This window comes from Microbispora sp. NPDC049125 (assembly GCF_040802045.1).
Lineage (GTDB): Bacteria > Actinomycetota > Actinomycetes > Streptosporangiales > Streptosporangiaceae > Microbispora.
In genome coordinates, this window is the sequence record NZ_JBEZDW010000013.1 from 56835 (window position 1) to 169767 (window position 112933).

General features: G+C 72.1%; 106 protein-coding genes and 1 riboswitch (2 of these 107 only partly in view). Of the genes, 53 read left to right on the forward strand and 53 right to left on the reverse strand.

The genetic code is table 11. From position 1 onward, the window contains the following. The 5 genes from AB0B72_RS17115 to AB0B72_RS17135 all read left to right on the forward strand — a co-directional run. Positions 1 to 284, forward strand: partial view of an AI-2E family transporter gene (locus tag AB0B72_RS17115; RefSeq protein ID WP_367739745.1) — the 3' portion only. It extends 1060 nt beyond the left edge of the window; the window shows 284 of its 1344 coding nt (coding positions 1061–1344); the start codon falls outside the window, past its left edge; it ends in the stop codon at positions 282 to 284. Between the two features lie 81 nt (positions 285 to 365). Then, complete coding sequence (gene dut, locus AB0B72_RS17120) at positions 366 to 803, forward strand: dUTP diphosphatase (RefSeq protein WP_367739747.1); 438 nt, start codon at positions 366 to 368, stop codon at positions 801 to 803. Between the two features lie 48 nt (positions 804 to 851). Beyond that, positions 852 to 1547, forward strand: a complete 696-nt coding sequence (locus tag AB0B72_RS17125) for a DUF3710 domain-containing protein (protein ID WP_367739748.1) — start codon at positions 852 to 854, stop codon at positions 1545 to 1547. Between the two features lie 178 nt (positions 1548 to 1725). Then, positions 1726 to 2118 carry an OB-fold nucleic acid binding domain-containing protein gene (locus AB0B72_RS17130; RefSeq protein ID WP_367739749.1) on the forward strand — a complete coding sequence of 131 codons (393 nt, stop codon included), beginning with the start codon at positions 1726 to 1728 and terminating at the stop codon, positions 2116 to 2118. A 16-nt stretch (positions 2119 to 2134) separates the two neighbouring features. Next, positions 2135 to 2797, forward strand: coding sequence for a DUF3159 domain-containing protein (locus AB0B72_RS17135; protein ID WP_367739751.1), 663 nt, complete (start codon positions 2135 to 2137; stop codon positions 2795 to 2797). Between the two features lie 40 nt (positions 2798 to 2837). Here AB0B72_RS17135 and AB0B72_RS17140 read toward each other — a convergent pair whose 3' ends face one another. Continuing rightward, on the reverse strand, positions 2838 to 3497 hold the full coding sequence (locus tag AB0B72_RS17140; RefSeq protein WP_367739753.1) for a TrkA family potassium uptake protein: 660 nt from the start codon (positions 3495 to 3497) through the stop codon (positions 2838 to 2840). Beyond that, the gene (locus tag AB0B72_RS17145; protein WP_367739754.1) at positions 3497 to 4165 is read right to left on the reverse strand and encodes an NAD-binding protein; all 669 of its coding nucleotides are present in this window, start codon (positions 4163 to 4165) and stop codon (positions 3497 to 3499) included. Before AB0B72_RS17145 ends, AB0B72_RS17140 begins: the two co-directional genes overlap by 1 nt. A gap of 106 nt (positions 4166 to 4271) precedes the next feature. On the opposite strand from AB0B72_RS17145, the gene AB0B72_RS17150 reads away from it, so the two are divergent. The 3 genes from AB0B72_RS17150 (at position 4272) to AB0B72_RS17160 (ending at position 8389) form a co-directional block, all read left to right on the forward strand. After that, positions 4272 to 6326, forward strand: coding sequence for an APC family permease (locus AB0B72_RS17150; RefSeq protein WP_367739755.1), 2055 nt, complete (start codon positions 4272 to 4274; stop codon positions 6324 to 6326). A gap of 31 nt (positions 6327 to 6357) precedes the next feature. Next, a complete protein-coding gene (locus tag AB0B72_RS17155) occupies positions 6358 to 7599 on the forward strand; it encodes a class I SAM-dependent RNA methyltransferase (RefSeq protein ID WP_367739756.1) in 1242 nt (413 codons plus the stop codon). Positions 7600 to 7912: 313 nt separating this feature from the next. Continuing rightward, entirely contained in the window at positions 7913 to 8389 is a 477-nt protein-coding gene (locus tag AB0B72_RS17160) for a hypothetical protein (protein ID WP_367739757.1), read from the forward strand. A gap of 108 nt (positions 8390 to 8497) precedes the next feature. On the opposite strand, the gene AB0B72_RS17165 is transcribed toward AB0B72_RS17160, so the two are convergent. Beyond that, on the reverse strand, positions 8498 to 9334 hold the full coding sequence (locus tag AB0B72_RS17165) for a MerR family transcriptional regulator (RefSeq protein WP_367739758.1): 837 nt from the start codon (positions 9332 to 9334) through the stop codon (positions 8498 to 8500). A 62-nt stretch (positions 9335 to 9396) separates the two neighbouring features. Continuing rightward, complete coding sequence (locus AB0B72_RS17170) at positions 9397 to 10524, reverse strand: hypothetical protein (protein ID WP_367739759.1); 1128 nt, start codon at positions 10522 to 10524, stop codon at positions 9397 to 9399. Positions 10525 to 10617: 93 nt separating this feature from the next. Here AB0B72_RS17170 and AB0B72_RS17175 point away from each other — a divergent pair, with 93 nt between their 5' ends. The 4 genes from AB0B72_RS17175 to mug all read left to right on the forward strand — a co-directional run bounded on the left by AB0B72_RS17175 (position 10618) and on the right by mug (position 16382). Next, positions 10618 to 11535: an LLM class F420-dependent oxidoreductase gene (locus AB0B72_RS17175; RefSeq protein ID WP_367739760.1), complete on the forward strand. Its 918-nt coding sequence runs from the start codon at positions 10618 to 10620 to the stop codon at positions 11533 to 11535. Between the two features lie 49 nt (positions 11536 to 11584). Next, on the forward strand, positions 11585 to 13234 hold the full coding sequence (locus tag AB0B72_RS17180; protein WP_367739761.1) for a 3' terminal RNA ribose 2'-O-methyltransferase Hen1: 1650 nt from the start codon (positions 11585 to 11587) through the stop codon (positions 13232 to 13234). Further along, the gene (locus AB0B72_RS17185; RefSeq protein WP_367739762.1) at positions 13234 to 15720 is read left to right on the forward strand and encodes a polynucleotide kinase-phosphatase; all 2487 of its coding nucleotides are present in this window, start codon (positions 13234 to 13236) and stop codon (positions 15718 to 15720) included. The genes AB0B72_RS17180 and AB0B72_RS17185 overlap by 1 nt, the downstream gene beginning before the upstream one ends. A 104-nt stretch (positions 15721 to 15824) precedes the next feature. Next, on the forward strand, positions 15825 to 16382 hold the full coding sequence (gene mug, locus AB0B72_RS17190) for a G/U mismatch-specific DNA glycosylase (RefSeq protein ID WP_367739763.1): 558 nt from the start codon (positions 15825 to 15827) through the stop codon (positions 16380 to 16382). Positions 16383 to 16439: 57 nt separating this feature from the next. Here mug and AB0B72_RS17195 read toward each other — a convergent pair whose 3' ends face one another. From AB0B72_RS17195 to AB0B72_RS17230, 8 genes are all read right to left on the reverse strand, one after another. Then, positions 16440 to 17048 (reverse strand): DUF6879 family protein, encoded by a 609-nt coding sequence (locus AB0B72_RS17195; RefSeq protein ID WP_367739764.1) that lies wholly within the window; start codon positions 17046 to 17048, stop codon positions 16440 to 16442. Positions 17049 to 17155: 107 nt separating this feature from the next. After that, positions 17156 to 17281, reverse strand: coding sequence for a hypothetical protein (locus tag AB0B72_RS17200; protein ID WP_367739765.1), 126 nt, complete (start codon positions 17279 to 17281; stop codon positions 17156 to 17158). Positions 17282 to 17360: 79 nt separating this feature from the next. Continuing rightward, on the reverse strand, positions 17361 to 18005 hold the full coding sequence (locus AB0B72_RS17205) for a DUF6879 family protein (protein ID WP_367739766.1): 645 nt from the start codon (positions 18003 to 18005) through the stop codon (positions 17361 to 17363). Then, positions 17980 to 19194 (reverse strand): hypothetical protein, encoded by a 1215-nt coding sequence (locus AB0B72_RS17210; RefSeq protein WP_367739767.1) that lies wholly within the window; start codon positions 19192 to 19194, stop codon positions 17980 to 17982. Before AB0B72_RS17210 ends, AB0B72_RS17205 begins: the two co-directional genes overlap by 26 nt. A gap of 81 nt (positions 19195 to 19275) precedes the next feature. Next, positions 19276 to 19401 (reverse strand): hypothetical protein, encoded by a 126-nt coding sequence (locus AB0B72_RS17215; protein WP_367739768.1) that lies wholly within the window; start codon positions 19399 to 19401, stop codon positions 19276 to 19278. A 98-nt stretch (positions 19402 to 19499) separates the two neighbouring features. Continuing rightward, on the reverse strand, positions 19500 to 20660 hold the full coding sequence (locus tag AB0B72_RS17220; RefSeq protein ID WP_367739769.1) for a ThiF family adenylyltransferase: 1161 nt from the start codon (positions 20658 to 20660) through the stop codon (positions 19500 to 19502). A 264-nt stretch (positions 20661 to 20924) separates the two neighbouring features. After that, a complete protein-coding gene (locus tag AB0B72_RS17225) occupies positions 20925 to 21503 on the reverse strand; it encodes a DUF1707 domain-containing protein (RefSeq protein ID WP_367739770.1) in 579 nt (192 codons plus the stop codon). Positions 21504 to 21507: 4 nt separating this feature from the next. Next, on the reverse strand, positions 21508 to 22242 hold the full coding sequence (locus AB0B72_RS17230; protein WP_367739771.1) for a PadR family transcriptional regulator: 735 nt from the start codon (positions 22240 to 22242) through the stop codon (positions 21508 to 21510). Between the two features lie 428 nt (positions 22243 to 22670). Here AB0B72_RS17230 and AB0B72_RS17235 point away from each other — a divergent pair, with 428 nt between their 5' ends. Both AB0B72_RS17235 and AB0B72_RS17240 read left to right on the forward strand, forming a co-directional pair. Then, positions 22671 to 23390 (forward strand): metal-dependent hydrolase, encoded by a 720-nt coding sequence (locus AB0B72_RS17235; protein WP_367739772.1) that lies wholly within the window; start codon positions 22671 to 22673, stop codon positions 23388 to 23390. A 249-nt stretch (positions 23391 to 23639) separates the two neighbouring features. Then, positions 23640 to 26414: an aconitate hydratase gene (locus AB0B72_RS17240; protein ID WP_367739773.1), complete on the forward strand. Its 2775-nt coding sequence runs from the start codon at positions 23640 to 23642 to the stop codon at positions 26412 to 26414. 53 nt (positions 26415 to 26467) lie between these two features. Here the strand turns inward: AB0B72_RS17240 and AB0B72_RS17245 are convergent, their stop codons facing one another. Beyond that, positions 26468 to 26800 carry a type II toxin-antitoxin system PemK/MazF family toxin gene (locus AB0B72_RS17245; protein WP_367739774.1) on the reverse strand — a complete coding sequence of 111 codons (333 nt, stop codon included), beginning with the start codon at positions 26798 to 26800 and terminating at the stop codon, positions 26468 to 26470. After that, positions 26790 to 27101, reverse strand: a complete 312-nt coding sequence (locus AB0B72_RS17250) for a ribbon-helix-helix protein, CopG family (RefSeq protein ID WP_367739775.1) — start codon at positions 27099 to 27101, stop codon at positions 26790 to 26792. The genes AB0B72_RS17245 and AB0B72_RS17250 overlap by 11 nt, the downstream gene beginning before the upstream one ends. Positions 27102 to 27291: 190 nt before the next feature. Here AB0B72_RS17250 and AB0B72_RS17255 point away from each other — a divergent pair, with 190 nt between their 5' ends. The 7 genes from AB0B72_RS17255 to AB0B72_RS17285 all read left to right on the forward strand — a co-directional run bounded on the left by AB0B72_RS17255 (position 27292) and on the right by AB0B72_RS17285 (position 36506). Beyond that, positions 27292 to 28017, forward strand: a complete 726-nt coding sequence (locus AB0B72_RS17255) for a sulfite exporter TauE/SafE family protein (RefSeq protein ID WP_367739776.1) — start codon at positions 27292 to 27294, stop codon at positions 28015 to 28017. 231 nt (positions 28018 to 28248) lie between these two features. Continuing rightward, entirely contained in the window at positions 28249 to 29367 is a 1119-nt protein-coding gene (locus AB0B72_RS17260) for a sugar ABC transporter substrate-binding protein (protein WP_367739777.1), read from the forward strand. A 100-nt stretch (positions 29368 to 29467) separates the two neighbouring features. Then, positions 29468 to 30244: an ATP-binding cassette domain-containing protein gene (locus AB0B72_RS17265; protein ID WP_367739778.1), complete on the forward strand. Its 777-nt coding sequence runs from the start codon at positions 29468 to 29470 to the stop codon at positions 30242 to 30244. After that, complete coding sequence (locus AB0B72_RS17270; RefSeq protein ID WP_367739779.1) at positions 30241 to 31494, forward strand: sugar ABC transporter permease; 1254 nt, start codon at positions 30241 to 30243, stop codon at positions 31492 to 31494. Before AB0B72_RS17265 ends, AB0B72_RS17270 begins: the two co-directional genes overlap by 4 nt. Positions 31495 to 31695: 201 nt before the next feature. Continuing rightward, complete coding sequence (locus AB0B72_RS17275; RefSeq protein ID WP_367739780.1) at positions 31696 to 32901, forward strand: ROK family protein; 1206 nt, start codon at positions 31696 to 31698, stop codon at positions 32899 to 32901. Between the two features lie 141 nt (positions 32902 to 33042). Next, the gene (gene dxs, locus AB0B72_RS17280) at positions 33043 to 34956 is read left to right on the forward strand and encodes a 1-deoxy-D-xylulose-5-phosphate synthase (RefSeq protein ID WP_367739781.1); all 1914 of its coding nucleotides are present in this window, start codon (positions 33043 to 33045) and stop codon (positions 34954 to 34956) included. A gap of 68 nt (positions 34957 to 35024) precedes the next feature. Continuing rightward, the gene (locus AB0B72_RS17285) at positions 35025 to 36506 is read left to right on the forward strand and encodes an amino acid permease (RefSeq protein ID WP_367739782.1); all 1482 of its coding nucleotides are present in this window, start codon (positions 35025 to 35027) and stop codon (positions 36504 to 36506) included. Here the strand turns inward: AB0B72_RS17285 and AB0B72_RS17290 are convergent. The 6 genes from AB0B72_RS17290 to AB0B72_RS17315 form a co-directional block, all read right to left on the reverse strand. Then, a complete protein-coding gene (locus AB0B72_RS17290) occupies positions 36478 to 37092 on the reverse strand; it encodes a LysE family translocator (protein WP_367739783.1) in 615 nt (204 codons plus the stop codon). The two genes, AB0B72_RS17285 and AB0B72_RS17290, sit on opposite strands and share 29 nt — an antisense overlap. Before the next feature lie 940 nt (positions 37093 to 38032). Continuing rightward, positions 38033 to 38578, reverse strand: a complete 546-nt coding sequence (locus AB0B72_RS17295; protein ID WP_367739784.1) for a flavoprotein — start codon at positions 38576 to 38578, stop codon at positions 38033 to 38035. Positions 38579 to 38851: 273 nt separating this feature from the next. Beyond that, complete coding sequence (locus AB0B72_RS17300) at positions 38852 to 40969, reverse strand: 3-hydroxyacyl-CoA dehydrogenase NAD-binding domain-containing protein (RefSeq protein ID WP_367739785.1); 2118 nt, start codon at positions 40967 to 40969, stop codon at positions 38852 to 38854. After that, positions 40966 to 42150 carry an acetyl-CoA C-acyltransferase gene (locus AB0B72_RS17305; RefSeq protein WP_367739786.1) on the reverse strand — a complete coding sequence of 395 codons (1185 nt, stop codon included), beginning with the start codon at positions 42148 to 42150 and terminating at the stop codon, positions 40966 to 40968. The genes AB0B72_RS17300 and AB0B72_RS17305 overlap by 4 nt, the downstream gene beginning before the upstream one ends. 72 nt (positions 42151 to 42222) lie before the next feature. Then, positions 42223 to 43446 (reverse strand): HRDC domain-containing protein, encoded by a 1224-nt coding sequence (locus AB0B72_RS17310; protein WP_367739787.1) that lies wholly within the window; start codon positions 43444 to 43446, stop codon positions 42223 to 42225. Between the two features lie 3 nt (positions 43447 to 43449). Continuing rightward, complete coding sequence (locus AB0B72_RS17315) at positions 43450 to 44046, reverse strand: DUF3000 domain-containing protein (protein ID WP_367739788.1); 597 nt, start codon at positions 44044 to 44046, stop codon at positions 43450 to 43452. A gap of 536 nt (positions 44047 to 44582) precedes the next feature. Here AB0B72_RS17315 and hemE point away from each other — a divergent pair. Then, positions 44583 to 45620 (forward strand): uroporphyrinogen decarboxylase, encoded by a 1038-nt coding sequence (gene hemE, locus AB0B72_RS17320; protein ID WP_367739789.1) that lies wholly within the window; start codon positions 44583 to 44585, stop codon positions 45618 to 45620. 15 nt (positions 45621 to 45635) lie between these two features. Here hemE and AB0B72_RS17325 read toward each other — a convergent pair whose 3' ends face one another. Continuing rightward, positions 45636 to 46673, reverse strand: a complete 1038-nt coding sequence (locus AB0B72_RS17325) for a DUF4349 domain-containing protein (protein ID WP_367739790.1) — start codon at positions 46671 to 46673, stop codon at positions 45636 to 45638. 157 nt (positions 46674 to 46830) lie between these two features. On the opposite strand from AB0B72_RS17325, the gene hemG reads away from it, so the two are divergent. The 3 genes from hemG to AB0B72_RS17340 all read left to right on the forward strand — a co-directional run bounded on the left by hemG (position 46831) and on the right by AB0B72_RS17340 (position 49744). Next, positions 46831 to 48276, forward strand: coding sequence for a protoporphyrinogen oxidase (gene hemG, locus AB0B72_RS17330; protein WP_367739791.1), 1446 nt, complete (start codon positions 46831 to 46833; stop codon positions 48274 to 48276). Between the two features lie 57 nt (positions 48277 to 48333). Next, a complete protein-coding gene (hemQ, locus tag AB0B72_RS17335; RefSeq protein ID WP_367739792.1) occupies positions 48334 to 49035 on the forward strand; it encodes a hydrogen peroxide-dependent heme synthase in 702 nt (233 codons plus the stop codon). 154 nt (positions 49036 to 49189) lie between these two features. Continuing rightward, entirely contained in the window at positions 49190 to 49744 is a 555-nt protein-coding gene (locus AB0B72_RS17340; protein WP_367739793.1) for a hypothetical protein, read from the forward strand. Between the two features lie 3 nt (positions 49745 to 49747). On the opposite strand, the gene msrB is transcribed toward AB0B72_RS17340, so the two are convergent. Beyond that, complete coding sequence (gene msrB / locus AB0B72_RS17345; protein WP_367739794.1) at positions 49748 to 50149, reverse strand: peptide-methionine (R)-S-oxide reductase MsrB; 402 nt, start codon at positions 50147 to 50149, stop codon at positions 49748 to 49750. Positions 50150 to 50571: 422 nt separating this feature from the next. On the opposite strand from msrB, the gene ligD reads away from it, so the two are divergent. The 3 genes from ligD (at position 50572) to AB0B72_RS17360 (ending at position 53555) form a co-directional block, all read left to right on the forward strand. Further along, positions 50572 to 51585, forward strand: coding sequence for a non-homologous end-joining DNA ligase (ligD, locus tag AB0B72_RS17350; protein WP_367739795.1), 1014 nt, complete (start codon positions 50572 to 50574; stop codon positions 51583 to 51585). Positions 51586 to 51688: 103 nt separating this feature from the next. After that, entirely contained in the window at positions 51689 to 52426 is a 738-nt protein-coding gene (locus AB0B72_RS17355; protein WP_367739796.1) for a pyrimidine reductase family protein, read from the forward strand. 19 nt (positions 52427 to 52445) lie between these two features. Next, positions 52446 to 53555 carry an ATP-dependent DNA ligase gene (locus AB0B72_RS17360; protein WP_367739868.1) on the forward strand — a complete coding sequence of 370 codons (1110 nt, stop codon included), beginning with the start codon at positions 52446 to 52448 and terminating at the stop codon, positions 53553 to 53555. Positions 53556 to 53596: 41 nt separating this feature from the next. Here AB0B72_RS17360 and AB0B72_RS17365 read toward each other — a convergent pair whose 3' ends face one another. From AB0B72_RS17365 to AB0B72_RS17410, 10 genes are all read right to left on the reverse strand, one after another. Next, the gene (locus AB0B72_RS17365; RefSeq protein WP_367739869.1) at positions 53597 to 53905 is read right to left on the reverse strand and encodes an AzlD domain-containing protein; all 309 of its coding nucleotides are present in this window, start codon (positions 53903 to 53905) and stop codon (positions 53597 to 53599) included. Beyond that, positions 53902 to 54663: an AzlC family ABC transporter permease gene (locus tag AB0B72_RS17370; protein WP_367739797.1), complete on the reverse strand. Its 762-nt coding sequence runs from the start codon at positions 54661 to 54663 to the stop codon at positions 53902 to 53904. Before AB0B72_RS17370 ends, AB0B72_RS17365 begins: the two co-directional genes overlap by 4 nt. A 10-nt stretch (positions 54664 to 54673) precedes the next feature. Continuing rightward, a complete protein-coding gene (locus tag AB0B72_RS17375; RefSeq protein WP_367739798.1) occupies positions 54674 to 55525 on the reverse strand; it encodes an AraC family transcriptional regulator in 852 nt (283 codons plus the stop codon). Then, positions 55522 to 57645, reverse strand: coding sequence for a glycogen debranching protein GlgX (gene glgX / locus AB0B72_RS17380; RefSeq protein ID WP_367739799.1), 2124 nt, complete (start codon positions 57643 to 57645; stop codon positions 55522 to 55524). Before glgX ends, AB0B72_RS17375 begins: the two co-directional genes overlap by 4 nt. A gap of 126 nt (positions 57646 to 57771) precedes the next feature. Then, on the reverse strand, positions 57772 to 58200 hold the full coding sequence (locus AB0B72_RS17385) for an OsmC family protein (protein ID WP_367739800.1): 429 nt from the start codon (positions 58198 to 58200) through the stop codon (positions 57772 to 57774). A 136-nt stretch (positions 58201 to 58336) separates the two neighbouring features. After that, positions 58337 to 59167, reverse strand: coding sequence for an ABC transporter ATP-binding protein (locus AB0B72_RS17390; RefSeq protein WP_367739801.1), 831 nt, complete (start codon positions 59165 to 59167; stop codon positions 58337 to 58339). Beyond that, on the reverse strand, positions 59164 to 60105 hold the full coding sequence (locus tag AB0B72_RS17395; protein ID WP_367739802.1) for an ABC transporter permease: 942 nt from the start codon (positions 60103 to 60105) through the stop codon (positions 59164 to 59166). The genes AB0B72_RS17390 and AB0B72_RS17395 overlap by 4 nt, the downstream gene beginning before the upstream one ends. Before the next feature lie 31 nt (positions 60106 to 60136). Next, positions 60137 to 61144, reverse strand: a complete 1008-nt coding sequence (locus AB0B72_RS17400) for an ABC transporter substrate-binding protein (protein ID WP_367739803.1) — start codon at positions 61142 to 61144, stop codon at positions 60137 to 60139. Beyond that, the gene (locus AB0B72_RS17405; RefSeq protein ID WP_367739804.1) at positions 61144 to 62280 is read right to left on the reverse strand and encodes an agmatinase family protein; all 1137 of its coding nucleotides are present in this window, start codon (positions 62278 to 62280) and stop codon (positions 61144 to 61146) included. Before AB0B72_RS17405 ends, AB0B72_RS17400 begins: the two co-directional genes overlap by 1 nt. Positions 62281 to 62417: 137 nt before the next feature. After that, positions 62418 to 62506, reverse strand: a riboswitch (guanidine-I (ykkC/yxkD leader). A gap of 127 nt (positions 62507 to 62633) precedes the next feature. Beyond that, on the reverse strand, positions 62634 to 63836 hold the full coding sequence (locus AB0B72_RS17410) for an MFS transporter (RefSeq protein WP_367739805.1): 1203 nt from the start codon (positions 63834 to 63836) through the stop codon (positions 62634 to 62636). 60 nt (positions 63837 to 63896) lie between these two features. Between AB0B72_RS17410 and AB0B72_RS17415 the strand changes: the two genes are divergently transcribed. Next, positions 63897 to 64328 carry a MerR family transcriptional regulator gene (locus AB0B72_RS17415; RefSeq protein WP_367739806.1) on the forward strand — a complete coding sequence of 144 codons (432 nt, stop codon included), beginning with the start codon at positions 63897 to 63899 and terminating at the stop codon, positions 64326 to 64328. A gap of 63 nt (positions 64329 to 64391) precedes the next feature. Here AB0B72_RS17415 and AB0B72_RS17420 read toward each other — a convergent pair whose 3' ends face one another. Together AB0B72_RS17420 and AB0B72_RS17425 are read right to left on the reverse strand one after the other, a co-directional pair. Next, complete coding sequence (locus AB0B72_RS17420; protein WP_367739807.1) at positions 64392 to 66026, reverse strand: isovaleryl-CoA dehydrogenase; 1635 nt, start codon at positions 66024 to 66026, stop codon at positions 64392 to 64394. Between the two features lie 51 nt (positions 66027 to 66077). Next, complete coding sequence (locus tag AB0B72_RS17425) at positions 66078 to 67610, reverse strand: ankyrin repeat domain-containing protein (RefSeq protein WP_367739808.1); 1533 nt, start codon at positions 67608 to 67610, stop codon at positions 66078 to 66080. Positions 67611 to 67730: 120 nt separating this feature from the next. On the opposite strand from AB0B72_RS17425, the gene AB0B72_RS17430 reads away from it, so the two are divergent. The 3 genes from AB0B72_RS17430 (at position 67731) to AB0B72_RS17440 (ending at position 69927) form a co-directional block, all read left to right on the forward strand. After that, a complete protein-coding gene (locus AB0B72_RS17430; RefSeq protein ID WP_367739809.1) occupies positions 67731 to 68516 on the forward strand; it encodes a DUF1707 domain-containing protein in 786 nt (261 codons plus the stop codon). 110 nt (positions 68517 to 68626) lie between these two features. Continuing rightward, complete coding sequence (locus AB0B72_RS17435; protein WP_367739810.1) at positions 68627 to 69124, forward strand: SigE family RNA polymerase sigma factor; 498 nt, start codon at positions 68627 to 68629, stop codon at positions 69122 to 69124. Positions 69125 to 69126: 2 nt separating this feature from the next. Beyond that, positions 69127 to 69927 (forward strand): hypothetical protein, encoded by an 801-nt coding sequence (locus AB0B72_RS17440; protein WP_367739811.1) that lies wholly within the window; start codon positions 69127 to 69129, stop codon positions 69925 to 69927. Positions 69928 to 69931: 4 nt separating this feature from the next. Here AB0B72_RS17440 and AB0B72_RS17445 read toward each other — a convergent pair whose 3' ends face one another. The 6 genes from AB0B72_RS17445 to AB0B72_RS17470 all read right to left on the reverse strand — a co-directional run bounded on the left by AB0B72_RS17445 (position 69932) and on the right by AB0B72_RS17470 (position 73823). Further along, positions 69932 to 70690, reverse strand: coding sequence for a sirohydrochlorin chelatase (locus tag AB0B72_RS17445; protein WP_367739812.1), 759 nt, complete (start codon positions 70688 to 70690; stop codon positions 69932 to 69934). A gap of 47 nt (positions 70691 to 70737) precedes the next feature. Then, on the reverse strand, positions 70738 to 71466 hold the full coding sequence (locus tag AB0B72_RS17450) for a phosphoadenylyl-sulfate reductase (RefSeq protein ID WP_367739813.1): 729 nt from the start codon (positions 71464 to 71466) through the stop codon (positions 70738 to 70740). A gap of 69 nt (positions 71467 to 71535) precedes the next feature. Further along, complete coding sequence (locus AB0B72_RS17455) at positions 71536 to 71691, reverse strand: Insertion element protein (RefSeq protein WP_142563833.1); 156 nt, start codon at positions 71689 to 71691, stop codon at positions 71536 to 71538. Beyond that, positions 71688 to 73370: a nitrite/sulfite reductase gene (locus AB0B72_RS17460; RefSeq protein WP_367739814.1), complete on the reverse strand. Its 1683-nt coding sequence runs from the start codon at positions 73368 to 73370 to the stop codon at positions 71688 to 71690. The genes AB0B72_RS17455 and AB0B72_RS17460 overlap by 4 nt, the downstream gene beginning before the upstream one ends. Before the next feature lie 147 nt (positions 73371 to 73517). Continuing rightward, positions 73518 to 73601 (reverse strand): putative leader peptide, encoded by an 84-nt coding sequence (locus AB0B72_RS17465; RefSeq protein ID WP_367739870.1) that lies wholly within the window; start codon positions 73599 to 73601, stop codon positions 73518 to 73520. A gap of 90 nt (positions 73602 to 73691) precedes the next feature. Further along, a complete protein-coding gene (locus AB0B72_RS17470) occupies positions 73692 to 73823 on the reverse strand; it encodes a hypothetical protein (protein WP_367739815.1) in 132 nt (43 codons plus the stop codon). 326 nt (positions 73824 to 74149) lie between these two features. Here AB0B72_RS17470 and AB0B72_RS17475 point away from each other — a divergent pair, with 326 nt between their 5' ends. The 5 genes from AB0B72_RS17475 to AB0B72_RS17495 all read left to right on the forward strand — a co-directional run bounded on the left by AB0B72_RS17475 (position 74150) and on the right by AB0B72_RS17495 (position 80054). Continuing rightward, positions 74150 to 75049, forward strand: coding sequence for a YihY/virulence factor BrkB family protein (locus tag AB0B72_RS17475; RefSeq protein WP_367739816.1), 900 nt, complete (start codon positions 74150 to 74152; stop codon positions 75047 to 75049). Positions 75050 to 75102: 53 nt separating this feature from the next. Beyond that, entirely contained in the window at positions 75103 to 76509 is a 1407-nt protein-coding gene (locus tag AB0B72_RS17480; RefSeq protein ID WP_367739817.1) for a serine/threonine-protein kinase, read from the forward strand. A gap of 149 nt (positions 76510 to 76658) precedes the next feature. Beyond that, the gene (glyA, locus tag AB0B72_RS17485) at positions 76659 to 77918 is read left to right on the forward strand and encodes a serine hydroxymethyltransferase (protein WP_367739818.1); all 1260 of its coding nucleotides are present in this window, start codon (positions 76659 to 76661) and stop codon (positions 77916 to 77918) included. Between the two features lie 284 nt (positions 77919 to 78202). Further along, positions 78203 to 79306, forward strand: a complete 1104-nt coding sequence (gene rsgA / locus AB0B72_RS17490) for a ribosome small subunit-dependent GTPase A (protein ID WP_367739819.1) — start codon at positions 78203 to 78205, stop codon at positions 79304 to 79306. Positions 79307 to 79340: 34 nt separating this feature from the next. Beyond that, positions 79341 to 80054: a phosphoribosyltransferase gene (locus AB0B72_RS17495; RefSeq protein ID WP_367739820.1), complete on the forward strand. Its 714-nt coding sequence runs from the start codon at positions 79341 to 79343 to the stop codon at positions 80052 to 80054. A gap of 90 nt (positions 80055 to 80144) precedes the next feature. Here the strand turns inward: AB0B72_RS17495 and AB0B72_RS17500 are convergent, their stop codons facing one another. The 3 genes from AB0B72_RS17500 to AB0B72_RS17510 all read right to left on the reverse strand — a co-directional run bounded on the left by AB0B72_RS17500 (position 80145) and on the right by AB0B72_RS17510 (position 83113). Then, positions 80145 to 80459: a WhiB family transcriptional regulator gene (locus AB0B72_RS17500; RefSeq protein ID WP_076434697.1), complete on the reverse strand. Its 315-nt coding sequence runs from the start codon at positions 80457 to 80459 to the stop codon at positions 80145 to 80147. 115 nt (positions 80460 to 80574) lie between these two features. Continuing rightward, positions 80575 to 81480, reverse strand: a complete 906-nt coding sequence (locus tag AB0B72_RS17505; protein ID WP_367739821.1) for a sucrase ferredoxin — start codon at positions 81478 to 81480, stop codon at positions 80575 to 80577. A 133-nt stretch (positions 81481 to 81613) separates the two neighbouring features. Beyond that, positions 81614 to 83113, reverse strand: coding sequence for a glycerol-3-phosphate dehydrogenase/oxidase (locus tag AB0B72_RS17510; RefSeq protein ID WP_367739822.1), 1500 nt, complete (start codon positions 83111 to 83113; stop codon positions 81614 to 81616). A gap of 87 nt (positions 83114 to 83200) precedes the next feature. On the opposite strand from AB0B72_RS17510, the gene AB0B72_RS17515 reads away from it, so the two are divergent. From AB0B72_RS17515 to AB0B72_RS17525, 3 genes are all read left to right on the forward strand, one after another. After that, positions 83201 to 84766 (forward strand): FAD-binding oxidoreductase, encoded by a 1566-nt coding sequence (locus AB0B72_RS17515; RefSeq protein ID WP_367739871.1) that lies wholly within the window; start codon positions 83201 to 83203, stop codon positions 84764 to 84766. An 18-nt stretch (positions 84767 to 84784) separates the two neighbouring features. Further along, positions 84785 to 86296 (forward strand): metallophosphoesterase, encoded by a 1512-nt coding sequence (locus AB0B72_RS17520; protein ID WP_367739823.1) that lies wholly within the window; start codon positions 84785 to 84787, stop codon positions 86294 to 86296. A 264-nt stretch (positions 86297 to 86560) separates the two neighbouring features. Continuing rightward, positions 86561 to 88111: a bifunctional 3'-5' exonuclease/DNA polymerase gene (locus tag AB0B72_RS17525; protein WP_367739872.1), complete on the forward strand. Its 1551-nt coding sequence runs from the start codon at positions 86561 to 86563 to the stop codon at positions 88109 to 88111. Between the two features lie 37 nt (positions 88112 to 88148). Here the strand turns inward: AB0B72_RS17525 and AB0B72_RS17530 are convergent, their stop codons facing one another. The 4 genes from AB0B72_RS17530 to AB0B72_RS17545 all read right to left on the reverse strand — a co-directional run bounded on the left by AB0B72_RS17530 (position 88149) and on the right by AB0B72_RS17545 (position 93988). Then, positions 88149 to 90206: a protein kinase gene (locus AB0B72_RS17530; protein ID WP_367739824.1), complete on the reverse strand. Its 2058-nt coding sequence runs from the start codon at positions 90204 to 90206 to the stop codon at positions 88149 to 88151. Positions 90207 to 90357: 151 nt separating this feature from the next. Then, a complete protein-coding gene (locus tag AB0B72_RS17535; RefSeq protein ID WP_367739825.1) occupies positions 90358 to 91743 on the reverse strand; it encodes a DUF1116 domain-containing protein in 1386 nt (461 codons plus the stop codon). 35 nt (positions 91744 to 91778) lie between these two features. Further along, entirely contained in the window at positions 91779 to 93161 is a 1383-nt protein-coding gene (locus AB0B72_RS17540) for an FdrA family protein (RefSeq protein ID WP_367739826.1), read from the reverse strand. Then, positions 93158 to 93988, reverse strand: coding sequence for a DUF2877 domain-containing protein (locus AB0B72_RS17545; protein ID WP_367739827.1), 831 nt, complete (start codon positions 93986 to 93988; stop codon positions 93158 to 93160). Before AB0B72_RS17545 ends, AB0B72_RS17540 begins: the two co-directional genes overlap by 4 nt. 237 nt (positions 93989 to 94225) lie before the next feature. Between AB0B72_RS17545 and AB0B72_RS17550 the strand changes: the two genes are divergently transcribed. From AB0B72_RS17550 to cutA, 6 genes are all read left to right on the forward strand, one after another. Then, positions 94226 to 95839: a PucR family transcriptional regulator gene (locus AB0B72_RS17550; protein ID WP_367739828.1), complete on the forward strand. Its 1614-nt coding sequence runs from the start codon at positions 94226 to 94228 to the stop codon at positions 95837 to 95839. Between the two features lie 33 nt (positions 95840 to 95872). Next, complete coding sequence (locus AB0B72_RS17555) at positions 95873 to 96082, forward strand: RNA-binding S4 domain-containing protein (protein WP_367739829.1); 210 nt, start codon at positions 95873 to 95875, stop codon at positions 96080 to 96082. Positions 96083 to 96242: 160 nt separating this feature from the next. Further along, the gene (locus AB0B72_RS17560; RefSeq protein ID WP_367739830.1) at positions 96243 to 97607 is read left to right on the forward strand and encodes a uracil-xanthine permease family protein; all 1365 of its coding nucleotides are present in this window, start codon (positions 96243 to 96245) and stop codon (positions 97605 to 97607) included. 36 nt (positions 97608 to 97643) lie between these two features. Next, complete coding sequence (locus AB0B72_RS17565; RefSeq protein ID WP_367739831.1) at positions 97644 to 98516, forward strand: xanthine dehydrogenase family protein subunit M; 873 nt, start codon at positions 97644 to 97646, stop codon at positions 98514 to 98516. 22 nt (positions 98517 to 98538) lie between these two features. Next, positions 98539 to 99045 carry a (2Fe-2S)-binding protein gene (locus tag AB0B72_RS17570; RefSeq protein WP_367739832.1) on the forward strand — a complete coding sequence of 169 codons (507 nt, stop codon included), beginning with the start codon at positions 98539 to 98541 and terminating at the stop codon, positions 99043 to 99045. A 46-nt stretch (positions 99046 to 99091) separates the two neighbouring features. After that, positions 99092 to 101512: an aerobic carbon-monoxide dehydrogenase large subunit gene (gene cutA / locus AB0B72_RS17575; RefSeq protein ID WP_367739833.1), complete on the forward strand. Its 2421-nt coding sequence runs from the start codon at positions 99092 to 99094 to the stop codon at positions 101510 to 101512. Here cutA and cydB read toward each other — a convergent pair. Continuing rightward, positions 101478 to 102452 (reverse strand): cytochrome d ubiquinol oxidase subunit II, encoded by a 975-nt coding sequence (cydB, locus tag AB0B72_RS17580; RefSeq protein ID WP_367739834.1) that lies wholly within the window; start codon positions 102450 to 102452, stop codon positions 101478 to 101480. The two genes, cutA and cydB, sit on opposite strands and share 35 nt — an antisense overlap. Before the next feature lie 12 nt (positions 102453 to 102464). Then, positions 102465 to 103949, reverse strand: coding sequence for a cytochrome ubiquinol oxidase subunit I (locus AB0B72_RS17585; protein ID WP_367739835.1), 1485 nt, complete (start codon positions 103947 to 103949; stop codon positions 102465 to 102467). A gap of 263 nt (positions 103950 to 104212) precedes the next feature. Here AB0B72_RS17585 and AB0B72_RS17590 point away from each other — a divergent pair, with 263 nt between their 5' ends. From AB0B72_RS17590 to AB0B72_RS17600, 3 genes are all read left to right on the forward strand, one after another. Further along, on the forward strand, positions 104213 to 104830 hold the full coding sequence (locus tag AB0B72_RS17590; RefSeq protein ID WP_367739836.1) for a TetR/AcrR family transcriptional regulator: 618 nt from the start codon (positions 104213 to 104215) through the stop codon (positions 104828 to 104830). Further along, positions 104827 to 105189: a VOC family protein gene (locus AB0B72_RS17595; protein WP_367739837.1), complete on the forward strand. Its 363-nt coding sequence runs from the start codon at positions 104827 to 104829 to the stop codon at positions 105187 to 105189. Before AB0B72_RS17590 ends, AB0B72_RS17595 begins: the two co-directional genes overlap by 4 nt. 92 nt (positions 105190 to 105281) lie before the next feature. After that, positions 105282 to 105977: a carbon monoxide dehydrogenase subunit G gene (locus AB0B72_RS17600; RefSeq protein WP_367739838.1), complete on the forward strand. Its 696-nt coding sequence runs from the start codon at positions 105282 to 105284 to the stop codon at positions 105975 to 105977. A 133-nt stretch (positions 105978 to 106110) separates the two neighbouring features. On the opposite strand, the gene AB0B72_RS17605 is transcribed toward AB0B72_RS17600, so the two are convergent. Both AB0B72_RS17605 and AB0B72_RS17610 read right to left on the reverse strand, forming a co-directional pair. After that, entirely contained in the window at positions 106111 to 106428 is a 318-nt protein-coding gene (locus tag AB0B72_RS17605) for a winged helix-turn-helix domain-containing protein (RefSeq protein WP_367739839.1), read from the reverse strand. Beyond that, positions 106428 to 106901, reverse strand: a complete 474-nt coding sequence (locus tag AB0B72_RS17610; RefSeq protein ID WP_367739840.1) for a hypothetical protein — start codon at positions 106899 to 106901, stop codon at positions 106428 to 106430. The genes AB0B72_RS17605 and AB0B72_RS17610 overlap by 1 nt, the downstream gene beginning before the upstream one ends. A gap of 234 nt (positions 106902 to 107135) precedes the next feature. Here AB0B72_RS17610 and AB0B72_RS17615 point away from each other — a divergent pair, with 234 nt between their 5' ends. From AB0B72_RS17615 to AB0B72_RS17625, 3 genes are all read left to right on the forward strand, one after another. Further along, positions 107136 to 109178, forward strand: coding sequence for a hydantoinase/oxoprolinase family protein (locus AB0B72_RS17615; protein WP_367739841.1), 2043 nt, complete (start codon positions 107136 to 107138; stop codon positions 109176 to 109178). After that, positions 109175 to 110998: a hydantoinase B/oxoprolinase family protein gene (locus tag AB0B72_RS17620; RefSeq protein ID WP_367739842.1), complete on the forward strand. Its 1824-nt coding sequence runs from the start codon at positions 109175 to 109177 to the stop codon at positions 110996 to 110998. Before AB0B72_RS17615 ends, AB0B72_RS17620 begins: the two co-directional genes overlap by 4 nt. A gap of 159 nt (positions 110999 to 111157) precedes the next feature. Further along, positions 111158 to 111475, forward strand: coding sequence for a hypothetical protein (locus AB0B72_RS17625; RefSeq protein ID WP_367739843.1), 318 nt, complete (start codon positions 111158 to 111160; stop codon positions 111473 to 111475). Between the two features lie 174 nt (positions 111476 to 111649). Here AB0B72_RS17625 and AB0B72_RS17630 read toward each other — a convergent pair whose 3' ends face one another. After that, positions 111650 to 111952: a hypothetical protein gene (locus AB0B72_RS17630; RefSeq protein WP_367739844.1), complete on the reverse strand. Its 303-nt coding sequence runs from the start codon at positions 111950 to 111952 to the stop codon at positions 111650 to 111652. A 151-nt stretch (positions 111953 to 112103) separates the two neighbouring features. On the opposite strand from AB0B72_RS17630, the gene AB0B72_RS17635 reads away from it, so the two are divergent. After that, on the forward strand, positions 112104 to 112517 hold the full coding sequence (locus AB0B72_RS17635; protein WP_367739845.1) for a hypothetical protein: 414 nt from the start codon (positions 112104 to 112106) through the stop codon (positions 112515 to 112517). 1 nt (position 112518) lies between these two features. Here the strand turns inward: AB0B72_RS17635 and AB0B72_RS17640 are convergent, their stop codons facing one another. Next, positions 112519 to 112933, reverse strand: partial view of a hypothetical protein gene (locus AB0B72_RS17640; RefSeq protein ID WP_367739846.1) — the 3' end only. 1601 nt of this gene lie beyond the right edge of the window; only the last 415 of its 2016 coding nucleotides appear in the window; the start codon falls outside the window, past its right edge; it ends in the stop codon at positions 112519 to 112521.

Consider the following 112933-nt stretch of genomic DNA (forward strand, 5'->3'; position numbering starts at 1 on the left):
CCCTCCCACCGGCCGACGCCCAAGAGTCCGGCGCCCCGGGCTCCGGCGTGCCGGTCGCCGAACCGCCTTCTGATTCGCCTCCTGATTCACCTCCGACTTCGCCTCGGGATTCGCCGGAGGCCGTCGCGGCCGGCTCGGCCGTCCCCGATGGCGGGGCGCGTGAGGGGCTCACCGCACCGCGTCCGGCGCCGCCGGGCGACGAGGAGGCCCCGGAAGCCGGCCCAGCCGCGCCGCGACCGGCCACCGGCCCGGGAGAGGCGGTGTCTCCCCAGCACAACGGGTAGGGTCTGCCTCGTGAGCGAGCGAACCGATCGGTGCCGCGCGGGTCGCGGCGCGGGCGCCCGGCCGCCGGCTGAGGAGGCGCCATGAACGTCGAGGTGCTGATCCACCGGCTCGACCCGGAGCTGCCGGTTCCGGCGTACGCGCATCCCGGCGACGCCGGGGCCGACCTGTACGCCGCCGAGGACGTCGAGCTGTCCCCCGGCGAGCGGGCCGTGGTCGGCACCGGCGTCGCGATCGCGCTGCCGGACGGCTACGCCGCGTTCGTGCATCCGCGCTCCGGCCTGGCCGCGACCCACGGTGTGACACTGGTGAACGCGCCCGGCACGGTCGACGCGGGCTACCGCGGCGAGATCAGGGTGACGCTGATCAACACCGACCTCCACCACGCTGTACGGCTCAGGCGCGGTGACCGCGTCGCGCAGCTCGTGATCCAGCGGGTGGAGCGGGCGGCGTTCTACGAGGTGGACCGGCTGCCCGGCTCTGTGCGCGGTGCTGGAGGGTTCGGCTCGACCGGGTCCTGACACCCGGCGCCCGGCACGGGCGGCGACGACATGAGGAGAGTGAACGAAGTGTTCCGACGCCGGCGACGCGCGGAGGAGGAGACGGCCGCGGCCGTCCCGGAGGCGGCGCGGGAAGAGGCCGCCGCCCCGGAACGGACGACGGGTCCCTGGGACGCGGCCGAGGGCTACCCGGAGGCGGAGCGGGTCGATCTGGGCGGCCTCCACCTGCCCATCGGGCCGGGCTTCGAGGTGCAGCTGAGCATGGCGGGCGACCGCGTGGACGGCGCGGTCGTGCTCGTCGAGGAGAGCGCCCTGCAGGTGCACGCGTTCGCGGCGCCGAAGCGGAGCGGCATCTGGGACGAGGTCCGTGCCGACCTGGCCAGGGAGGTCACGGCGGCCGGCGGGACGGCCGAGGAGCGCGAGGGGCCGTTCGGCCCGGAGCTCGCGGCCCAGGTGCCCGCGCAGGGCCAGGGCAGGCAGCCGGTCCGCTACGTCGGGGTCGACGGGCCCCGGTGGTTCCTGCGGGCGGTCATCAGCGGCCGGGCGGCCGTCGATCCCACGGCCGCCGCCATCCTGGAGGACGTGGTGCGCGGCATCGTGGTCGTCCGGGGCGACGACCCGATGCCTCCGAAGGAGCCCATCCAGCTCCGCCTGCCCGCCGAGGCGCGGCAGGCCATGGAGGAGCAGGCGACGGAGGGGCAGGCGGCCCACGCGGACGATCTCAAGCCGTTCGAGCGCGGGCCCGAGATCAGCGAGATTCGCTGAGCCCGGCCGATCCGGTGTGCGGCTGGTGGCGCGTTGACGATGTCCGGGACAAGCCCTGCCGTTCTCGTCCTTCTGGCACAGGGGGCGGCTCACGTATGCTGCGGAGGAACCGTCCCCTACCCTTGAGACGCCCGGCAGGCGCCGGACTGTGCGAGCGAGGAAGCAGGGTGAGTCGCCGATGAGCACGCCGGAGCCTGCCAGACGAGGCGGACTGCGGGGCTTCTTCCAGCGGTTGACGACGAGCCAGGCCGAGCTGGAGGCCGCGGAGCTCCAGGAGGACCTGGGACGGCAGGGCGCGACGCCCATCGCCTCCTGCGGAGGGCGTCAGCGGTTCTGCGTGGCGGGCACGCTGCGCACCGTCACCCTGCGGCCCCGCGGAGGAGCACCGGCCCTCGAAGCGGAGCTGTACGACGGGTCCGACGTGATCGACCTGGTCTGGCTGGGCCGCCGGAAGATCGTGGGCATCGAGCCCGGCCGCGTGGTCCGAGCCGAAGGCCTGGTCAGCGTCCAGGACGGCCGTAAGGTCATGTTCAATCCCCGCTACGAGCTGCGCCCGGCTGGTGGCCCGTGATCTCCCAGGAGCCTGAATGAGCACAGCGGACATGACGGCCGCCCCCGCGGCGCACGCGACAGTGGAGGCGGCTGTTCGTGCCCAGCTGACCAAGGCGCTGGGGGGCAGGCGTGGGGTCGTCGAGGCCGCGGTGCCGACGGTGGTGTTCACCGGGATGTGGCTCGCCACCGAGGACCTGAAACTTTCACTGATCGTGAGCATCGGCTCGGCGGTGGCGCTCCTGCTCCTGCGGATCGCGCAGCGGACCACGCCGCAGTTCGTGCTCAACAGCCTGGTCGGGATCGGCATCGGCGCCTTCTTCGCCACGCGCAGCGGCGCGGCCAAGGACGTGTTCCTGCCCGGCATCTGGTACAACGGCGCGTACGCCGCCGGGATGCTTCTGTCGATCGTGGTCAGGTGGCCGCTCGTCGGCTTCCTGATCGGCTCGGTGACCGGCGACCCGACGGCCTGGCACCGCGACGCCGGGCTGGTCCGGCTCTGCTCCCGGCTGACCTGGCTGCTGATGCTGCCGTGCCTGCTGCGCGTGGTGGTGCAGCTGCCGCTCTACCTGGCCGACCAGGTGACCGCCCTCGGCATCGCCAAGATCGCCCTCGGCTGGCCACTGCAGGTCGCCGGCCTGGCCGCGATGGTCTGGGTGCTCGCCCGCGGACGCACCCCGCTGGAGCCGGGAGTCGCCTGAGATCCCGGCCGCGCCGCGGCGCGGCCGGGAGCACGCGACGTCAGTGTGAGGACAGCAGGTGGGACAGCTGCTCCTCGACCTCCTGGTTGGCCACGAACAGCAGCTCGTCGCCGGCTTCGAGCGGGTCGTCGGCCGACGGCACCAGGACCCGTCCCTCCCGCAGGATCGCCACGAGCGCGGAGTCCACCGGCCACGGCACCGAGCCCGCGCGCTGGCCAACCACCGGGGCGTCCTCGGCGAGGGTGAGCTCCACCAGGTTGGCCTGACCCTGCCGGAACGTCATCAGCCGCACCAGGTCGCCCACGCTGACGGCCTCCTCGACCAGCGCCGACAGCAGGCGCGGCGTGGAGACGGCGACGTCGACGCCCCACGACTCGTTGAACAGCCACTCGTTCTTCGGGTGGTTGATGCGGGCCACCACGCGGGGCACCCCGTACTCCGTCTTGGCGAGCAGCGAGACCACCAGGTTGACCTTGTCGTCCCCGGACGCGGCGATGACGACCTGGCATCCGTTCAGCCCGGCCTCGTCGAGCGAGGAGATCTCGCAGGCGTCGGCGAGCAGCCACTCGGCCCGCGGGACGCTGTCGATCTTGATGGCGCGGGGGTCGATGTCGATGAGCAGGACCTCGTGCCCGTTCTCCAGGAGCTCGGCCGCGATCGAGCGGCCGACCGCCCCTGCGCCGGCGATGGTGACGCGCATCAGTGCTCCTCGTCGGACGGCGGGGCGGACAGCACCTTGTTGACCCGGTCGATGTCGTTCTCCGCGGCGACCAGGTGGATCACGTCGCCCTCCTGGATCACGGTGGCGTCCTTGGGGACGAGGGCGTCGCCCATGCGGTTGATGAACGCCATGCGGGCGCCCGCCGCGGCTTCGACGGCCTTGGCGCGGACGCCGATCCAGCCCTGGTGGAAGGCCACCTCGGCGAGGATGACGGTGCCCGTGGGGTCGCGCCAGAGCGGCTCGGCGCCCTCGGGCAGCACCCTGCGCAGGATCTGGTCGGCCGTCCAGCGGACGGTCGCCACGGTGGGAATGCCGAGCCGCTGGTAGACCTCCGCCCGGCGGGAGTCGTAGATGCGGGCCACCACGTTGTCGACGCCGAACATCTCCCGGGCGACCCGTGCCGAGATGACGTTGGAGTTGTCGCCGCTGCTCACGGCCACGAAGGCGGCGGCGGAGGCGATCCCGGCCTCCTCCAGCACGTCGCGGTCGAATCCGATGCCCGTGACCCGTCGGCCGCGGAAGCCGGCACGGAGCCGCCGGAAGGCCTGCGGGTCACGGTCGATGATCGCGACCGAATGCCCGTTGTCCTCCAGGATATGGGCCAGGGTCGACCCGACCCGCCCGCATCCCATGATCACAATATGCATGCTCCCCCGCCGTGGGTTGTGGCGGTCTCCTATTCCAGACAGTATGTCGCCCTCCAGCCCGGCCGCGTGACCCGGGGACGACCCGAGAGGACTAGGCTCAACAGACGTGTCAAAGGTGACAGATCTTGTCAAGCGGCTCCTGGTGGGGCGCGCTCTGCGGAGCACGCAGCTTCACCACCAGCTACTGCCCAAACGCGTGGCGCTACCGGTCTTCGCCAGCGACGCTCTGTCCTCCGTGGCGTACGCTCCGCAGGAGATCCTCGTCATCCTGTCGCTGGCCGGGGTCAGCTTCTACAGCTTCAGCCCATGGATCGCGGCGGCCGTCGTCCTGGTCATGCTGGTGGTCGTCGCGTCCTACCGGCAGAACGTGCACGCCTACCCGAGCGGCGGCGGCGACTACGAGGTGGCCACCACCAACCTGGGGCCGACCGCGGGCCTGACCGTCGCGAGCGCCCTGCTCGTCGACTACGTGCTGACCGTCGCGGTCTCGGTAGCGAACGGCGCCGACTACGTGGGTGCGACGATCCCGTACGTCGCCGAGCACCGGCCGCTCGTGGCGATCGCCATCGTCGCCCTGCTCACGATCATGAACCTGCGCGGCATCCGGGAGTCCGGCGTCGCGTTCGCCGTGCCCACCTACGCGTTCATGGCGGCGGTGATCGGCATGATCCTTTGGGGCCTGTTCCGGCTGGTCGTGCTCGGCGACGACCTGCGCGCCCCCACGGCCGACTACAAGATCCTCACGGAGCAGGGCGACATCGCCGGGTTCGCGCTCGCGTTCCTCGTGCTGCGCGCGTTCTCCTCCGGCTGTGCGGCGCTGACCGGCGTCGAGGCCATCAGCAACGGCGTCCCCGCGTTCCGCAAGCCCAAGAGCAAGAACGCCGCGACGACCCTGCTGATGATGGGCCTCCTGGCGGTCACCATGTTCAGCGGGATCATCTTCCTCGGCCTCAAGGCCGGGGTGAAGGTCACCGATCCCGCGAACGTGGCCAGGGACATCATCATCAACGGCCACCCGGCCGGGCCCGGCTACTACCAGCAGCCGATCATCGCCCAGGTCGCCTCCGCCGTGTTCGGCGACGGCTCGTTCCTGTTCGTGGTGATCGCCGCGGTGACCGCCCTCATCCTGTTCCTCGCGGCCAACACGGCGTTCAACGGCTTCCCGGTGCTGGCCTCGATCCTCGCCCAGGACCGCTACCTGCCGCGCCAGCTCCACACCCGGGGCGACCGGCTGGCGTTCAGCAACGGCATCGTCCTGCTGGCCGCCGGTGCGGGCCTGCTGATCTGGGCCTTCAACGCCGACGTCAGCAAGCTGCTCAACCTGTACATCGTCGGCGTGTTCGTGTCGTTCACGCTGAGCCAGACGGGCATGGTGCGGCACTGGACGCGGCACCTGAAGACCGAGACCGACCCGAAGGCCCGCTTCCGGATGCAGCGGACCCGGGTGATCAACGGCTTCGGCGGTGTCATGACCGCCGTCGTCCTGGTCGTGGTCCTGCTCACCAAGTTCACCCACGGCGCGTACATCGTCTGCATCGCGATGCCCCTGCTCTTCCTGATGATGAAGGGCATCCGGCACCACTACGACCGGGTGGCCGCGGAGCTGGCCGCGCCCGAGGAGGGCGAGGCCGACGAGACGATGCTGCCGGCCCGCAACCACGCGATCGTGCTCGTCTCGAAGATCCACAAGCCGACGCTGCGCGCCCTCGCGTACGCCAGGGCGACCCGGCCGTCCAGCCTGGAGGCCGTCACGGTGAGCGTCGACGCGCAGGAGGCGGCCAAGCTCCAGGAGGAGTGGGACCGCCGCGGCATCGAGGTGCCGCTCAAGATCCTCGACTCGCCCTACCGTGAGATCACCGGGCCGATCCTCGACTACGTCAAGTCGCTGCGGCGGCGGTCGCCGCGTGACGTGGTCACCGTCTACATCCCCGAGTACGTGGTGGGCCGTTGGTGGGAGCACCTGTTGCACAACCAGAGCGCGCTGCGGCTGAAGGGGCGGCTGCTGTTCAAGCCGGGGGTCATGGTGACGAGCGTGCCGTGGCAGCTCGCCTCCTCCGACCGGCTCAAGCGCCGCCAGGGGCCGGGAGACCCGGGGACGCCGGGCGCCGTACGCCGGCCGTACCGGCAGCCTGCGACGAAGGACACCGAAGTCAAGGCATGATGGGCAATCCGAGATCGAAGGGGGGAGCGCCGTGCGGATCGAGCTGACCGTGGGTGACGTCGCGAACGGCGGCTGGTGTGTCGCGCGGCACGAGGGCCGGGTGGTGTTCGTCCGGCACACCCTTCCCGGGGAGCGGGTCATCGCCGAGATCACCGAGGAGACCGCCAGATTCCTCCGAGCGGACGCCGTGGAGATCCTGGAGCCCTCACCCGACCGCGTCGCCCCCAGGTGTCCCTACAGCGGTCCTGGACGCTGCGGCGGCTGCGACTGGCAGCACGCCTCGCTCGACGCGCAGCGCCGGCTGAAGGCGGACGTCGTCGCCGAGCAGCTGCGGCGGCTGGCGGGGATCGACTGGAAGGTCGTGGTCGAGGAGGTGCCGGGCGCGCCGGACGGCCTCGGCTGGCGCACCCGCGTGCAGTTCGCGGCCGACCGCGACGGCGCCCTCGGGCTGCGCCGCCACCGGTCGCACGACATCGAGCACGTCGACGCGTGCCCGATCGCCCATCCCGCCGTGGAGGCCGTGGGAGCCGAGACGCTCACCTGGCCGGGCGCGGCGTCGGTCGAGGTCGTCGCCTCCTCCGGAGGAGACAGCGCCGTCATCGTCGAGCCGGCACCCCGCAGGCGGGTGACCGTGCCCGACGTGGACGCCGCCGTCCTCCTCGACGAGGGCAAGCGGGGCACCCGCGCGCTGGACGGCAGGGCCTCGCTCGTCGAGCGTGTCGGAGACCGGGAGTTCCGGGTCACCGCCAGCGGGTTCTGGCAGGTCCATCCGGGCGCCGCCGCCACCCTGCTCGGCGCCGTCCTCGAACTCGGACGGCCGCAGCCCGGGGAGTGGGCGCTCGACCTCTACTGCGGGGCGGGGCTGTTCGCCGCCGGGCTGGCGGAGGCCGTCGGCTCCGAGGGCGCGGTGCTGGGCGTCGAGTCCGAGGCGCAGGCGGTCCAGGACGCCCGGCTGAACCTGCGCGACCTGCCGCAGGCCGACGTCGAGCGCGGCAGGGTCGAGGAGGCCCTCGACCGGCTGGACATCCAGCGGGCCGACCTCGTGGTGGCCGACCCGCCGCGGGCCGGCCTCGGCCGCCCCGTCGTCGAGCGCGTGGCCGCGCTGGAGGCGCCGCGGATCGTGTACGTCTCGTGCGACCCCGCCACCCTCGCCAGGGACATCGCCTGGTTCGCCCCGTACGGCTACCGCCTCGCCGAGCTGAGGGCGTACGACCAGTACCCGATGACCCATCACGTGGAGTGCGTGGCCCTGCTGACCAAGGACTCGATCTAGAAGACTGGTGTCTTCCGTCTCGTGTCGCCCCACTCCGGCTGTGGACGAACACGATGGTGCGGCCCTCGGCGGTGCCCGACTCCGAGTAGAAGAGGCGAGTCCCGTCCGCGGTGTCGAAGTACGGCGCGCACCAGACCGGCATCTCGTCCGCCCTGTGGCGCTATGCCGGAGCGCACGCGCACCGGTCGCGCGAACACGCAAAAAGGCATAGAGAGAGCGTGCATTTGGACACTGACCTACCCACTCTGCCTGCCGCACCCTGCGATTACCGGCGTTTCGGCAGGAGACGCAGGGCAGCAGAGGGAGAAACGGCATGCGATCTCACAAGCTCATACTCGCGCTCGCGCTGACGGCGGGCCTGGCCGTCCCGGCGGCTGTGTCCGCGGCCTCGCCCGCCGGTGCGAGGACGGCAGCCACCACGTGCCGGGTGGAGCTGAACTACCTCGACGCTTACGACGTGGAGGAGAACAACGGGGACGAGATCAAGATCAACCTCGCCGGGTACATGTACCCCAGTGGCAACCAATACGTCGCCATGAACAACGGTGACACCGCCTATTCCGGCAACTTCGCCAACCCGACCACCACCATCGGCACCACCGGGTCAGCGCTGTTCAGTCTGCGCGAGGTCGCCCCGCCCGTCGTCGGCCAGGGCGACGTGCTCGGCTCGGTCACCGCGAAGGGCTCCACCTGCGCCACGCTCGCCACCGGCCAGATCGCCTACATCTCGAAGCACATCTTCGGCACCGGCTACTGGTACTACATGAGCCTGGTGATGACCGGCCTGTAGCCCCGGGTTCGAAGGCCCTGCCGGGTCACGAGGCGGGAGTTTCACCAGCCCCGACGCCAGGCCGCAACCCCGCGTCCGGGCGCGGACACGGCTACGACGACTGTCGCCCTATTCGGGGAGCAGCGGGCCGACGATGTCGCTGACGAGGGTGTCGCCGGCGGCCGTGCGCATGTCGGCGAAGAAGACCTGACGCGGCGGCCCGACGAGCTCCGCCATCAGGTCGTGCTCGGCGGCCCAGGTGGCCAGCGCCTGAAGGGCCCGCACCGAGCCGGCCGCGTCGAGCTGATCCTTGGTCATCCGTACATACGCCTCCCTGTGCGGGGGATCGCTGCGCAGCTCCAGATCGGGGAAGCGCCCGGCGATCCGCTCGGCCTCGTCGGCGGGAACCGGCCTGCACCATTCCACCGGGCCGTCGCTGTCGGCGCCCACCTCCCCGTAGAAGATCAGGAACGGCGCTCCCTCGATGCCGGGCAGGTGCGGCACCGTGCCGTCGCCCAGACGCAGCATCAGTTCGGCCCCGAAGGCACTGAGCTCGTCGATCGTGAGATGACGTCTCGCGCTCAGCACCATGCGCCCCGGGGTGTCACGGATCTCGACGTCGAACATGTGGTCGTCCTTTCCGGTCAGTTGCTCGACGAGGAAGGCGGCCAGAGCCCGGCGGGCGGAGTGGTCCGCTTCGGCCTGGGCCCAGTAGGCAGTGATCCCTTCGGCCGCCGCGGCGGGCTCCAGGTCGCAGACCGCCCTGATCCGGGCCAGCGGCATGCCCAGCCGGCGCAGCCCCGCGACCAGGCGGGCCCGTTCGAGCTGTGCCGGGTGGTACATCCGGTAGCCGCTGAGCGGATCCGTCCGCGCGGGCACCAGCAGGCCCAGCTCGTCGTAGAGCCGCAGGGCCTTCGGTGAGAGCCGGGACGCCTTGGCGAACGCCCCGATCGTCAGCAGCTCCATGACCGCCTCCCTCGTTCTGGTCACCATGAGGGTGCGGCCTGCCCCAGGGGCAAGGTCAAGTCTCAGAGACCGGGCTCGGCGAGCAGCTCGACGACCTCGTCGGGTGGGGTGGCGCCGCGGACGGACAGCCAGCCGAGGCCGTTCCTGGCGCTGAACGCCACCAGCCGCCGGGCGTCGGCCGTGTCGAGGTCCCGGGGGGTTGTCAGGACCGGTGTGAGCCCCATGAGCCCCCACACCCGGGGGCCGGCCACGCCGAGCGCCACTCCGAGCTGGTCGTGCGCCGACCTCGCCGCCGCCGTGAGGCGGCTCAGGTTGGCCGCAGAGCCGGGCGTGACCGGCACGAGCAGGCCGATGCCGTCGACGGAGGCCCCTGCCTCACGCGTCGCTCGCAGCATCGCCAGGTCGGCGGAGGACAGGCCCCGCTCGGTGGCGGGCAGCGTGAAGGAGACACCGAGAGTGCGCCCCCGGTCCCGCGCCTCAGCCTGGAGCCGTACGATCGCGCCTGCCCGGCGCCCCGTGGCCAGCGAGTCGGCGGAGTCCGCCACCTCGAAGTCGATCCCCTCGGGATCGTAGGCGGCGATCAACCGGCGGTAGGCCGCGACGAGGCGCGCCTCGCCCCGGCAGGTGGCGGACGGCTCAGGCCCGGACGGCCCCCCGAAGGCCAGCCGGGCCTCGCCGCCCTCCGCCCGGATCCGGGCGAGCCGCGCCGCCACCGTGCCGCGCCCCTGCGCGGTGGAGCCTGCCCATCGCGGCGTGCAGCCGTCCGGGCCGGCGATCAGGTGGCCGATCGTGTACCGCCGTACCCGCTCCCGCCGGTCACCGCCGGCGTCGTGGCCCGGCGCCGCGACCCCCCTCGCGTCCCGCGTCACGTCCAGGAAGCCGACGTAGCGCCGCCCGCCCGTCCGGCCGTACGGAGGGGCTCCCGAGCCGGCCGGGGGCCGCATGGCGCTCGCGGAGACGCCCGCGCCGGGCGATGCCGGGGACGCCTGCGTAAGGACGGTTATGGTCTGGCGCGCGGCGACCAGCGTCTCCGGCGGAGAGGGACGGGACGGCGTCGCCCACTGGGCGTCCGGGACGGTGGGCAGGAGCCACAGGGCGGTTCCCGTGCCGGCGAGGATGGCCGCCGCGCCCAGGGCCACGAGTGACCGGGGCAGGGTCCCCGCCCCCCGCGCGTGCCGTCCGGGCCTCACCTGTCACCACCCTCTGTCACGTTGCCGCTACGTTGTGCACAGGAGGCTTGCACATTAGCAATCCGCCGCGACGCCGGAGGCGATAATGGGCGGATGAAGCTCAGGATTTTCACCGAGCCCCAGCAGGGCGCGACCTACGACGACCTGCTGGCAGTGGCTCAGGCGACGGAACGGCTGGGGTTCGACGCCTTCTTCCGGTCAGACCATTACTCCCGGATCGGCGCGGGTGACCCGGGGCCCGGCTCGACCGACGCGTGGATCACGCTTGCCGGGCTCGCGAGAGAGACCTCCAGGATCCGCTTGGGGACGCTGGTGACCCCCGCGACGTTCCGCCTGCCCGGACCACTGGCGATCAGTGTCGCCGGGGTCGACCAGATGAGCGGGGGCCGGGTGGAGCTCGGCCTCGGCACCGGCTGGTTCGACGGCGAGCACGCGGAGCACGGCATCCCGTTCCCGCCGGTGGGGGAGCGGTTCGACCGGCTGGAGGAGCAGCTGGAGATCGTCACCGGCCTGTGGTCCGCCACCAAGCCGTTCTCGTACGAGGGCACGCACTACCGGCTCACCGACTCGCCCGCGCTGCCGAAGCCGGTGCAGAGCCCCCGGCCGCCGATCATCATCGGCGGCGCCGGTGTGCGGCGCACCCCCAGCCTGGCCGCCCGGTTCGCGGACGAGTACAACGTGGCGTTCAGAGGCGTCGACGAGACCGGTGCGGCGTTCGGCCGGGTCAAGGAGGCGTGCGACGCGGCGGGCCGCGACTCCATCGTCTTGTCGGTGGCCCACCTCGTCTGCGCCGGCGCGGACGACGCCGAGCTCGCCCGCAGGGCGGCGGCCATCGGACAAGACCCCGCGGCCATACGCTCCTCCGGGCTGACAGGCACCCCTCAGGAGATCGTCGACAAGATCGGCCGGTTCGCCGAGCTCGGCGCCGAGCGGGTCTACCTCCAGGTGCTGGATCTCGGCGACCTCGATCACCTGGAGCTGCTGGCGGCCGAGGTGCTTCCGCACGTCTGATCCGGGAAATCGCTAGCGGTCAAAAGGGGCATCCGGCACACTTTGCCGGGTGCTCCTCACGATCACGACCACCCTGCGTCCGGCCACGGACCTCGGCTTCCTGCTGCACAAGCATCCCGACCGGGTGCAGGAGTTCGACCGGTCGTTCGGCGTCGCCCGGGTCTTCTACCCGGAAGCGGGCGAGGAGCGCTGCACGGCCGCGCTGCTGCTGGAGGTCGACCCGGTGCGGCTGGCCCGCTCCCGCGGCTCCTCCTCGCCCGACTTCTCGCTGGGCCAGTACGTCAACGACCGGCCGTACGCCGCGTCGTCGCTGCTGGCCGCCGCCCTCGCCGACGTCTTCCGCACGGCCAGGGCGGGCCGGTGCGCGTCGCGGCAGGAGCTGGCGGACGGGCCGATCCCGCTGGAGCTTGCTCTGCCCGCGCTGCCCTGCCGGGGCGGCGCCGACCTCGCACGCCGCCTGTTCGAGCCCCTGGGCTGGGAGGTGGACGCCGACGCCGTCCCCCTCGACGAGGGTTTCCCCGACTGGGGCGACTCCCGCTACGTGCGGCTCGCCCTGAGGGGGTGGGTGCGGCTCGCCGACGCGCTCAACCACCTGTACGTCCTGCTGCCGGTGCTCGACGACGCCAAGCACTACTGGCTGGCCGACGACGAGGTCGACAAGCTCATCCGGGCAGGGGAGGGCTGGCTGGCGGCCCATCCCGACAAGGCCCTGATCACCCGCCGCTACCTCGGCAAGCGCCGGACGCTCGCCCGCACGGCGTTCGCCCGGCTGGCGGAGGTGGGCGACGACGTCGAGGAGGCCCTGGAGCCGCCGGTCGAGGAGGACGCGGCGGCACCGCCAGAGTCCGCAGTACCGCCAGAGCCCGCGGCACCGGAGCGGAGCCCGGTGGCGGAGGTGGCGGAGGTGGCGGACGCGAGCGTGCCGCCGACCGGATCCGGCGGGCCGGAGCCGGAGGAGCCGAGGACGCCGCTGAACGTCGTGCGCAGGGACGCGGTTGTCTCGGTGCTGAGGGAGATCGGCGCCCGCACGGTCGTCGACCTGGGCTGCGGGTCCGGTCAGCTGCTGACCGCGCTGCTCGCCGACACCTCCTTCGCCAAGGTCACCGGCATGGACGTGTCGGCCCACGCGCTGACGATGGCCGGCCGCCGCCTCAAGATCGATCGGATGCCGGACGCGAAGCGGGCCCGGCTGGAGCTGTTCCAGGGCTCGCTGACGTACACCGACGCCCGGCTCGGGGGCCACGACGCGGCGGTGCTGATGGAGGTCGTCGAGCATGTCGACCCGCCGCGCCTGCCCGCGCTCGAACACGTGGTCTTCGGCGTGGCGAGGCCCGCCCACGTCATCGTGACCACGCCCAACGTGGAGCACAACGTGAGGTACGAGTTCCTGGCCGCCGGCGGCGGGGCCCCCGCCCGCAGGCATCCGGACCACCGGTTCGAATGGACGCGCGCCGAGTTCGCCGAGTGGGCGTCCGGGGTGTGCGATCGGCACGGCTACACCGTGGAGCTGCGCCGGGTGGGCGACGACGACCCCGAGGTGGGCCCGCCCACCCAGATGGCCGTCTTCGCCCTGTCCCCGGCCGCCGCCGTACCCCGCGAGCCGGCCGCCGCCGTACCCCGCGAGCCGGCCGCCGCCGTACCCCGCGAGGCCGGGTCCCCCGCGAGCAGTGCGTCGCATGGAAGCACGGGAGGGCCGTGATGAGGGAAGTCAACGTGCCGGCCATGTCGCTCGTCGTCCTGGTCGGGATCTCGGGGAGCGGCAAGTCGACGTTCGCGGCCAGGCACTTCGCGCCTACCCAGGTGATCTCCTCGGACTTCTGCCGGGGCCTGGTCTCCGACGACGAGAACGATCAGACGGCCACGCCCGAGGCGTTCGCGCTGCTGCACCACATCGTCGGCACGCGCCTGCGGCGCGGGCTGCTCACGGTCGTGGACGCCACGAACGTGCAGTGGGAGGCGCGCAAGAGCCTGATCGACCTGGCCAGGGCCCATGACGTGCTCGCCGACGCGATCGTCCTCGACGTGCCGGAGGAGGTGGCGGTCGCGCGCAACGCCACCCGGCCCGACCGGTCGTTCGGCCCGCACGTGATCGCCCGGCAGCGCCGTGAGCTGCGCCGGTCGCTCGGCAAGATCTCCAGGGACGGCTTCCACCGCGTCCACGTGCTGCGCGGGGACGAGATCGACGACGCCGTCATCGCCTTCGACAAGGCGTGGACCGACAAGACGGAGCTGACCGGTCCCTTCGACATCATCGGGGACGTCCACGGATGCAGGTCCGAGCTGGAGTCCCTGCTGCGCGAGCTCGGCTACGAGGTCACCGAGACGGGCGCGGCCCACCCGGAGGGGCGTACGGCCGTCTTCGTCGGCGACCTCGTCGACCGCGGCCCCGACACGCCCGGCGTGCTCCGGCTGGTCATGGGGATGGTCGCCGCCGGCGACGCATTGTGCGTGTGCGGCAACCACGAGCAGAAGCTGGTGCGTGCCCTCGACGGGCGCAAGGTGCGCGTGGCCCACGGCCTGGAGCAGTCGCTGACCCAGCTCGCCGTCGAGCCCGAGGAGTTCCGCCTGGCCGCCAGGGCCTTCATGGACGGGCTCATCAGCCACTACCGGCTCGACGGCGGCCGGCTCGTGGTGGCCCACGCCGGGCTGAAGGAGGGCTACCACGGCCGGGCGTCCGGCCGTGTGCGGTCGTTCGCGCTGTACGGCGACACCACGGGGGAGACCGACGAGTACGGCCTGCCGGTGCGCTACCCCTGGGCGAACGACTACCGAGGGCAGGCGATGGTCGTCTACGGCCACACGCCGGTGCTCACGCCCGAGTGGATCAACAACACGATCTGCCTGGACACCGGGGCGGTCTTCGGCGGGCGGCTGACCGCGCTGCGCTATCCGGAGCGGGAGCTCGTGTCCGTGCCGGCGGAGAAGGTCTGGTACGAGCCGGTCCGGCCGCTGGCCGCCCCCCGGCCCACCCGCGACCCCGGCGTGCTCGACATCGGCGACGTGTACGGCACCCGCTTCGTGGAGACGCGCCACGGCGGCCGGATCAAGGTGGCCGAGGAGAACTCCCGGGCCGCACTGGAGATCATGAGCCGGTTCGCCGTGGACCCGCGCTGGCTCGTCTACCTCCCGCCGACGATGGCCCCCTCCGAGACCTCCGCGCTCGACGGCTTCCTGGAGCACCCCGAGGAGGCGTTCGAGGAGTTCGCCAGGACCGGGGTCTCGCGGGTCGTCTGCGAGGAGAAGCACATGGGCTCGCGGGCGATAGCCGTACTGGCGAGGACGCCCGAGGCCGCCGCGCGGCGGTTCGGCGTCGCGGACGGCGCGACGGGAAGCGTCTACACGCGCACCGGCCGGCCGTTCTTCGACGACCCTCGCCAGACGGAGCTGGTGGACCGGCTCCGGGAGGCCGCCGCACCGCTGTGGGAGGAGCTGCGGTCGGACTGGGTGGTGCTCGACTGCGAGCTGCTGCCCTGGTCGGCGAAGGCGGAAGGCCTGATCCGCGACCAGTACGCCTCGGTGGGCGCGGCGGCGAGGACGGCGTTGCCTGAGGCCGTCGCGGCGCTGGAGAAGGCGGCCGCGCGGGGCATGGACGTCGGCACCCTGCTCGACCGCACCCGCCGCCGTGCCGCCAACGCCGCCCTGTTCCGCGACGCCTACGCGCGCTACTGCTGGCCGGTCTCCGGCCTCGACGGCGTACGGCTGGCGCCGTTCCAGATCCTCGCCTGCGAGGGCAGGGCGACCGTCGAGGAGCCCCACGCGTGGCACCTGGACCTGCTGGGCCGCCTCGATCCGGAGGTCGCCACCCCCACCAGGCACGTCTTCGTGTCGCTCGGATCGGCCGCCGAGCGCGAGGCGGCCGTGGAGTGGTGGTCGGCGCTCACGGCCGCCGGGGGCGAGGGCATGGTCGTGAAGCCGGCCGAGTTCACGCCCGGGCGCGTCCAGCCGGGGATCAAGGTGCGCGGCCGCGAGTACCTGCGGATCATCTACGGCCCCGACTACACCGAGTCGCTCGGCGTGCTGCGGCGCCGGTTCACCGGCAAGAAGCGTTCGCTGGCGCTGCGGGAGCACGCGCTTGGCCTGGAGGCGCTCGCCCGGCTGGCGGAGGGCGCCCCGCTGTGGCGGGTCCACGAGGCGGTCTTCGCGGTGCTCGCGCTCGAATCCCAGCCGGTGGACCCCCGGCTGTGATCCCCGGGCCGTGATCCCCGGGCTGTGATCCCCGGGCTGTGATCCCCGGGCTGTGATCCCCGGGCCGTGATCCGCGGCTTCGGGGAGGCGGCTAGCATCGCGGCATGACCCCCACGAAGGCCGATCTGGAGGCGGCCAGGAACGCCACGATCGGCGACGTGCTCGGACCCGGCCTCGACGTGCTGTTCTGCGGGATCAACCCCAGCCTCTACTCCGCCGCGACCGGCCATCACTTCGCCCGGCCGGGCAACCGGTTCTGGCCGGCGCTCCACCTGTCCGGCCTCGTCCCGCGCCGCCTCGCGCCGCACGAGCAGCACCTGCTCCCGTCGTACGGCCTCGGCATCACGAACATCGTCGCCCGGGCGACGGCGCGCGCCGACGAGCTGAGCCCGGAAGAGCTCCGCGAGGGCGGCGCCCGGCTCGCGCGGCTCGTGGAGGAGGCCCGGCCGGCGACGCTGGCCGTGGCCGGGGTGTCCGCGTACCGGCTGGCCTTCGCCCGCCCCGGCGCGCGGATCGGCCCGCAGGAGGAGACGGTCGGCGGCGCCGCCCTGTGGGTGCTGCCGAACCCCAGCGGGCTGAACGCCCACTGGACCCTGGAGACCATCGCCGCCGAGATGGCAAGGCTCCGCCCCGGCGGCCGTCCCGCGGCGAACCCCGCCTGAGTGCCGTCTGAGTGCTGTCTGAGTGCTGTCTGAGTGCCGCGAGGGAACGGCAGCCGATCAGGTCCGGGTGCCGGTCGGCGGGAGGAGCGGCGCGACCTCACGGTCGTAGAACCCCGTCATCTCCTCGGCCTCCTCGTACTGGGCGGCGATCGCCTGCGCGCACGGCTCGATCAGCCGCGAGTCGGTGATCCGGCGCGCTCCCGTGTGGGCGCCGATCTCGTCGTACAGGACCTCGTACATCAGGTCGGGCCCGACGACGACCAGCTCGGGGAGCGGAGCGGCGTCCTCCAGGTGCCGCACGGCCCGCGCGTCAAGGGCCCGCGCCCGCTCACCCGCCCGCGTCCTGGCCGTCAGGAGCGCGGCCTCCCACCGCAGGTACGGCGTGAGCGGCGTCTCGACGACGCGCAGCCGGCGCAGCTCCGCCCGGGGCGGCAGGTCGTCCTCGAAGCGCATCTCTCCGATCAGGGCGACGGCGCGGTCCCAGTCGCCGTCCACCATGGCGACCCAGCTCGGCACGCCGGGCTCGTGGAAGTGCTGCGCGCGCTCCAGTTTCCAGACGACCCCCTCAAGCCGGCTGAGGTGCTCGTGCAATTCGGCGCCGTACTCCTCGGCGGGCAGGGTCACTCCCTCGACTCGCCTGACCTGCTCGAACACGGTTCCGGGCATGGGTCCTCCTCCGGCCGAAGCCGAAATCGCGTGAATGATGCGCGCCGGGTCCCGCCCGGATGTGAGACCCGGTGCGCTCTTGTCTTAATCGAACGTGCTGGTGTCGGTCAGTTCCCCGTCGAGTTGCTGCACATGGTGGTCTCGGTCATGTCCAGCCGTCTGACTCTGATCATCCGCTTCGTGGCAGCTTTCTCCATCTCCTCCACCTCGGCCTCTGCGTCGATCGGTCCCATCCGCACCTCCGTTGCCGGCCGTGCCGCAAGCTCTCCCTCGAGGGCGACAGGTTGATGTTTCGCCGCACCCCCTGCTTGGTCAAGACCCAATTCCTGTACGGGGCGGGGGCTGCGACAGGTCCGCCGGAGGGGGCAGCGGGGCCACTTCGCGCTCGAAGAACGGGAGCAGGTCCTCCGCTTCGCGGTACAGGGAGGCCAGGGCGGTGAGGCAGGGGGCGACGACGCGGGTGTCGCGGATGCGGCGCGCACCGGACGCGGCGCCGATCTCGTCGTAGCACACCTGGTACATCAGGTCCGAGCCGAAGATCACCAACTCGGGAAGCGGCGCCCCGCGCTCCAGATCCGCGACGGCGGAGGCCGTGAGCACCCTGATCTTCTCCCCGGCCGCCGCGCGGACGGAGAACACGTGCGCCTCCCACCGCATGTAGGGGGTCAGGGGCATCTCGACGACGCGAAGGCGCAGGAACGCGGCGCGCTCGCGGTACATCGCCGTGAGCGGCTCCCGCGTCTCCTCGATGAGGTCGAGGGCCAGTGGCCAGTCGCCCTCGTGGGCGGCCCGCCAGCTCGGCACGTCGGGCTCGTGGAAGTGCTGCGCGCGCTCGAGCTTCCACACCTCCCCCTCGGCCGCGCGGTAGACCTCGTCGAACTCCGCCTGGTAGTCGCGCAGGGCGAGGGACTCGCCTTCGGCGTTCCAGACGTCAGCGAAGACATGCGTCCGGGTCACGGCTTCTCCTCAGGGATCTGGCGGCGTTACGCACCCGCAGGCCGTGGCGGCGCCACCACGTCCTGACCCACAGGCCCTGGAACCCGGCGACGACGGCGATCACGACCGCGCCGTCCGCCGAGGTCACCCCGTCGTGCCGGTCCAGCACCTCGCGTACGGCGCGGGCGAGCAGGCTCAGCGTCGCGGGGAGCGTGACGGCGGCGGCGACGGCGAGGCTCAGCGCCGTCCCGGGGACGAGCAGCGCGGTGTACGCGCGCACCCAGCGGGCCTCGGCGCGCGGCAGCCGCGCCAGCGGATCGGCCGGCCGGCGCAGCAGGGCCCGCAGGCAGACGTACCTGAGATAGGCGCCGGCGTCGCCGTACAGGTTCCGGCAGCGCGTCACGTCCTGCAGGACGAAGTAGAGGTCGGTGCGCATGAACACGAGGAACTGGCCCGACAGCATGATCAGCGTCGTCAGCACGGTGACGGACAGAGCCGGATGCGGGCCGAGCCAGACGATCAGCAGGAGGCAGGCCGCGCACAGGGTGGCGTCCAGCGCCATGCCCGACAGGTAGACCGTCATCCGCACACGCCGCTCCGCCAGCCAGACTCCCGACACTTCGGTCTGGGCCGCGAGGAACTGCAGGCGGGTGCCGAGCATGATCCGCCCCGGCACTCCCGCGGCGCGGGCCGTGCAGAGATGGCCGCACTCGTGGAGCACGATCAGCAGCCACCCGATCGCGATCTGCGTGAGCAGCACGGGCGTCCCCAGGCCGCTCCAGAGCAGGTCGCGCCATCCCGGTACGGCGCCGGGCCGCAGCACGGCCGCCGCCAGCCCGGCCAGGATCACGAGGATCAAGGCGCCGTGCAGGAGTGGATTCAGCGTCCACCGCACATGGCGGGGGAGAAGGCGGGGAAGGGTGGGCCGCGGGGGAGCGGGCGTCTCCACGGGCCGCCCGTCCACCGCCGCCACCAGACCCGCCCGGACCAGGCCGTCGACGAAGCCGCGCACGTCCAGCCTGAGGCCGGTCTCCGCGCTGATCCGCCGCTCCACCTCGGGGACCGTGACCCCCTCCTGGAGCAGGCGGACGACGCGCATCCCCTCGGACGGCACGGCGACGACGTCGCCGGTGTCCATTCGGCCGACGATCCACTCATCGCGATCCCGGCGGATCGCGAGATCATGCAGGCTGATCCGGGTGGGTGTCATGGCAAGGGGGTCCCGCCTTCCGCCGGGTGGGCGAGCGCGCCGTCGCGGGGGACATCCCGCCCACTCCGGTCGGCATCGGTCTCAGGTGGAGTTCCCCTGACTCGCGACCGTCGTCTCGATCCTGTCCAGCCGGCGGATCAGGATCTCGGCCGGCTCCGCCTCAGCCATGTCGTCGGCCTGCGGAACGTTCCTGTCTTGAGGCGTCATCGAACACCTTCCGCTGTTCGTCGGTCCGAACCTCGCGCGAGAACATCCCAATGGTCGGTTCTCTTACTCGGCCGGTCAAGGCTCCTTTGCTCCGGCCGTCACTCCGGCGCCGGCGGCGCCGCGTACGTCGCGGCCGGGGCCGCCGGGGCCGCCGGGGGCGTCGGGGTGGCCGGGACGACCGGGGTGCCGCAGACGGGGCATCCGGGGCGCGGAGGATGGCGCACCAGCACGTGATGGTCGGGTGCGATGAGGTTCAGCCCCACCAGCGTCCCGACGGCCGGCTCGGGAACCCCGGTGATCAGCGAAACCACCGCGTGGGCAACCAGATTGCCCGAGATGCCGGCGGAGGCGGCCACCACGCCGGGCCCGCCGAGATCCACCGGCAGACCGGGCCTGCGGCGGCGCGCCTCGCCTTCCGTCAGGCACTCGTAGCAGGCCCCGCGCCCCGGGGCGAAGGTGCCCGCCGTGACCAGCGGGCCGTTGTAGCCGCCGCCGACCCACGGCACACCCGCTCTCGCGCAGATCCGGTTGGCCCAGATCCGGATGCCGTGCCCCCGGGGCTCGTCCGCGCAGAGGGCCAGCACGTCCTGGCCCCGTACGACGGACAGCAGGTCGGCCTCGCTCGAGATCAGCCTCCGCTCGCCGGTGACCTGGATGTCGGAGTTCACCCGGCGCAGCGCCTCGACGGTGGTGTCCACCTTGGCGTGGCCGAGGTCGTCCTCCGTGTAGAGGACCTGCCGGTTGAGGTTGGACAGCTCCACCACGTCGGCGTCGACGCAGTGGATCCGGCCCACCCCGGAGGCGGCGAGCGCCCACGCGGCGTGGCTTCCGGTCCCGCCCAGGCCGAGCACCACGACACGGGCGGCCTTCAGCCTGAGCTGCGCCTCCCAGCCGTGGGCCCGGGGTGTGAGGTCCACCTGGTGGAAGAAGGCCTGGCTCCTGCCGTACCGTTCACGCTCCCGCTCGGTGAGCTCCTCGGGGGCCGTGGCCGAGGCGTCCTCCACATGGCCTGACGCGATGAGCGCCGCCACGATCCTGGACGCCTCCGGCCCGGACAGGCCGGGGAGCCGCCGGCACACGGCGTCGGCGATGTCGGCCGGCGTCCGCGTGCCGTCCATGAGGGTCAGCGCGGTCCACGCGCCCCCCGTGGGATCGATGATCTCCGTGGCGAGCCCGTATATCTCCCCGCCGATGCGTACCGTCCCGTCGTCGAACCTGAACGGCTCATGCCTCTTCTTGACCCGTGGCCGCAGCACCATTGCCCGTTCCCCTCGCGTACGGACGAGCGGGACGGGTCGTCCGTCCCGCTGTCAGCTCGTCGTCACGCACTCGGAACCGGGGGCCGGGGTAGATCGGGCAATCGACCCAAACCGGTTCTACTCTGACAAATCATCACCAGGGCGTACGGATTTCAAGTCCTAAAGGGTTGCGGTGCGGTGACGGCATGATCCGCACCGGCGGCCGGTGCGGACCAGGCCGGGCCCGGGACGGGGACCTCTGTCCGGTGGGGATGCGGGCAGAGATCAGGTGCGGTGCCAGTGCGTGTGGTGATGGCGGTGGCGGTGGCGGCGGATGCCGAACACCATGGTGAACAGCCAGACGAAGAACAGCAGCTTGGCCACGCCGAGCAGCGGCCAGCCCACGCCCGTGACGAGGGCGGTGACCAGCAGGGCCGCCAGAATCAGGAACGCGATCGGCGGAGCGCCGTGCCGCGCCCCGCGCGGAGGCCGGCCGGGCCGTCCTCGCCGGGCGGCGGCCAGATGCCATCCCCAGGTCGCGAGGTCGCCGTGGCGTCCCGGCCATCGCGGATCGCCGGGCAGGCCGGACAGGCCCGCCACGGGATCGCCGTGGTGCCCGGCCGGCCGGCCGGGGCCCTCCCAGGGAGCGCCCTGCCGGCCGCGCCGGGGTTGCGCGCCCTCGGGCCTGGGCAGATCGGCGGTGAGCGGGCGCAGGTCGCCGGCCGTGCGGGCCGACAGAGCGCTCTCCACGCGCTCGTCCAGCTCTTCGCGGGTGATGCGGCCCTGCGCGAACGCGTCGTGCAGGACCCGCGTCACCTCGTCGCGCTCGCTGTCTCCAATTCGTAGATCGTCCGGAGAGGACATCTGCTCACTCCTCGGCGGGGTCGCCGTCGGCCAGGATCTGATAGAGCTTGCGCCGGGTCTCGGCCAGCACCTGCTTGGCCTGACGGACCTGTCCGTCCGTGCCTCCCTGGGCGATCTGGAACAGCGCCGACGCCGCCTGGCGGGACAGGTCGAACAGCTCGTGGACATTGTCCCCGATGTCCGGTGTCATGTCCTCCCAGGGGGCGCGGGTCTCGTCCTCGTGCTCCGCGATGTAGGCACGGCCGGCCTCGGTGAGCTGGAAGGTCTTCCGCCCGTCGGTCTCCTCCGCGCGGACCAGGCCCTCGTCGGTGAGCTGCTGCAGGGCCGGGTAGACGGCGCCCGGGCTGGGCTTCCAGCCGCCCTCGCTGCGCTGGGCGATCTCCTGGATGATCTGGTAGCCGTTGCGCGGCTCCTCCGACAGCAGCGCCAGGATGGCCGCGCGGACGTCGCCGCGCTTGGCCTTGCGGCCCCGCCCGAAGCCCCGCCCGCCGAACGGATGGTGGCCGCCGACTCCGAACGGCCCCAGGCCGCCTGGGCCACCCGGACCGAAGCCGCCCCAGGGGCCGCCGCGTCCCCTCGGCCCGCCCCTGTGCCGGTGCTCCTCGGAATGGCCGGCGTCGTGGTGCTCGTGCTTCCACATGGCTGCTCCTCTCATGGCCTCATGGACGATGTGCCGCATCGCGCGGCGGATGTCGTGCGGGTCGGCCCAGGGGCCGCCCATCGTGTGGCTGGAACCCATTCGTGTCTCCGATCAGACGTTCCACGACCTGTTCTCGATGCTTCAAAGATATATCGCTAGTGTTCCGACCGCAAGCCGTTCCGTCGATTCCATGGAAGTGACACAGCTCACGGGGAAAGTTTTCGCGGCCCGGGAACATGGTCCGAGACCGGGGCGTTATCTGGCATGAAGGCGGGATTGTTCTGCTCTGAGAGGGCTGGGGGGTGCTCTTGGAGCGGGACGATCCCGTCTTGTCATTCCGGGGGACGGCTCACGGAAGTGTCTTCCCGGCTCGTCCGCCGACCGGCGTCGGCCCCATACGGCCTAGTGGCCGGTCTGCTCCCGGCGTGCGCCCTTCCGGACGGCCGGAGCGACACGTGTGGCGCCGGATGGGTGCTTCGCGGATTTTGTCGGTGCCTTGCCGTACAGTCTCCAGGCGTGATCTTGTCATGATGGGGCATTCGCACGCCCTGAGCGGAGCGGCGGTGTGGCTGGCGGTGGCTCCCGCCCTGGTCGCCCTGCCGGGAGTACTGGGACCGGAGTTCGCGACGGTGACGGGGCCGATCCTCACGCCTCCCGAGCTCGTCGCCGGAGCCGTGATCTGCGCGGGCGCAGCGATGCTGCCCGATCTCGACCATCCCAGCGCCACGATCGCGCAGACGTTCGGCCCGGCCACCTACCTCCTCAGCAGGGGAGTCAACGCGATCAGCGGGGGTCACCGGCACGCCACCCACTCCCTGCTGTTCGCCGCCTTCGCCGGGGTGGGCGTCCACCTCCTCGCCGGCCGGTACGCCGTCGGACGGGAGATCGTGGTCGTCCTCATGATCGGGCTCGCGCTCCGCGCCGTGGGCTTCGGGGTCCCGGGCAAGACGCTCACCTCGGCGGCCGTCAACGTGGCGATGACCGCCGGGCTGTACCTGACGTTCTACTCGCTCGGGGTGACCTACTCCTGGCTGGGGATCGCCATCGGGATCGGCTGCCTGGTCCACGTCATCGGCGACTGCCTGACCGAGCGGGGCTGCCCGGTGCTGTGGCCCATCAAGGGCCGGTGGCTCCTGCCGTTCGACATCGGGATCAAGACCGGCAAGACCTTCGAGAAGCAGATCCTCGGCCCCGCCCTGTCGGTGGTGGTCATCGCCCTGCTCTGCTTACGCCTGATGCCCGCCTGATGCCCGCCTGACCGGTTCTGGCCCGCGAGGGCGCGCCGGGCGTACGGGCCGCTCGTGCGCTCGTGCGCTCGTCTGCGCCTACTGATCGGTAATTTGATGTCGAGATATCTGAGGCGATATCTTGATATCGAGACATCTTGTCGCCATGGCGGGTGAGGGACACCTGGCTGTCCGGAACGTCCCAAGGGTGCGGCAGGATGCATAAGCGAACTTCTGACACAAGCCCGGAAACCTGGGGAGGCGAACTTCGTGTCCGCGAACAGCTTCGGCAGCCGTGACACGCTGCACGTCGGCGACGCGTCGTACGAGATCTACCGGCTGGACGCCGTCGAGGGGTCGGCGCGCCTCCCGTACAGTCTCAAGATCTTGCTGGAGAACCTGCTGCGCACCGAGGACGGCGCGAACATCACCGCCGACCACATCCGCGCCGTCGCCGGGTGGGACCCGAACGCGGCGCCCAGCGTGGAGATCCAGTTCACCCCCGGCCGGGTGATCATGCAGGACTTCACCGGCGTCCCCTGCGTCGTGGACCTCGCGACCATGCGTGAGGCGGTGCGCGACCTCGGCGGCGACCCGGCGAGGATCAACCCGCTCGCGCCCGCCGAGATGGTCATCGACCACTCGGTGATCGTCGACTTCTTCGGCGGCGCCGACTCCTTCGTTCGCAACGTCGAGCGGGAGTACGAGCGCAACCACGAGCGCTACCAATTCCTGCGGTGGGGCCAGACCGCGTTCGACGAGTTCAAGGTCGTCCCGCCCGGCACCGGCATCGTCCACCAGGTGAACATCGAGCACCTGGCCCGCGTCGTGATGACCCGCGACGGCAAGGCGTACCCGGACACCTGCGTGGGCACCGACTCCCACACCACGATGGAGAACGGCATCGGCGTCCTCGGCTGGGGCGTCGGCGGCATCGAGGCGGAGGCCGCCATGCTCGGCCAGCCGATCTCGATGCTGATCCCGCGGGTGGTCGGCTTCAAGCTCACCGGCAAGCTGCCCGCGGGCGCGACGGCGACCGACCTGGTGCTCACCATCACCGAGATGCTGCGCAAGCACGGCGTGGTCGGCAAGTTCGTCGAGTTCTACGGCGAGGGCGTGTCCAGCGTGCCGCTGGCCAACCGCGCCACCATCGGCAACATGAGCCCGGAGTTCGGCTCCACCTGCGCCATCTTCCCGATCGACGGGCAGACGATCGACTACCTCACGCTCACCGGCCGCTCCGCCGAGCAGGTCGCGCTCGTCGAGGCGTACGCCAAGGAGCAGGGCCTCTGGCTCGACCCGTCGGCCCCGGAGGCCGAGTTCTCTGAGTACATCGAGCTCGACCTGTCGACCGTCGTGCCGTCGATCGCCGGGCCCAAGCGCCCGCAGGACCGTATCGCGCTGTCGGAGGCCAAGTCCTCGTGGCGCGCGGCGGTCCGCGACTACGCCGCCGGCGACAGCGTCCAGGGCCCGACGGACGAGTCGTCGGCCGAGTCGTTCCCCGCGTCCGACTCCCCGGCGATCTCCCACGGAAGCAACGGCGACGCGCCGCACCCGGCTCCGCGCAACGGCGACCGGCCGCACCGGCCGACGCCGGTCACGCTGGCGGACGGCACGTCGTTCGAGATCGACCACGGTGTCGTGACCATCGCCGCGATCACCTCCTGCACCAACACGTCCAACCCGTTCGTCATGCTCGGCGCGGCCCTGCTCGCGCGCAACGCGGTCGACCGCGGCCTCACCCGCAAGCCGTGGGTGAAGACCTCGCTGGCCCCCGGCTCGCAGGTCGTGACCGGCTACTTCGAGCGGTCAGGGCTCCAGCCGTACCTCGACAAGCTCGGCTTCAACCTGGTCGGCTACGGCTGCACCACGTGCATCGGCAACTCCGGGCCGCTGGACCCGGAGATCTCCGAGGCGATCCAGTCGGCCGACCTCGCGGTGACCGCGGTCCTGTCCGGCAACCGCAACTTCGAGGGCCGGATCAACCCCGACGTCAAGATGAACTATCTGGCCTCCCCGCCGCTGGTCGTGGCGTACGCGCTGGCCGGGACCATGGACATCGACCTGAACAACGAGCCGCTGGGCACCGGGTCGGACGGGAAGCCGGTCTTCCTCGCCGACGTGTGGCCCTCTCCGGAGGAGGTCGCCGCGGTGGTCGGCGACTCGATCGGCCAGGACATGTTCCTGCGGGACTACGCGGACGTGTTCAAGGGTGACGAGCACTGGCGGTCGCTGCCCATCCCGACCGGGAACACCTTCGAGTGGGACCCGTCGTCCACCTACGTCCGCAAGGCGCCGTACTTCGAGGGCATGCCGGCCTCGCCGGAGCCCGTCACGGACATCACGGGGGCTCGCGTGCTGGCCCGGCTGGGCGACTCGGTCACGACCGACCACATCTCGCCCGCGGGCTCGATCAAGCCGGACTCCCCGGCCGGGCGTTATCTGCGCGAGCATGGGGTGGAGGTCAAGGACTTCAACTCGTACGGCTCCCGCCGGGGCAACCACGAGGTGATGATCCGCGGCACCTTCGCCAACATCCGCCTGCGCAACCTGCTGCTCGACGGCGTGGAGGGCGGCTACACCCGTGACTTCACCAAGGGCGGCGAGCAGGCGTTCATCTACGACGCGTCGCAGAACTACCAGGCCGCCGGCATCCCGCTGGTCGTCCTGGCGGGCAAGGAGTACGGCTCGGGCTCGTCGCGTGACTGGGCGGCCAAGGGCACCGCGCTGCTCGGCGTCCGCGCGGTGATCGCGGAGTCGTACGAGCGCATCCACCGCTCGAACCTCATCGGCATGGGCGTGCTCCCGCTCCAGTTCCCCGAGGGGCAGAATGCCGCCTCCCTGGGCCTCGCGGGCGAGGAGACCTTCGACATCGTCGGCGTCGAGGAGCTCAACAACGGCACGACGCCGGCCACCGTCACCGTCCGCGCCGGCGACGTCGAGTTCGAGGCCGTCGTGCGCATCGACACCCCTGGTGAGGCGGACTACTACCGCCACGGCGGCATCATGCAGTACGTCCTGCGCTCGCTGCTCGCCAAGAGCTAGAGTGCCGCCGAAGGCCGTCCGGGGTGGCCGTCATCCATCCCGGACGGCTTTCGCTACAGCATCTCGTGGATCCACTCGGCGATCTCCGACAGCACCTCGGGAGGAACGCCGCCGATCCTCGTGCCGAACCGCTCTGGGGAGATCGCGCGGACCTGCTCGGTCATGGCCCAGCTCGCCTTCGGCAGGCCGGTGCCCTCCGGCGCTATCTCGACGTGCGTGTCCCAGCCGCGAAACCGCGTGCTCAGGGGAACGGCGAGAATCGGGTCCCACACGGTCCTGTTGACGCGATCATTGCTGACCACGACAGCAGGGCGGTCGTATCCCTGCTCCCGTCCGATCGGCTCGCCGAGGTCGGCCCACCAGATGTCGCCCTGCCTAACCTTCACGGTGCTCCTCCGGGAAGTCGATCAGTCCCTCCCACTCCGGGGCTATCCGCCTGGATCGCGAGGGCCCGCCGAGCCACTGGTCCCTCTCCTCGATGTACTCCGCCCAGCTCTCCGGATCCTCCCGCCGCGTCCGCTCCATCTGCTCCGCGACGCGTTGCCAGCGGAGCTTCCTCCGGTGTTCCTTCACGGCGTCTTCCACCAGTGCCGTCATGCTCTTGCCCTCCTGTTCCGCGAGTTTCGCGATCATGTCCCGGAGATCGGAACTGACCCGGATCGTGGTGTGCTTCTGATCGGCGCTCATACATAAGAATCTACGTCCGTGTCTACAAAACTCGCTACCGCTTCGCGCCATGAGTAGGCTACGCGCCCTGTGATTACTCTCGCAACACATTTCGATTACTGACGGTGATTGTCTGGCTTAACGGGCGTACGGCCGTGAACGGGATAACCGGTTGCCCCGTGGCGGTGCCGCGCGGCTAGGGTCCACGCTCATGAGTCACGAGATGTTCGTCCTGCTCGCCGGCGGCCTGGCGGTGTTCGCCGGGGCCGTGGTGCAGGGCGGCGTCGGCTTCGGGCTCGGTCTGGTCGCCTCGCCGCTCATCGCCCTGCTGGACCCCACCGTCATGCCGGGAGCGGTACAGGTCGTCAACGCCACGCTGCCGCTTTTCACGCTGGCCGCCGAGTGGCGGCGGGTGGACTGGCGCGGCTTCGGCTTCGCCCTGCTGGGCAGGCTCCCGGGCAGCGTCGCCGGCGGGCTGGTCGTGGTGTACGTGAGCACCCGGGCGCTCGGCGTCCTCGTCGGGGTGATGGTGGTGGCCGCCGTGGCTCTTACCGCGCGGTCGGCGGTCATCCCGCGGAACCGGGGCACTCTGGTGGGCGCCGGATTCCTGTCCGGCATCACGGGAACCGCGACGGGCATCGGCGGGCCGCCGATGGCCCTGGTCTACCAGAGCGCGAAGGGGCCGCGGGTCCGCGCCACGCTCGCGATGTTCTTCCTCGCGAGCGCCCTGCAGTCCCTGGGAATCCTGGCCGCGGTCGGACGCCTTCCGGCGCGGACGCTCGGGGCCGGGGCGGCGCTCATCCCCTTCATGGTCGCGGGCTTCCTGGTGTCGGGCCCGCTGCGGCGCTTCCTGGACGGCGGGCGGGTGCGGGCCGGGATCCTGGTGGTGGCGGCCGTCTCGTCCTTCGTCCTGATCGCGCAGAGCCTGGCCGGTTAAGCATGCGTTTCCCGATTGTTACCGCCTGCAACAACTTTGACCGCCGGAGGTCTGGCGCGGGGCGCTCGGGACGGAATACGTTGCCGCAAACAACATTCAAAGAATCGGTCGAGCCGAGAACCGGCGAAAGCCGTTCTTCCTCCCGGTCAGAGCTCGGCCGGGCCTCAGTGACACAGACCCCCACGCCACGCCTCGAGTGGCCATCTTCTGCAGAAAGGACCCGGTGCACCCATGCGCAAGGGGATCCTCGGCCTGACCGCCGCCGCCGCGGCGCTCTCTCTCGGTCTCACCGCCTGCGGGGGCGATGACGGTGGCACGACCGGCACCCAGAGCAGCGGCTCCGCCTCGGCGCCCGCCGCCAAGCCCGGCAAGATCGGTGTCATCCTTCCCGACAGCAAGTCGTCTCCCCGCTGGGAGAGCGCCGACCACAAGTTCCTCGAAGAGGCGTTCAAGACCGCGGGCGTCGCCTACGACATCCAGAACGCCCAGAACGACAAGACCGCCTTCCAGACGATCGCCGACCAGATGATCACCAACGGCGCCACGGTGCTGCTGATCGTCAACCTCGACAGCGGCACCGGCAAGGCCGTCATCGACAAGGCCAAGGGCCAGGGCGTGCCGGTCATCGACTACGACCGCCTGACGCTCGGCGGCGGCGCCTCGTACTACGTGAGCTTCGACAACACCAAGGTCGGCACCCTCCAGGGTGAGGGCCTGGTCAAGTGCCTCACCGACAAGAAGGTCGACAAGCCGGTGATCGCCGAGCTCAACGGCTCGCCGACCGACAACAACGCGACGCTGTTCAAGGCCGGTTACGACGCAGTGCTCCAGCCCAAGTACGACTCTGGCGAGTACATCAAGGGCCCGGACGAGTCCGTGCCGGACTGGGACCCGCGCAAGGCCGGCACGATCTTCGAGCAGATGCTGACCTCCAACTCCAAGATCACCGGCGTGCTCGCGGCCAACGACAACCTGGGCAACGCCGCCATCACCGTGCTGAAGAAGCAGAAGCTCAACGGCAAGGTGCCGGTGACCGGTCAGGACGCCGGCGTCCAGGGCCTGCAGAACATCCTCAACGGTGACCAGTGCATGACGGTCTACAAGGCGGTCCGCAAGGAGGCCGAAGCCGCGTCCGGCCTGGCCGTCGCGCTGGCCAAGGGCGAGAAGCCGACCGTCAGCGGCGTCACCAAGGACAGCCAGACCGGCCAGGACGTCCCCTCCGTCCTGCTGGACCCGCTTCCGGTCACCGCCGAGAACGTCAAGGACGTCGTCGACGACGGGTTCGTCACCAAGGAAGAGCTGTGCGCGGGCGAGTTCGCCGACAAGTGCGCCAAGGCCGGAATCCAGTAGCTACACGGTCCGGCACGGCACGCGCCCCCCGGGGACGGCCCGTCAAAGGGGCCTCCCCGGCGGGGCGCGCAGGCCATACCGTAAGTGTCTGAGGAGCAAAGTGTCATCCCAACCCGTCCTGGAGATCCGCGGGCTCGACAAGAGCTTCGGTCCGGTGCAAGTGCTGCACAACGTGGGCCTGTCCGCCAACGCCGGTGAGGTAACCGCCTTGGTCGGCGACAACGGCGCCGGCAAGTCCACACTCGTCAAGTGCATCGGCGGCACCTACGCGGCCGACTCAGGGGAGTTCCTGTTCGACGGCAAGCCCGTCCATGTGACCAGTCCCCGTGAGGCGGCCGACCTCGGCATCGAGATCGTCTACCAGGACCTCGCGCTCTGCGACAACCTCGACATCGTGCAGAACATGTTCCTGGGCCGCGAGAAGAAGAGCGGCATGGTCCTCGACGAGGCCACGATGGAGCAGATGGCGGCCAAGACGCTGGACGGCCTGTCCGTCCGTACCGTCAAGTCGATCCGCCAGCACGTCTCCAGCCTCTCCGGCGGTCAGCGCCAGACGGTCGCCATCGCCAAGGCGGTGCTGTGGAACAGCAAGGTCGTCATCCTCGACGAGCCCACAGCGGCCCTCGGCGTCGCGCAGACCGCCCAGGTGCTTGAGCTGGTCCGCCGCCTGGCCGACAACGGCCTGGCCGTCATCCTCATCTCGCACAACATGAACGATGTCTTCGCCGTCTCCGACCGGATCGCGGCGCTTTACCTGGGGCGCATGGCCGCGCAGGTGAAGACGGCCGACGTCACCCACTCGCAGGTTGTCGAGCTGATCACCTCGGGCCGCAGCGGTGAGCTCGGCCTGAAGAACGGTAACGGAGTCACGGCATGAGCACGACGACGCTTCCCGGGCAAGAGGCCGCCGCGCAGTCCCCCGGCATCGGCGGCAGCGTCCGCGGCTACCTGGCGCGCGTCCGTGGCGGTGACATGGGCGCCCTGCCCGCCATCCTCGGGCTGGTCGTGCTCTGCACGATCTTCGCGATCCTGCGGCCGGTGTTCCTGTCCGCGATCAACTTCGCCAACCTGCTCACGCAGGGCGCCGCGATCAGCCTGATCGCGATGGGCCTGGTCTTCGTGCTCCTCCTCGGCGAGATCGACCTGTCGGCCGGGTACACCAGCGGCGTCTGCGCGGCGGTGCTCGCCGTCACCATGACCAGCAACGGCCAGCCGTGGTACATCAGCGTCGCCGCGGCGATCCTGACCGGAGTGGTGATCGGGTTCGTGCTCGGCGCGCTGGTCGCCAAAGTGGGCATCCCCTCGTTCGTGGTGACGCTGGCGGCGTTCCTCGCCTTCCAGGGCCTGCTGCTCGTCCTGGTGAACGAGGGAAACAACATCGCGATCCGCGACCCCACGATCATCGCGATCGAGAACAAGTACGTGCCGCCGGCGCTGGGCTGGGCCATCTACGTCGTCTGCGTGGCCGCCTACGCCGCTGTGCAGATCGTGCGGGCGCGGCGCCGCTCCGGGCGCGGCCTGGTGGCGGACCCCGCGACGTTGATCGCCGTCCGCGTGGGCGCGCTCGCGGTCCTCGGCGGGCTCGCCGTCTACGCGCTGAACCTGGAGCGCAGCCGCAACGCGCTGCTGGTCTCGCTCAAGGGCGTGCCGATCGTCGTCCCCCTCGTCCTCGCGCTGCTGGTGTTCTGGACGTTCGTCCTGCAGCGCACCGCCTTCGGCAGGCACATCTACGCGGTCGGCGGCAACGCCGAGGCGGCCCGCCGCGCGGGCATCAGGGTGGACCGCATCCGGGTCAGCGCCTTCGTGCTCTGCTCGGGCATGGCCTCGATCGGCGGCATCGTCCTCGCCTCCCAGGCGAGCTCGGTCGACCCCAGCACGGGCGGCAGCGACGTGCTGCTGTTCGCGGTCGGCGCCGCGGTGATCGGCGGCACCAGCCTTTTCGGCGGCAAAGGACGGGTGCTCGACGCGATCCTGGGCGGTGCCGTGGTCGCGGTCATCAACAACGGCATGGGCCTGATGGGCTACAGCGCGAGCGTGAAGTACATCGTCACCGGCTCGGTCCTGCTGCTGGCCGCCGGGGTCGACGCCCTTTCCCGCAAGCGCGCCGCCGCCTCGGGACTCAGGTAATCCCCGCCGCTCACCGGGTCTCGCGAGAGGCCCGGTGAAGTGGTGCCCGTCAAGCCGAGCCGCAATGCCGATGCACCACGGCGGCGCCACCGGAAGACGGGTGAGGACCGTGGCGCGGCTGCCGTCGTGGCGGAGCCCCGCGGGCGGCCTCACGCCGCCCCACCCCCCGTCTGCACCGCACGAGGAACCAGAGGACCACGGATGATGCGCGCGGGCCCCTCACAGGAGGAGATCCGGCGCCACAACCTCGGCGTCCTCCTGCGCCACGTCCACCTGGGCGGGCCGACCTCCCGGGCGGAGCTGACGAGCCTGATGGGGCTCAACCGCAGCACCATCATGGCGCTCACGGCCGACCTGACGGCGGCCGGCCTGGTCCGCGAGGAGCTGCCCGGGGACACGGGGAAGGCGGGACGGCCGTCGCTCGTGGTACGGCCGGAGACCGCCCGGGTGTACGTGCTCGCCTTCGAGGTGGGGGTCGACCGGCTGGCCGCGGCCAGGATCGGCCTGGGCGGCGTGATCCTCGACCGCCGCGAGGCCGTACGCGAACGCGAGCCGTTCGACATGGGGCAGATCGTGGGGACGCTGGCCGGCTTCGCGCGGCAGATGCAGCGCGAGACCAGGGACGACACGGTCTGCGTGGGTGCCGCGGCGGCGTTCTGCGGCGCCGTGCGCAAGGCGGACGGCTTCGTCAGGATCGGGCCCAACATCGGTGCCGAGGAGGCCCCCTTCGGGGAGGAGCTGTCCAGGAGCATCGCGCTCGGCCTGCCGGTCTCGGTCGGCAACGACGCGAACCTCGCCGCCCTCGCCGAGCAGACGCGGGGCGTCGGCGCCGGCTGCCGCGACCTCGTCTATCTGCACGGCGACGTGGGCATCGGCGGCGGCATCGTGGTGAACGGCCAGCTGCTCGGCGGGGCCGGCGGATACGGCGGCGAGATCGGCCACATGGTGGTCAACCCCGACGGGCGGCTCTGCGGCTGCGGCTCCCGCGGCTGCCTGGAGGCCGAGGTGGGGGAGCGCGCCCTGCTGGAGCACGCCGGCCGGTACGGCGAGGCGGTGGGCAGGGACGGCGTGCGCGCCGTGGTGGACGCGGCCGACCGGGGCGACGTGGTGGCCCAGGACGCGATGCAACGGGTGGGCAACTACCTCGGCCTCGGCGTCGGCAGCCTGATCAACGTCTTCAACCCCGAGATGGTGGTGTTCGGAGGCATGCTCAGGGAGATCTACCTGGGCTCCGCCGCCCAGGTGCGCAGCCGCATAGCGGCCGGGACGCTGGTGGCGACGCGGGAGCACGTGCGGCTGCGCACCTCCGCGCTCGGGGACGACGCCACGCTCATGGGGGCGGCCGAGCTCGCGTTCACGCGGGTGCTCGCCGACCCCCTGGAGGCGCTGTCACGCCTCACGCCGTGAGGCCGCGCCCCATCCCCAGGTTAAGCACAGATCAACAGAAGCCGTGCAGGGTATGTCGAGGTTCACGGCAGTCTCTGGAGAACCGGACCGTCCCGCGAACTAGACTCGATCTGTTCGACGGCGAGCAGGAGAGGATGAGCGGTGGGGATTCTGGAGACGATCAAGGACCCACTCGACGTGAAGGGCCTGGTGGCCCATGAGCTGTCACAGCTCGCCGCCGAGATCCGTGAGCTGCTGATCTCCTCGGTCGCCCGGGACGGGGGCCACCTCGGCCCCAACCTGGGCGTCGTGGAGCTGACCATCGCCCTGCACCGCGTCTTCGACTCGCCCCGCGACCGCATCGTCTTCGACACGGGCCACCAGGCGTACGTGCACAAGATGCTGACCGGCCGCGCCGGGGACTTCGGCACCCTGCGCCAGGAGGGCGGCCTGTCCGGCTACCCGAGCCGGGCGGAGTCCGAGCACGACGTCATGGAGAACTCCCACGCCTCGACCGCCCTGTCGTACGCCGACGGGCTGGCCAAGGCGTTCGCGCTGCGCCGGGAGACCGGCCGCACGGCGGTCGCGGTGATCGGCGACGGCGCGCTCACCGGTGGCATGGCCTGGGAGGCGCTGAACAACATCGCCGGCCGCAAGGACCTGCCGCTGATCATCGTGGTCAACGACAACGGCCGGTCCTACTCGCCGACGATCGGCGGCCTGGCCTCGCACCTGTCGTCGCTGCGGATGACCCGGGGCTATGAGCACACGCTGGAGCTGATCAAGAACAACCTCGGCCGGGTGCCGTTGGTCGGCCCGCCCCTCTACGACACCCTGCACGGCATCAAGAAGGGCATCAAGGACATCCTCGCCCCTCAGGTGATGTTCGAGGACCTGGGGCTGAAGTACGTCGGCCCGATCGACGGCCACGACGAGGAGGCGGTCGAGGCCGCCCTCCGCCGGGCCAGGGCCTTCCGCGGCCCGGTCATCGTGCACGTCCTCACCCGCAAGGGCCAGGGCTACTCGCCCGCCGAGAACCACGACGAGGACTGCTTCCACTCGCCGCAGCCGTTCGACCCGCTGACGGGGGAGGAGCGGCCCAGGGCGCACGGCTGGACCAACGTGTTCGGCGAGGAGATCGTCAAGATCGGCGCGGTGCGTGAGGACGTCGTGGCGATCACCGCGGCGATGCTCCACCCGACCGGGCTGGCCGCCTTCGCCGAGGCGTACCCCGAGCGGACCTACGACGTGGGCATCGCCGAGCAGCACGCGCTGACCAGCGCGGCCGGCCTCGCGCTCGGGGGCCTCCACCCGGTCGTGGCGGTCTACGCCACCTTCCTCAACCGGGCCTTCGACCAGCTCCTCATGGACGTCGCGCTGCACCGCCTGCCGGTCACCGTCGTGCTCGACCGCGCGGGCGTCACCGGCGACGACGGGGCCAGCCACAACGGCATGTGGGACCTTTCGATCCTCCAGGTGGTCCCCGGCCTGTCGATCGCCGCGCCGCGCGACGGCGTACGGCTGCGCGAGGCCCTGGGCGAGGCCGTCGCGATCGACGACGGGCCGACCGTGGTGCGCTTCCCGAAGGGCGCCCTGCCCAAGGACATCGACGCGGTCGGCAAGCTCGGCGACATGGACGTGCTGCGCGCCGGCGACGCCGACGTGCTGCTGGTGGCGGTGGGGCCGATGGCCCAGGCCTGTCTCGAGGCGGCCGACCTGCTCGACGCCCAGGGCATCTCGGCGACCGTCGTGGACCCGCGGTGGGTCAAGCCGCTGGACCGGGCCCTCGTCCTGGCGGCCCGCGCGCACAAGCTCGTGGCCGTGGTGGAGGACAACGGCCGGGTCGGCGGGGTCGGCGACGCGGTGGCCCGCCTGCTGCGCGACGCGGACGTGGACGTGCCGGTGCGCACCTTCGGCATCCCGCAGCGCTTCTTCGACCACGCCAAGCGGGCGAAGATCCTCGGGGAGATCGGCCTGACCGCGCAGGATCTGGCGCGGGAGATCACCGAGGCCGTGGCCCGGCGCTCGCCCGTGCTGGAGAGCCACCCCGGACGGCAGGTTCAGACAACAGACTGAGCGACCGGCGCGTAAATCCGCCGGTTCCGGGAAGTCAGCAGGTCATCCGTGGGATGAGGAGCCTGCTGATGAGTGTGTTCCGGACCAAGACGGTGGAGCAGTCGATCGAGGACTCCGAGAGTGGTGAGCACCGTCTCAGACGGAGCCTCAGCGCCCTCGACCTGACGGTGTTCGGTGTCGGCGTCATCGTCGGCACCGGCATCTTCGTGCTGACGGGGGTCGCCGCCCGCAACACCGCCGGCCCCGCGGTCGCTCTTTCGTTCGTGGTCGCCGGGATCGTGTGCGGGCTCGCCGCGCTGTGCTACGCCGAGTTCGCCGCGACCGTCCCCGTGGCCGGGTCGGCCTACACGTTCGCGTACGCCACGATCGGGGAGTTCCCCGCCTGGATCATCGGCTGGGACCTCATGCTGGAGCTGGCGCTGGGCGCCGCCGTGGTCGCCTCGGGCTGGTCGGGATACTTCGCGTCGCTGCTGAAGAACTTCGGGATCTACCTGCCGGAGTCGATCGCGGGCGAGCACGCGGTGGTCAACATCCCCGCGGCCGTCATCGTGCTGCTGCTGACCGGCGTCCTGGTGCTCGGGATCAAGATGTCCGCCCGGTTCAACGCGGTCATGGTGGCCATCAAGATCATCGTCGTTCTCCTGGTGATCGTCGCCGGGCTGTTCTTCATCAAGAGCGCCAACTACCAGCCGTTCATCCCGCCGTCCCACGCGATGGAGAGCGAGGACGGCCTCAAGGCTCCGCTGATCCAGGTGCTGTTCGGGGTGCAGCCCGTCGCCTACGGCGTCTTCGGCATCTTCACCGGCGCCGCGCTGGTGTTCTTCGCCTACATCGGCTTCGACGTGGTCGCCACGGCCGCGGAGGAGACCCGGCGCCCGCAGCGCGACCTCCCGATCGGCATCATCGCCTCGCTGGTGATCTGCACGATCCTGTACGTCGCCGTGTCGCTCGTGGTGGTCGGCATGCAGCACTACAGCGATCTGAGCGTGTCGGCCCCGCTCGCCGACGCGTTCCGGGCCGTCGGCGAGTCGTGGATCGCCACGTTGATCAGCGTCGGCGCCATCGCCGGCCTGACGACGGTCGTGATGATCCTCATGCTCGGCCAGAGCCGCGTGCTGTTCGCGATGTGCCGCGACAACCTGCTGCCGCGCGGGCTCGCCGCCGTGCACCCCAAGTTCCGCACGCCGTACCGGATCACGATCATCATCGGCGTCGCGACCGCGCTGCTCGCCGCGCTCATCCCGCTCAGCGCCATCGCGGAGCTGGTGAACATCGGCACGCTGTTCGCGTTCGTGATCGTCGCGATCGCGGTGGTCGTCCTGCGCAGGACCCGTCCGGAGCTGCCCCGCTCGTTCCGCACGCCGCTCGTGCCGCTGGTGCCGATCGTTTCGGTACTCGCCTCGATCTACCTGATGCTGAACCTGCCGGTGGAGACGTGGCTGCGGTTCCTGATCTGGATGGTCGTCGGCAGCGTCCTGTACTTCCTGTACGGCTACCGGCGCAGCCGGGTGGGCGACGGCACTACGCGGGAACCAGTCCTCGAAGCATGAGGACGGCTCCTGCCCCGGCCAGCAGGACGCCGCTGCCACCCAGAAGCAGGCGGTAGCCGCGCGGGGTCAGCCGGTGCCGTCCGGCCCCGACCGCCCAGGCGAGCACGACCTTGGAGCCCACCAGGACGAGGTAGAAGCCGCCGGTGAACGCGAGTGCGGACCCCGGCGCCCTGCCCCAGGCGGCGACGAACACCGGCGACCCGACGGCGATCCAGAACAGCCACGGATGGGGGTTGAGCAGGTTGACGACGACGCCGCGCAGCACCTCCCGTGTGGAGGAGGGGGCGGCGGCGCCTGGCCGGGGAGGCTCGGCCGTACGGGCCTCCCTCACCGTGGACGCCCCGAGGTGGATCACGTAGAGGCCGCCCGCGACCGACAGGACGCGCAAGAACGCGCCTGGCAGGGCACCGACGGCGGTGACGGTGAGCAGGACGACGGGCAGGTCCGACAGCAGCGGCACGCAGGCCAGGCGCAGCCCCGCCCGGAAGCCGCCGCGCAGGCTGGCCGTGATGACGAGGGTCAGCAGCGCGCCCGGCGTGACGCCCGCGCCCAGGCCGAGGCTGAGCCCCAGCAGCAACTCCTGCACGCCCGCCCCCCGTCTCGATCCTCGCAGAGGCTATCGAGGGCCCCGTGTACCGGCGAATCCGAGCCCCAGGCCTGGACGCGGGGAGAACCGTGGTCCCCGCCACAGCCGGGTCTTCGCGGCTCTGTGGCGTCTGGCCCTCTGGAATTGATCGGACGACAGCACGGCACGTGGAACGCTTAAGCAATGCTCGGTGATTGCCGCCTTATCTCGGCTTTGCGATGGAAACCGGGCAGTGGCTGGATTACAGCCATGGCCGAAGCCGGGAAAGTGGTCTGCCGAATGGGCCCTTGATGCTGCTGTGACGGAGAGACTAGTCAAGCCGGGCTTCAAACTGGCCGCTTGGGATCATTTGCTTCGGGCGGGTAAACGAAATGTGCGGTATGGGCGTCAAGTGCGGCTCTTGTCGCTTAACTTCTTGAGTACGCCGGATCGAGGTCAACGACCCGGCGCACTCCCGCCGAAGGGCGATTCCCTCAGCCGTAAACTGGGCGTTTACGCTGACCATTCTACCTGCTCGTAACAAGGTGGGCTGGGCTTTGGGGTGGTCCCTTCGGCTGTTTCCGACTCGAAGGGGTTAACGCCATGAAGCTGGGCAGAACCGCGCTCCTGCCGATCGCCGCACCGATCACGGCCGTGGTGGCTTGGCCCGACCATCCCTGGGTGAGCGTCGCCATAGCTGTCGCGTGTGCCGTATCTCTGGCTGTCCTACTCGTCGTCTTCGCCTGCCGGGGTGGAACCGTCACCCTCAGCGCGGGCAGAGGTGACGGCCGGAAGGCCGCGATTGTTCGCGTACCCGCACGGCGTAGGAGACAGGCTCGCTGATCCAGTCAGAACCGGGTGCCGGGTAGTGCTGCCCTGCACCCGGCCGCCGTTGCTGCCTATGCAGGAATGTCATCCCGGTAGCGCTCGCCTCGGGCAAATCGCCCTCTCTCGAATTGGATCAAAGCTTCGTCCGAACCTGTTGGAGCTCTACACGCAGCTCGTCCCAGGGGAAGGGGACCGCTACTTGCGCGCCCGAATTCGGTGCGGGAAGACGATCCCAATCGAGGATTATCCGTACGCCCCACTCTTTGAGCCGGGCCACACTCTCAGGAAAGACGGGGTGTCTCGCAAGGGCGTGGTTGGGCCAGGGTACGGCGATGATCGGCAGGCGGAGACCGAGGGCTTCGTTCAGCAGGCCCAGCGCCAGAGTGTCGCTGATGCCCTGTGCCCACTTGTTGGTCGTGTTGAAGGTGGCGGGGACAACTGTCATGGCGTCGGCAGGGGGCAGCACATCCGGCTCCTCGGGCCGCTTGTAGTCGCGCCGTACGGGATAGCCGGTGAGTGTGCCGAGTCGTTCGGCGTCGATGAACTTGGTTCCTGACGGCGTCGCGATTACGCAAACCGTCCAGCCGTCGGACTGTAGGCGTTCGATGAAACCGGGGAGGTCACTCGCTGGCTGGCCCCCGCAGGCGATCACATACAGAACCGGCTTGCCTTCTGCCATATCCCGCTGTCCTCCATTCCTTTGCGATCACCGTCGGTTACTATCCGCTGACGAGCTTCGGCGTGGGGCTCGTTGCACCTGTTCGCCTCCATCGCCTGCGCGAACTGTCCGCAGGCCGACGGGGCCGTCCATACGTGAGACGGAATGGCTTCCTACGGTCAGGACCGAGGAGCTCTGGCAACGCCTGCTAAGCGGGCAGGCCCGATAATCCCAGCTTCACCACGATGAGCCGCCGCGCCGGTGGGGCGCGGCGGCTCGGGGCGGTGATCTGGGTCAGGCGGGCACGGGGGCACCGAAGGAGGCCACCCCGGGTTCCAGGAAACGGGAGCCGGTGACCTCCTCCGAGATGCCCGTCCGGTCCAGGTACGGCGTGATGCCGCCGGTGTGGAACGGCCACCCCGCGCCGAGGATCATGCACAGGTCGATGTCCTGCGGCGCGGCCACCACACCCTCGTCCAGCATGAGCCGGATCTCCTCCGCGAGGGCGCGCAGCGCGCGCAGCCGCACCTCCTCGGCGGTGGACGGGCGCGTGCCGCCCTCGAACAGGGCCCGCGCCTCCGGGTCGATCGAGAAGTCCGGCGCGTAGAGCCCCGGCTTGCCGGCCGCGACGAGCTTCGCCAGGTTCTCCGACACTCCGAAGCGGCCGGGGAACGCCTCGTGCATCGTCTCCGCCACGTGCAGCGCGACGGCGGGCCCGACGAGCTGCAGCAGCGCGAACGGCGTCATCGGCAGGCCCAGCCCGTCCAGCGCGTGGTCGGCGGTCTCCAGCGGCGTGCCCTCGTCGGCCGCCGCGATGACCTCGCCCATGAAACGGGTCAGCAGCCGGTTGACCACGAACGCGGGCGCGTCCTTGACCAGCACCGACGACTTCTTCAGCGACCTGCCGGCCGCGAACGCCGTCGCCAGCGTCGCGTCGTCGGTGGCCTCGCCACGCACGATCTCCAGCAGCGGCAGGATCGCCACCGGGTTGAAGAAGTGGAAGCCGACGACCCTTTCCGGGTGCCGCAGCCCGGAGGCCATCTCGGTGACGGACAGCGAGGACGTGTTGGTGGCGAGCACGCACGTGTCGGAGACGACCTCCTCCACCTCGGCGAAGACCTTCCGCTTCACCCCCATGTCCTCGAAGACCGCCTCGATGACGAAGTCGGCGTCGGCGAACGCGTCCTTGGTCAGTGAGCCGGTCACCAGGGCCTTCAGCCGGTTGGCCTGGTCGGCGGAGATCCTGCCCTTGGCCAGCAGCTTGCCGATCTCGCCGTGCACGTAGCCGACGCCCTTGTCGAGGCGGGCCTGGTCGAGGTCGGTCAGCACGACCGGCACCTCCAGGCGGCGGGCGAACAGCAGCGCGAGCTGGGAGGCCATCAGCCCGGCGCCCACGACGCCGACCTTGGTGACCTTCCTGGCCAGCGACCTGTCCGGCGCGCCCGCCGGCCTCTTGGCCCGGCGCTGCACGAGGTCGAAGGCGTACAGCCCGGCCCGCAGCTCGTCACCTGTCAGCAGGTCGGCCAGCGCCTCGTCCTCGGCGGCGAAGCCCTCGTCCCGAGACGCCGTACGGGCGAGCGCCATCAGGTCGAGCGCCCGGTACGGCGCTGGGGAGGCGCCGCGCAGCTTGAGGTCGACGAGCCCCCGAGCTTGCTCGATCACCGGCGTCCAGTCCGGGGCGGTGTGGTCGGCGCGGTCCACCGCCACGTCGCCGCGCAGCACCTGGGCCGCCCAGCGCAGCGACTCCTCCAGGAAGTCGGCCGGCTCGAACATCGCGTCCGCGATCCCCAGCTCGAAGGCGTCCCGGCCCTTGATCATCCGGTTCTGCGACAGCGGGTTCTCGATGATGAGCCTGACGGCCTTGTCCGGGCCGATCAGCCGGGGCAGGAGCTGGGTGCCGCCCCAGCCCGGCACCAGGCCGAGGAAGCACTCAGGCAGTGCGATCGCCGGGACGCCCGACGACACCGTGCGGTAGGCGCAGTGCAGCGCGATCTCCAGCCCGCCGCCCATCGCCGCGCCGTTCACGAAGGCGAACGAGGGCACCGGCAGCTCGCCGAGGCGGCGGAACACGTGATGCCCGAGGGCGCCGATGGCCAGGGCCTCCTCGCGGGAGGAGACCGCGGCCGCGCCGTTGAGGTCGGCGCCCACCGCGAAGATGAACGGCTTGCCGGTCACGCCGACCGCGGCCAGGTCCGACCTGGCCGCGATGGCGTCGAGGGCCTGGTCCAGGGCCAGCAGGCCCTTCGGGCCGAAGGTGTTCGGCTTGGTGTGGTCGAGGCCGTTGTCCAGGGTGATCAGCGCCATCGTGCCGGCGCCGTACGGCAGCTCGACGTCGCGCACGAGGGCGTTGGTGACCACCTCGTCGGCGTTCTTCCCCGCGAGGAGGGACTTCCAGTGCTCGACGTCGCTCATGCGATGTTCTCCCAGATGACCGTGCCGCCCATGCCCATGCCGACGCACATCGTGGTGATGCCGTACCTGACGTCCGGGTGCTCGGCGAACTCCCGGGACAGCTGCGTCATCAGGCGCACGCCCGACGACGCGAGGGGGTGGCCGAACGCGATCGCCCCGCCGTACGGGTTCACCCGGGGGTCGTCGTCGGCGATGCCGAAGTGCTCCAGGAAGGCGAGGACCTGGACGGCGTACGCCTCGTTGATCTCGATGAGGCCGACGTCGCCGATGGTCAGCCCGGCCAGGCGCAGCGCGCGCTCGGTGGACGGGATCGGCCCGATGCCCATCACCTCGGGATCCACGCCCGCGAAGGCGTAGGACACCAGGCGCATGCGGGGGGTCAGCCCGAGCTCCCCGGCGACGTCCTCGGCGGCCACGATGCAGCCGGTGGCGCCGTCGTTGATGCCCGACGCGTTGCCCGCGGTGACCCGGCCGTGCACGCGGAACGGGGTCTTCAGCCCGCGCAGGCCCTCCAGGCTGGTGCCGGGACGCGGCGGCTCGTCGGCCGTGGCCAGCCCCCAGCCCTCGGCGGCCTTGCGGGTCGCCACCGGCACCAGGTCGCGCTGGATCACGCCGTCGGCGTACGCCTTGGCGACCTTCTCCTGCGAGGCGACGGCGTACGCGTCGGCCCGGTCCTTGGTGATCGACGGGTAGCGGTCGTGCAGGTTCTCCGCCGTCATGCCCATCACGAGCGCGGAGCCGTCCACGAGCCGCTCGGACAGGAACCTCGGGTTGGGGTCGACGCCCTCGCCCATCGGGTGGCGTCCCATGTGCTCGACGCCGCCGGCGATCGCCACGTCGTACGCGCCGAAGGAGATGCCGCCCGCGACGGTCGTGACGGCGGTCATGGCGCCGGCGCACATGCGGTCGATCGCGTACCCGGGGACGGACTTCGGCAGACCGGCGAGCACCGCGGCGGACCTGCCGATGGTCAGGCCCTGGTCACCGATCTGGGTGGTCGCGGCGATGGCCACCTCGTCCACCCGCTCCGGGGGAAGGCTCGGGTTGCGCCGCATCAGTTCGCGGATGACACGGACGACAAGGTCGTCGGCACGCGTCTCGGCGTACAGGCCTTTGGGGCCCGACTTGCCGAAAGGCGTCCGAACGCCGTCGACGAAGACGACTTCACGGGACGCAGGCACGGGTTCGCTCCTACTGGTCGGTAGCTTCCACCTCATATGCTACTGATCAGTAACCAGTTTCGCGATCCGGGGTCAGACCTCCCCCTTGATCTCCAGACGTTCGAGCGCCTTGGCCAGGGGATGGACGGTCAGCCCGATCTGCCACTCCCGCGCGCCAAGCTCGCGCAGCCGCGCCGCCACCGAGCTCTCCGACAGGTCGGCGGGCGGCTCCCACGTGAGCCGGCGTACGGCGTCGGGCTGCAGCAGGTTCTCCGTCGGCATGCGGTGCTCGTCGGCCAGCGCCGCCACGACGGTGCGCGCGGCGGCGAGCCGCTTGGCCGCGGCCGGGTCGCGGTCGGCCCAGCGGTTGGCCGGGGGAGGGCCGTCGCCGGGCCCGACCGGCTGGGGCAGCACGGCCTCCGGCATCGTACGTGCCCTGGTCACCGCGGCGAGCCAGTCGCGCAGGTGGCGCCGGGCGCTGCGGCCGGTGAACGGCGCGATCTCGGTCAGGGCCTTGGTGGTGCGCGGCTGGTCGAGGGCCGCCTGCACGATCGCGGAGTCCGGCAGGACCCGGCCGGGCGCCAGGTCGGCCTCCCGGGCGATCTCGTCGCGCAGCGTCCACAGCTCGCGGACGACGGCGAGGCCGCGCAGCGTGCGGACGCGGTGTATGCCGGAGGTGCGCCGCCACGGGTCGCTTCTCGGGGCGGCCGCGGGTGCCCCCAGGATCGCGGAGAACTCCTCCATGGCCCACTCCAGCTTCCCGCTGGTGCCGAGCTCGGCGTGCAGCACGTCGCGCAGCTCGACGAGCACCTCGACGTCGAGCGCGGCGTAGCGCAGCCAGTCCTCCGGGAGGGGGCGGGCCGACCAGTCGGCGGCCGAGTGGCCCTTCTCCAGTCGCAGCCCGAGGACCACCTCCACCATCGTCCCGAGCCCCACCCGCTCGTAGCCGAGCAGCCGCCCGGCCAGCTCGGTGTCGAAGAGCCGCCGGGGCCGCAGCCCCAGCTCGGCCAGGCAGGGCAGGTCCTGGTTGGCCGCGTGGAGCACGACCTCCGCGCCGTCCAGGGCGCGGTCGAGAGCGGTCAGGTCGGGGCAGGCGATCGGGTCGATCAGCGCGGTGCCCGATCCGGCCCTGCGCAGCTGCACCAGGTAGGCCCGGCCGCTGTAGCGGTAGCCGGAGGCGCGCTCGGCGTCCACCGCCACCGGACCGGCCCCGCGGGCGAAGGCCTCGACGACGGACGCGAGGGCGGCCGCCTCCTCGATGACGGGCGGTATCCCCTCGCGTGGCTCCAACAGCAGCTGGATCTCTGGTTCTGTCACGGGCTATGGGACTTTCGGATCTTCTCGGCGGGCGGGGCGCGGGTGCAGCGAGGCGACGTCGGGCGGCAGCGGCGGGATGCCCGCGGCCAGGCACATCAGGTCGCACCAGGCGGCCACGTGCGCGGTCAGGTCCTCGTCCAGAGGAGACCAGGAGGCACGCAGCTCCAGCTCGGTCGTGACCGGGTCGTCCGCCTTGCCGCCGAACCCCTCCGACACCGCGCGGGTGACGGTGCCGCCCACGGCGGCGTACGTGGCGCCGTGCCCGTCGAGGGCCTCGGTGAGCCAGCTCCAGGCGACCGGCCCCAGCAGCGGGTCGGTGGTGATCTCCGGCTCCATGTCGGCCCGTACGTAGGCGACCAGGCGGAACTGCCCCTCCCAGCCCCGCTGGCCGTCGGGGTCGAACAACATGATGAGGCGGCCGACGGCCAGCTCGTCGTCGTCGCGGTAGACGGAGGCGCCGACCGCTCCCGAGTACGGCGCGAGCCGCTGGGGCGCCGGGATGTCCTCCAGCTCTATCTCCGGGCGCACCTCGGCCGGGCGCAACGTCTCGAGCGCGCGCCTGAAGGCGGCGGGAGGCGCCGGTGGTTCACCGAGGGTCATGACCGAAGCGTAGGTCGGAGTCGGGAGCGCACGAAGCAGGGGGGTGGCTGCGGGGGGCATGGGTCGTCGTCAAGCCGTGGCCATCGCAAGCAGCGGGCGGCGCCCGCCTGAGGGGCGCACCCGTTCCTGCCGGATACTCCGGCCGTCCGCGCGGGGTCGCCGCTCGGACGCGCGTTCGGACGCGCGGCCGGCGGCGTGGCCGGCCCAGCGCTCAGTGCGGCGTTCGGGGGAACTCCACATCGAAGTCATCGCTCCGGGGCCTCTCGTCGGATCCACGGTCGTGTCGGTTGCTCGGGACTGATCCGACGTTGGCACGTCCCGCCGACATTTCCCCGCATCGCGCTCGGCGTGTCTCGAAAGTGGTATTGGAATCGATGCCGGAAGCGCGATTGGCGAACATATTGCCGAGCAGTGAGATGACTCACAGGGAGGGATGAGGTTCACCATACCGATCACCGGGGCTTTACGCTCAGTTCAGGGGCTCCAGGTCGGAGGTCCGTGCCCCGGCGGGCGGTGAGGCATGGCAGTCTGGGAGCGTGAATCCCCAGCTCGCCGACTCCGTGTTCGTCCGCGCCTGCCGGCGCGAGCCCGTCCCGCACACCCCGGTCTGGTACATGCGGCAGGCAGGCCGTTCGCTGCCCGAGTACCGCCGCGTCCGCCAGGGCGTCGAGATGCTGACCGCGTGCGCCACCCCCGACCTCGTGGTGGAGATCACCCTGCAGCCGGTCCGCCGGTACGGGACCGACGCGGCGATCTTCTTCAGCGACATCGTGGTCCCGCTCAAGGCCATCGGGGTCGACCTCGACATCAAGCCGGGCGTCGGCCCCGTCATGGGGTCACCGATCCGGGACGAGGCCGGGATCGCCGCGCTGCGGCCGCTGGAGCCGGACGACGTGCCGTACGTGACCGAGGCGATCGGAGCGCTCGTCAAGGAGCTGGGGGCGACCCCGCTCATCGGTTTCGCCGGCGGGCCGTTCACGCTGGCGTCGTACCTGATCGAGGGCGGCCCGTCGAAGAACCACGACCGCACCAAGGCCATGATGTACGGCGAGCCGGACCTGTGGCACGACCTGATGGACCGTCTCACCACGATCACGCTGGGCTTCCTGCGCGTGCAGGCCGCCGCGGGGGCGTCGGCCGTCCAGCTGTTCGACTCCTGGGTCGGCGCGGTCGCCCCGCAGGACTACCGCACCTTCGTCATGCCCCACACCAGCAGGATCTTCGACGGGCTCGCCGACCTCGGCGTGCCGAGGATCCACTTCGGCGTCGGGACGGGCGAGCTGCTGGGCCTGATGGGCGAGGCCGGGGCCGACGTGGTCGGCGTGGACTGGCGGGTGCCGCTGGACGAGGCCGCGCTGCGGGTGGGGGCGGGCAAGGCCCTGCAGGGCAACCTCGACCCCGCCATCCTGCTCGCCCCCTGGGAGGTCGTGGACGACCGGGCGCGCGACGTGCTGGACCGCGGCCGGGTGGCCGAGGGGCACGTGTTCAACCTGGGCCACGGCGTGCTGCCCTCGACCGACCCCGACCAGCTCGCGCGGCTCACCGACCTGGTCCACGCCGCCTCCGCCCGCTGACCCCGGCGCCTGAGGTCACGGCTTCGGGTGCGGCTCCGGTCCCGGCGGGCCACCGGCCCCGGGACCGGACGGCGCACCCGCGGGCACCGGCTCCAGCTGCTCGTGGGCCTGCGGCGGTGCCGCAGGATCCCGGTGCAGCCGGCGCCAGATCACCACGGTCACGACCCAGATGACGCCTCCCAGGACGAGCCAGGGGAGCAGGACGCCCACCACGGTCAGGGCCACCTTGGCGGACGCGACCAGCGCCCGCCACCCGGCCTTGAGGCCCGACAGGAAGCCGGAGGTCTCCTCCTTGGGCTTCTTCTTCACCGGGCCCGGCACCGGAGGCGCCAGCGTGAGCGTCACCGTCGCCATGCCGGTCTGCGCGGCGAGCGACTTCTGCCGGGCCTGGAGCGACTCCAGCTCCGCCTCGCGGTCGGAGATCTCCCGCTCGATCTGCAGGATCTCCCCGATCTTGTTCGCGTCCGACAGCAGCGTGCGGAACTGGTCGAGCGCGGACTTGGCCGACTTCACGCGGCTGTCCACGTCGGCCACCTCCTCGGTCACGTCCTCGGTGTCCTGATGCATCGACTCCCGCTTGCCGAGGTCGCGCGAGAGCTGCGCGATCACGTCGGGATATCCCGCCGGGGGCACCTTGAACGTGATGACGGCCCGGTCGCCGCTGGACAGCGAGCTGCTCTTCTCCTCGGCGACGTAGCCTCCGGCGCCGGTCACGATGGCCCGGGCCCGGTCGGCCGCCGCCTGGACGTCCTTCACGCGGACGCTCATCTGGGCCGTGTAGATGATCGATCGCTGTTCGGGCTGGATCGCGACCTTGCGGTCACCGCCTCCCGAGCCGCCTCCCGAGCCGCCCGCCGCGTCCTTGCCGGCCTGTTCGGTCGTGCCCGTTCGGCCCGCGTCGAGCGCTTCCCGCGGCTGGGCCGCGGCCGGGGCGGCCGCCGCCGAGCCCGCGCCGTCCTCCGTCCCCGAGGTGGCCACGGGGTCTCCGCCGCAACCGGCGATCAGGAAGGTGCCGGCGACCAGGGCCGCCATGCCGTACCGGATTCGCATCATGTTCTTGAGACGTCTGGTGGCGCCCGCCCGGTCTGGGCCCGGCGATCACGATGCCGTCACGTTGCCGTCACAGCCCGGCTCGGCCCGGCCCGGGCCCAGCTCGGCTCGGGCGAGGCGGTCGCCGGGCCGCGGGGCCGTGGCGGTAGCTTTTCTGGGTATGGAGGGGATCCCTGGTCGTCATGTGGTCGTCGTCGGCGCCGGCATCGCGGGCCTCGCGGCCGCACTGCATCTGAGCCGCGGCGAGGGCCGCCCCCGGATCACGGTGCTCGACGGCGCCTCCCGGATCGGCGGCAAGCTGTACGCGTCCGAGGTGGCCGGCGTGCGGGTCGACGCGGGAGCCGAGGCGATGCTCGCCCGGCGGCCCGAGGGCAAGGAGCTGGCCCGGCTCGCCGGTCTCGGAGACACGCTCGTGGACCCGGGCACCACCCAGGCGGCCATCCTGTCCAGGGGCGTCCTGCGGTCGCTGCCCAAGGGCCACGTGATGGGCGTCCCCTCCGACGTGACGGCGCTCGCCCGCTCGGGCGTGCTGTCGGCAGCCGGTCTCGCCCGCGTCCCGCTCGACCGGGTCCTGCCGCCGACCCTCGTCACCACCGACGTGTCCGTCGCGGCGTACGTGCGGGCCCGGCTCGGCGGCGAGGTCGTGGAGCGGCTGATCGAGCCGCTGCTCGGCGGGGTATACGCGGGCCGCTCCGACCTGCTCTCCCTGGACGCCACCATGCCGAAGGTCGCGGCGGCCGCCCGCACCGAGCGGTCCCTGCTACTCGCGGCCGGGTCCATCGCCGCGCAGGCGCCGAAGGACGCGGGCCCGGTGTTCACCACGCTCCGCGACGGCCTGGGCGGCCTGCCCGAGGCGGTGGCGAAGGCGTCCGGCGCCGACGTCCGCACCGGGGTGACGGTGCGCGAGCTGATCCGCACGGCGGACGGCTGGCGGCTGGTCACCGGCCCCACCAGGGACGAGGAGGTCGTCGACGCCGACGCGGTGATCCTCGCCGTCCCGGCCCGCGCCGCGTCCCGCCTGCTGCGGCGGGAGGTGCCGGGCGCGGCGGCCGAGCTGGAGAGGATCGAGTACGCCAGCATGGCGATCGTCACCCTCGCGTACTCCAAGGGCGCCTTCCCCGAGCCGCCGGCGGGCAGCGGCTACCTCGTCCCCCCGGTGGAGGGCAGGCCGGTCAAGGCGGTGACGTTCAGCACGACCAAGTGGCCCCATCTCGCCGCCGCCGACCGCGACCTCGTCGTCGTCCGCTGCTCCCTCGGCAGGCTGGGGGAGGAGCAGATGCTCCAGCGTGACGACGCGGAGCTGGTGGCCCTGGCGATGGACGAGATGACCGAGGTCATGGGGGTGCGCGGGCTGCCGCTGGACAGCCGCGTCACCCGGTGGGGCGGATCGCTGCCGCAGTACGAGGTGGGCCACCTCGACCGCGTCGCCCGGATCCACGCGGCGGTGGCGGCCGGCCCCGGGCTCGCCGTGTGCGGCGCCGCCTACGACGGCGTCGGCATCCCCGCCTGCGTCTCCACCGGCCGTACGGCGGCCGTCCGCGTCCTGGAGCATCTGGAGCGCCTGGACGCGCTGGGCGGGGACCCGGCGGCCCCCTCCGGCGGCTGATCGCCGCGTGGTCGGGGCGCCCGGGGGACCGGGCCCAGGGGCGGGCACAATGGAGGCATGACGGAGCCCACCCCACGGCCCAAGGCGCGTGACCTCAACCAGGTGATCAGGTACACGATGTGGTCGGTCTTCCGGCTGCGCGACCGGCTCCCGCCCGCCCGCGAGGGTGTCGCGGAGGAGGTCGAGGAGCTGCTCGGCCAGGCGGCGGGCAAGGACGTGACGACCCGCGGCTGCTACGACGTGGCCGGGTTCCGCGCCGACGCCGACTATATGTTCTGGTGGCACGCCCCGTCGGCCGAGGATCTGCAGGAGATCTACACCCGCTTCCGTCGTACGGCGCTCGGCCGGGCCAGCGAGCCGGTCTGGTCGGCGATGGCCCTGCACCGGCCGGCGGAGTTCAACAAGTCGCACGTCCCGGCCTTCCTGGCCGAGGAGGAGCCCAAAGGCTTCGTCTGCGTCTACCCGTTCGTCCGGTCCCTGGAGTGGTATCTGCTGGAGGACTCCGAGCGCAGGGCCATGCTCGCCGAGCACGGCAAGATGGCCCGCGACTACCCGGACGTGCGGTCCAACACCGTCGCCTGCTTCGCGCTGAACGACTTCGAGTGGATGCTGGCCTTCGAGGCCGACGAGCTGCACCGCATCGTCGACCTCATGCGTCACCTGCGGGGGGCCGAGGCGAGGCGGCACACCAGGATCGAGATCCCGTTCTACACCGGCACCCGCAAGCCCGTCACCGAGCTGGTCGCCGCGCTGCCCTGAAACGGCGCTGCCTGAAACCGTGCTGCCCTGAAAACTGGTCGCCTTGATCAGGACATCGGGGGTAGAAAATGCCACAAACGGACTCCTGATCTTCCGAACTTTGCCATACTCTGACCAAACAACCCCGTCACTGTGAGGCAGAGTGTCGAGCCGGGTGGCACGTTCCAGGGGCCGCCGCCGTAAGGGGCGGGCCCGTCCAGGAGTTCTCGAGGCGTCCCTCGCCGTGGCGGCCTTCGCCGTCGGGACCCTCGCCGTCACCGGCCCGTGGCGCTCCGGCTCCCCGGGGCCCGCGGCCACGCCGGCCCCCCATGCGAGCCCGGCACGTGAGCTGACCGTCGCCAGCGTGGACAGCGGCGCGACGGCGGGCAAGGAGGAGGCGAAGGCGGCCGGGAAGTCGAAGTTCACCGACGGCAAGGCCGCGGCGTACTTCCAGAGCAGGTGGAGCGACAAGACGGCCAAGCGGGTCCGCGACATCCGCACGACCGGCCGCTACCTGCGGATCTACACCAACCTGCCGGAGAACGCCGACAACTCCAAGGCCGCTCTCACGCTGTGCGAGCGCGGCCTGGAGTATCTGGCGGAGGAGGGCGAGACCAATCCCGTCGTGTTCGTGCAGGCGAGGTTCGGCGAGAACGGCAACCCCGTCCTCGCCAACGTGCTCGGCCCGGACGACGGCGACTGCCGGGTCACCCACCCCAAGCCGAAGTGACCGTCACTCGGCCGGCTGGAGGGTCAGGCAGACGGAGTTGATGCAGTACCGGTCGTCGGTCGGCGTGGCGTAGCCCTCGCCGTGGAAGACATGCCCGAGGTGGGAGTCGCAGCGGGCGCAGCGGACCTCCACCCGGCTCATGCCCAGCGTGCCGTCCTCGTGCAGCGTGACCGCCTCCGACTCGGACGGCTCGAAGAACGACGGCCATCCGCAGTGGGAGTCGAACTTGGCGTCCGAGCGGAACAGCTCGGCGCCGCAGGCGCGGCAGGAGTAGACGCCGGTCGTCTTGGTGTCCACGTACTCGCCGCTGAACGGACGCTCCGTCCCCGCCGTGCGCAGCACGCGGTACTCCTCGGGAGAGAGCTGGACCCGCCACTCGGCGTCGCTCTTGATGACCTTGTTCATGTTCACCAGCCTAGGCACGGTGGCCCAACATCGGGGTTGTGGGGTGATTACGTACTGAGAACCCCATACGCGTCCAGGATCTTCCCGGCGGCTTCTCCGGCGGGGAGGCATCCTTTCGCAGGTGTTCTTGCGTCTTCACTGGTGAGGGGGACGATCGCGCTCCGCGATGGGGTGATCGCCCGTCCCGCCGTCAGGGCTGCGCGCACCCGACCCGTGCTGGACGCCGCCGGACGGTGAGAGGACGCCGCCCGCGGGCGGCCCGTCGTGGTCCGTCCCGTCGCGGGGGCGGCGCGCGGACAAGCGCCGCCGCCCCCGCGACCACGAGCCCCCGCCGGGGATGGCGGGAGCGTTCGTGGGCGCTCCCGGCCCGGCCGCCGTTGGCAGCCCGGGACGGACCCTCACTTCCCGGGTAGGGTCTCGGCATGGCTTCGCCGTACATCGAGATAGAGGTGGGTGGCCGCACGGTCAAGGTCACCAACCCGGACAAGGTCTACTTCCCGGCCATCGGAGCCACCAAGCGTGAGCTGGTGGAGTACTACGTGAGCGTCGGGGAGGGGGCGCTGCGCGCCCTCCGTGACCGGCCGACCTACCTCAAGCGGCACCCGGACGGGGTCGAGTCGGAGGCGATCTACCAGAAGCGGATGCCCAAGCATCCCGAATGGATCGAGACCGTCACGGTGCGCTTCCCCAGCGGGCGTACGGCCGACGCCTTCTGCCCGACGGAGGTGGCAGGCATCGCGTGGTGCGCCAACCTCGGCACTATCGACTTCCACCCCTGGCACGCCCGCAGGCCCGACCTCGACCACCCCGACGAGCTGCGGATCGACATCGACCCGCAGCCGGGCACCTCGTTCGAGCAGGCCCGTACGGTCGCGTTCGTGGCGAGGGAGGTCCTCGGCGATCTCGGCATGGAGGGCTTCCCGAAGACCTCGGGCAACCGCGGCATCCACGTCAACGTGCGCGTCGAGCCCCGCTGGACCTTCACCGAGGTCCGGTACGCCGCGATCGCCTTCGCCCGGGAGGTGGAACGGCGCAGCGACGGCCTCGCGACGACGGCCTGGTGGAAGGAGGAGCGGGGGGAGAAGGTCTTCATCGACTACAACCAGAACGCCCGCGACCGCACCGTGGCGGGCGCCTACTCGGTGCGCGCCCGGCCGGACGCGACCGTCTCCGCGCCGGTGACCTGGGAGGAGCTGGGCGACTGCGACCCCCGGGACTTCGACATCAGGACCATGCCGGAGCGGTTCGCCAAGCTCGGCGACGTGCACCGGGGGATGGACGACCGCGCCTTCGCGATCGGCACGCTGCTGGAGTGGTACGAGGCCGACGAGCGGGGCGACCTGCCGTACCCCCCGAACTACCCGAAGATGCCCGGCGAGCCCATGCGCGTCCAGCCGTCCAAGGCCCGGGCACGGCCGGGCGACGACCAGCCCTAGCGGCGCCACGTCGCGGAAAACCACGGGATCGCCTGTGGTGCGGGGAGCCGCCGGGGCGGGGGCTTTCGGCGATCTGTCGGCTCCGTGTGCCAGTGTAGGAAGCGTGCGCCGCATACACCCTGATGCCGAGGACGAGCCGGATCTCGTCGCCGCCTACGCGTATCCCCAGGCCGACTGGCTGCGCCTCAACATGGTGGCGAGCACGGACGGCGCCGCCTGGCTGAAGGGCCGCTCCGGCGGGCTGTCCAGCCGGGCCGACAAGCTCGTCTTCGGGCTCCTGCGCGGCCTGTCCGACGTCGTGCTCGCCGGCGCCGCGACCGTCCGGACGGAGGGATACCGCCCGACCCGCCGCCGCGAGTCGTGGCGGGGCCTGCGCGACGGGCGGCCGGACGCGCCGCCGATCGCGGTGATCACCCGCCGGCTCGACCTGGACCTCGGCGGCCCGCTGTTCACCGACTCCCAGCCGTACGCGCGGACGATCGTCCTGACCACCGAGGCCGCCCCGAAGGACCGGCGCGACGAGGCCGCCCGGAACGCCGACGTGATCATCGCGGGGGACGAGCGGGTGGACATGGCGCTCGCCGTGAGCGAGCTGCGCGACCGGGGGCTGGGAAGAATCCTCTGCGAAGGGGGCCCGCGCCTCAACGCCCAGCTCGCCGCCGCCGGGCTGGTCGACGAGCTGGCCCTGACCGTCAGCCCGCTGCTGGTGGGCGGTGACGCCGCCCGCATTCTCAACGGCGCCGCGTCCCAGGCCCCGCTCGCCCTCGCCCACGTTCTGGAGGAGGACGGGTTCCTCTTCTGTCGATATGTCAGGGATGCACGCGATGAACCTTCCGCCTGACCCTCTTCCCGGCGACCGGATGAACCTCCCGGTCGCGCCGCCGGTGGCGCCGATGCTGGCCAAGGCCGTCAAGGCGATGCCCTCCCAGGACGGCACGCTGTTCTACGAGCCGAAGTGGGACGGCTTCCGCTGCATCGTCTTCCGCGACGGGGACGAGGTCTACCTGGGCAGCCGGAACGAGCGGCCGTTCACGCGCTACTTCCCCGAGCTGGTGGAGGCGGTCAAGCGGGAGCTGCCGCCCCGCTGCGTGGTGGACGGCGAGATCGTCGTCATCGCGGGGCAGTCGCTCGACTTCGACGCCCTGCAGCAGCGCATCCACCCCGCGGCCTCGCGGGTCCGGATGCTGGCGGAGCAGACGCCCGCCTCGTTCATCGCCTTCGACCTGCTGGCGACCGGCTCCGACGACCTGATGGAGGAGCCGTTCTCGGCCAGGCGCGCCCGGCTCGAGGAGGCACTCGCCGGGGCGGGCCGGTCGGTCCGGCTGACGCCCGTCACCCAGGACGAGCGGCGGGCCGCCGAATGGTTCGAGATGTTCGAGGGCGCCGGGCTCGACGGCATCGTCGTCAAGCCGGGCGGCCTGCCGTACACGCCGGACAAGCGGGTGATGTTCAAGGTCAAGCACGAGCGGACGGCGGACTGCGTGGTCGCCGGCTACCGCGAGCACAAGACGGGCCCGATCGTCGGCTCGATGCTGCTGGGGCTCTACTCGCCCGACGGCCGCCTCCACCACGTGGGGGTCGCCGCGTCGTTCCCGATGAAGCGGCGCGAGGAGCTGGTCGAGGAGCTCGCGCCGTACCGGGTCGGGGACTCGGGGGAGCACCCGTGGGCGCACTGGGCCGAGGTCGCGGCGAGCGACAGGCAGACGGGCGCGATGGGCGGCTCGGGCGCGGCGGCAGGTCAGCGGCTGCCCGGCGCGGTGTCGCGGTGGAACGCCAAGAAGGACCTGTCGTTCATCCCCCTGCGGCCCGAGCTGGTGGTCGAGGTCGCCTACGACCACATGGAGGGCGAACGGTTCCGGCACACGGCCCAGTTCCGCCGGTGGCGGCCCGACCGCGAGCCCAAGTCCTGCACCTACGAACAGCTCGAACGGCCCGTCGTCTTCGACCTCGACGACGTGCTCGCCCGCTGAGCCCGGCGTGCGCCGCCTGGTGACACGTGCGCCGGGGTGCTTCAGCCGGTCAGGGCGCGGACGGCGGCGGTGACGACGACGGCGGCCGCGACCACCACGAGGAACGGCGCGCGCAGCAGCAGCGCGACGACCGCGGCGGCGAGCCCGGCCGCGCGGGCGTCGAGTGCGAGGGTGTGCCCGTCGGCGAAGGTCTGGAGGGCGATGAGCGCGGCCAGCGCCGCGATCGGCACCAGCGCGGCCACTCTCCGCACGAGCGGGCGCTCCAGCACGGCGGCCGGGACGGACAGCCCGAGGAGCTTCATCGCGTAGCAGCCGAAAGCCGTGACGGCGATCGCGGCCCAGACCATCAGATCTCTCCTTCGTCGCGTCGCCGGGCGGCACGGCCCCCGGTCGTCAGGTGTCGCAGCCGGGACAGGGCCAGGACGGCGGGCGCGGCCAGGACGGCGACAAGCACCGGCACGCCCTGCGGCAGGAACGGCACGCAGGCGAGGGCCGCCAGGACGGCCAGCGCGGCCACCGCGGGCTCCTGCCTCCTCCGGACGTCCCCGGGCCGGATCATGGGGGCCAGCAGGGCGAGGAAGACGGCGGGGCCGGCGGCGTCCAGGCCCCACGCGGCAGGGTCGCCGAGCGCGGACGCGCCGAGGGCGCCGAGGAGGGTGGTGAGGTTCCACCCCGCGTACAGACTCGCGCCGGTGACGGTGAAGCCGAGCCGCGCGGACCGCCGGTCGGGCTGGGCGAGGGCGACGGCCGACGTCTCGTCGATCACCCAGTGCGCCGCGAAGGGCCGCGCCGCGCCCGGCAGGCCGAGGAGCTGCGACAGCCGCAGGCCGTAGAAGGTGTTGCGCACGCCGAGCAGGAGGGCGCCGGCCGCCGCCGCGAGGGGGGCTCCGCCCGCGCCCAAGGCGCCCACCAGGGCGAACTGCGACGCCCCGGTGAAGACCAGGAGCGAGAGGGCGCAGGTCTGGGCGATGGTCATCCCCGATCCCGTGGACGTCACGCCGAACGCGAACCCGGACAGGCCGACCGTCACCCCCACGCCCAGCGCGTCGCGGATCACCGCCCCGCGCGGCCTGGCGGGGTGGTCCGTCTCCACCGGTGTCGGAATCACCCGGCCGACCTTAGGCGGCTCCTGTGCCCCCGTCTTGTACGAAATTGCGCTCACGCCGGTAGGCGCCGGGAGGCACGCCCACGATGCGGGTGAAGTGCCGGTTCAGGTGCGGCTGATCGGTGAAGCCCACCGCCACGGCGGCCTCGGCGGGGGGCGTCCCGGCCGCCAGGAGCCGGCAGGCCCGCCGCACCCGCGCGTCGGTGAGCCAGGTGTGGGGCGGCATGCCGTACGCCTCCCTGAAGGCCCGCAGCAGCGGGAAGGGGCCGGTCCCGAGCTCGGCGGCGAGCTGCGCGAGCGACGGCGGGTCGGCCATCCGCGCCTCCAGCACGTCCCGGGCGCGCTGGGCGGCCCGCGCCCCGGCCCCGCGAGGCGGCCCGGCCGCCGTGGCGGTGCCGTAGGCACGCAGCAGCCGGGCGACGGTGAGCCGCAGCAGCGCGTCGGCGGCGAGCGGGTTGCGCGCGTCGACGGCGCGCAGCACCTGGCTGACGAGCCGCACCGCCTGCGGGTCCTGAGCCACCGGGACGGCGAAGCCGGGCGCTCCCCGGATCGCCGTCGTCTCGGCCGCGATCCCGGCGACCAGCTCCGCCGACGGGTAGAGGGCGCTGTAGGTCCATCCTTCGGGCACCCCGGCCCGGCCGGTGTGCGCGACGTCGGGGTTGATCAGGGCGAGGCTGCCCGGCCCGGCCCGCTCCACCGAGCGCCGGTGGTGGAACTCGTCGACGCCTTCGGTGACGGCCGCGATCACGTACGTCTCGTGGGTGTGCCGGACGAAGGTCTTGCTCACATACCGGGCGCGCAGCAGGTCGACGCCGGGGAGCGCCGGATGCCGCCAGTGCCGGGCCCGCTCGCGCGGAGGGCTCATTCCGCCTCGGCGCAGCGGAGGACCTGCATCGACCGGTCGAGCACGGACACCTTCGTCCCGGGGGCGAGCGTCTCGCCGGTGTGCCCGTCCTCTCCGCCGTCCTCCTCGGCCGTGTCGAGGAGGAGACGCCAGCCCGGCCCGAACTCGGGCCCGGGGAGGGCGAACGTGAGGCTCTCATGATGGGCGTTGACGATCAGCAGGAACGACTCGTCGGTGATCCGCTCGCCGCGGGGGCCCGGCTCGCTGATCGCCTCCCCGTTCACGAACACGGCGACCGACTTGGCGTAGCCGGTGTGCCAGTCGCCGTCGTTCATCTCGGTGCCCGCCGGGGTGAGCCACACGATGTCCCGCGTGCCGTCCTGACCCTTGCGGCCGTGGAAGAACCTGCGCCTGCGGAAGACGGGGTGCTTGCTGCGTAAGGCGGCCAGGCGGCGGACGAAGCCCAGCAGGTCGGGCTCCTGCTTGACCAGGGACCAGTCGGTCCAGGAGATGTCGCTGTCCTGGCAGTAGGCGTTGTTGTTGCCCTGCTGGGTGCGGCCGAACTCGTCGCCCGCGAGCAGCATCGGCACCCCCTGCGACACGAACAGCGTGGTCAGGAAGTTGCGCCGCTGCCGGTGGCGCAGCCGCACGATGGCCGGATCCTCGACCGGGCCCTCCGCGCCGCAGTTCCAGGACCGGTTGTCGTCCGTGCCGTCGCGGTTGCCCTCGCCGTTGGCCTCGTTGTGCTTGTGGTCGTACGACACCAGGTCGGTGAGGGTGAAGCCGTCGTGGCAGGTCACGAAGTTGATCGAGGCGACCGGGCGGCGGCCGCTGGTGGCGTACAGGTCGCTCGACCCGGCCAGCCGCGAGGCGAACTCGGGCAGCGCCTGGGAGTCGCCGCGCCAGAAGTCGCGGACCGAGTCGCGGTACTTGCCGTTCCATTCGGTCCACAGGGGCGGGAAGTTCCCGACCTGGTAGCCGCCGGGGCCGACGTCCCACGGCTCGGCGATGAGCTTGACCTGGGAGATCACCGGGTCCTGCTGGATCAGGTCGAAGAACGCGCTCAGCCGGTCCACGTCGTGCAGCTCACGGGCGAGCGCGGAGGCCAGGTCGAAACGGAAGCCGTCGACGTGCATCTCCATGACCCAGTAGCGCAGCGAGTCCATGATGAGCTGCAGCGCGTGGGGCGAGCGGACGTTGAGGGAGTTGCCGCAGCCGGTGTAGTCGATGTAGTAGCGCCGGTCCTCGTCCCGCAGCCGGTAGTAGGCGACGTTGTCGATCCCGCGGAAGCCGAGGGTCGGGCCCATGTGGTCGCCCTCGGCCGTGTGGTTGTAGACGACGTCGAGGATCACCTCGATCCCCGCCTCGTGCAGAGCGCGGACCATCGCCTTGAACTCCTGGACCTGCTCGCCCCGCTGCCCGGCGCTGCTGTAGGCGTTGTGCGGGGCCAGGTAGGCGATCGTGTTGTAACCCCAGTAGTTCGTCAGGCCCCGGGCGACCAGGGCGTGCTCGGGAAGGAACTGGTGGACCGGCATCAGCTCCACCGCCGTCACGCCGATCGACACCAGGTGGTCGATCACGGCCGGGTGCGCCAGCCCGGCGTAGGTGCCGCGCTGCTCCTCGGGAACCTGCGGGTGGCGCATGGTCAGGCCGCGCACGTGCGCCTCGTAGATCACCGTCTCGTGGTACGGCGTGCGCGGCGGCCGGTCGTTGCCCCACTCGAAGAACGGATTGATCACCACGTTCTTCGGCATGTACGGAGCGGAGTCGTCGGTGTTGAGCCGCCCGGGGTCGGCGAAAGGGTAGGAGAACAGCGACTCGTTCCACTGGACCGAGCCCTCGATGGCCTTGCTGTAGGGGTCGAGCAGCAGTTTGGAGGGGTTGCAACGGTGACCGTGCTCCGGCTCGTACGGCCCGTGCACGCGCAGGCCGTACCGCTGTCCGGGCATGATCCCCGGCAGGTAGCCGTGCCAGACGAAACCGTCGACTTCGGGCAGGTCGACGCGGGTCTCGCCGCCGCCCTCGTCGAACAGGCACAGCTCGACCCGCTCGGCCACCTCGGAGAACACCGAGAAGTTGGTGCCCACTCCATCCCAGGTGGCGCCGAGCGGGTACATCTCTCCAGGCCAAACTTCGCGCATGTAACCTCATTCTCCACTCCCGGGGCCATTCGCGCACCTGGGGAGATGCCGTGCCGTACCGGATGTGCCGCGCAGACGCGGGAGCCCCCGCCGAACCAGGCCGGCGGGGGCTCGCGGGAAGAACGGTCAGCCGACCAGTTCGGCGTTCAGCGTGATCGTCGTGCCGGCCAGGGCCTTGCTGACCGGGCAGTTCGCCTTGGCCGTCTCGGCGGCCTGCTGGAAGTCCTCCGCGGAGATGCCGGGCACCTGGGCCCGGACCGAGATGACGATGCCGGTGATGCCCTCGCCCGGCTGGAAGGTCACGTCCGCCCGGGTCTCGACCGACTGCGGCGGCGTGCCCGCCTGGGCCAGGCCGTGCGACAGGGCCATGGAGAAGCACGACGAGTGGGCGGCCGCGATCAGCTCCTCCGGGCTCGTCTTGCCGTTGGCCTGCTCGGCCCGGGACGCCCAGGTGACGTCGAAGGTGCCGACCCCGGAGGTGTCGAGCGAAACGGTTCCGGAGCCGTCCAGCAGCGCGCCCTTCCACTGCGTCGTCGCGGTACGAGTGGTCGCCATGGCGATATCCCTTCACTAGTGAGCCATATCCACGAGTGACCCTAGCGCCGGGGTGCGGGTGGTGGACGAACCGGCATGCCCGCTCGGGCGCGCCACCGGTGCCAGGGCCTGTCCCGGGGCCCTTTCAGTGCCTTGTTCAGGGGACGGCACGTGCCTGATGAGCGCGATGCTCGGCCCGGACCTGGTCCTCGACCGCGGCCTTGACCGCGAGGAACCCGGGGGAGCGCTTGATCTCCAGCGTGCGCGGCTCGGGCAGGTCGATCGGGATGTCCTGGCTGATCCGGCCTGGATCGCTGGACAGCACCAGCACCCGCTGCCCGAGGAACACGGCCTCCTCGACGTCGTGGGTGACCATGACGACCGTCGACCGGTGCGCGGGGTCCGGCGGGGCCGCGGGGGCCTCCCGGACCGGGCCGGTCGCCACGTCCTGCCACACCTGCCGGATGAACAACTGCATGTCCTCCTTCGTCTGCACGTCGAGCGCCCCGAACGGCTCGTCCAGCAGGAGGACGCGCGGGGAGCACGCCAGCGCCCGGGCGATCGACACCCGCTGCTGCTGCCCGCCGGACAGCCGGCCGGGCAGCGCGCCGGCGAGGTGGCCGAGGCCGACCTCGTCGAGCAGCCACCGGACGCGTTCGGCGCGGGCGCCGCGCGGCACGCCCAGCGACTCCAGGCCGAACGCGACATTGCGCGCCACGTCCCGCCACGGGAACAGGGAGGCCGTCTGGAACACCAGCCCCCGGTCCGGGCCGGGGCCGAGGACCTCGTGGCCGTCCAGAAGCACCCGGCCCTCCGTGGGCCGGGACAGGCCCGCGATCAGGCCCAGCAGGGTGGACTTGCCCGAGCCGCTGGCGCCGACCACGCAGACGAACTCGCCGGGGGACACCGCCAGGTCGATGTCCTGGAGCACCGGCCGGCCGGGGACGAACTCCTTGGTCAGCCCCTCGATCCGCAGCCCGGCCGTCATCGGGCCCACCTCCCGACGCGGGTGCGCAGGAGGCGCAGCGCGATGTCGATGGTGAGCCCGATCAAGCCGATCACCACGAGGATCGCGAAGATGCGGTCCGTCTGCAGGAACCGCTGCGCCCGGGTGATCCGGTAGCCGAGCCCCGAGGTGGCCGCGACCAGCTCGGCGACGACCACGAAGTTCCACGCCGCGGCGGCGTTCACCCGCATCGCGTCGATGATCCCCGGCAGCGCGTGGGGGAGCACCACCCGGCTCGCCACCCTCAGCCGGGACGCCCCGAGCGTCGCCGACACCTCCAGCAGCCGGTGCGGCACCTGCCGTACGACGTCGGCGGTCATGAGCGTGTTGAAGAACACGACGCCGAGCACGAGCAGCGCGATCTTCGACAGCTCCCCGATCCCCAGCCAGATGATCAGCAGTGGGATGAAGGCCGACGCCGGCAGGTACCGCAGGATGCCGATGACGGGTTCGAGGAGCGGCTGGACCCAGCCGAGCGTCCCCATGGCGAACCCGACGGGCACCGAGACGAGCACGGCGAGCCCGAAGCCCGCGCCGATCCTGCCGAGGCTCGCCAGCAGGTCGGACGGCAGGTCGCCGCTGTCCACCATGGCGACCCCCGCCGACCACACGGCCGACGGCGACGGCAGGAACGTGGCGTCCACCAGCCCGGTGGCGCTCAGGGCCCACCAGGCGGCCAGCGGGCCGAGGATCGACAGGGCCCGCAGCACCCAGGCGGTGCGCCGCGGGACCGACGTCGTGAGCAGCTTGATCCGTGCGGGCGGCGGGCCGGCCGGCACAGCGGGCGGCGCTGAGATCGGCGCTGAGACCGGCGTGGCGGGCGGCACGGCGGCCGATGCCTCCGGTGGCTCGGCGGGTGCCGGCGCGGTGTTCTCGGGACCGGACGGCGCGTTCTCGGAGACCGGGCGCATCGTCACCATCCGCGGATCACTCGCCCGGCGGGCGCGGCGCTCACGGCTGCACCGCCTGCACGAACTGCGGGGCGAACAGGCCGTCCAGCGGCGGAGGCGAGTCGACCAGCTTGGTGGAGACCAGGAAGTCGGAGATCTCCTTGGCCTGTTTCGCCAGGTCGCCGGAGAAGGCCGCCCGGTTCTGGTCCAAGGTGAAGATCGTCGTGCCCTTGTCGTACGACTCGTAGTCGGGCACGCTCACCCCGCCCTTGGCCGCCATGATCTTCATGGCGTCCTCGCGGTGCCCTTCCATCCAGGCCAGCGTGTCGAACCAGGTGTTCACGAGCGCCTGCACGCCCTTCGCGTCGTCCTTGATCAGGTCGCGGGTGACGACGAGGTGGTCGGGGATGGCTCCCGGGAAGTCGGCCGAGGTGGCGATGGCCTTGCTGCCCTTCAGCTTGAGCGCGGTGGTCGTGAAGGGGGCGAAGACCCCCACCGCGTCCACCTGGCCGGCCACGAAGGCCGCCGCCGCGGCGTCGGTCGGCAGCGGCTGGAACTTCACGTCCGCCTCGGTGAGCCCGGCCTTGCGCAGCGCCAGCAGGAGCAGGTAGTGGTCCACCGTGCCCTGCTCGGCGGCGACCGTCTTGCCCTTCAGGTCGGCCGGGGAGGAGATCCCCGGCCGGGCGATGATCTGGTCGTTGCCGGTCGAGTTGTCGTTGACCAGCACGATGCTCTGCCCGGCGCCGCCGGCCACCGAGGCCAGGGTGTCGTTCAGCGTCTGGCTGTTGGCGTCGATCTTGCCGGTGGCCAGCGCGTTCAGCGAGTCGGTGTAGCTGTCGAAGTACTTGAGCTCGACGTCGACGCCGTTCTTCTTGAAAAGGCCCTGCTCCTGGGCGACCTGCCAGGGGAACCAGCCCGGCCAGGCGCTGAAGCCGATGGTGATCTTCGTGTCGCCGGAGGCGGCGGGGGAGGTCTCCTTCGCGGAGGCGCACCCGGCGCTGAGCAGCAGCGTCAGGACGGCGGGAACGGCGAGGCGGCGCAGCCGCCGGGGGAGATGCCGCGATGACATCACGCGACCCCCTTCTTCTTGGGGAGGTGACCCGCCCGGACCAGGCACCCGAGGGTGTCGCAGATCACGCGGGTGGCGATGAGGGAGGTGATCTCGGCGTTGTCGTACGGCGGCGAGCACTCGACCACCTCGATGCCGGCCAGCGGCCGGGCGTCGGCGATCAGCTGGATGAACTTGAGCACCTCCCGGGGGAGGAAGCCCCCGGGCTCGGGCCAGCCCGTGCCGGGGACGAATGCGGCGTCGAGGCAGTCGACGTCGAAGGAGAGCCAGACCGCCTCGGCGCCGTCCCAGGCGACCTCCAGGGCGCGCTCCGCCGCCGTCTCGATGCCCATCTCGACGCAGTCGGTGACCGTCATGATCGTGGTGCCGCGCTCCCGGCCGACCTTGACGCCGGGGCGCGGGGCCTGCCACCCGCCGATACCGATCTGCACGAGGTTCTTGGGCGGCACGTTCGGCAGGTCCGTGGCGTGGAACCACGGCGTGGTGTGCATCCGCTCGTCGAGGTCGGTCTCCTGGGTGTCGACGTGCCGGTCGAAGTGGATGATGCCGACGTTCCCCTGGTGGTGCTCGGCGACGCCGCGGACCGTCGGGTAGCCGATCGAGTGGTCCCCGCCGAGGATCACGGGGAACGCGCCGCTCTCGTAGACGTGCGAGACGCCCTTGCTGATCTGGTCGAAGGTCTTCTCGATGTTCGCCGGGATGGTGAAGATGTCCCCGAGGTCGCAGATGGTGATCGACTCCCGCAGGTCCACGCCCAGCTCGAAGCTGTAGGGGCCGTAGAGGGCGGAGATCTTCCGGATGCCCTGCGGGCCGAAGCGGGTGCCGGAACGGTAGGTGGTGCCCCCGTCGAAGGGGGCCCCGAGCACGGCCACGTCGTACTCCCCGCAGCGCCGCACGTCCTCGACGTACGGCGCCTTGAGGAAGGTGTTGATCCCGGCGAAGTGCGGCAGCTCGCCGCGCGAGAACGTCGGGATGGTCCGGTCGACGATGGAGTCGGCGCCCTGCAGGCCAAGCTCAAGGCCGCGCCGGATCTCGCGCTCGTGCATGGTGGTCGGGAGCTCGGCCTCGCGCTCGACGGCGTAGCGCGCCTCCGGTCCGTAGTTGTCGTGGAGGTTGTTGTTGTGCAGGTGTCCCACGGTGCTCCTTGGGGGGAGGCCTCAGGCAGGGAGGCGGGCGTCTCCCGCTGCCCGGGCGGGCGGCGGGACTGCTGTCGCGACCCCGGCCGGCGCCGTCATCGCGGCGTCGCCGCGATCACACGCCTGCCGTGATCACAGCCTCCCGGGCTTTTGTCCCGCCGTGGAGCGGCCCGTGAGCCGCCTGCACCTCTTGGACCAGCCGAACGGAACCCTAGGTGCGCCCCACCGTGGTCCGGTGAGTCCCCTTCATGACAGCGCTGCGCTGTTTCCTCTGGATTTCGCCGATGTAGCCGTCCGGTGACCGCATGATCATCCCGTCGGCGGGGCGGCCCGCATTCCGCCGGATCGTCCCGTCAGGTCGTTCGGGGGCGTTGCACGGGGAAACCGTGCGTCCGGGCGGCGGCCACGACGACCAGCACCGGCACGAGAAGCGCGAGGACGCTCCACGGGAACGACCTGGGGCCGAGCAGTTCGAGGAGGACGCCGCCGGCCGCGCCGCCTCCGGCCATGAACGTGTTCCAGGTGGTGACCAGCAGTGCCTGTCCCCGGTCGCCTCCGGCGTCGGTCACCGCGGTCTGCAGAAGAGTGGCGACACCTCCCCAGCCCAGCCCCCACAGCACCATCGACAGGTAGACCACGACGACGCCGCCGGCCGGCACGGTCAGCAGACCGGCGGCCACGATGAACAGCACGGCGCCGGCGAGGGGCAGCGACCGCAGCCGGCGGTCGACCAGGGCCCCGGTGACGAAGATGCTCACCATCGAGGCGACGCCGAAGACGAGGAGCACGGTGTCGCGTTCGCCTCCCAGGTCGTATTCGTCGAGGAAGGTCGCGATGTAGGTGTAGAGGATGTTGTGGGCCAGCACGTAGGCGGCGACCACGAAGAGCACGGCCACCACGCCGGGAAGGCGCAGAGCCGCGAGAATCGGCTCCCGATGCTCCCGCCGTCGCCCCGGGTGGTCCGGGACCGAGGCGAGGATCCACAGAACGAGCAGAGCCGAGACCAGGGTGACGAGGCCGAACGTCAGCCGCCAGCCGACCATCTCACCGAGGAACGTGCCGAGGGGGATGCCCAGGGAGAGGGCGAGCGGGATCCCCGCCATGGTGATCGCGATCGCCCGGCCCCGCAGGCGCACGGGTGCCAGGCGGCGGGCGTAGCCGACCAGCTCCGCCCAGATCACCGCGGCGGCCACGCCGGCGACCAGCCGGAACGCCATGGTCAGGGCATAGCTGGAGGAGATCGCGGTGACCGTGTTGGCGATCGCGAACGCCGCCACCGCCGTCAGCAGCAGCCGTTTGCGCGACCACGTCGCCGTGAGCGCCGACCCGGGGATGGCCGAGAGGGCTGTGGCGATCGCGTAGATCGTCAGTGCCTGCCCCATGGCGGGCTCGCTCACCGAGAGGTCGCGGGCCATCTCCGGCAGCACCCCCGCGGGCAGCGCCTCGGTCAGGATTCCCATGAAGGCGGCTGTGCACAGTGCGAGCAGCGGCGACAGGGGGAGTCCGCGAACTTCTGCTCCTGAATCGGTCGCCGACTCTGTCGAGGAAGTAGACATGACCGTATCCTCAAACCCTCACATACATGTGAAGGTCAAGCGGCTGCGACAAGGAGTGGCATGCGTATCGGCGAGCTGTCCGAGCGCACCGGCACGTCTCGCCGGTTGCTGCGCTACTACGAGGAGCAGGGGCTCATCGTCCCCGGCCGCGCCCCGAACGGATACCGCGAGTACGGGGAGGAGGTCGTGGACCGGGTCCTGCAGATCAGGGCGCTGCTCGACGCCGGGCTGCCGACCCGGATCGTCAGGCAGATCCTCCCCTGCCTCGGCAAGCCGCGCACCATCCACTTCTCCGACGCCACGCCGGAGACCATCGCCACGCTGGAGCAGGAGCGCGAACGGCTGACCAGGCGCGTCGACTGCCTGACGCGCAGCAGGGACGCCCTCGCGGACTACCTCGACGCCCTGCTCGGCGCCCGGCGCTCCGCCGCTCAGGAGGAGGCCGCCGGCTCCTCCGGCGCAGCCCCCGCCCGCGAGGCCCACAGGGGCTGACCCGTGATGCTCGGAGCCGCCCGGGGCTCACCGCCCCCGGGCGGCGCGCCGCCGGGATCGAGCTCACAGGGCCCGGTCGATGATCGCGTCCAGGTCGAGCCCGGCCGGCAGCGTGCCGAACGCGCGCCCCCAGTCGCCGGACAGACGGGTGGCGCAGAACGTGTCGGCCACCGCCGCGGGAGCGTGCCGCACGAGCAGGGAGGCCTGCAGGACGATCGCCATCTGCTCGGCGATCCTGCGTGCGTCGGACGGCCCGGCGGAGGCCAGGGCCTTCAGCAGCCGCTCGGCGGCCTCCGCGACCCGGCCGTCTTCCGCGAGCGCCACCTCGGCGAAGAAGGCGTCCACCGCGTCGGGCTCACGGGAGAGCACCCGCATCAGGTCGAGCGCGGCCACGTTGCCCGAGCCCTCCCAGATGCCGTTGAGCGGGGACTCCCGGAACAGGCGCGGCATCTGGGACTCCTCGACGTACCCGTTGCCGCCCAGGCACTCCAGCGCCTCGGCCGCGTGCACGGGGGCGCGCTTGCACACCCAGTACTTGGCCGAGGCCAGCGCCGCCCGCCGCATCAGCCCCTCGCCGGCGTCGCCGCGGATCGCCCGGTCGGTCGCGCCGGCCAGCCGCATCATGAGCGCGGTCGCCGCCTCGGACTCCACCGCCAGGTCGGCCAGGACGGCGCGCATCAGCGGCTGGTCGATCAGCGCGGCGCCGAAGGCACGCCGGTGCCGCGCGTGATGCAGGGCCTGCGCCACGCCGAGCCGCATGCCGGCCGCCGAGCCGATCACGCAGTCGAGCCGGGTCATGTTGACCATCTCGATGATCGTCCGGACGCCCCGGCCCTCCTCGCCGACGAGGAACGCGACCGCGCCCTCGTACTCGACCTCGGCCGAGGCGTTCGACCGGTTGCCCAGCTTGTCCTTGAGCCGCATCAGCCGCATCGCGTTGCGTGATCCGTCCGGCAGCACCCGGGGGAGCAGGAAGCACGACAGCCCGCCGGGCGCCTGGGCGAGCACGAGGAAGGCGTCGCACATGGGCGCGGAGTTGAACCACTTGTGCCCCGTGACGGCGAAGGTGCCGTCGGACAGCGGTTCGGCCCGCGTGGTGTTGGCCCGCACGTCCGAGCCCCCCTGCTTCTCCGTCATCGCCATCCCGGCGAGCACGCCGCGCTTGTCCTGCGGCGGCCTGAGCCCGAAGTCGTAGGTGCGCGACGCCAGCAGGGGCTCCCACTCCGCCCGCAGCGCCGGCGAGTGCCGCAGCGCCGCCACCGCGGCGTACGTCATCGAGATCGGGCAGCCGTGCCCCGCCTCCACCTGCGACCAGGTGAAGAACTTGGCGGCCCGCGCGACGTGCGCCCCCGGCCGGGCGGACGTCCATGGGGCGGCGTGGAGGCCGTTCTGCACGGCCACCGACATCAGCTCGTGCCAGGCGGGATGGAACTCGACCTCGTCGATCCGGTTGCCGTACCGGTCGTGCGTGCGCAGCACCGGCGGGTTCTCGTTGGCCAGCCGGCCCCATTCCTGCGCCCGCGCCGAGCCCGCCGTCAGACCGAGCCTGCGCAGCTCCCCCGTGGCCCAGTCCGCTCCCTCCCGGCTGAGCCCCTCCAGCAGCGCGCGGTCGGCGGAGACGTCGTGGCCGATGAGCTGGGGCACCTGGTTGGTCACGTCGTGGGTCACGTGGTCCTCCTGACGGTCGGTGTACTCCATCTCAGCATCCCGACCGGACGGTAGGAACACCCGGGACGCACGCGCGCGCAATCACACCCCGGTGATCTGCACGCCGATCTCCAGGCCCAGCTCCTGGGCGGCCTCGACGGCCAGGTCGCGGGCGTAGCCGGGCGCGCCGCTCGACGGGCACAGCACGCGGTGGACCCCGTGGATGGCCCGGTGGTCGCCGCGGCCGGCCAGGCCGAGCGCGGCCTCGGCGACGGTCGTCAGGTCGCGGTCGGTGAGCCGGGCGGCGAGGGCCTCCCTGATCCCGGGCGTGTCCGCGCCCAGCCCGGCGATGCCCATCGTCGCCCAATCACGCACCTCGTCGTCGGCGCACTCGCTCAGCCGGACCAGCGCCGCCAGGCCGTCCTCGTCACCGGGGGGCAGGACGGCGGCGAGGGCGACGGCGGCGGCCACGGTGGGGGTGCGGCCCTGCCGCGCGACGGCGGCCAGCACCTCCGGCAGGGCCCGTTCGTCGGCGTGGTGGGCGAGCGCGTGCAGGACCGCGTCGATCACCCGTGGCTCGTGCTCCTCCCGGGCCATGTCCCGCAGGACCCGCAGGCTGCGCTCGTGGAAGGGGCTCTTCTCACAGTCCCGGCCGAACTCGGCGAGCACGTCCGCGCCGAACTCGCGCTCGGCCGCGTCCTCGCCGTCGCACAGCCCGGCCGCCTCCGCGAACGTCTCGTCGTCGGGACGCCGCCGCAGCGCGTGGACCGCCGCCCACCACGTCTCGTCGCCGGTGTCGAGATCCCGGTACGGCAGGACGCGCGCGAGCAGCTCGCGGGCGCGCGGCCTGGCGCCGAGCGCCATCTCCAGGATCGTGACGATCGCGACGTGCCCGCACTGCCGGGTCACCGTGTGCCCGCCGCCACCCGCGGGCCGCGCCTCGACGGTGACGAGCCGGGTGCCGTCCGGGGCCGGGCGCCTGGTGACGAGCACCGTGCAGCCACTCACCGTGCGGTCGCCCTCCGTGCGGTCGCCCTCTGCGCGGTCGCCGCCCGCCTGGGCGAGCGCCTCGGCGCGCAGGACCTCCTCCAGGTCCGCCGCCGCCCACCGGCTGGCGATCTCCAGCGGGGGCACCCCGTCAGCGCCGGGCAGGCGCGGGTCGGCGCCGTGCTCCAGCAGCGACCACACGATCCCGTACGCGCCGAAATGGGCGGCCAGGGCCAGCGGGGTGTCGCCGTCGTCGTCCGCCCGGTCGGGATCGGCGCCGGCGTCGAGCAGGATGTCGGCGGAGGCGAGATGGCCGTCCGCCGCGGCCCACAGCAGGGCGGTCCAGCCTCCGGCCTCCGCGGCGTCCGGGTCCGCTCCGCCGTCGACGAGCGCCTGGACCGTCTCCGCGTGGTCCCAGCAGGCCGCGGCGCACAGCGGGAGCCCCTCGCCGGCCCCGCCGCTCGGCTGGTCGGGGTCGGCTCCGTACTCCAGGAGCAGCCTGACGATCTCGGCGTGCCCGAGGACGGCCGCGCGGTAGAGCGGCGTCGTGCCCTGCGGGGGGTTCAGGGCCGTGTCCGGATGGAGCATGGCGGCAACCCGCGAGACGTCCCCTCCCGCGACGGCCTCCAGAAGCTTGCTGCGGGTCACTTCTCCATGCTCACACAGCCCTGGCCGGGGACTTCCGGGGGAGAGGCGATTCCTCCGATCGGAGGATGGGGCTGCCGCGCCCGTGGGGTTACGGTAGGGGACGTGAAAGATCCGGGTGGTATGCGCGCTTCCGACGCCGAACGGGAGTCCGTGGTCGAGAGTCTGCGAGAAGCGTCCGTCGAGGGGCGGCTGACACTGGCCGAGCTCACGGAGCGTACGGAGGCGGCCTATCTCGCGCAGACCCATGCCGAGCTCATGCAGCTGACCGCCGACCTCCCCGGCGGCTCCGCGGCGCCTCGCCCGGCCTCCGGCCCGGCTCCCCACGCGGCCCCGCACCCGGCGCCGTCCGCTCCGGCCGCGCCGGGGAAGGCGCGCACGTGGATCGTCGCGGTCATGGGCGACGCCAAGCGCACCGGCAAGTGGCGCATCGACAAGGAGATCGGCGCGGTCTGCGTGATGGGCGACCTGACGCTCGACCTGCGCCAGGCCGAGGTGCGCGGGCGCGACGTCGAGATCATGGCGACATGCCTGATGGGCGACCTCAAGATCATCGTGCCGGACGGGGTCGACATCGAGCTCTCCGGGATGACGATCATGGGCGAGAAGAAGATTCAGGTGGTCGAGGCGCCGCCCAGCCACAACGCGCCGGTCGTCCGGGTCCGGGCCTACGTGGTGATGGGCGACCTCAAGATCATCGGCGACTCCCGGGCGGCGCCGATCAGGCGTTCCTGGTTCGCCTGGAGCGAGTGGTGGCAGGATCGCCGCATGGGCCTCGGCCACGTCAGGATGCCCCCGCTGCACGGCTCCCCGCCGCAGGCGGCTCCGCCACCTGCCCCGCCGTACTCGCCGCCACCGGCTCCGCCGTACCAGCCGCCGCCTCCGGGCTACGGGCCTCACTCCGGCTGAGGCGGCCCGCAGGATCGCGTGCGGCGTTTCTTCGCGGCGCGGGCAACACATCGGCGGGCCCAGGGCGTAGTCATCGGTGACCGTTCACCCGAGCGACCGAGGGACTCCGCATGGCAGACCGGGCAGATTTCGAGCGTTACGTCCGGCAGCGCTCGGATCGCCTCCTGCGGACCGCCTATCTGCTGTGCCGCGACTGGGCCACGGCGGAGGACCTGCTGCAGACCGCGCTGGCCAAGGCCTGGACGGCCTGGTGGCGGGTCGGCGACAACCCCGACCCGTACGTCTACCGCATCCTGGCCAACACCCATGCCACCTGGTGGAGGAGGCGCTGGCGGGGCGAGGAACCGACGCCGGTCCTGCCCGAGCGGCCCGCCCACGGGGGCGCGGACCTGCTCGAGTCGCGGGACGTCCTGCGCCGTGCCCTGGACTGCCTGCCGCCCCGCCAGCGCGCGGTCATCGTGCTGCGGTACTTCGCCGACCTCGCCGACCCGCAGATCGCCGAGATCCTCGGGTGTTCGCCCGTCACCGTGCGCAGCCAGGCGAGCCGTGCGCTGGCCAGGTTGCGTGTCGATCCCGCCGCCCGCTCCGCCGTGACCATGGAGGGCTGAAGATGACGATGACCGAGGCCGACCTGCGCGGGTTTCTCGCCCAGGACAGCTCCGAGGGTGTGGGCCGCGAAGTCACCGTGGCCGACGTCGACCACCGGGTCCGCCGCATCCGGCGCCGCCGTCTCGCCACGGGGGCCGCGCTCGTCGCCGGGCTGTCCGCGGCGGCCGCCGTCGCCGTCGCGCCCTCCGGGAGCACGTCCCTCCTGCCCGACGACGTCTGGACGGCCTCCGCGATGGCCCGGCCGTCCGCGACACCCTCGGTCGCGTACCTGGAGAGCGACCGCGTCCTGGCTGACGAGACCGTCGCGACCGGCGGACGCAAGGAGCCGATCCCCTACGCCCGATCGCACGAGTCCGTCAGCGTCAGCTTCAGCTGCGGGGAGGCGTCGTACGCGTTCCTGTGGCTCGGCGGCGTGCTGGTGGACCAGGGGCCGTGCGGGATCCAGGACGACCACGTCGACCGCATGCTCCACTGGGCCGGCGCGGACGGCGACGGAACCGGCCGCGGCACCGTCGAGGTCGCGGTGGTGCCGGCGGGCAGCGTGCCGGGCGGCGGCCTTCCCGGAGGGCTCACATCGGACGAGGCGGACCGGCTCGTCGCCGGCGTCGGAGAATACCCCGCCCGCGCGCACGTGATCGTCACAGAGGCCTTCACGGCCTTCCGCGGCGGCCGTCCGGCGCAGCGCGACTGTCACGGCGACGTCGTCATCCAGGGGACCGGCGGGCAGCCGATCCACTCGTCGGTGTGTGAAGCCGTTACGGAGGCGTCGTTCACCGACGTGCCGTTCCCCGGTACGTCGTGAGGCGTCAGGCCGACGCCACGGCTCCCGCGTGCCGCACGGCCTGGGCGTACCGCTCCAGGAGGACGGCGACGAGTTCGGGGGCGGAGCCGAGGACGCCGGCCACGACGCCGGCCCCGGCCGCCAGGGCGTCGCGCTCCACCTTGTCGGCGAAGTGCCCCGGCGCCAGCAGGTACGGCGCCACGACCACCCTCGGGGCCCCGGCCCGCGTCAGCCGTACGACCTCCTCGGCGGGGATGGGAGCCGCGGCGGAGGCGTAGGCGGCGGTCACCGACCACCAGGGGCGCCGCCGCGCCCACGCGCGGGCCAGCCCGCCGATCACCGCGTTCGCCCGGCGGTCGCTCGACCCGGCGGAGACCAGCACCACCGCGGTCTCCGGGTCGCCGGGCTCCACGCCGGCCTCCACGAGACGCCGTTCGAGGGCGTCGACGAGCAGCGGGTGCGGGCCGAGGGTCTGACCGCAGGCGACCCGCAGCCGCGGCCGGCGCGCGCACGCCTCGCGCAGCGCGGCGGGGATGTCGACCCGGCTGTGGTACGCGGCGGTGAGCAGCAGGGGGAGGACGACGGCGTCGTCGAGGCCCGACAGCGCCTGGGGCAGGGCCGGAGCCGCGTGGTCGAGGTAGGCCGTGCGGACGTCCAGGCCGGGCCGCGCCCGCCGCACGTCGTCGAGCAGCGCCTCCACCGTCGCGGCGGCACGCGGGTCGCGGGACCCGTGCGCCACCGCGATGAGCGGCGGGCCGTCGTACGGATGGCGGTGCGTGATCAAGGTGGGTGGTCCTGGTCGGTCGTCGGTGTGGCGGGATCAGCGGCGGGTCACAGGTGGATGCCGCACTCGATCTTGCCGAGCCCCGCCCAGCGGCCGCTGCGGGCGTCCTCGCCCGGCGCCACCCGCCTGGTGCAGGGGGCGCAGCCGATGGAGGGGTAGTCGTCGTAGTGCAGCGGGTTGATCAGCACCCCGTTGTCCGCGATGTACTGGTCCACCTCGTCCTGGGTCCACCGCGCGATGGGGTTGATCTTCACCATCTGCCGCTTGGCGTCCCACTCCACGACCTTCGTCGTCGCCCGGGTGGGCGACTCGTCGCGGCGGATGCCCGAGACCCACGCGAGATACGGCTCAAGCGCCCGGTTCAACGGCTCCACCTTGCGCAGGTAGCAGCACAGGTCGGGGTTGCGCCCGTGCAGGCGCGGCCCGAGGTCGCGATCCTGCTCCTCCACCGTCCGGGACGGCTTCACGTTGATCACGTTGACCTGGTAGACCGCCTCGACCGCGTCCCTCGTGCCGATGGTCTCGGCGAAGTGGTAGCCGGTGTCGATGAACAGCACGTCGACGCCGGGCTTGACCCTGCTGACCAGGTCGATCAGCAACGCGTCGCTCATCGAGGAGGTGAGGCAGAGGCGGTCGCCGAACGTGGCCGCCGCCCAACGGATGATCTCCCGGGCCGGCGCGTCCTCAAGGAACTCGGCGGCCGACTCGACGATCGCCTGCAAATCGAGGGTCACCCGCTGGCGCTCCAGCCTGGCCTCTATCTCCACCACTGACATCGCTACTCCCCGCACCTGGTCAACTCATTCATCGGATCGTCGGATCGTCGGAGGAAAAGCCCTTGCCGTTCACGAACGCACACCCAGCCCGAGGAATTTCACCCGGAAGGCACGGGCACACGACCGGCAGTACCATCCGTGGCTCTCCTCCTCGGTGACGTACGGCTCCAGGTCCTCCTCGCCGCAGTACGGGCAGTAGAACGGCGCCGCCCGCTCTGTGCTCATTTGAGGTCGTTCTCGTCGGCGCGCTGGACCCACTCGCTGAACGTCTCGCCCTCGTTGCGCTGCTTGTCGAAGTTGCGCACGACCCGCTCCACGTAGTCGGGCAGCTCCTCCGCCGTGGCCTTGAGCCCGCGGACCTTGCGGCCGAAGGTCGGGTTGAGGCCCATCGACCCGCCCAGGTGGACCTGGAACCCCTCGACCTGCTCGCCCTTGTCGTTGACCACGAGCTGGCCCTTGAGGCCGATGTCGGCGACCTGGATGCGGGCGCAGGAGTTGGGGCAGCCGTTGACGTTGATCGTCAGCGGCTCGGCGAAGTCGGGCAGGCGCCGCTCCAGCTCGTCGATGAGCGTGGACGCGGTGGCCTTGGTCTCCACGATCGCGAGCTTGCAGTACTCGATGCCCGTGCAGGCCATCGTCTGGCGGCGGAACGTGGACGCGTTGACCTGGAGGCCGGCGGCCTCCAGCTCGCCGACGACCGAGTCCACCTGGTCCTCGGCGACGTCCAGGATGACCATCTTCTGCTCGACGGTGGTCCGCACCCGGGCGGAGCCGTGACGCTCGGCGATGTCGGCGATCCGGTGCAGCGTGTCGCCGTCCACCCGCCCCACCTTCGGGGCGAAGCCGACGTAGAACCTGCCGTCGCGCTGCGGGTGGACGCCGACGTGGTCGCGGCGGCCGCCGCGCGGCGCGTGCGGGGCGGGACCGTCCGGGAGGGCGTACTTCAGGTACTCCGTCTCCAGGACCTGGCGGAACTTCTCGGCGCCCCAGTCGTTCACGAGGAACTTGATCCTCGCCCGGTGACGCAGGCGGCGGTAGCCGTAGTCGCGGAAGATGCCGCAGACCCCGGCCCACACCTCGTGCACCTGCTCGGGCCGGACGAAGGCCCCCAGCCGCTTGGCGAACATCGGGTTGGTCGACAGCCCGCCGCCGACCCACACGTCGAAGCCCTGCTCGCCGCGCTCGTTCACGACGCCGACGAACGCCACGTCGTTGATCTCGTGGACCGTGCAGTGGGACGGGCAGCCGCTGATCGCCGTCTTGAACTTGCGCGGCAGGTTGGAGAACGCGGCGTCCCCGATGTACCGCTCGTCGATGTCGTGGATCTGCGGCGTGCCGTCGACGACCTCGCCGGCGTCGATCCCCGCCAGCGGGCAGCCGAGGATGACGCGGGGGGTGTCGCCGCAGGCCTCCATGGTCGACAGCCCCACGGCCTCCAGCCGCTCCCAGATGTCCGGGACCGACTCGATCTCGATCCAGTGGAGCTGGATGTTCTGCCGGTCGGTGATGTCGGCGGTGCCCCTGGCGTAGTCGTTGGAGATGTCGGCGATCGCCCGGAGCTGCTCCAGGCTCAGCTGGCCGCCGTCGATGCGGACGCGGAGCATGAAGTAGCGGTCGTCGAGCTCCTCCGGCTCCAGGATCGCGGTCTTGCCGCCGTCGATGCCGGGCTTGCGCTGCGTGTACAGGCCGTACCACCGCATGCGGCCCCGCAGGTCGGCGGGGTCGATCGAGTCGAAGCCGCGCTTGGAGTAGATGTCGATGATCCGCTGACGGACGTTGAGCCCGTCGTCGTTCTTCTTGTTCTCCTCGTTCTTGTTCAACGGCTCCCGGTAACCGAGAGCCCATTGGCCCTCGCCGCGCGGGCGCTTGTGGTGGCGGTTCGCCGGGCGGGCCGGGGTGCTCATGGGCACGTCCTTCTCCGAGGCTCGGTCGTCATGATCGGTCTGCGGAGGACGCGGGGCGCGGGCGCGGCCTGTCACCTCGTCGTCGAGAGTGAGGGGCATGAAAAAGACGCCTGGCCACGCGCCCTGTGGAACAGCGGAGGGCGACGGTCAGCCGGCGTCGGTACAGATCGCGCTACGGACACGCAGGAGATCGACGTGGCGTCGCACGACGAGCAACGGGTCCGCTGGCATGTCCTGAACAATACCTCGGAGATCCTGGATGTCCAAGTTCGTGTCCAAGATGCGGGACTGTAACACGGAACGAACACGGCGAGTGGCGGCTCAGCCCTGGCGGACCCAGTTCTCCGGCGGCTCGGCGTCCCCGGCGCCGGCGGGCCGCTGGTGCTGGCAGTCGCACCATGACCCGCCCCGGCACTCCTCGTGTCTGCGGTCCCGGCACGCTTCACAGATCATGACTCCATTGTCCCGCGCCGGTCACATCGGCGTGAGCCGTACGTCACGGGCAGATGACATGGGCGTGTCCACGTCAGCGGCCATTGTCGGGGGCCATCGCCGGCGGGACCGTGCTTCCCGGCCGGCGAACGCGGGCCATCCTCGCGGGAGGGCGCGACCGCCCCTATTGTTGGCGTCGGCATCCCGGGCGCGTGATCCGCCCGAGGTCCCGTAGTAACCGCCGCCGCAGCGGGTAGGGCTCCAGTTCTTATGACCGGTTGGGTGCAATGACCTCCACGGACGCGCCGAGACGCAGGCCGCGGCACATCTCGCGCCGAGGCATGGAGATGGCCCGCGCCCGCCTCACCTCGATCGGCGGCACCAGCGTCTGGGCGCTGGTGAAGTCGACGACGATGGCGGGGGTCAACTACCGCGTGACCGGGCTCGCCGGTGAGGCGGCGTTCTTCGCGCTCCTGTCGCTCCCGCCGTTCGTGCTCGGGCTCCTCGGCGTCATGGGCCACCTGAGCGGCATGCTCGGCAACGAGACGGTCGCCGAGATCAAGCAGTGGGTCATCGACCAGTCGGAGCTGCTGTTCACCGGCAACACGGTGGACAGGGTGGTCAGGCCGCTGTTGACCGACGTGCTGAGCGGCGGGCAGGTCTCACTGATCTCCGTCGGGTTCCTGCTGTCTCTGTGGTCTGGATCGCGCGCTTTATTCGTCTACGTGGATCTGATTTCCATCGCGTACGGCCTGGGGGAGACCAGGGGGATCATCCGCACCCGCGTCCTGTCCTTCGTGCTCTACCTGGCCGCGCTGCTGATCGGCCTGGTCGTGATGCCGATCCTGGTCGTCGGCCCCACCCTGCTGTCCAACGCGCTGCCCCGGTACGCCGTGCTCGTGGCCGTCTTCTACTGGCCGGTGGTGGTGCTCGGCTCGGTGCTGATGCTCACCCTGCTCTACCACGTCAGCGTGCCCAGACGTACGCGCTGGTGGCGCGAGGTGCCGGGGGCGGCGCTCGCCCTTGTCATCTGGATCCTCTGCGCGGCCGTCCTGCGTGAGGTGCTGGCGGCGTGGTTCACCCCTCTGTCGATCTACGGCTCGCTGGCGGCCCCGATCGCCGTCCTGCTCTGGCTCTACATCACCGCGCTGGCCGTCCTCATCGGGGCGACGCTCAACGCCGAGGTGGACCGCATGTGGCCGCTGAACGGCGCGGTGCGCCACCCCCGCGGGAACAAGGCGTCTTGATCCGCTTTTCCTGATATTTACCGGAACGGCAGCCGGTTCGGGAGGATGGACCGGTGACGCTGCCTTCCTCGCACGACGCCTCCGCGACCCAGCGGCGGATGATCGGTCCCTACGTTCCCGTCCGGCGTCTCGGCGAGGGCGGCATGGGGATCGTCTACCTCGCCCACGACGCCGCCGGCCGTCAGGTCGCGGTCAAGGTCATGCGCTCCGAGCTGGCCGCGCACGAGGAGTTCCGTGCCAGGTTCCGCAAGGAGGCGGAGGCCGCCAAGCGGGTGGCCCGGTTCTGCACCGCGCCCCTCCTCGACGCCGGGCTCGACGGTGACCGGCACTACCTGGTGACCGAGTACGTCGAAGGCCCCGACCTGTCGGCCGTGGTCGACGCGCAGGGGCCCCTGACCGGGTCGAACCTGGACGCCCTCTCGGTCGGCGTGGCCACGGCCCTGGCGGCGATCCACCGGGCGGGCGTCGTGCACCGCGACCTCAAGCCGTCCAACATCCTGCTCGCGCCCGTCGGGCCCAGGGTGATCGACTTCGGCATCGCCCAGCTCGCCGACACGCTCGGGGAGCAGACCGGCCTGATGATCGGCACGCCGAGCTACATGTCGCCCGAGCAGGCCGGCGGTGAGCCGGTCACCGCGGCGGCGGACGTGTTCGCGTGGGGCTGCGTGATCGCGTACGCGGGCACCGGCCGCCCGCCGTTCGGAGGCGGCGCGACGGCGGAGGTGCTGTACCGGGTGGTCAACCACGTGCCGCGGCTGGACGGGCTCGACGAGCGCCTCCGGCCGCTGGTCGAGCGGGCGCTGGACAAGGACCCGGCGCGCAGGCCCACCGCCCAGCAGCTCCTCGACCGGCTCCTCGGCCAGGAGAAGACCGACGTCGAGACCGCCACCCGGATCGTGGGCGACACCTGGACCGCGGCCCCGTCGGAGGCGACCAGGCGCGAGGACCCGCCGGTGGCCGCGGGCCGCCGCCGATGGCTTCCCGTGGCGGCCGCCGGGGCGTTCGTCGCCGTCGCCGCCGTGGTCCTGTTCGTCGTCCTCGGCAACAGGGGGTGGGGCGGCGGTTCGAAGCCCACCGGGCCGGTGGCGACCCGCGACGTCCAGTTCGACGGCATCCCGCTCAAGGGGACGGTCGACTCCGTACGGCGGAGGGGCACCTCGGTGAGAGTCGAGATCACGGTCAAGCTGATGGGGACCGAGGGGCAGTGGTGGCCACGTGACATGGTGGGGGAGCAGGGTTCGAAGGTGGCCCTCGTCGACCCGCCCAGTGGGACGAAGTACCTCCCAGCCAGCAAGGACGGCGTCTGCCTGTGCGCCGAGGTGCCGGCCAACTGGCTCAAACCCGGCGACTCGCTGTCCCTGTGGGCCACCTACGCGGACGTTCCCACGGAGTTGGAGACGGTCGACGTCGACCTCCCGGGGCTCGGACTGTTCTCGGACGTTCCCGTCTCCGATGAATGAGCGGGAATGCTCCGATAAAGTGGGGACGTCGCGACTGGCGCTGGCGTGCCCGAGGGGCGCGTCGCTAGGTGGGGCACCACCAGGGAGCGAATACGCGGAGGCCGTGCGCCTGGGTCGCCGCCCTCGTCGACGTGGACAAGGAAGGCGCCATGGCTGGAGACTCGCTCAACGCCGTCGATCCCGAGATCGCCGGGCTGATCCGGGCGGAGGAGCGGCGGCAGGCCGACACCGTCAAGCTGATCGCATCCGAGAACTACGTGTCCAGGGCCGTGCTGGAGGCGACGGGGACCGTCCTCACCAACAAGTACTCCGAGGGCTATCCCGGCAAGCGGTACTACGAGGGCCAGCAGGTCATCGACCAGATCGAGACGCTGGCCGTCGAGCGGGCCAAGGCGGTCTTCGGCGTGAACCACGCCAACGTCCAGCCGTACTCGGGCTCGCCCGCCAACCTCGCGATCTACATGGCGTTCCTCAGCCCGGGGGACACCGTGCTCGGCATGGGCCTGCCGTTCGGCGGTCACCTCACCCACGGCTGGTCGGTCTCGGCCACCGGTAAGTGGTTCAACGCGGTCCGGTACGGCGTGCGCAAGGAGACCGGCCGCATCGACATGGACGAGGTGCGCTCGCTGGCGCTTGAGCACCGGCCCAAGCTGATCTTCTGTGGCGGCACGGCGATCCCGCGCACCATCGACTTCCCGGCGTTCGCGGAGATCGCCCGTGAGGTCGGCGCGGTGCTCGCGGCCGACATCGCGCACATCGCGGGCCTGGTCGCCGGCGGCGCCCACCCGTCGCCGGTGGGCCACGCCGACGTGATCTCCACGACCACCCACAAGACCCTGCGCGGCCCGCGCGGCGCCATGCTCATGGCCACGGCCGACGAGCACGCGACGGCCCTCAACAAGGCCGTCTTCCCCGGCCTGCAGGGCGGCCCGCACAACCACACCACGGCCGCGATCGCCGTCGCGCTCCACGAGGCGGCCCGGCCGGACTTCAAGGCGTACGCCGCCCAGGTCGTGGAGAACGCCAAGGCGCTCGCCGAGGAGCTGACGGCCCGCGGCTTCGACCTGGTCTCCGGGGGCACGGACAACCACCTGATCCTGATGGACATCACGTCCAAGGGGGTCGGCGGCAAGCCGGCGGCCCAGGCGCTCGACCGGGCCGGCCTGGAGACCAACTACAACGCCGTGCCGTTCGACCCGCGCAAGCCGTTCGACCCCTCGGGCATCCGCATCGGCACCCCGTCGGTCACTTCGCGCGGCATGGGCGTGGCGGAGATGCGCCAGATCGGCGCGTGGATCGACGAGGTCGTCACGGCCGTCGCCGCGGGCGACGCCGAGGACGTGATCGCGCGCGTCCACGGGGAGGTCACCGAGCTGACCGGGAAGTTCCCGGCACCCGGCCTGTCCTGACGATCAGCCGACGTCCGCCGACGTCCCGGAGATGCCTTCCCGCGCCTCCGGGACGTCGCCGTTTAATGGGTTGCGCGGGGGGCCGGGCGGTGCGTTACTGTTCGGCCATGCCGCGTACGGCGGCAGTGAGCACAAGTAGTGAGCACAGGCCGGATCACAGGCCGGGAGCACAGGGAGGTGAGGACCATGCGGGTCTTTCTGACGACCATGCCGTCCGTCAACTCCCGGGTGCCCGCCTAGAGCTTCTCGCTGGGACACCCGGTTCCCGAAGGGTGTTCACAGCAGTGTCTTACGATCTTTCTCTTCTCGGCTGGCACGACGGTCTGGCGGCGCTGCTGCCCGAGGGCACCGTCCCGGCCCGGGTCGCCCGCGTCGACAGGGGCGCCGCCGAGGTGCTCGCCGCCGACGGGGAGCACCAGGTCCGGTACGGCGCCCGCGTCCGGCGTTCCGCCGCCGCCGACCCGGTCGCCCTGCCCTGCGTGGGGGACTGGGCCGCGCTCACCTGGCTCGACGAGGGCCGCTACGAGCTGGCGGAGGTCCTCCCGCGCGGGTCGGCCTTCGTCAGGGGCGGTGTCGGCCGCGTCTCCAGAGGCGGGCTGTCCGGCGACGGCCAGGGCCAGGTCCTCGCCGCCAACGTCGACGTCGTCTTCGTCGCCGAGCCGTCCATGCACTCCACCGACTTCGCCGATCTCGGCAGGATCGAGCGCCTCGTGGCGCTCGCCTGGGAGAGCGGCGGCACGCCGGTCGTGCTCATCACCAAGGCCGACCTGTTCGGCCCCGGCGGGGAGGACGGGCTGCGCGACCTGCTGGCCGACGTGGCCTCCGCCGCCCCCGGAGTGGACGTCCACGCGGTCTGCTCACCGACCGGCGAGGGGGTGGCCCTGGTCCGCTCCTACCTGGACGGCGCCAAGACCGCCGTCGTGCTGGGCCCGTCGGGCGCGGGGAAGTCCACGCTCGTCAACGCCCTCGCGGAGGGCGAGGTGATGGAGACCCAGCACATCAGGGCGGCCGACGGTCGCGGCAGGCACACCACCGTCCACCGGCAGCTCATCCCGCTGTCCGGGGGCGGGCTCGTCATCGACACCCCCGGCATCCGCCGGGTCGGCCTGTACGAGATGAGCGACGGCGTCGACATGGTCTTCTCCGACATCGAGGAGCTGGCGGGCAGCTGCCGGTTCTCCGACTGCCGTCACCAGGAGGAGCCGGGCTGCGCCGTACAGGCGGCGGTGGAGTCGGGCGAGCTGCCCGAACGCCGCCTGGCCAGCTGGAACAAGCTCCAGCGTGAGGCGGCGTGGATGGCGCGGCGCACCGACGCCCGGCTGCGCAGCGAGGAGACCCGCAAATGGAAGACCATTCACAAGCAGATGCGCGGCAGATCCCGCCCATGAGGATGCCGGACGGGATGACGGGTATGCCCGGCTTGTGAGCTCGATCCGGGTGCGGCTGCCGTTCACCGACCGCGCGGAGGCGGGGGCACTGCTCGCCGAGGTCCTCTCCGGCATGGGCCTGGAGGATCCGGTGGTGCTCGCGCTGCCGCGTGGCGGTGTGGCGGTGGCCGTGCCCGTCGCCGGGCGGCTGGGGGTGGCGCTCGACGTCCTGGTGACCAGGAAGATCGGGTATCCGGGCCAGCCGGAGCTCGGCGTGGGGGCGATCGCCGAGGGCGGCGAGCCCGTCTTCGACCTGCAGCTGCTCGGCAGGCTGACCATGGAGCCGCGCGACGTCGACTGGGTGGTGGAGCGGGAGCGCCGCGAGCTGGTCCGGCGGGTGAGGGCCTACCGGGGGGATCGGCCGCTGCCCGGGCTCGGCGGACGCGACGTGATCGTGGTGGACGACGGCCTCGCGACGGGGGGCACCGCCCGCGCGGCCGTCCGGGCGGTCCGGGCGCGGCAGGAGGGACGGGGCACCGTCACGCTGGCGGTCCCGGTGGCGGCCGCCGACACCGTGGCGCTGCTGCGGGAGGAGGCGGACCGCGTCGTCGTGCTCGCCACGCCGCGGGGGTTCCGCGCCGTGGGGCAGTGGTATGAGCGGTTCGACCAGCTCACCGACGACGACGTGCTCGCACTGCTGGCCGTGGCGGAGGCGGCGCAAATGAGCAGGCCCCGGGGGGAACCCGGGGCCGGCACAAGCGGTGGCTGACAGGTGGCTGACCCGCGGGTGTCCGCCTCTGGGGGATGCGGCACACCCCACGGGCCCGCCTGACGCGTGTCGGGGAAGGGGGAAGACGGCTCAGGCGACGGCGCTGATGCCGGCGCTCGCGGCGCGGCGCATGCGGCGACGGCGCTCGGAGGCGCGCTCGTCCTCGTTGAGCCCGCCCCAGGTGCCGTACTTCTCCGGACGGGACAGGGCGTAGTCAAGGCATTCCGCGCGAACAGGACACTGCGCGCAGATGGCCTTCGCCTTGCGCTCTCGGATGTCGCGCTCCGGCTGACGCTCTCCGTCAGGACCGAAGAACAGCACGAGGTCCTCTCCCCGGCACGCGGCATCATCCTGCCAACCCCAGCTGGGGCGCGGGCGGGCGAGCTGCCGACGTACCTGAGACATGAGAAACCACCTTTGGTGAGAGGTATTTCAGTGTTTATGCCGCATTGGACGCTTGTGGCGTCCCTTGTGCCAACGCCGGGACAAGCCGTGGTGTTCCCGGCTCCGGACGGAGCCCTCAGGTCAAAACCGGCGTGAGCTGCCTCAGTTCGGCCAACCTGTAGGTCGAGATCTCGTCGGCGCAGGCCGTACCGCACGGTGCTGTGAACACCGCGGGTTCGACCACCACCCGAAATCGCGACATCCCGCGGAGCGTCGTGCAGCGCACGACGCAGACCGTGGCGTCGCCTTCCGACCGGGAGGATTCCACGGCCACCCCGCCGACCGAGAGCTCGCCGGTGTGGGACCGGACGAAATGCTCGGCGGCTTGCAGTGGCTCAGGGATACCCGCGCGTCCCCGGTAACGGTCGAGAACGACCCCGCCGTGCCGGTACGCGTTTGCCGCCGCGATCGCAGCAGCCTGAGACATGCTGCCGTAGTAAAGCCCGTGTGGCAAGCATACGAGGTTGGCGGCGTATCGATCGCCGCCCACATGTGTGGTTTCCCACACTTCGCCGGGCAGGTTCTCACCAAGGAACCGCGCCAGCGGGAGCCCTGTGCGAGCACAGCACGCGTTGCGCTTGCCGTGGGTGCAGACCAGGAACACCGGCTCTTTCACCAGTATGCAGGACTCCGGAACCACTCCGCGCACGACCGAGTCCAGGTCAAGATCGTCCGCGTGGGTGACGGAGCCCTCCGCGAGCCACGGCTCGGCGCCCGTGGAGGAGCCGACGAAGACGTGCAGCGCGCCCTCGGACGCCCCGCGGCGGCCGGGACGGCGGATCAGCTGAGGCCGGATCCCGAGCGCCGTGGCCCGGTCGATCAGGGTGCGCGCCTCGGCGGGCACCCGGCATTCCTCGAGATGGGACGCCCAGGGTCCGGAGTGCTCGATGAGCAGCCAGAAACGGGCCTTGGTGGTCGCGCTGGCGAGGATCGGCGCCTCACCGGTGTGCAGCGAGCGGGGATGCTCGCAGCCGTTGGCCATCAAATCCCGCCTCTCCCACGCGGTACTAAGGTAAGACTAACCTTAGCGAACCGCGTCAAGCACCCCCCGGACCGGGTCCGCGGCCCGGGGGCCGAGGGACTCCGACGCTCCGCGGACGCGGAGCCGGCCGCGGTCAGGAGCCCGAGAGGGCGGCCTCGGCGGCGGGGAGCGCGGCGGCCCTGTCCTCTGGCACCAGGCCGATCCGGGTACGCCGGTCGAGGAGGTCCCCGGTGTCCAGCGCCCCCTCGTGGCGCACGCCCCAGACGAGCTCCGCGCGGGTGATCCCGGCGGCCACCGGCTCGGCGAGCGCCGGGTCCTGCACGGCGAGGTCGTGCACGGCCGCCGCCTCCGCGCCGTAGCGCTCCACCAGCCGGGACGGCACGTCCGCGCGCCGGGGGCCGGGCCGCGCGCCGACGAGCGGCAGCCGTGCCGTGCGGCTGGGGCCGGAGCGCGGGCAGGCCGCGTCGACCGCGTCCTGCGCCATCCGGCGGTAGGTGGTGAGCTTGCCGCCCACGACCGTCACGACCCCATCAGGTGACCGCAGCACCGCGTGGCGGCGGGACACGTCGGACGTGGGGCCTCCGCCGGGAGCGGCGAGCAGCGGGCGCAGCCCGGCGAACGCCCCCGCCACGTCGCCGCGCCCCAGCGGCCGGTCCAGCACCGAGCCGAGGACTCCGAGCAGGAAGCTCACGTCGCCCTCCGGGACCTCCGGCACGTCGGGGACCTCGCCTTCCAGCGGCTCGTCCGTGAGCCCCACGTAGACCCGCCCGCCGGGCTGGGGGAGCACGAGGGCGAAGCGGTTGCTCTCACCCGGGATCGGCACGTGCATCCCCACGCGCAGCGCGCCGAGCGCGCCGGGCCGCAGCACCAGGTGGGTGCCCCTGGAGGGGCGCAGCTCCACCGAGGGGACGAGCCCGCCCGCCCAGACGCCGGTCGCGTTGATCACGGCCCGGGCCCGGATGCCGAACTCGGCGCCGGTCAGCTCGTCGCGCACCTGGGCTCCGTCACCCGACAGCGACAGCGCCCGGCACCGGGTGAGGATCCTCGCGCCGTGGGCGGCGGCCGTACGGGCGACGGCCACGACGAGCCGGGCGTCGTCCACGACCCGCCCGTCCCACGACAGCAGGGCCCCGCGCAGGCCGTACGGGCTCAGCGGCGGGGCCAGCTCCAGCGCCCGCCAGGCGGGCACGCGGGACGGCCCGGGGAGCAGACGCCTGGGCGTGCCCACCGTGGCCCGCAGCGCGTCGCCGAGGCGGTAGCCGGCCATGAACGTCTCCGCCTGCGCGCGCGTCACCCCGGGCGTGAGGGGCAGCAGGTACGGCGCGGCCCGCACCAGGTGGGGAGCGGTGTGGCGGAGCATGACGCCCCGCTCGACCGCGCTCTCGCGGGCCACCCCTACCTGTCCCTTGGCGAGGTAGCGCAGGCCGCCGTGGATCAGCTTCGAGCTCCACCGGGAGGTGCCGAAGGCGAGGTCGTGCGCGTCGATCGCGGCGACTGACAGCCCCCTGGAGGCGGCGTCCAGCGCGGCTCCCGCGCCGGTGGCCCCGAGCCCGACGACGAGGACGTCGGCGACGGTCTCCCGGGTCTCGGCGAGCTCGGCGACGCGGCGGGAGGCGTTCAGGGAAGAATTCATGCCCTCTCCAGGGGTCGCGTATTACTCTTGGGTAACCTATCTGGAGGCGTGCACGTCGTGGAAACCCCGATGACCCCCGCTGAACCGATGCTCTGGTCGGGCTGGGGCGACCCCGCCAAGGCCGCCGAGCTGCCCGCACCGGTGCGCCGGCTGCTCGGCGAGGCCCTCGGGGTGCGGGAGCCCGCCGTCCCGGCCGCCACGTTCGGCGAGGTGCGGCTGAACGCCTCCACGCTGCCGCCTGGCGTGCTGACGCTCCTGGCCGCCGTCGTCGGCGCCGATCACGTCCGGTCCGACGACGACGCGCGGATCCGCCACACCCGCGGCAAGTCGACGCCGGACCTGCTGCTCATGCGGGCCGGTGACGGGTCGGACGCGCCGGACGCCGTCGTGCTTCCCGGCTCCCACCAGCAGGTCGTGGAGGTGCTCGGGGTCTGCGCGGCGCACCGCGTGGCCGTCGTGCCGTTCGGCGGCGGGACGTCGGTGGTCGGCGGGCTCGTCGCGTCCCGCCGGGGCTTCGCGGGCGTCGTGGCGCTGGACCTGGCCCGGCTGAACCGGCTCGTCTCCGCCGATCCGGTCTCCATGATCGCCGAGATGGAGCCGGGCCTGCGGGCGCCGCAGGCCGAGCAGCTCCTTGCCGGCCACGGCCTGACGCTCGGCCACTTCCCGCAGTCCTACGAGTACGCCACGCTCGGCGGGTTCGCCGCCGCCAGGTCGAGCGGCCAGGCGTCCGCCGGGTACGGCCGCTTCGACGACATGGTGGCCGGCATGACCGTCGCCACCCCCCGCGGCACGCTGGACCTGGGGCGCGCGCCCAGGTCCGCCGCCGGGCCCGACCTGCGCCAGGTGATCCTCGGGTCGGAGGGCGCCTTCGGCGTGATCACCTCGCTGCGGCTGCGGGTCCACCGGGCGCCGTCGCTGCGGGTCTACGAGGGGTGGCGGTTCGGGGGGTTCGCCGCGGGGACGGCCGCCATGCGCCGCCTCGCGCAGGAGGAGGCCGGGCCGACCGTCCTCCGGCTGTCGGACGAGACGGAGACCATGATCGGCCTGGCCAAGCCGGCTGAGCTCGGCGCCTCCTCCGAGTCCGGCTGCCTGATGGTCGCGGGCTACGAGGGCGAGCCGGGCGACGTGGCGTACCGCCGGGAGCGCGCCGCCAAGGCGCTGGCCGAGGCGGGCGGCGTCTGCCTCGGCCCCGAGCCTGGGGAGGCGTGGGCCCGCGGCCGCTACTCGGCGCCCTACCTGCGCGACTCGCTGCTCGCCGCCGGGGCGACCGTGGAGACCCTGGAGACCGCCTGCTTCTGGTCCGGGCTGCCGCGCCTGTACGACGCCGTACGGCTCGCGCTCACCGGGTCCCTCGGCTCGCCACTGGTGATGTGCCACGTCTCCCACGTGTACGCCACCGGGGCCTCGCTGTACTTCACGGTGGTGACGGCCCAGGCCCCCGACCCGCTGGGCCAGTGGGCGGCGGCCAAGCGGGCGGCCTCGGAGGCGATCCTCCGGGCCGGGGGCACGATCTCCCACCACCACGGCGTCGGCAGGGACCACCGGGAGGCGTACGCGGTGGAGATCGGCGACCTGGGCGGCGAGATCCTGCGGGGGATCAAGGAACGGCTCGACCCGGAGGGGATACTCAACCCGGGTGTGCTGATCCCGTGAAAACGTCAAGATTGGACCATGACCGAAGTGGGCGCGGCCGCCGCGCGGGGCAAGCAGGTCTCCTCACGGGTCTCCGAGTCGGGGGCCGGGTGGGACTGTCAGGAGATCGGCACGTTCGAGCGGCTCCGGCCCAATCGCGACTCGTTCAGCTGGCTGAGGCCGCGGACGCTGTGGCGGTCGCGCAACGAGATCCTCGCCCAGCTCTTCGGCGACCCCTCGCCTGAGGTCCGCCGCCGGTGGGTGGCGGCGCAGCGGGAGAACGGGGCCGATCCGGACCTGCGGATCCGGACCGGCCTGGACGGGGACTTCTCGTTCCTCGTCCTGGGGGACACGGGGGAGGGCGACGCCTCCCAGTACGCGGTGATCCCCGGCCTGCTCAAGCTCGGCGCGGGCACGTCGTTCGCGGTGATCGCCAGCGACGTGATCTACCCGACGGGCTCGGGCAACGAGTACGGCGACAAGTTCTTCCGTCCCTACAAGGACTACCCGGCGCCGATCTACGCCGTCCCGGGCAACCACGACTGGTACGACGGGCTCGGCGGGTTCATGCGGGTCTTCTGCGACGCCCGGACGCCCAAGGCGGAGCGGCAGGGGTTCCGGCTGTCGCCCGGCGGGCTGCGCGGGCTGCTGTGGAAGAAGCCGGAGGCCGTCGACGAGGCGGCGCTGGAGCGGGCGCGCGGCCTCCGGCCGCTCCCGGAGCAGCAGGCAACGCTGCCCGCGCCGTACTGGGTGCTCGACACGGGAAAGCTGCTGCTCGTGGGCATCGACACGGGGATCAAGGGGACGCTCGACCGCGAGCAGGGGGAGTGGCTGCGCCGCGTCTCGGCCGACCCCCGGCCCAAGATCCTGATCACCGGCAAGCCGATCTACGTGCGCGACGAGTACCACCCGTGTGCGATCGAGGGCGGCGGGACCGTCGACGAGATCGTCCGCGACCCGGCGGCCAACTACGTCGCCGCCATCGGGGGCGACGTGCACAACTACCAGCGCTTCCCTGTGCGGGTGGACGGCCGGCTGATCCAGTACGTCGTGTCCGGCGGGGGTGGCGCGTTCATGCACGCCACCCACACGATTCCCCGGGTCGAGGTGGGCGGCGTCCACGAGGACGAGTTCCGCTGCTACCCGCTGCGCGGCGACTCGCTGTCCTTCTACAGCCTGCTCTACAGCAGGTGGCTGCGGATGCGGTGGCTGTACATCACCCCGGAGGAGGGGCTGGAGCTGATGTCGCGGCGGATCGGCAACACGCCGCCGCGGCCCACCCCGGGCGCGCCGGTCGGCGCGCGGGTGAAGTGGGCCGCCCGGGTGCTCGGCGGCTGGCCGATGCCGTTCCACCTGCCGGTGGGCCGGACCTTCCACCGGTGGATCTCCGAGCTGTCCGACTGGGACACCCCGCCGTTCTTCAAGAGCTTCCTGCACCTGTCGGTGACCGGCGACCTGCTGAAGATCCGCTGCTTCGCCGCCACCGGGTGTCTCGCGCACGAGGTCGACCCCCCGCTGGAGGACGAGGTGGAGATTCCCCTCGGCGGGTGAAGTGTCGGTGCCGCCTGGCACGCTGGAGGCGTGCACGTAGTGGTGGCGGCCGGGCCGGACGGGGACGGGACGATCCTCCGCCTCCGGCCCGGGCCGCGCCCGGAGCCGCCCGTCCGGGTCCCCGACCTCGCGGCGGCGGTCCGCGAGCTGGAGGCCGCCCGCCCGCCCGGCCCTGTCACCGGCCCTGTCACCGGCCCTGTCGTCGGCGCTGTCACCGGCGCCGTCGCAGGACCGGCGCCGGGGCCCGTGGCGGATGCCGGAGCGGTGACGGACACCGCGGCCACCGGGGCCGCCGCGGACGCGGGGCCGCCGCGCTGGGTGTGGGCCGACGCCCGGCGGGTCTATCCCGCGCTCCTGTCCCGGGGCGTACGGCTGTCGCGCTGCCACGACGTCGCGCTGACAGAGGGGCTGCTGCTGGCCGCCGAGGGGCGCTACGGCGAGCCCAGGCAGGCTGAGGCGGCCTATGCGCGCTCGCACGGCCTCCCGGTGCCCGAGGACGCCGAGGAGCGTCCTGACGGCGATCAGGGCCGCGGGACGCAGGCGACCCTGTTCGAGCCCGTACGGGAGGGGCCGGGCGTGGCGGAGACCGACATGGTCGCCGACGTGTTCGCCGGCCAGCTCCGCCGGATCGCCCGCACCCCCGACCCGGGCCGGTTCCGGCTGCTCGTGGCGGCGGAGTCGGCCGGCGCGCTGATCGCGGCGGAGATGGGCCACGACGGCATGCCGTGGCGGGAGGACGCACACGACGCGCTGCTGACCGAAATGCTGGGGCCCCGCCCGGTGCACGGCATGCGGCCCGCCAAGCTCCAGGCGCTGGCCGACGAGATAAGCGCCGCCCTGGGGCGGCAGGTCAACCCCGACTCCCCGCAGCAGATCGTCAAGGCGTTCAAGAGCCTCGGCGTCGACATCCCGTCCACTCGCTCGCGCGTGCTCCAGACCGTCGAGCACCCGGCGGTGGCGCCGCTGCTCGCCTACAAGGAGCTGGCCCGCCTCTACAGCTTCCACGGCTGGACCTGGGCCGCCCAGTGGGTCAGGGGCGGCCGGTTCCGCCCGGAGTACGTCGTGGGCGGGGTGGTCAGCGGCCGGTGGGCCACCAACGGCGGGGGAGCTCTGCAGATCCCCAAGGTCATGCGCCAGGTGGTGGTGGCCGACGACGGGTGGACGCTCGTCGTCGCCGACGCCGCGCAGCTGGAGCCCCGCGTGCTGGCCGCGATGTCCGGCGACGACGGCCTCGCGCGGGCCGCGGGGGAGATCGACCTCTACGCGGCGCTGGCCCAGGCGTTCGGAGGCGTGCGCGAGGCCGCCAAAATCGCCATGCTGTCCGCCATGTACGGCGGGACCAGCGGCGACGCCCCCAAGCTGCTCGCCGTCATGCGGCAGCGCTTCCCGAAGGCGTACGCCTTCGTGGAGGACGCGGCCCGGGCGGGCGAGGAGGGCCGGCTGGTGAGGTCGTGGCTCGGCCGCACCTGCCCGCCCGCGTCCGAGCGCTGGCGCAGGCTCGTCGCCGGCCCCGAGGGCACGCGGGCGGCCCGCGACCGCGGCAGGTTCACGCGGAACTTCGTCGTGCAGGCCACGGCGGCGGAGTGGGCGCTGACGCTGCTGGCGGTGCTGCGCGGCCTTCTGCCGGAGCCCGCCCGGCTGGTGTTCTTCCAGCACGACGAGGTCATCGTGCACTGCCCTCTGGATCTGGCGGCCGAGGTGGGGGCGGCGGTCGGCCGCGCGGCGCGGGAGGCCACCCGGCTGCTGTTCGGGCCGACCCTCGTGCGCTTCCCGATGCAGGCGGTCACCGCCACCCGGTACGCCGACGCGAAGTGAGACCGGCGGCGGGATCAGGGGGGCTCGGAGCGAGGGCTCAGGCGGGGGTGAACGTGCTCCACAGGGCCTGCCGTACGGGCTCGGCGGCCTCGTTCCAGTCGTAGTCGGGCGAGGTGAACGTGACCGCGTAGGCCTGACCGCCGGCCTCCAGGTAGCGGGTGATCGCGTGGATCGTCACCTGCTGGGAGTTCGTGTAGGTGTACTCCCAGTCGGCCGCCGGCCACCGGTAGCTCGCCTCGCGCAGCTGGATCTGCGTGTAGTCCGGATAGTCCCTGATGTTCAGGCTCTGCTCGGCCGTCCGCAGCGCCGACAGGCTGCCGTCCGCGATCTTGGTGACCTTGATCCTCTGCCCGCTGTCCCTGGGGCCCGAGAAGACGGCGGCCCCGTCCTGCGCCGTGGCCGTCCACTCCTTGGGCACGGCCACCGACACGTCGCCCTCGGTGCGGGTCGTGTAGCCCTTGGGGGCCTCGGCGGCGGCGAGGGGCTGCTGGGCGGCCGTTCCCGGTGCGCGGGGCGCGGTGCTCGCCTGGGCCTGCCCGGCGGCCGTGGGACGCTCGCCCTCTTCCGAGCCGTTCGGCAGCAGCACGAGCAGCACTGTGACGACCACGCCGATGACCGCGACGCCCGCGACACCGAGGAGGATCTTGGACCGGATGTCCCGCTCGTCCTCGGCGTCCGCCCGGTTCCCGCGCCTGCGCGGGGACGGTGAGGCCGAGTGCGACCCGCTCGCGCCGTGCGATCGGCCGCCGGGCGTCCGCCCGCCGTGGGAGCGGGCCCGGGAGCCGGCGCCGCCGGAGATCGCGTCGGACCACTCCCCGCTCGGCCACTCCCCGCTCACCCCGCCGTCGGCGGGGCCGGCGCCGAGGCCGCCGGGAAGGTCCTGCGGCGCCGGAGTGGGCCACATGCCCTCCTTGAGCCGCTCGGGCGCGTGGGAGGACCCGGAGGGGGAGGAGAACGCGTCGAACGCCGCCATGGCCTGCGGCCCCGACATCGAGGCCGGGCCGGACAGCGGATGCGCCCCCGAGGCGCCGCTCTGGGCCGCCTGCGGATCGGGGCCGGTGCCGTCGTCCGGCATGAACGGCACCCGCACCGGCCCGGAGGGCGTCTCGATGATGCGCGAGGGCAGCGGACCCGAGGGGATGTCCAGAGGCGGCAGCAGCCCCGCCGGTGTGGAGTTCTGCGGGGTCGGCATCGAGGCGGGCTTGGCGGCGCGGCCGCGCGGGCCGGCGCCCAGGCCCTGCAGGACCCGCTCCAGCATGTCGGCGACCTGCGCGGCGGGAAGCCTGTCCGCGGGGTTCTTGCGGAGCAGGCCCTCGATCACCGGCAGCAGGGCGCCCGCCCGCTGCGGCCGGTTCGGCTCCTGCGTGAGCACAGCGCCGAGCACGGCCACCGCGTCGGGCCCCTCGTACGGCGGCCGCCCCTCGACGGCCGCGTACAGCGTCGCGCCGAACGACCAAAGGTCGGCGGCGTGCGTGATGGGGCGGCCCTGCAGGCGCTCCGGCGGGATGTAGGCGGGGGAGCCCATCAGCAGCCCGGTCTGGGTGATCGCGACGTCGCCCTCTATCGCGGCGATGCCGAAGTCGGTGAGCACCACCCGGTCGGCGGTGAGCAGCACGTTGCCGGGCTTGACGTCCCGGTGGAAGATCCCCGCGGCGTGCGCGTGGCGCAGCGCGTCGAGCACGCGGACGCCGATCTCGGCGGCCTGGACGACAGGCAGCGGCCCGCTCTGCCGTACGGCCTGCTCCAGCGACCAGGCGCGGACGAGTTCCATGACGATCCACGGCTGCCCGTCCTCCTCGACGACGTCGTGGACGGTGACGATGCCGGGGTGGCTGAGCCTGGCCGCCGACCTGGCCTCACGGAGCATCCTGCGGTGGGCCGTCTGGGCTCCGGCGTGGTCCAGGCCGAACGGCAGGATCAGCTCCTTGACCGCGACGTCGCGGTCGAGCAGCACGTCGTGAGCGTGCCAGACCATCCCCATGCCCCCGCGCCCCACCGGCGACAGCAGCCGGTAGCGCCGCCCGATGAGACGTCCCTGCCCCTCGGGGGCCGCCCCGGACGGGACGCCGCCCCTGGGCCCCTGACCCTCTGGCATAGGGGGGACCATACCGAGCAGGCGATCGGTCGTCATAGAAAGGTCCCCAATTCACGCCAGATCCGCAAGATCCCCCGAACGGACCGTGCGAATTCCACAAGATTCTGAGGTTGGCAACCGATATTAGGGTCAAATCGCGGTCAATGGGAATTCAAGCGGCGGCCAAGGCGGTAAGCGCGGCGGTGAACGCCTCCACGGGAGGGTTCACCAGGCCCGCCCCCACCTGGCCGGTTCCGGCCACCCGGCCGGCGATGCCGGTGTTGACGACGGGCAGCAGCCCGGTCCTGGCGACGAGCGCCACGTCGATGCCCACCGGCGTCCCCCGGAAGCCCAGCCCGGGGATCTGGTAAGCGGGGTGCTCGGCCATCGTGATCTCGTACATCGAGGTGGTGGCGGCCACCGCGTCGGACACGTCGCCCCCCACGAACCGCACGATGGCGGGGGCCGCCGCCATGGCGAACCCGCCCAGGCCTGAGGTCTCGGTGATGGTCGAGTCGCCGATGTCGGGGTTGGCGTCGTCCGGCCCGTACCCGCCGAGGTAGAGCCCGTCGGGCACGCCGGCGGGGCCGGTGAACCACCGGTCGCCGAGCCCGGACACCTGAATTCCGAAATCGGTTCCGTTGCGGGCCATCGCCACGACGAGGCTCGACCCCGGCACGCCCCGCGCCGCGTCCGCGCTGACTTTCGCCGCCGCCATTCCTGCGTTGAGGAAGAAATGATCATTGCCGTTCACGAAGCGCAGCACCTCGGCCGCCCGGCCCGGCGCGGCCTCCACGACGGCGGCGGCGATCTCGCGCAGCAGCAGGGAGGTCGCCGCCCGGTTGCGGTTGTGGAGCTCGTCGCCCATCTGCAGAGCCTGGGCGATCAGGGACCGCAGGTCGATCGGGCCGGTGACCTCCAGGGTGGCCGCGAGGACCGGGCCGAGCACCTCGCCCATCCAGCGCAGGCGGTCGACGACCTCGGGGCCGTACGAGCCGTACCGCAGGACCTTGCCGAGCCCCTCGTTCAGCGAGCAGTACGCGGTGCCGCCGTGCTCGGCGTCCAGGACCTCCAGCATCCACATCGAGGAGCTGACGACCCCCGCCATCGGGCCCACCGTGCGGTGGTGGTGGCAGGAGTCGAGCGCGACGCCCTCGCCGGAGGCGAGCCTGCCCTCCGCCTCCTCCGGCGTGGCGGCCAGGCCCTCGAACAGCATCGCGCCGATGAGCGCCCCGCGCATCGGGCCGGAGGCCCGCTCCCAGGTGATCGGCGGGCCGGCGTGGAAGAACGTGCCGGGCTCCAGGCCGAGCACCTCGCGGGCCGGCCGTACGCCGACGAGCTGCGGGCGGGCCGACAGCAGCCGTCCGACGGCGGTGGCGTTGGCCTGCTCCCGCCGGGGGTCGGCGAGCACCCGGGCGAGGGCTTCGGAGGTGCCGGGCAGCGGCGGCCGCCAGTCCACCCGGGTCTGGGGCACGGCCTGGCGGTCCAGCGCCTCTTCGAGCACCGAGGCGCCCACGGTGATCACGCGCGGCTCGCCGTACAGCATGGAGAGAGTCATCTGGCTCCGTTCGAGGTCGCTCCCGGCGTTGAGGGTCAGCCGCCGGCGCGGGACAGCAGGAGGCGAGCGTGCCGGGCCGCCGCCGCGTTGGACGTGAAGACCGCGGCGCCGGCCTCGTTCAGCCGGGCGGCCTGGGCGCGCAGCCCCTGCGGGTCGCCGTCGGTGCCGACCAGGGCGACCACGACCGCCACCCCCCGCGCGCCGGCTTCGGCGATCGCCGGGGCCAGCCACGCGGACGGGTCGGGGTCGGAGCCGTGGCCGAGCACCACGTCGAGCAGCACGACCCCCGACTCCACCGCGGAGATCGCCTCCAGGCGCAGCGCGGGGTCGATCATCGGGTGGGGCCGGCCGCGCGTGTACTCGTCGTCGCCGAAGTCGGTGAACTCGCCGGTCCCGGCGACGAGGGCGGCCTCGGTGCACAGCGTGCCCCCCGAGTACAGCCCGCGCAGCGCCGCGTGTCCTGCCGGCCCGGGGGCGACGCCGGGGGGAACGGGCCAGGAGGGCCATTCGGGGACGTCCCGGCCGAGGGCGCGCAGCGCCTTCTCCGTCGCGGCGGTCAGGTCGTCCTGCCCCGGCCCGAGGAGCGCGGGCACGACCGGCGTGGAAAGGCCCAGCTCCTGTACGGCACGGGCGACCTCGGGCGCGGGCGGCTTGGAGACCAGCACGATGAGCTCGGTGGCCGGATCCTCGTCGAGCGCGCGCAGGGCCCGGATGGTGGAGCGCCCGCCCACCGCGGCCGACAGGTCCCGGCCGCCGACGCCGATGAGGTGGCTCACCCCGGCCCCGGCGAGGTCGAGCAGGCTCGTCACCTGCTGCGCGCCGGTGCCGGACGCCGCGACGACGCCCACGGGGCCGGGGCGCAGGACGTTGGCGAACCCCAGGCCGGCCCCGCCGATGACCGCCGTGCCGCAGTCGGGGCCCATCACCAGGACGCCGCGCGCCAGCGCGCGGTCCTTGAGGACGACCTCCTGCTCCACGGGAACGTTGTCGCTGAACACCATCACGGAAAGGCCCGCCTCGATCGCGTCGAGCGCCTCGGGGAAGGCGTGCTCGCCGGGCACGCTGACCAGCGCCAGCGTCGCGTCCCACGCGCGGGCGGCGGCCCGGACGGTGCGCGGCGGGGCCTGCGTCCCGGACGTGCCTCCGGCGGGCACCCGCTCCGCGAACTGGCGCTCCAGCTCGGCCGCCGCCTCCTCCAGCCCGGCCGGCGACGACGCCCGGATCGCCACCAGCAGGTCGCCGGGCGTGGCCGGGGGCAGCTCGAAGCCCAGGTCGCGTGCGAGGCCCACGTTGAGCTCCGTCGCCATCGCGACGACCGCGACCGCCACCTCCGGCCGGCTCGTGAGTGCCTGGCTCACCCGCATCAGGCTCACCGAGTCGTGGTAGACCCCGGCGCGCACTTCGACCAGATCGTTCAACGGCTCTCCATGTGGGACAGGACGGCGGACAGGCCGATCTGCATCCCCCACACCATGTCGGCGCCCGAGGTGTGGCCGAGGCGGAGCAGGCGGTTGACGGCCGGCTCCAGCGGTTGCGGGCCGGCCAGGCCGCGCAGGACGCCGGTCACCTCGGGGCTCGCCTCGCCGCGGGCGGCGCAGTGGAGCAGGGTCGCCGAGATCGGGGTGGTGCGGGTGCGGGCGTCGTACGTCACCGTGGCGGCCAGCCAGCCGGCGAGCCAGACGGCCCGTGGCGCCCCGGCCGCGAGGCCCAGGTGGCGCAGCGTGACGAGCAGGCCGGCGAGCATGTCGTCGCCGCTCGGGGTCAGGCCGGGGCCGAGGCCGATGAGCCGCTCGGCCGCGGTGACGCAGTCGAGCAGCGAGCCGGACAGGCAGCCCCGGGCCAGCTGCGCGGGGGCTCCGGCCGGGTCGAGCCCTGGACGCCTCGGCGACCCGGCGCGTATCTCGCCCAGCCGTGCCAGGGCGGCCGGAAGCCGCGCGGGATCGGCGGCGCCGAGCGGCGGGGCCGGGTCCCACCAGCGGCGGGCCCCGACGGCGAGCCCGCCGATCTCCACGACGCCGTCGCCCACCCAGCCGTCGTCGCCCGGAGCGACCCCGTCGAGCGGCTCGGCCAGCACGACCGCGTTGGGCAGCCTGACGGCCTCGCCGGTCACCAGGGCGATGACGTACGGCTCCGCCTCGCTCCTGACCTCCAGGTAGACCGCGAGCGGGAAGGACGCGAGCACCCGGGCCGGACGGCGGGGCGACTCCAGCGCCTCGCGCAGCGCGATGCTGGCGGCCCCGCTCACGTGACGGACCGCCGGGGCTCGGGACGCGGGAGCCGCCTTCCGTGCCCTGGGGCGCGTGCCAACAGTCACCGGACCTCCTGAAGCCAGTCCTAGCCGACGCTAGAACGCGGTTTTCCCCGTCCGTACGGAGAAAGATGCCAACAGTCGGCCGGATGCTTGGCTCTTCCTGACAGGAAGGTCGGTCGGGCACAATCTCCGTGAGACGCCCTTCGGGTGTCGGGACCTCCGGAGCACGCCATGACGAACGACCCAGCCCCCCCGGCGATGCGACTGGCCAGCACCGGGACGATCCTCCACGGCGTGTCGGTGGGCGAGGTGCTCGGGGTCTCGACCCTGGCGGACGCCCGGCTGATCGCCGGCAAGAGCGGGCTCGACCGCATCGTGCAGCGCCTCAACGTGATGGAGGTGCCCGACATCCTCGCCTGGGTGAAGCCGCACGAGCTGCTGCTCACCACCGGTTACCCGCTGCGCAACACCCCGCAGTCGCTCGACCGGCTCGTGGCCGACCTCGACGAGCGGGGGCTGGCCGCCCTGGCGATCAAGCTGGGCCGCTACCTGGACGAGCTGCCCGGCGAGATGGTGGAGCAGGCCGACCGGCTCGGCTTCCCGCTGATCCTGCTGCCGAACGACGTGGGCTTCGACGACATCCTCAACCAGGTCCTCACCGACATCCTGAACCGGCAGGCCGCGATCCTCGCCCGCGCGGAGGAGGCGCACCGCGCCCTCGTGCAGATCGTGCTCGCCGGGGGAGGGATGCGTGAGGTGACCGCCGAGGTCGCCGGGCTGCTGCAGGTGGCGGTCGCCGCCGTCGACGCGGACGGCCAGGTCCTCGCCACCGCGGGCGACGCGGCGCAGGTGGCGATGCTGCGGGAGGTCCACGCCACCGCCGGGCGGGCTCCGGCCACCTCGATCACCCCCGTCACCGGGGCCGACGGGCACTACGCGGCGGTCCCGGTGGTCGCCGGCGGCCACCACCACGGCAGGATCGTCGCGTTCGGCGCCGCGGGCACGCTGACGCCGAGCGACGTCGGCATCCTGGAGCGGGCGGCGACCGTGGCGGCGCTCGTCATCACCAAGCAGGAGGCGGTCACCGCCGTCGAGAGCAAGTACCGCGCCGACTTCCTCAGGGACGTGCTGACCGGCCGCGGCGGGACGCGGGTGGCCGAGCGGGCCCGCGCCTTCGGCTGGGACCTGGAGCGCCCCGTCGGCGTCCTGGTGGCGGAGATCGACCCCGACACCGAGGAGCGGTCGGTGCAGGACCGCATGCTCGCCGCCTGGCAGGCGGCGGTGCGCAAGCACGACCCCCGGGGCGCCGTCGCGGGGTTCTCCCACGAGGTGGTCGTGATCGTCGGGGACGCCGTCGACACCACCCGCCTGGCCAGGGACGCGCTCGCCGCCGTCTCCGACGGCAGCTTCTCCACCGGGCTCAGCCGGGTCGCCGCGGGGGTGGACGCCCTGCCCGGCGCGTACGGCCAGGCGTTGAAGGCGGCCCGGGTGGGCCGGCAGCTCCACGGCGCCGGGGCGGTCGCGCACTTCGACGAGCTGGGGGTCTACCGGCTGCTGTCGCTGGTCAACGACACCGAGGAGCTGCACGCGTTCGTCCGCGAGACGCTGGGCTCGCTCGCCGGGGACGACGACGCCGAGAACGCCGACTTGCGGCGGACCCTCCAGGTGCTGCTGGAGACGAACCTCAACGTGGCGGAGACCGCGCGCAGGCTCCACTTCCACTACAACACCCTGCGCTACCGGATCGGGAAGCTGGAGCGCCTGCTCGGCAACTTCACCGAGGACGCGCACCTGCGGCTGAACCTCACGCTCGCGCTCCACGTGCTGCGGATGCGGGGCATCTGAGCGGCGTGCGGCCCGGCTGCCTATGCTGGCGCCGTGAAGGAGACCTTCGAACTGCGGGACGACCACGTCGCCCTGTCCGACCTGCTCAAGTACTGCCAGATCGCCGACAGCGGCGGCGAGGCCAAGCACTTCATCGCCGAGGGGAACGTCCGGGTGGACGGGGAGGTGGAGCTCCGCAGAGGCCGCAAGATCCGGGCCGGGCAGGTCGTCACCGGCGAGGGGTTCGAGATCCACGTGGTCTGACGCCCGGACGGGCCCGGCTTTGGCAGATCATGCCCATGTACGGCGGGCACGCCAGTCCTAAAGTGCCCCAAACGGTCAAGCTCGACCGGTGAGGAAGCGCCGCGGAGGGACGCCTGCGGGGCGGCTACCAGCCCACGGCCCGTCAGCAAAAGGGGCTCACATGGCTTTCAGATGGACGATGCACGGCGACGGCAGAGGGCTGGCACCCGGTGAGGTCGTGCGGCCGGACGAGCGGCTGAGCTGGCCCCGCACGATCGGCGTGGGCGCTCAGCACGTGATCGCTATGTTCGGCGCCACGTTCGTCTTCCCGATCGTGATGGGGCTGGACCCGAACGTCGCGGTCATGATGTCGGGTGTCGCGACGATCCTGTTCCTCCTGATCGTGCAGGGGAAGATCCCGAGCTACCTCGGCACCTCCGCGTCGTTCGTCGGCGGCGTCATCGCGATCCGCGCGGCCCAGGGGGACAGCGCCACCGTGACCGGCGCCATCCTGGTGGCCGGCCTGGTGCTCGCCGCGGCCGGCGTCGCCATCCACTTCCTCGGCGTCGGCGTCATCCACCGCATCTTCCCGCCGGTGGTGACGGGCGCGGTGGTGATGCTGATCGGCTTCGGCCTGGCGTACGTCGTGGCCGACTTCTACTGGCCCAAAGACCACTGGGTGGCGCTGATCACGATGATCGCCACCGCGCTGTTCCTGGTGGTGTTCAAGGGCTTCCTCGGCCGGATCGGCATCCTGCTCGGCCTGGTCTTCGGCTTCGCGCTGTCGTGGGTCCTCGACCACACGGCGGGGCAGATCACCGGGCCCACCGCGACCGGTGAGGTCACGACCCACTACCGGATCAGCTTCGACGCCCTCGGCAAGGCCGACTGGATCGGCCTTCCGCACTTCCACGCCCCCACCTTCCAGGCGTCGGCGGTCGTGCTGGTGCTGCCCGCCGTCATCGCCCTGATCGCGGAGAACGTCGGCCACGTCAAGGCCGTCGGGTCGATGACCGGCACCGAGGTGGACCCGCTGATCGGCCGCGCCGTCATGGCGGACGGCGTCGGCACCGTCGTCGCCACCGCCGTCGGCGGCTCGCCGACCACCACCTACGCCGAGAACATCGGGGTGATGGCGGCCACCCGGGTCTACTCCACCGCCGCCTACTACGTCGCCGCGGTCATCGCGATCCTGTTCGGCCTGTGCCCCAAGTTCGGCGCGCTCGTCGCCGCCACGCCCGACGGCGTGCTGGGCGGCATCACGGTCATCCTGTACGGCATGATCGGGCTGCTGGGCGCGAAGATCTGGATCGAGAACCAGGTCGACTTCTCCGACTCGGTGAACATGGTGCCGATCGGCGCCGGCATCATCCTCGCCATCGGTCCCGTGACCCACGGCATCACCGACGACTTCTCGCTCGCCGGCATCGCGCTGGGCACGATCGTGGTACTTGGTGGATATCACCTGCTCCGCGTCATAGCGGGCAGACCCGTGAAGGAGGCCTCCGGTGGGGAGATCGGATTCGAGCGCGACACGGCCGGCTGAACCGGCCGGCCGGATCGGCCGGGGGATCGCACGCCCGTGAAGCCGCCCCCGTTCGCCTACCACGGCCCCGCCACCCTCGGCGAGGCGCTCCAGGCCCTCGCCGGGGCGGGAGAGGACGGCAAGGTCCTCGCCGGCGGGCAGAGCCTGATCCCGCTGCTCAACATGCGGCTGGCCGCGCCCGGGCACATCGTCGACATCAACCGGGTGGCCGGCCTGGACGCGATCGACGCCGGGCCGGGGGGCGTCAGGGTGGGCGCTCTGGCCCGGCACGCCGCGGTCGAGCGTTCCGCCCCGGCCGCGGCCGTCCAGCCGCTCCTGCGGCAGGCCCTCCGGCTGGTGGCCCACCCGGCCATCCGCAACCGGGGGACCGTGGTGGGCAGCCTCGTGCACGCCGATCCCTCGGCCGAGCTGCCGGCCGTCCTCGCCCTCCTCGGAGGGTCCGTACGGCTGGCGCGGCTGGGCGGTGAGCGGGAGGTCGCGGCGGCGGAGTTCTTCACCGGGCCGATGGAGTCGGCCCTGCTGCCCGGCGAGCTGGCCGTCTCGGCGTTCTTCCCCGCACTTCCGGCGCGCTCGGGCACCGCGTTCCGCGAGGTGGCCCGCAGGCACGGCGACTACGCGGTGGCAGGCGTGGCCGCCTTCGTCACGCTGGACGAGGATCTGCGCGTCGCCGCGGCCCGGGTCGCGTGCGTCAGCGTGGGGCCGGTCCCGGTCGTCGTCGACGTGGGCGAGGCCTGCGGACGGCGTCCGGCCGTGTCGGCGGACTGGGATGCGGCGGCTCGCGCCGTACTCGGCCGGATCGAGCCCGAGGCCGACATCCACGCCACGGCCGACTACCGCGGGCACCTGACCGGCGTGCTGGCGGCGCGGGCGCTGCGCGCCGCCGCGCGCGAGGCCGAGGCGGTTTCATGAGCGGGACGCGAGGCGAGGGACCATGACGCACGCTGAAACACACGCCGGGACGCACGCCGTCACGCTGACGGTCAACGGGATCGTGCGGGAGGTGACCGTGCCCGCGCGGCGGCTGCTGTCGGACTGCCTGCGCCACGACCTCGGCCTCACCGGCACCCACGTGGGCTGCGAGCACGGGGTGTGCGGGGCCTGCACGGTGCTGCTCGACGGCGAGCCGGTCCGCTCCTGCCTGACGTTCGCGGTGACCGCCGGCGGTCACGACATCACGACGGTGGAGGGGCTCGCGGGGGACGACGGCGAGATGTCGGCCGTGCAGCGGGGCTTCGCGGAGTGCCACGGCCTGCAGTGCGGGTTCTGCACCCCAGGCTTCCTGTGCACGGTCACCGCGTTCCTGCGGGACAACCCGGCCCCGGCCGACGACGAGGTGGTGGAGGCCATCTCCGGCAACCTCTGCCGGTGCACGGGGTACCAGAACATCGTCAAGGCGGTCCACCGGGCCGCCGAGATCCAGGCGGAGGAGGCCCGGTGAGCGCCGCGGCTCGATGGCCGGCGGGCCGCCGGGCGAGGGGGACGGCATGACCACCAAGCTCTTCGGCGAGCCGGTCCGTCGGCGCGAGGACGCCCGGCTCGTCACGGGCCGGGGACGCTTCGTCGACGACCTGGGCTCCGGCGCGCTGGCCGCCGCCTTCGTCCGGTCGCCGCACGCCCACGCCCGGATCCTGGACGTCGACGTCTCCGCCGCCCTCGACGTCGAGGGCCTGGTCGCCGTCTACACGTGGGAGGACCTTCCCGGCGCGCTCGCCGAGCCGCTGCCGCTGCTGATCCCGCATCCGGCGCTCACCCATGGCCGGACGGCGTACCCGCTCGCGAAGGAGGTCGTGCGGCACGTGGGCGAGGCCGTCGTGATGGTCGTCGCCCGCGACCGCTACCTGGCCGAGGACGCCTGCTCGCTCATCCGGGTCGACTACGAGGTGCTCAAGCCCGTCGTCGGGGTCGAGGAGGCGGCCCAGGCCGCCCGCCTGGTGCACGACGACGTGCCGGGCAACGTCGGGGCCCACCTCGTCCAGGAGGTGCCGGCGCCCGGCGGCAGGTCGGCGCGGGAGGCCGTCGAGGCCGCGCCGCACACGCTCGCGTTCCGGCTCGACATCGAGCGCAGCGCGTCCATGCCCCTGGAGGGGAAGGGCGTGTACGCGCGCTGGGACGCCGACGACGAGTCTCTGCGGGTCTACTCGTCCACGCAGACCTCGACGAGCGTGCGGATGGCCATCGCGGCCAAGCTCGGCCTCCCGCTGCCGAAGGTCGAGGTGATCGCGCCCGACGTGGGCGGCGGCTTCGGCGTCAAGATCGTCCACCCCTGGCCGGAGGAGGTCCTCGTGCCGTGGGCGGCCCGGCGGCTCGGCCGGGAGGTCAAGTGGACCGAGGACCGCCGCGAGCACTTCGTCTCCTCGGCGCACGAGCGGGCCCAGGTGCACCACGTCAAGGTCGGCTTCGACGACGAGGGGCGCGTCCTCGGCCTGGACGTGACCATCCTGCACGACCACGGCGCCTACACGCCGTACGGGATCATCGTGCCGATCATCACCTCCACGCAGCTCCTCGGGCCGTACAAGGTGGGCGCCTACCGGGTCGAGTTCTCCTCGATCTACACCAACACCGTGCAGGTCACGCCGTACCGGGGGGCGGGACGGCCGCAGGCCGTGTTCTGCATGGAGCGGACGATGGACAAGATCGCGGCCTTCCTCGGCCGGGACAGGACCGAGGTGCGCGCGGCCAACTTCATCCAGCCCGGCGAGTTCCCCTACGACCAGGGCATGACGTTCCAGGACGGCCGGCCGCTGATCTACGACAGCGGCGACTACCCCGAATCGCTGCGGATGCTCAAGGAGATGATCGGCTGGGACGCCTTCCCGGCCGTGAAGGCCGAGGCGGCCGCCGAGGGGCGGCGGCTCGGCATCGGGATCGGCTGCTACGTCGAGGGCACCGGCGTCGGGCCGTACGAGGGCGGCCACGTGCAGATCACCTCCGACGGGCGGGTGCACGTCTCCACCGGCCTGACGTCGCAGGGCCAGGGGCACGAGACCGTGTTCGCCCAGATCGCGGCCACCGAGCTGGGAGTGCCGATGGAGCGGGTCTCCGTCGTCACCGGCGACACCCGGCGGTTCGGCTACGCCGTGGGCACCTTCGCCTCCCGCGCCGCCGTCATGAGCGGCAGCGCCATCGCGCTCGCCTGCCGGAAGGTCAGGGAGAAGGCGCTGCGGATCGCGGCCGACGCCCTGGAGGCCGACCCCCGCGACCTGGAGATCACCGACGGGCTCGTCCACGTCGTGGGCGCGCCGTCGGCCTCGATCCCGCTGGCCACCGTCGCCGTGCTGTCCAATCCCCTGCGGTACGCGTTCGACGAGGAGGCCCAGCGGGCCACCCAGTTCGCCGGGCCGGCGTCCGACGACGCGCCGCCGGTCGCGGAAGGGGAGGAGCCCGGTCTGGAGGGCAGGGACTACTACTCCCCGATCCGGTCGACGTACGCCTCCGGCATGCACGCCGCGATCGTGGAGACCGACCCGGAGACCGCCGAGATCAAGATCCTCCGGTACGCCGTCGTGCACGACTGCGGCAACCTCATCAACCCGATGATCGTCGAGGGCCAGATCCACGGCGGCGTCGCCCAGGGCGTCGGCGGCGCGCTCTACGAGAAGATGGTGTACGACGAGCACGGCCAGCTGCTGAACGCCTCGTTCATGGACTTCCTCATGCCGTACGCCACGGAGATCCCGCACATCGAGACGGCCCACCTGGAGACGCCCTCGCCGCTCAACCCGCTCGGCATCAAGGGAGCGGGGGAGGCCGGGGTGATCCCCGGCTCGGCGGTCATCGCCGCCGCCATCGAGGACGCCGAGGGGATCACGATCGACCGGATGCCGATCTCCCCCTCCGACCTGCACGGCCTGCGCCGCGCCGCGGGCGCTAGTGGGCCTGGAGAGCCGGTACTTCCCCGGTGACACGCTTGCGGAACACCCAGTAGGTCCAGGCCTGGTAGGCGATCACGCCGGGGAGGGCGATCAGGCCGATCCACGTCAGCACCTTCAGCGTGTACGGCGCGGAGGAGGCCTCGGCCAGCGTGAGACCGGGCAGGGGGGCCGCCCACATCGTGCCGAAGAGGGCGGCTGTGGCCGCCGCGATCGACGTGGCGGTGGCCGTGAACGCCCAGCCCTCCCGGCGCCGCCACACCAGCGCCGCGCCCGCGGCGAGCGCCGCCATGGCGGCCAGCGCGGCGCCCTGCGTCCACGCCGGGGCGCCGCCGCCGGGGATCGCGGGCAGCGCCACCACCGCGACGGGGACCGCGCACGCGGCGGCCGGCACGGCGGCCCGCCGGGCCCGCCGGCGCACCGGCCCCGCCGTCTTGAGCGCGAGGAACACCGCGCCGTGGAGCACGGCCACCGACAGCGAGAGCGCGCCACCGAGCACGGTCGCCAGGAGCGTGCCGTACAGGAGGTTGCCGAAGATCGCCCCCCACAGGAACGCGGGGAGCACGCTGCCCGTCACGATCCCGGCGTCGCACAGCGCGCGCTCCCGCCGGGAGGAGACTTTGCCCCGCCACTCCAGGCCGGCGCCGCGCACGATGAGACCCGCCACGACCAGGAAGACGGGCAGGTAGAAGCCGCTCAGCAGGCGGGAGTACCACGCGGGGAAGGCGGCGAACATCGCGCCGACCGCGGTGATCAGCCAGACCTCGTTGCCGTCCCAGACAGGGCCGATGGTCCCGAGGACCTGACGGCGGTCGGCGTCGCTCCGCGACAGCAGGGGCATCAGCGCGCCCACGCCGAAGTCGAACCCCTCCAGCACGAAGTAACCCGTCCAGAGGAACGCGATCACTATGAACCAGAGCGTGGTCAGTGCCGTCACGGGAGGCGTCGCGGAGGTCGTCATGAGCGTCGTCATGTGGGCTGCTCCTCAGTACATGAGCGTCGGCGTGAGCCGCGCCTCGCCGGAGCCGGCGGGGGCGGTGGCGGGCAGGGCGGGCGGGGCGGCGGGCTCTTCTGGCCCGGCCTTGACGTGGCGGAGCAGCAGCGCCCCCTCGGCCAGGGCGAGCACGCCGTACAGCGCCGTGAAGACCGCGAGGGTGACGGCCACCTCGGCCAGGCTCACGCCCGGCGACACGCTCGCCGCGGTCATGAGCTCGCCCTGGACCGTCCACGGCTGGCGGCCGATCTCGCTGAGCAGCCAGCCCGCGACGATCGCCACGGTCGGGAGCGGGAGGGCCAGCATGCAGACGCGTGCGAACCACGCCGGCAGCGGCCTCGCCGCGCGGCCGTCCCGCCGGTCCCGCCGGTCCCGCCGGCCCTGGCCGCCCCGGGCGAGCCGCGGGCGCCTGGTGAGCCACAGACCGAGCGCGGAAAGGCCCACCGTCGCCATGCCGAAGACGATCATCACGCGGAACGACCAGAACACGACGGGCAGGTTGGGCGTGTAGTCGGCCGGCCCGAAGGCCTTCTCGTAGCGGGCCTGGATGTCGTCCATGCCCTGGACGGTGGCGCCCGGATCATGGGCGGACAGGAGGCTCAGCAGGCCGGGCACCTCGACCCCCGGGACCACGCTGAACGGCGCTCCCGCGGTGTCGTGCCGCAGGCCCTCCGCCGCGGCGAGCTTCATCGGCTGCTGCTCGGCCAGGAGCCGGCCGGACTGGTCGCCGGTGCCCGCCACCACGACCCCGGCGATCGCCGTCATGACGAGCGCGCCGCGCAGAGCGGTCCGCCACATCGCCTGGCTGTGCCCCTCATGGGCAGGGGCGCGGCCGGGGATCAGCCTGAGGCCCCGCTCCCGCAGGATCCGATAGCCGGTGACCGCGATCACGAAGCCGCCGGCCACGACGAAGGCCCCGCCGGTGACGTGGGGGATCTGCGCCAGGGCGGTCGAGTTGGTGAGGACGGCCCAGAAGTCGGTCATCCTGGCCCGGCCGTCCACCACCTCGTACCCGACGGGGTGCTTCATCCACGCGTTGGCCGCGAGGATGAAGTACGCCGAGAGGTTCGACCCGATGACGGCGGCCCACAGGCAGGCGAGGTGGATCCGCTTGGGCAGGCGCTCCCAGCCGAAGATCCACAACCCGAGGAAGGTGGACTCCAGGAAGAACGCGAGCAGCGCCTCCATCGCGAGCGGCGCCCCGAAGACGTCGCCGACGAAGGTGGAGTACTCGCTCCAGTTCATCCCGAACTGGAACTCCTGGACGAGCCCGGTCACCACGCCCATGGCGAAGTTGATCAAGAAGAGCTTGCCGAAGAACCTGGTGAGCCGCAGATAGTCGTCGTTGCCCGTGCGGTACCAGGCGGTCTGGAGACCGGCGACGAAGACGCCGAGCCCGATCGTGAGGGGTACGAAGAGAAAGTGGTAAACGGTGGTGACCCCGAACTGCCACCGTGCCAGGTCCAACGCGTCCATGTCCCCCTCGCGGGTGCTTGAGCTCTACAACGCGTAGTTCTATATTCAGTAGTACTACGTTCTGTAGAGCAATGGGGCCGACCGGTGCCGTGAGAAGGTGCGATCTTCGTCACACCCGGTTTCCCGTCTGTACCGGGAGCGCCTCCCGGGGTGCGGCATCAATGATCCGGGGGTCGCGACCGGTCGCGCGTCCGCCGCCCGGCGGATTCGGGCCTACATCGGGCGATTGACGGAGTGAGTACTCACTCCGTATGGTCGATGTCATGAATGAGACCCCGGTAAGGCGGCGGGCGCCGGGAATGACCCCGGAGATGCGCCGCGAGATGATCATCAGAACCGCGCTGCCCATGGTCGCCGAGCACGGCACCGCCGTGACGACGGGCCAGATCGCGCGGGCCGCCGGCATCGGCGAGGCCACGATCTTCAGGGTGTTCGCGGACAAGGCTGAGCTGCTCGACGCCTGCGTGCTCGAGGTGCTGCGCCCCGACACGCTGCTGGCCGAGCTGGCCGACATCCCGATGGACCAGCCCCTTGCGTCCCGCCTGGTCGAGGCGGGCGCCGCACTGAGGGCCCACATGGGCCGGATGGGCGCCGTCACGGGGGCGCTGCGGATGAGCGGTCACGGCCGTGAGCGCCGCCCCGCCCCGGAGTCCGAGGAGGGCAGGCGGATCACCGCGGGACGCGACGACTCCGCCGCCCGGGTGAGGGCCGCGCTGGCCGATCTCATGCGGCCGGACGAGGCGGCCCTGCGTCTGCCCGCCGACCGGCTCGCCGCCGCGTTCGGCTCACTCATAGGCGCCGGCGTCCGCCCCGCCGGCGGGGACGACCCCACACTGGAGGAGACCGTCGACCTCTTCCTGAACGGAGCGGTGGCCCGATGACGATCACCCTGAACCACACCATCGTGCCGGCCCGCGACCACGGCGCGGCGGCCCGCTTCTTCGCACAGATCATGGGTCTCACGGCCGCGCCCGCGCACAAGTTCATGCAGGTACGCGTCAACGAGCAGCTCGCCCTGGACTTCATGGCCGTCGAGGATCCGACAGGGGTGCATCTGGCCTTCGACGTGGACCCGGCGACGTTCGACGGCGTCCTCGCCCGGCTGCGTGAGCTCGGCGTGCCGTACGGCAACGATCCGCGCACGCCGCACAACGGCCGGATCGATCACCTCCTGGCGCCGCGCGGGCTCTACTTCGCCGACGCCGATCACAATCTCTACGAGGTCATGTCCCCGCTGTGACTTGTTCACGATCGGCGGATCCGCGGGCGGCAGATGTTGCCGTTCTCGCCGCCCCGGTGATTCTCTAAGGTGCTCGGCATCGGAGGTGGCCCATGAAGGTCGTTGGCAGTGCGCTGCTCGGGGCGGAGCGCAAGCGGGTCTGGGACGCCCTGCAGGACCCGGCGGTCCTGGTGCGGACGATCCCGGGCTGCGCGCGGCTCGAAGAGGTCGGCGCCGACGTGTACGCCATGACCGTCACGGCCGGGGTGGCGTCCATCAAGGGCGTCTACCAGGGTGAGGTCTCGCTCACCGACCCCGACGAGCCCGAGCGGTTCGTGCTGCGGGCGCGCGGCCAGGGGGCCCCGGGCACGGTCGAGGCGTCCGTCGTCGTACGGCTCAGCGAGGCCGACGGCGGCACCCGGGTCGACTACGACGCCGAGGCCGTCGTGGGCGGGATGATCGGCGGCGTCGGGCAGCGCATGCTCGGCGCGGTGGCCAGGAAGACCGCGGGGGAGTTCTTCTCCGCCGTCGAACGGCACCTCCTGTCGGCCGGCGCGGCCCCCGCCGTGGATGCCCCCGCGGTGAAGGCCGCCGCCGGGGAGGCTGCCCCAGGGATGCTGGAGGCGGCGGAACGGACGGCGGGCGTGTTCACTCGCCCGGCACCCGAGAGCGCGCCTCGGGCGGCCCGGCAGGGCGTACCCGCCTGGACGATGCTGGCCGCGTTCGGCGCCGGCGCCGGGGTGGCCCTCGGCAGCGCGGCGATCGGCTGGGTCCTCGGCCGTGCCGGGACGCGGAGCGGGCGGCGCTGATCCGCTGGGGGCCTGTACGCGGCCGGGATCGTGATGTCGCGATTTCAGCCGTGCCGAGTCCACCGGCATGTGGTGACGGCCTTCGAGTCGCTGGGCCGGCGCAGGAACAGGACCTGGCACCCTCAGCGCATCTCTAGTCGGTGACGGGCCGGCCGGTGGAATCGCGGGCGAGGGCGACGATCCGCTCCAGGGCCGCCGCATGACGTTGGAAGGCCAGCCGTCCCTGCGTGGTGAGCTGCACGTACGTGCGCCGTGCCCGCTTGTCCTGGTCCTTACGGACGATGACGTATCCGGCGGCGGCCAGCGCGGAGACCTGCTTGGACAGCGCCGAGTCACTGGTGCCGACCGAGTCTCTGAGAAAGCCGAAGTCCACCCACTCGGCCGGCGCCAGCAGGGCCACGACCGACAGGCGCGCCGGGACGTGCAGGAACTCGTCGAAGAGCGGATCCATCAGGCGGTCCCGCCACTCTGCCGGACGATCGACTTCATGATGGAGCGGTTCACGGGCGTGGCCGCGACATACGCCAGGGCCGCCACGATCGCGCCCGCGGTGGCCTGTGACAGCGGCCCCTGAGGCGGCAGGCCGAACAGCGCGAAGGCCGCGATCCGGCCGATGCCGAAGGCCACCATGACGCAGGCCAGCAGCCCGCCGTGGAAAAGGGCCTCCTGCCGGGTGGCCTTCCTGCGGACCGCGGCCCGGTGCTCACAGACGATCCCCACACCGGCGTACAGGGCCATCCCGAGCGCCAGGGCCACGAGGTTCCAGGAGTGCGGGAGGTCGATGGCCGCCAAGGCGATGAAGAGGCCGAGCGCGGAGACGACCACGCGCGGAAGCGCGAAGCTCTGGCGGACGATCTGCTCCCGGGTCCTGTCCTGGAAGCGGTGGATGTCGTCGAGCGAAGTCTGGGCGTCGTGCTGGTTCATGGGACCGTCCCCCGAAGTCGGCTACTGCTTTCCTGTGAGGAAAGTAGCATCTGTTTTCCTCATAGGAAAGTGGTCGCATGGAGTGGGGCCGGGCCACGGCGACCTCCGTACAGGCGAACGGCGGCCTGGGAGCCACCGGTGCGGGCCTGTGGGCAGGGTGTGACGAGGGAATGCCGATTATTCGGCACAGCTCGCCGGTTCGGCAGGTCGGTGGCGATCGGTAGACACTGGAACATGCCCAACGTCCGCATCGGAGTCGACACCGGAGGCACCTTCACCGACGTGGTCCTGGTCGATGAGGACACCGGCAGGATCGTCACGACCAAGACTCCCTCGACTCCCGCCAACCCCGCCGACGGCTTCATGGCGGGGGTGCACAAGGTGCTCGAGGCGCACGGCGGCTCGTACGGCCTCGACGCGGTGTCCGCGATCGTCCACGGCACGACGGTGGCCACCAACCAGCTCCTGGAGGACCGGCCCGGCGGCACCTCCCACCTCGGGTTCGTCACCACGGAGGGCTTCGAGTCCATCCTGGAGATCGCCCGGCAGAGCGTCCCGGACGGGTACGGCAACTCGTACTTCTGGGTGAAGCCGCCGCGGATCGTGCCCGTCCACCGGGTCAGGACGGTCGGCGGACGGCTCGACCATCTCGGGCACGAGGTCCGGCCGTTCGACGAGGAGCAGGCGGCCGAGGTGGCGCGGTGGTTCCGCGAGCGCGGGGTGACCGCGATCGGCGTATGCCTTCTGCACTCTTACGCCAACCCCGCGCACGAGACCCGCATGCGGGAGGTGCTGCGCCGCGAGCACCCCGGTGCGGTCGTGTCGCTGTCCAGCGACGTCCTGCGCGAGTACCGGGAGTACGAGCGGTCGGTGACCACACTGGTGGACGCCGCGGTCAAGCCGATCATGCGGCGGTACATCGACAACCTCTCCGACCGGCTCGGCCGGCCGTTCTCCGTGATGAAGAGCAACGGCGGCGTGCTGTCGGCCGCCGAGGTGGTGCACCAGCCCATCACCACCGTGCTGTCCGGTCCGGCGGCCGGGGCCCTCGGCGCCGCGCTGATCGCGGGGAACGCCGGTCACCCGAGCGTCATCACCCTCGACGGCGGCGGCACCTCCACCGACGTCGCCGTGGTGGTGAACGGCGAGCCCTCCCTCACCACCGAGGGCACCATCGGCCGCTACCCCTGCAAGATCCCCATGATCGACATCGTGACGGTCGGGGCGGGCGGCGGCTCGATCGCGTGGATCTCCCCGGAGGGGACGCTCAAGGTCGGCCCGCCGTCGGCCGGGGCGGACCCCGGCCCCCTCTGCTACGGCAAGGGCGGCACCGAGGTGACCGTCACCGACGCCCACGTGTTCCTCGGCCGGGTGCCCCCGTACCTGCTGGGCGGCGAGATCCCGCTCGACGTGGCCGCCGCCCGCGCGGGCGTCGAGGCGCTCGCCGCGAAGCTCGGCCTCACCCCCGAGCGATGCGCCACCGGCATCCTGGAGATCAGCGCGTTCAACCAGTCGAACGCCATCCGGCAGATCACCGTCAAGCGCGGGCTCGACGTCCGTGACTTCCCGATGGTCGCCTTCGGCGGCTCCGGGCCGCTGCTGGCCTGCCGGCTCATCGACGTCCTCGGCCTGCCCGCCGCGATCGTGCCGCCCGACCCGGGCAACGTGTCCGCGTTCGGACTGCTCACCGTGGACGTGAAGAACGACTACGTCCGCACCCACGTCTCCCGCGACCCCTCGCCGTACGCGCTGAACGAGATCTTCTCCGAGCTGGAGGGCCAGGCGGCCGAGGCGCTCACCCGCGAGGGCTTCACCGGCCACGTGTACGCGCGCAGCGCCGACCTGCGCTACTACGGGCAGGCGTACGAGGTGCGGGTCCCCGCCCCCGGCGGCCCGGTGGACGCGGCCTGGCAGGCCGGTGTGGTCGAGCGCTTCCACGCCGAGCACGAGAGGCTCTACGGGTACGGCTACCGCGGCGACGCCAGGCACGCCGTCGAATGGGTGAACCTCCGGGTGTCCGGCGTAGGCCCCATCACCCGCCCCAGGATCGCCCGCCGGCCGTGCCAGGCGGACGAGCCGAGCCCGCTCGCCACCCGTGACGTCTTCTACGAGCGGTGGGGGAGGACGGTGATCTACCGCAGGGGCGACCTCGGCGCCGGCGCGGTGGTGCGGGGCCCCGCCGTCATCGAGGAGTACGGCTCGACGCTGCCGGTCCACCCCGGCTTCACGGCGACCATGGACGACTACGGCAACCTCGTGGTGGTGAGCGACCGATGAGCGCCGATCCGGTTCTGGTGGAGATCGTGGAGGGCACGCTCGCCTCGGTCGAGACGGAGGTGGAGACCGCCATCGCGCGGACCGCCCGGTCGCCGATGATCCGCGACGCGCACGACTTCCGCGCCGGGATCCACGACGTACGGCTGCGCAAGCTGACCGGCCGGTCGTACTCCGCGCTGGTGCAGCCCATCGTCCGGGACTTCCCCGTGGCCGAGATGCGTCCGGGGGACGTCTTCTTCCACAACGACGTCTACCTGTCGGAGGGCGGCATCGGCCACCTGCCCGATCTGTGCGTCACCGTGCCGGTGTTCCACGGCGGTGAGGTGGTGGCGTTCGTGCAGGCCTTCGGCCATCACGACGACATCGGCGGCGCCGTGCCCGGCTCCATGCCCTCGCACGCGCGCAGCGCCTTCGAGGAGGGCCTGATGGTCCCGCCCATCAAGCTGTGGGACCAGGGCGTGCCCAACCGGGCGGCGCTGGCGATCATGACGCGCAACTCGCGGATGCCCGACTCCCTCGCCGGGGACCTCGACGCGGAGTGCTCGGCCTGCCTGATGGGGGCGCGGCGGCTCGGCGAGCTGTTCGACCGGTACGGGCGCGACGCCGTGGAGGCGTGCTTCGACGCGATCATCTCGAAGACCACCGAGACCTTCCGCCGGGAGCTGCTGTCCAAGATCCCGGAAGGCGTCCACGTCTGGGAGGACTACGCGGAGCACGACGGCGTGGACGAGCCCCGGCTGCACGCCCAGCGGATCACCCTGACCGTCGACCACTCGGCGGCGACCCCGCTGACCATCGACTTCACCGGAACGTCGCCGCAGGCCAAGGGGCCGATCAACCACGCGGGCGACTACGCCGACGGGGTGTTCCTGAAGAAGTGGCTCGCCCCGATCCTGCGCAACTTGGCCGACACGCCTGAGCGGATGGCCGAGCTGGACGTCAACGAGGGCGTCGTGCCGCTCATCGAGATGATCTTCCCCGAGAAGGGCACGCTGCTCACGCCGATCTTCCCCGCGCCGACGAACGCCCGGACCTTCGTGATCCTCCGCCTCCTCGGCGTGCTGGCCGGGGTGCTGGCCAAGGCGACCGGCGGCCGGATGCCCGCCGACCAGGAGACCATCCGCTACACCGGCGTCTACGGGGACTCCGACGACGGTCCGTACCTGATGAGGGAGGTCCTCGGCGGCGGCTCCGGGGGGCGCTGGTACGCCGACGGGGAGGACACCATCCACGTCGTGCCCGACAGCCGGAACATCCCGGTGGAGTTCGCCGAGGCGCGCTGGCCGTTCCGGGTGGAGCGGCTCGGCCTGGCGGTCGACAGCGGCGGACCGGGAGAGTTCCGCGGCGGGCTCGGATACGACAAGCACATCCGCATGCTGCGGGACGCGTCGTTCATGTCGATCGCCGACCGGTCCATCCTGTCCTGCTGGGGGGTCAACGGCGGAAGGGCGGGCCGTCCGTTCCAGGTCATGGTCGACGGCGTGGAGATGGAGGGCCTGGTCGACGACTTTCCGGTCCGCGCCGGGCAGGTCATCCGGATCCGCACGACCGGGGGCGGCGGCTGGGGGTCGCCGTACGACCGGCCGGCCGAACGGGTCGCCGAGGACGTCCGCGACGGGAAGGTCTCCTTCGCGGGGGCGCGTGAGGACTACGGCGTCGTACTCTCCGGCCCCCGCGACGACGTGCGGATCGACGCGGAGAAGACGCAGCGGCTGCGCGCGGCCCTGCGGGAGGAGCGGCCGGCCCCGTTCTTCGACCGCGGCCCCGGATATCCCACGCTCTCCGGCGGCCGTGCCCACGCGGAGGTCGACACCCTCTGAGCGGTGCCGGTGGCTGACACGAAGGTGGAGTGCCAGGTGGGTGAGGGCGTGCCGGGGACCGATCCGATCGGTTACTCTCCGGATTCGAGGATTTCCAGCGAGTAGTCGGCCGAGCTGCCATCCTGAGTGCGCTGACCTGCGCACGAGAAGGAGAGCGCGATGGCCGCTCAGCATTACTTTGCCGACACCGCCGATGGCTACCACCTCGACGACCCCTCACACGCGGCGATCGTCGTGCTGATAGACGAGCTGAACTACCGCGACAACACCTACATGACGGTCAAGCCGGTCGGTGACGCCTCCGAGTGGTGCGTCACCGTGACGTTGCGGCTGGACGAGATCTACCAGGCGGATCTGCGGGAGGCGCCGGGGCGGGACCCCGTGGTCGTGACCGGCACCGATCCGAGGAGCGTCGCTCAGGACGTGATCGGCTGGCTGGAGGCCCACTCCGGCGTCAGCCTCGCCCCCGAGCCGTGAGCCCGGCAGGCTCCGGGGCCGCCGGCGCCGCGGCGCTGACGGTCCAGCGAGCTCCCCCACCCGGAGTGCGACGCGAGCCCGCACCCTGTTGCGTTCGAGGGCCGATGGCTCTGTGGCCGCTGACCCGGCCTCCTGACCGCCGGCGCGTGGCGGGTTCGCCGGGCCGGCCGATGGTCAGCCCCACCCGCCGGCCGCGGAGGCGACCGAACGGGAGACCCTGCTGGGGGTGGTGCGCAGCTCCGCCTCCAGCTCGGCGAGCACATGCTGAACGGCCGTCTTCATCCGGCCCCGGTTGCCGTTCAGCTCCTCGCCGAACGCTCGCGCGGCGGGCCCCACCCAGACCGCCTCGCCGCCGAACTGGGCGCACGCCGGGTCGAGAGCGGTCTCCAGGACGTGAATGTGCTCACGCACCGCCGTGATCGCCGCCTCCAGGTCCCGATACCTCGGATTCGGCACCATGTCGTCGTCGGTGGGCACGCTCAGGCTCCCGCGGTGAAAGTGACGGTACGGATAGATGGTGGCGCGGCGGTTCTCCTTGAGATTATGTGGGCTCGGAATGATCCCGGCCAGACACGGAGGCGAGATGCCAGGCCTGCCACCTGCCGTACGGTTTCGCCGTGCCGTCGTCATGCTGGCCGTCGCATCGCTGGGGGTGTCGGCATGCACATCTGACGACACCCCTACGGCTAGCGAAGCCGGCCGGACATTGAAAAATCACATTTTGCAGCTGTTGAAAGAGCGCAATGCCCAGAACGTCACCATCACCGATCCCGGCGGCAAGAACATCCCCTGCGGCGACGGCCATGCCAAGCAAACTTTCGCGGCCAGAGGAGACGATTTGCCGGAAAGGCAACCAGCCGCGCTGGTAGATGCTCTGGTGGGAGCACTGAAGCGAGTGGCGCCGTACAGGGTGGTCTCAGCCGGTGAGTCTGGTCAGCCCGTACGGGTGGAGGACAAGCAAGCGCACACTGTTCTCGTCCTCAGCGCTCCTTTGAAGGGGATGTACCAGGTGAGTGGAGAAACGCAATGCCTGGTCAGCTGAACTAGTCAGCGAACAGGGCGGCGCGGGTTCGGGAACCCTGCTTCCGGCCGTCAAAGCGATCAGACAGGAAGCGGGCGGTTTCGGCCAGTGACTTTTTGTCTCGGCCCATGCCGTTGGCTATGAACCATTGGTCGAGGGCTTGGAGGCCTTGTTCGCCTGATTCGAGGATGTCGGCGAAGGGACGCAGGCGACCGTCGCCGTCGGCTATCGCGACACCCGGCGGGCAGGCGGCCTGGTAGGCGCCCGGCGAGACGGCAGGGGTGAAGCCGGCGTCCATGAGGGCCTGAGCGATCGTGTGCTGGCGTCCCAGAGTCTCCCGGTCGTCGGTCGCGTCGAGCCGGCCCACTTCGGTTTCCGGGTCGTCCTTGTAGGTGTCGTACACGGAGAAACCCGTGCTCAGCCCTTCCCACAGCAGC

Excerpts from the sequence above, each read along its gene's own strand:
- dut (WP_367739747.1), top strand. The coding sequence starts at position 366 with ATGAACGTCGAGGTGCTGATCCACCGGCTCGACCCGGAGCTGCCGGTT.
- AB0B72_RS17130 (WP_367739749.1), top strand. The coding sequence starts at position 1,726 with ATGAGCACGCCGGAGCCTGCCAGACGAGGCGGACTGCGGGGCTTCTTC.
- AB0B72_RS17135 (WP_367739751.1), top strand. The coding sequence starts at position 2,135 with ATGAGCACAGCGGACATGACGGCCGCCCCCGCGGCGCACGCGACAGTG.
- AB0B72_RS17140 (WP_367739753.1), bottom strand. The coding sequence starts at position 3,497 with ATGCGCGTCACCATCGCCGGCGCAGGGGCGGTCGGCCGCTCGATCGCG.
- AB0B72_RS17145 (WP_367739754.1), bottom strand. The coding sequence starts at position 4,165 with ATGCATATTGTGATCATGGGATGCGGGCGGGTCGGGTCGACCCTGGCC.
- AB0B72_RS17160 (WP_367739757.1), top strand. The coding sequence starts at position 7,913 with ATGCGATCTCACAAGCTCATACTCGCGCTCGCGCTGACGGCGGGCCTG.
- AB0B72_RS17165 (WP_367739758.1), bottom strand. The coding sequence starts at position 9,334 with ATGGAGCTGCTGACGATCGGGGCGTTCGCCAAGGCGTCCCGGCTCTCA.
- AB0B72_RS17175 (WP_367739760.1), top strand. The coding sequence starts at position 10,618 with ATGAAGCTCAGGATTTTCACCGAGCCCCAGCAGGGCGCGACCTACGAC.
- AB0B72_RS17185 (WP_367739762.1), top strand. The coding sequence starts at position 13,234 with ATGAGGGAAGTCAACGTGCCGGCCATGTCGCTCGTCGTCCTGGTCGGG.
- mug (WP_367739763.1), top strand. The coding sequence starts at position 15,825 with ATGACCCCCACGAAGGCCGATCTGGAGGCGGCCAGGAACGCCACGATC.
- AB0B72_RS17195 (WP_367739764.1), bottom strand. The coding sequence starts at position 17,048 with ATGCCCGGAACCGTGTTCGAGCAGGTCAGGCGAGTCGAGGGAGTGACC.
- AB0B72_RS17200 (WP_367739765.1), bottom strand. The coding sequence starts at position 17,281 with ATGGGACCGATCGACGCAGAGGCCGAGGTGGAGGAGATGGAGAAAGCT.
- AB0B72_RS17210 (WP_367739767.1), bottom strand. The coding sequence starts at position 19,194 with ATGACACCCACCCGGATCAGCCTGCATGATCTCGCGATCCGCCGGGAT.
- AB0B72_RS17215 (WP_367739768.1), bottom strand. The coding sequence starts at position 19,401 with ATGACGCCTCAAGACAGGAACGTTCCGCAGGCCGACGACATGGCTGAG.
- AB0B72_RS17220 (WP_367739769.1), bottom strand. The coding sequence starts at position 20,660 with ATGGTGCTGCGGCCACGGGTCAAGAAGAGGCATGAGCCGTTCAGGTTC.
- AB0B72_RS17225 (WP_367739770.1), bottom strand. The coding sequence starts at position 21,503 with ATGTCCTCTCCGGACGATCTACGAATTGGAGACAGCGAGCGCGACGAG.
- AB0B72_RS17230 (WP_367739771.1), bottom strand. The coding sequence starts at position 22,242 with ATGGGTTCCAGCCACACGATGGGCGGCCCCTGGGCCGACCCGCACGAC.
- AB0B72_RS17235 (WP_367739772.1), top strand. The coding sequence starts at position 22,671 with ATGATGGGGCATTCGCACGCCCTGAGCGGAGCGGCGGTGTGGCTGGCG.
- AB0B72_RS17250 (WP_367739775.1), bottom strand. The coding sequence starts at position 27,101 with ATGAGCGCCGATCAGAAGCACACCACGATCCGGGTCAGTTCCGATCTC.
- AB0B72_RS17255 (WP_367739776.1), top strand. The coding sequence starts at position 27,292 with ATGAGTCACGAGATGTTCGTCCTGCTCGCCGGCGGCCTGGCGGTGTTC.
- AB0B72_RS17260 (WP_367739777.1), top strand. The coding sequence starts at position 28,249 with ATGCGCAAGGGGATCCTCGGCCTGACCGCCGCCGCCGCGGCGCTCTCT.
- AB0B72_RS17270 (WP_367739779.1), top strand. The coding sequence starts at position 30,241 with ATGAGCACGACGACGCTTCCCGGGCAAGAGGCCGCCGCGCAGTCCCCC.
- AB0B72_RS17275 (WP_367739780.1), top strand. The coding sequence starts at position 31,696 with ATGATGCGCGCGGGCCCCTCACAGGAGGAGATCCGGCGCCACAACCTC.
- AB0B72_RS17285 (WP_367739782.1), top strand. The coding sequence starts at position 35,025 with ATGAGTGTGTTCCGGACCAAGACGGTGGAGCAGTCGATCGAGGACTCC.
- AB0B72_RS17295 (WP_367739784.1), bottom strand. The coding sequence starts at position 38,578 with ATGGCAGAAGGCAAGCCGGTTCTGTATGTGATCGCCTGCGGGGGCCAG.
- AB0B72_RS17300 (WP_367739785.1), bottom strand. The coding sequence starts at position 40,969 with ATGAGCGACGTCGAGCACTGGAAGTCCCTCCTCGCGGGGAAGAACGCC.
- AB0B72_RS17315 (WP_367739788.1), bottom strand. The coding sequence starts at position 44,046 with ATGACCCTCGGTGAACCACCGGCGCCTCCCGCCGCCTTCAGGCGCGCG.
- AB0B72_RS17325 (WP_367739790.1), bottom strand. The coding sequence starts at position 46,673 with ATGATGCGAATCCGGTACGGCATGGCGGCCCTGGTCGCCGGCACCTTC.
- hemG (WP_367739791.1), top strand. The coding sequence starts at position 46,831 with ATGGAGGGGATCCCTGGTCGTCATGTGGTCGTCGTCGGCGCCGGCATC.
- hemQ (WP_367739792.1), top strand. The coding sequence starts at position 48,334 with ATGACGGAGCCCACCCCACGGCCCAAGGCGCGTGACCTCAACCAGGTG.
- msrB (WP_367739794.1), bottom strand. The coding sequence starts at position 50,149 with ATGAACAAGGTCATCAAGAGCGACGCCGAGTGGCGGGTCCAGCTCTCT.
- ligD (WP_367739795.1), top strand. The coding sequence starts at position 50,572 with ATGGCTTCGCCGTACATCGAGATAGAGGTGGGTGGCCGCACGGTCAAG.
- AB0B72_RS17360 (WP_367739868.1), top strand. The coding sequence starts at position 52,446 with ATGAACCTCCCGGTCGCGCCGCCGGTGGCGCCGATGCTGGCCAAGGCC.
- AB0B72_RS17375 (WP_367739798.1), bottom strand. The coding sequence starts at position 55,525 with ATGAGCCCTCCGCGCGAGCGGGCCCGGCACTGGCGGCATCCGGCGCTC.
- glgX (WP_367739799.1), bottom strand. The coding sequence starts at position 57,645 with ATGCGCGAAGTTTGGCCTGGAGAGATGTACCCGCTCGGCGCCACCTGG.
- AB0B72_RS17385 (WP_367739800.1), bottom strand. The coding sequence starts at position 58,200 with ATGGCGACCACTCGTACCGCGACGACGCAGTGGAAGGGCGCGCTGCTG.
- AB0B72_RS17390 (WP_367739801.1), bottom strand. The coding sequence starts at position 59,167 with ATGACGGCCGGGCTGCGGATCGAGGGGCTGACCAAGGAGTTCGTCCCC.
- AB0B72_RS17395 (WP_367739802.1), bottom strand. The coding sequence starts at position 60,105 with ATGGTGACGATGCGCCCGGTCTCCGAGAACGCGCCGTCCGGTCCCGAG.
- AB0B72_RS17400 (WP_367739803.1), bottom strand. The coding sequence starts at position 61,144 with ATGTCATCGCGGCATCTCCCCCGGCGGCTGCGCCGCCTCGCCGTTCCC.
- AB0B72_RS17410 (WP_367739805.1), bottom strand. The coding sequence starts at position 63,836 with ATGTCTACTTCCTCGACAGAGTCGGCGACCGATTCAGGAGCAGAAGTT.
- AB0B72_RS17415 (WP_367739806.1), top strand. The coding sequence starts at position 63,897 with ATGCGTATCGGCGAGCTGTCCGAGCGCACCGGCACGTCTCGCCGGTTG.
- AB0B72_RS17420 (WP_367739807.1), bottom strand. The coding sequence starts at position 66,026 with ATGGAGTACACCGACCGTCAGGAGGACCACGTGACCCACGACGTGACC.
- AB0B72_RS17430 (WP_367739809.1), top strand. The coding sequence starts at position 67,731 with ATGCGCGCTTCCGACGCCGAACGGGAGTCCGTGGTCGAGAGTCTGCGA.
- AB0B72_RS17435 (WP_367739810.1), top strand. The coding sequence starts at position 68,627 with ATGGCAGACCGGGCAGATTTCGAGCGTTACGTCCGGCAGCGCTCGGAT.
- AB0B72_RS17440 (WP_367739811.1), top strand. The coding sequence starts at position 69,127 with ATGACGATGACCGAGGCCGACCTGCGCGGGTTTCTCGCCCAGGACAGC.
- AB0B72_RS17450 (WP_367739813.1), bottom strand. The coding sequence starts at position 71,466 with ATGTCAGTGGTGGAGATAGAGGCCAGGCTGGAGCGCCAGCGGGTGACC.
- AB0B72_RS17455 (WP_142563833.1), bottom strand. The coding sequence starts at position 71,691 with ATGAGCACAGAGCGGGCGGCGCCGTTCTACTGCCCGTACTGCGGCGAG.
- AB0B72_RS17460 (WP_367739814.1), bottom strand. The coding sequence starts at position 73,370 with ATGAGCACCCCGGCCCGCCCGGCGAACCGCCACCACAAGCGCCCGCGC.
- AB0B72_RS17465 (WP_367739870.1), bottom strand. The coding sequence starts at position 73,601 with ATGCCAGCGGACCCGTTGCTCGTCGTGCGACGCCACGTCGATCTCCTG.
- AB0B72_RS17470 (WP_367739815.1), bottom strand. The coding sequence starts at position 73,823 with ATGATCTGTGAAGCGTGCCGGGACCGCAGACACGAGGAGTGCCGGGGC.
- AB0B72_RS17475 (WP_367739816.1), top strand. The coding sequence starts at position 74,150 with ATGGCCCGCGCCCGCCTCACCTCGATCGGCGGCACCAGCGTCTGGGCG.
- glyA (WP_367739818.1), top strand. The coding sequence starts at position 76,659 with ATGGCTGGAGACTCGCTCAACGCCGTCGATCCCGAGATCGCCGGGCTG.
- AB0B72_RS17500 (WP_076434697.1), bottom strand. The coding sequence starts at position 80,459 with ATGTCTCAGGTACGTCGGCAGCTCGCCCGCCCGCGCCCCAGCTGGGGT.
- AB0B72_RS17505 (WP_367739821.1), bottom strand. The coding sequence starts at position 81,480 with ATGGCCAACGGCTGCGAGCATCCCCGCTCGCTGCACACCGGTGAGGCG.
- AB0B72_RS17510 (WP_367739822.1), bottom strand. The coding sequence starts at position 83,113 with ATGAATTCTTCCCTGAACGCCTCCCGCCGCGTCGCCGAGCTCGCCGAG.
- AB0B72_RS17515 (WP_367739871.1), top strand. The coding sequence starts at position 83,201 with ATGCTCTGGTCGGGCTGGGGCGACCCCGCCAAGGCCGCCGAGCTGCCC.
- AB0B72_RS17520 (WP_367739823.1), top strand. The coding sequence starts at position 84,785 with ATGACCGAAGTGGGCGCGGCCGCCGCGCGGGGCAAGCAGGTCTCCTCA.
- AB0B72_RS17530 (WP_367739824.1), bottom strand. The coding sequence starts at position 90,206 with ATGCCAGAGGGTCAGGGGCCCAGGGGCGGCGTCCCGTCCGGGGCGGCC.
- AB0B72_RS17535 (WP_367739825.1), bottom strand. The coding sequence starts at position 91,743 with ATGACTCTCTCCATGCTGTACGGCGAGCCGCGCGTGATCACCGTGGGC.
- AB0B72_RS17550 (WP_367739828.1), top strand. The coding sequence starts at position 94,226 with ATGACGAACGACCCAGCCCCCCCGGCGATGCGACTGGCCAGCACCGGG.
- AB0B72_RS17560 (WP_367739830.1), top strand. The coding sequence starts at position 96,243 with ATGGCTTTCAGATGGACGATGCACGGCGACGGCAGAGGGCTGGCACCC.
- AB0B72_RS17570 (WP_367739832.1), top strand. The coding sequence starts at position 98,539 with ATGACGCACGCTGAAACACACGCCGGGACGCACGCCGTCACGCTGACG.
- cutA (WP_367739833.1), top strand. The coding sequence starts at position 99,092 with ATGACCACCAAGCTCTTCGGCGAGCCGGTCCGTCGGCGCGAGGACGCC.
- cydB (WP_367739834.1), bottom strand. The coding sequence starts at position 102,452 with ATGACGACGCTCATGACGACCTCCGCGACGCCTCCCGTGACGGCACTG.
- AB0B72_RS17585 (WP_367739835.1), bottom strand. The coding sequence starts at position 103,949 with ATGGACGCGTTGGACCTGGCACGGTGGCAGTTCGGGGTCACCACCGTT.
- AB0B72_RS17590 (WP_367739836.1), top strand. The coding sequence starts at position 104,213 with ATGAATGAGACCCCGGTAAGGCGGCGGGCGCCGGGAATGACCCCGGAG.
- AB0B72_RS17595 (WP_367739837.1), top strand. The coding sequence starts at position 104,827 with ATGACGATCACCCTGAACCACACCATCGTGCCGGCCCGCGACCACGGC.
- AB0B72_RS17600 (WP_367739838.1), top strand. The coding sequence starts at position 105,282 with ATGAAGGTCGTTGGCAGTGCGCTGCTCGGGGCGGAGCGCAAGCGGGTC.
- AB0B72_RS17605 (WP_367739839.1), bottom strand. The coding sequence starts at position 106,428 with ATGGATCCGCTCTTCGACGAGTTCCTGCACGTCCCGGCGCGCCTGTCG.
- AB0B72_RS17610 (WP_367739840.1), bottom strand. The coding sequence starts at position 106,901 with ATGAACCAGCACGACGCCCAGACTTCGCTCGACGACATCCACCGCTTC.
- AB0B72_RS17615 (WP_367739841.1), top strand. The coding sequence starts at position 107,136 with ATGCCCAACGTCCGCATCGGAGTCGACACCGGAGGCACCTTCACCGAC.
- AB0B72_RS17620 (WP_367739842.1), top strand. The coding sequence starts at position 109,175 with ATGAGCGCCGATCCGGTTCTGGTGGAGATCGTGGAGGGCACGCTCGCC.
- AB0B72_RS17625 (WP_367739843.1), top strand. The coding sequence starts at position 111,158 with ATGGCCGCTCAGCATTACTTTGCCGACACCGCCGATGGCTACCACCTC.
- AB0B72_RS17635 (WP_367739845.1), top strand. The coding sequence starts at position 112,104 with ATGCTGGCCGTCGCATCGCTGGGGGTGTCGGCATGCACATCTGACGAC.